Origin of the sequence: Pedobacter sp. PF22-3 (assembly GCF_026239555.1) — a bacterium.
Taxonomy (GTDB): Bacteria; Bacteroidota; Bacteroidia; order Sphingobacteriales; family Sphingobacteriaceae; genus Pedobacter.
The window spans coordinates 1-115,343 of the sequence record NZ_JAPIVP010000001.1; the positions used below are offsets into that span (position 1 = coordinate 1).

Below are 115,343 nucleotides of genomic sequence, written 5' to 3' on the forward strand. Positions count from 1 at the left end.
CGCAAGGTTCTATGACCCGGTGATTGGGAGGTGGAATGTTGTGGATCCGTTGGCGGAAGCCTTTGGTTATGCCTCGCCGTACAATTATGGATTAAATAATCCTGTTCTCATGATTGATCCAAATGGAATGGAAACTAAATCTACTCATACCGATGCTCTTGGTAACGTCTTAGCTATTTATGCTGATGGTGACAACGGAGTATATAAACACAAAAATGCAACCACAAATGCAGAGGTTGACAACCTTTATCAAAATAGTATATCAACTTCAGGGGGGGGCGAAAAAATGGGAGAAACTTGGACTCCTTTCGGTTTCGCAGATTTTGGTGATTACGAAAAGAATGGTGTAAACAATAAAAATCAAGTCAAAGTTGCTGAGGGTGCCAAAATTGATTTTGATTCGAACTTTGCCACTCAATCAGTTCGAGAGATTGTCAAAGCTAATCCATCAGCTTACGAATATGCAAAAAAAGCAGGTACAAAAGGGGATTGGGACATTAAAACCCATACTCCAAATGGGAATGCCTACTATGGGTCATTGCTATGGGATAAGTATGCTTCAGCCAGAGATGCTGGAAATATTGCAGCTGGAATAGTCGCGAAATCATCGAATATCCCAACAATTATTATCGACTATGGCTTTGGCCTTTATAATGAATCGGGAAATAATAAGTTATTATCGGGTATTAGAGGGATTCGGGACTTAATAAATTTAAGTATTGTTCCGCAAGCCACGATCCCAAAGATTCTAACAACAGTGTTTACAGGTGAAGATAAACTGACAAGAGCTGGTATCAATGTTGGGAAGAATATATATAAATAATTTTACTATGAGAAAATTTACAATTCTTCTTCTATTATTCTCCAATTGCTGTTGTATGTTTGAGAAAAAATTTATAACACATTATCGTTTGAACGGTATAGTTGTAAGCCGTTATGATGAAGGAAAAAAAAGTTATTTTTATTATGGGTATTGTAATAGTGTGGTAAATATAACCCAAAAAGCGTCCGTAATGGTAGATTGGCAATTTGACGATTTTTTGCAAGCATCCCTAATTTTTCATAAAGATGGAAGCGTTGAAATGCTAAATGATGGCGGGGGATCTTATAAAAATTTAAAGACAAATAAGATTTATTACAAACATTATGAAAGCCGAGAATATAATAGAATAAAGAAGCCTTACTTACCCCCAAATAGCCTCAATAATCTTTGCCGCTTAAGTGACGATTTAAGTTATGAAATTCGGGAAAATAAGAGATTAAAAAGCGATGTGTCGATAAATAATGAGTTAGAGACCGACAATATGAATTGTAAATAATAACCTTCTTTATATATGGATATGGGCAATCGAAAGTACCGGTAAAAAAATAATGATTATGAAGAAGAAGGTGTTATTAGGTGTTTTGTTCATAGTAGCAATAATAGCTTAATGCTTGGTTTACAGTGAATTATCGTTTAATACTTTAAAAGAATGTGATTTACAAAAGTTGTTTAAAGGATACAGCGGAAGTTTTGATAAATCTTGTAGCAAGGACTTTCTTGGTAGGAGTTCTAAAGGAGAATTGTTCGAGATATACAGATATAACATAAAGGGAGGGGTAATAGATAATGATTTCCCAAAGCTTACGGAATGGGAGAACACAGAAGTTAGCAATGAGACGATTGTTGGTAAATGGAAGAATTGCCCTCTTGATTATCAAACAATGAAACTGTATAAGTTTACATTAACCTCCAACAATCTTGACGATGTGAAATGTTTTAGCTCTTTTAACAAAGAAATATTAAACCCGAAAAACTATTACAGTTTTATTCACTTTAATGATTTGGAGTAGTATTTTTTACTTTACTGCTCCGATAGCCAAGAATTATACTACATAAGAAGAAAAGGATTTTAGCAGAAAGCCACCCCAAAAAGGTTGCTTGTTGTTTTACATTGCGCCTATCTTGGCGGATTTGATGAAGTAGTCTACAGTTGTGAGGAGGCATTCCCTTTCTTTTTCGGGCAGTATGGAAATATCCTGGAAGCGCCTGAGCATTGCCGGGTCTTTAAATAAATTAGCTTCCCCTAAACTGGCGCAAGTCTTAGTGTGTTGGGCAATGTAGTGGAGGACTTGTGCCTAGATATATAATAAATTGAAGTCCAGCAGCAAATGTTGGGCTTCTAATTTTTGCTCCTCCCATCCTCTAGCGAAACTAGTAGAAGGTTTAGTCCTTTGGCCCGCCTACAGGCAGCCAAGGCCCCTGCGGCACGTACTAAAAGCCTGCTTACGGGCACCAAGGTAAAGAACCTGGGCAGCGGCACTTTTCTACTCACCACCAATTATTACGATCTGGAAGGACGCATTATACAAAGCAAAAGCAGTAACCACCTAAACGGTACCGATGTGGTAGACAATACCTGGAACTTTGATGGCAGCCTGAAAGCCAGCACCCGTACCCACACGGTAGGCAGTACGGTGACCACCATTGCCAACCGCTACGAGTACGATCATGTAGGACGCAAGATCGCTACTTTTGAAAACATCAACAACCAGGGAGATGTTGCGCTGAACCACCTGGAATACAACGAGATCGGCCAGTTGAGCAAAAAGAACCTGCACAACGATAGCCAGGCTACAACCTTTGCCTACAACGAGCGTGGCTGGATGAAGAACAGTACCTCCGATCAGTTCAGCATGGAGCTGAAATATAACGATGGTATCTTGCCACAGTTCAATGGCAATATCTCTGGCCAGAATTATACCAATGGTACTGCAAATGCCTTTACTTATAGTTACGACAAGTTAAACAGGCTGACCAATGCTGCTGCTGGCGATAACCTGGGCGAAACCATTAGTTACGATGTAATGGGCAATATTACCACCTTGGCCCGTGGTAATTTTGGAATGAACAATTATACCGGTTACGATGGAAACAAATTAACAGCAATCAGTGGTTTTACCAACGGTACTTATAGCTATGATGTTAACGGCAACCAGAAAACCAATACAGCCAGAGGCATTACCAACATTGATTATAATTATTTGAATCTGCCTGTTTCTATTGCAGGTCCGAATGTTAACTATACTTATAATGCTGCTGGTGAAAAGTTGCAGAAACAAGCAGGTAGCACGTTGAGAAACTATATTGATGGTATTGAATACAAACCAGATGGTACAACAATCGATATTATCCATACAGAAGAAGGTATTGCTAGGAATAGTAATGGCACATACAGTTATGAATACAATTTAAGCGACCATTTAGGCAATGTGAGGGCTACTTTTTATAAAAATCCTAATACCAACCTATTGGAAGTGTTGCAGCGTGACGATTACTATGCGTTTGGCCTGAGAAAAGTTGCAAGTGATGGAACTAATAAATACCTTTATAATGGCAAGGAGTTGCAGGAAGAGTTGGGGCAATATGATTACGGGGCAAGGTTCTATGATCCGGTTATTGGAAGGTGGAATGTGATTGATCCGCTTGTGGAGCTCTATCAGGAAAGTACTTCTCCATACATCTATGTTCTAAATAACCCGATCCTGTTAACTGATCCCGATGGAAGGTTTCCCGATGGACCCGGCGATGATGTTTGGAAAGGGATAAAACAGGGCTTTACAGGATATTTTGGTGGGATAAAACAAGCGGTTCTAAATCCTGTAGAGACCGTAAAGAGCCAGTTTACTCCCGAGGCGCTAAAGGATAACTTTCTCAACACCGCGACAATGGGTGGATACGGTGCAGTAAAAGAAGGATTAGAAATAACTTCTGCTGCATCAAAAGGAGATTTGACCGTTTTGGGTAATGCTATTGGTAGTAAAGCTGCAGAAGGAGTTGTTGTATTGGCGACAGAGGGAGCAGGTCGTGTTTTGAGTTCAGCTAACAAAGCACTCAGTAAGTCATTCAGTGGGGCAATGCAAGATGGTACCAAGGTTTTAGAAAGTAAAAACCCATTTGATTTACAGCCTACTCAAGGATTAACGAAATCCAAAAAAGAGTTCAGTTTATTAAAAGAAGATATTAAGTCAAATGGAATGAAAGAGTCTATTAAATATGTTGAAAACAATGGTTCCAATAGTGTCGTTGATGGTCATCATCGCCTAAGGATAGCGAAAGAGCTAGGGATTAAAACAGTACCTGCCGAAAAGGTTCAACTTCCTTACAAAGGTTATAAATCAGCGAACGATTTAATATACTCAAGGCATTAATGGCGATTTGGCAATATACATTTGAGTTGATACCTAAAGATGATTTAGAGATCATTGGCCGTGGCAATTATAAAGGTGAGGTAGACTATAATAATATTAGGTTTTGGAGAAACGGAGATTACGAAGTGGGGTATTTCGATACACTAACGGGACTCTTATCAAAGGGTAAATCGTGGAGTAATGACATAGTTCTTTATGGAAATGAGGAAAAAACCTGTATAAAGTTCTTAATTGAAGATGATAAAATATCGGAGGTTGTGATTCGAATTGATTTTAGGGAAGACTATTCAAAACTGTTAAGTGAGATAATAGAATTCTGCGGACTACATGCATTACTGCTTTTAGACGAAGAACATAACGTACTCCCATTGAACCAAACTAGTATAATTTCCCTTATCAAGAATTCGATACAGTATATTCATCTGCAGAATCTTATGAAAAATGAAGATAGCTAATATTGAAATAAAGTCTGGTAGCAATATTGAGCTTTGCATTTGCCCCTTCTGGTCTTGGCGTCTCGCTAAGACCAAAATGTAACTTACATATAAAGTCCGGCAGTTTAAAAGTTGCCGGACTTTTTTATTTCTGTATGAGTCCAAGTTTGATTAGCCTGGCTTTAATTGCTCCGTAGGTCCGAGAATGTAGTTTGGCGAGTTGGGTAATCTTGGTGCCCTCGGTAAAGCGTTCTGCAAGCAATTCATCTTCTTGTTCATTCCATGCCAAACCCTGGTTGCCATCTGTCCGTAGTCTTGAGCTATAGATTGAGCGTAAGGAGACCACGGATTCATCAATGTTGAACGCGATTAGGACTGATACTTAAAATACTTACAACTATCTGAACTTACCGGCAACCGCCACAAGGGTAACTGGTACGGCAGTTAATCTGGCGTATACTTATGATGCTGCGGGCAACAAACTGGCTAGAAACAGCAGTGGCACGGTTAGAAATTATATTAATGGTGTTGAATACAAACCAGATGGCACAACAATCGATATTATCCACACTGAAGAAGTGATAGCAAGAAATATACCTGGCGGAAACTATAGCTACGAATATAACCTGAGCGATAATCTGGGCAACGTTAGGGTAACTTTTAAACAGAGTCCAATAACTCCATACTCCTTAGAGGTAATACAGCGCGATGATTATTTTGCTTTCGGTTTAAGAAAGGAACCGGTTGCAAAAGCGGGGCTGAACAAGTATCTTTATAACGGCAAGGAGTTGCAGGAAGAGTTGGGCCAGTATGATTATGGGGTTAGGTTCTATGATCCGGTGGTTGGGCGTTTTAACTCGATAGACTCAATGTCTGAAAAATTTGATTTACTTTCACCGTACAATTATGTGGCAAATAATCCAATAATGCTTAACGACCCTACTGGTAAAGACTGGTCAATTACTATTAATGTTGATAAAGATAGTAGAACTCATTATAATATCTTATTCACTGGCGCAGTAGTTGACAATACGTCTAAGCATAATGGTCAAGCTGATAAAGTAGCTAAGGCAATTAAAACCCAATTCGAGGCGCTATTTAATAAAAATGTTGATAAAGATGAGAATGGAGGTACTGGTTTTGTAGTTACTGCTAAAGCGGAAATTAACGTATATGATGATGCTAAGTCTGTAGGATATAAAGAAACTTTGTTTAATATCAAAGATAGAACAGATGAAGATTTCAATGTAGAAGGTGGTGGTGTTGTGGGACGAGCAATGAATGGAAAGGTTATTTCTTTAAATGAAGAACATGTAGATATGTTAGTTAATCAATGGCAAGAATAATAAAACACTTTGACATGAGATAGGGCATACAGGTGGATTAAAACATCCTGCTGAAGACTATAAATTTAAAGTTGGAAAATATAAGTTTTTGGCTGTTTCAACTGCTCATTTGGAAGGTGGCTTAAATTTTATGAATCAAGGGTCGAAATCACAAAAGACACCAACTGGGCCTACCAAAGATCAGATGTATAGAATTTATATGTTATATAGAAGTGGTAAATTAAATAATTCAAATAATCAGCCCAATCATGAATAAAATAACTTATGCCCAAATAGTTTTCTTCTTATCTTGTTTTTTATCATGTAAAGATACAGAAGTGAGAGAAAAAGAAATTTCTTTAGAAAGGTTTAAAAAAATAATTTTAAAAGAAAATGATTGCACATCAGTTGATGTGCTTCAAATTTTTCCAATAAAGAATAAATGTACTGGGAAAATTGAAAGTGCAAGTCTATATGTATGTAGGATTATAGACACACAAGATACTTTGTACGTTTTTGATGTATGTAATGATGTGAGCAGTTCTATTGATAAAGACTTTAAAGACGGGTTTTGCATCATGAAAAAAAATGTTAAAGATTTTGGGGATAACAAAGTTTTAAAAGTATTTACACCCGACAACTTTAATATATCAAATGGATCTAAATACCTTTGTGGAAGGATAACTATGTTGGTCGATTAATTCCTTTAGTAAAAGTACGACATGACTACGGCACCAGGTTCTATGACCCTGTGATTGGGAGGTGGAATGTCATAGATCCACTAGCAGAGAATATGCGGAGACATTTGCCATACAATTATGGTTTTAATAGCCCGATAAGGTTTGTTGACCCTGATGGGATGGCTTCATATGATTGGTATCAATCAAATGTAACGGGAACTGTTAAGTGGTTTGATGGTAATGGGGAACAGGATGGATAAAGGCATGTTGGAGAAGTAGGTACTGTAACATCAAGTGATGGTGGTGTTGTTAACTTAAATGCGGATGGAACAGCTACTAACAGAGCGACAGGTAAGGAAGTTACATCATCCACTAGTGGATTGACGAGTATAGTAGCCAAAGACAATACAGGGGGATTCGCTAAATTTCTATATGATGTCTTTTCTGGAGGGGCGTATAGTCGTCAGGCAAATGCTTTGGATGTTTTAGATAGAGATGGGTTAGGCGCATACAATAATCAAATGATTGCTGATGCGCGAACTGAAATCAGAGGAGATTGGATGGCTGGTGCATATCAGGTTGGAGCATCAGTATCAGTTTCTACGGCTGCGAAACTTAGTGCAGGGAAAACCACTCAGTCAGGTTCAAAACGCGTTAGGAAAAACAGAAGGATGGGTGAATGATGTAATGAGAAGAAAGTACGCGTGCTGAAGGATGGGTTCTACGGGAGATGAATCCAGCAGGAACTGATCCTACTGGTAGGATGATACAATACCACCCTGGTACGCCAAGGCATTTTGGAGGACAGCCATACTGGAAAGTTTCCACAGGACCTGGTGGAACTGTTAGAGTCCCGCAACAACCTTAAATAAATGAAAATGGCAGAAAACTATGTTAAAACGATAGAAACCCTGAGGCTTTTGTCATCCTCATATGAAGATCAGGTAAGGTGTTTTCCAGATTTTGCTGATGTTCCTGATGAAGTGATATCAAGTTTTGAGACTGTATTCCTATTGATCCCGAGCCTCATTGAGGAAGAAAGATTCTCTTTTAAATCAATAGCTTCGATTCTAAGGATATATAATAAGATGCAATGGTCTCTAAGGAATCTAGATCTAGATGATTTTTCTAGTACTGAATGGAATGAGTTGAGAGAAATATCTAAAAACACATTGAGGTTACTAGATGAAGTTATCCAAAAGCCTGATATGAAATATATTTAGCTCTGACAGTCTTGGATTAAATGATCGATAGAAAAAAACTATTGTCCCTCTTGTTTAAGAGTTTACTTTTTCAGTGGACTCTTAAAACTTTTATGTAAACTCAAGGACTTTGTCCGTAATATTAGCAGAGTAGAAAAATATACTAAAGCCTGACAGTTTTCAAAATGCCGGGCTTTGTTATTTCTGTAGGAATTCGAGTTTGATTAGCCTTGCTTTGATTGCTCCATAGGTACGAGAATGGAGTTTGGCAAGCTGGGTAATCTTAGTGCCTTGAATGAAACGTTGTGTGAGCAATACATCTTCTTCTTCATTCCAGGCTAAACCCTGGTTACCTTTTTTGGTGAGGGCTTCGAGTTTGTCAATTGCAAACAAGATCGCCACTTTGAAAACATCAAGTATAAGGCAATGGATGTGGAAAATCCAATTTCTCTATCAGCGGGATTTTCAATTGAGAGGAAGAGTGGCAATGAGCACTCCGCTTCCATGGATAGTGATGGTGGATATTCAATTGGAGGAACTTTTGGCGTGGTTTCTGCAGAAGTTATGGTTAACTTTGAGAAAGCTGCAGAAACTATAAGTGCATGGGAAACTGGCGCTAAAGAAATGATTAAGAATTATTATAAAGATGCAACTAATAAAAATTGATAATGAGTAATTTCGAAATGATATGGGCAATAGGTATAAGTGTTATAGTTCTGTGTGTTGGACTGCTAAGAATTAATGAAAGGTGGAAGCTTAATAAGAACGGGATACGGACCGACGGTCACATTATTCATATAGAAAGAGTAATTATTAAAAATAAAGTAAGTTTTGTGCCTACAATAAGTTATATAGATAGCGATAGTAAGCAGATTGAAGTTAAACATAGCGATAGTATGCCCTTTAAGGTTTATAAGGTCAATGAAAAAATACCAATCATATATGATGTCAATGACCCAGAAAATTTAGTTATTATTAGTAAAACTACCGCTTTTTTAGATTTTATTATTGCAATAGCAGGATTTGTAGGTTTGCTGTTCTTTCTCCAAAAGTTTTTAATGTAAAAAAAATGAAAAATAAAATAATATATCTTTCTTTGATATTTTTCTTGATTGCTGGCTGTTCATCAAATGATGTCAAGGATAAAAAAGCTAATGATGTGAATGACTATCCTAAAAGTGAAGAAGTCCTACATTTAACTTTAGATTCTTTTTTTAAAATATATAAGGAGACTGGATCTGCAAAAGCAGTAGATTTTATATTTGGTTCTGATTCAGGCGCAACTCCTGAACAGTTAAATGAGTTAAAAGACAGATTAGCAAAGTTAGCATTAGTGGCAGGGAATTTCGAAGGCTATGAATCAATTACTCAACAACGCATTGGGAAAAGTTTAGTTTATTATAGTTATTTGGTAAAACATGATATCCAGCCAATAAGATTTATTTTTATTTTCTATAAAGCAAAAGATAAATGGAGAATTTATAAATTCAAATTTGATGATGAGGTAGATACTGAACTTGAAGAAGCTGGAAAACTTTATTTTGTAAAGTAAAAAATCTAATTCCCTCGCAGGCGTGTCGCGTGTGGGAGATGAATATAATTGTAGCAAAGCCTAGCAGAAATGTTGGGCTTTGTTATTTCTGTAGGAGCTGGAGTTTAATTAGCCTTGCTTTAATTGCTCCATAGGTACGTGAGTGTAGTTTGGCGAGTTGGGTAATCTTGGTTCCTTCGTAAAGCGTTCTGCAAGCAATTCATCATCTTCTTCAGTCCATGCTAAACCCTGGTTTCCTTTTTCGGCGAGGGCTTCTAGTTTGTTAAGGGCGAAGAAGAGTGCCCGGATGACCTCGGCCTGGTTGTATGGGCTGTCTGCGGGGAATACTTCTCTGGTTACGGGGGCGATACCAGGCGGCCAAAGCCTGGATAATCTCTAGGTGTCGATTGTTATCCTGCATAGGCTTTACCGGTTTTGGCATCGCGTATAATTGCGTTGGCCAGGAAAAGAAGTTTATCTTTAATGGATGGTTCGAGTTCCTCTATTTCGTCAATAAGCTTTAGGGTCTGTTTGTCAAAACCTGTTTTGCGGCCTTCCCTTGCTAGCAAGTATTTGTTATTGTACTTGGAGCTAATAGGTGACTTGTGCTTAAAATAATTTTATTCTTAGCCTGGCCTTGGTGCCAGGCTTTTAGTTCTTCAGTTAATGCCATTACCTTCAGCTAGAGCTAAGAAAGGATGAGCCGCTTGATCCAAACGCTACAGCTGGTAATAACCTGGGCGAGAACACAGTTATGCGGCAATAGGCAATATTAAAAGTCTTAACCCGGACAATGCCGGTATCAGAAAAAACACACGCTGGCTGCTAACTTAGCGAAAGAAAACTCTTACTCTTGTTAATTTTTTCAAATATCCTAAAATCATTTCATCACGCGAAAACACCATTATATCACCTGAAAAGTATTGTTCGTCAAAAAGATTCTTTTTTTTTGAAGAGATATGATAGTTTTATTATAACTTATTGATCAGTCATAAGAGAGGTAAATTATTTCTTTATTTTTATTTATGATGATTCGAATATTTTATTTAAATAAATTATAAACCAACAAAAATGAAACGTCTAAAACGCTTACTGTCGCTGGCACTTTTCCTGTTGCTATCTCAAATCAATTATGCACAAACGCCAGAATTCTATTTCAATGGTGCAGCAGATGTTATTTTTCGCTTTCCCCCTCGGGGTGCTGGAGGTAGAGCATTGGTACATGATACGGACAATGTTTTTAGCTTAAACTATGGAGGTGATTTTACGGGTGGTACACGTATTGGCAATGGATTCCGTATTGCAAACAATGGAAGTTTTAGTGCCTTTGACAGGTTGTTTCTTTCTACTGATGGCAATCTTGGAATCGGAACATTCGATCCTGAAGTGCCATTAACCGTTTATGGAAAGTCGCATTTTTATCCGAGCAGAGTAGGTACAGGAGATGCAAGATGTTTGTCTGTAGATAACGAATTAACCTCCATGAACTTTATGAACAATGATTACCCTATTGTTTTTAAAACAGGCGGTGGCAATCAACCCCTAATATTTAATGCCGCAAGGGTAGGTATAGGAACCATTAACCCACAGGAAATGCTTTCCGTTAACGGTAACATCCGTGCAAGGGAAATTAAAGTTGAGGCCGCAAATTGGCCTGATTATGTTTTCGAGAAAGAATATATTCTACCGACACTTAAGGAGACAAAGTGCTATATCGAACAACATGGCCATCTTCCCGATATGCCGTCTGCTAAAGTTGTTGCCAAAGAAGGTCAGAACCTGGGCGAAATCCAGGCTAAACTTTTGAAAAAAGTTGAAGAACTTACTTTACATCTCATCCGGTTGGAAGAAGCTGATCTAAAACAGAAAAAGCATATCGACGAACAGGATAAAATAATAAAAAACTTAAAAAAATCAGTAAAAAAATAATTTCACACCAACTTAATACGCTAATGAAAATTCTTATTAAAAATCTGGCAAACATTTTTCTTGCAATATGTTTGATTCTTGCCATTACCACAGTGAAAACCTTTAGCCAAACAGCTGCTAATTTAAACCAGTATGGATTAGCTTTTGATGCCCCAGACGCCTTTAATTTCAAGGGCAAAACAGTAGCATTTTATGGCTTAGGATGGTATAACGAAATGCCAAATACACCACCAATGGCCTATTTTTCGGGGTATTCTGGAATAAGATTTTTTGCTGAAGGGCAGCCTCGAATGCTTATGGATATTGGAGGGAACCTGAGCCTTGGTACATCAAATCCCCTTAGTCGTTTACATATTGCAGGAGGAGATGAAAGAATTACGCTTGGAGAGTATAATAATTCCAACGATACGAAAGGAATATATTTTCCCGGATTTCGTGATGTGCTGCCCAATTATTTTGGTGCTTCAATTGAATCAACGCCAGATTGGATTTGTTGTGGTGGCTTCCCTGCCACTACAGGCTATCCGGGGATACGAAACATGGGGCTTAATTTCAATGTACATGGCGATGTTGCGATAGCAGACAGTAAGTTAACCGCTATGGCGATTAATTCTAATGGAAATATAGGTATTGGAACTTTAACCCCTAGAGAGCGTTTATCTGTTAACGGGAAAATTCGGGCACATGAAATTAAAGTAGAAGCCGCCAATTGGCCCGATTATGTTTTTGAAGAGGGGTATGATGCAGGTACCTTGAAAGAACTTGAAAATTATATTAAAATAAATAAACACCTGCCAGAAATGCCTACGGCCAAAGAAGTTGAGGTTAATGGGGTTGCCTTGGGCGAAATGAATAAGTTGTTATTAAAGAAAGTAGAAGAACTTACACTACATTTAATCGAACAGCAAAAACAACTTAATGAGCAAGGAAAACTGATTAAAGTACTGCAGGAAAAATCTTCTGCTAAAGAATAAATTATTTACTTTTTTGAACCTAAATTTTTATTATTAAAAATCAGGGTTAATTGGTTAGCCCGATTTTTAACTTAAATTTAAACATTGCTTTTTTGAGTTGCTAAATGAGTTCGTTATTCCGAAAGCCCATAATATCAACTCAAAACACGCATTCATCGGGAAGATTTTTCAATAACAAAACATTCATTTAATTTTATTAAATCGTTTACTATACCGGTTGATTCTGGAACTTTCAAACAAACTATTTTCATGAAAAAAAACTTTTACAAAATTTTGGCATCAGCTACAGCTTGCCTTTTACTTGTGCATGCAAACCGTGCAACTGCACAAGATCAAACTATCAATGGAAACCTGAATATCGGATCGGGTTTCCATAATACACTGGGGTATGGCTCTCGGATTTATTTTCTGGGAAATTCAGATGATTGCTTTATTGGTCATTTTAATTCAGGTGCAAACCAAACTGAATTCCGTTTCTGTATTGGTGATGATTTTCAACCCGAAGATAAATTTACCATTGGAGTTAATTACGCCGGAGATAACCAATGGTATGACAGGATGGTGGTGCAGGGAGATGGAAATGTTGGTATTGGTACCTCACTACCAAAATCAAAATTACAAGTTAATGGTGGGGCTATAGTTGTAGGCACCAATTCGGTAGTCACAAATGCTGATGGGCATATTAGTCTTGGAAGTATTACTGAAGATGCTAATCCGACACAGGCAGACTGGGTTCCAAATTCCACTCTACTACTCAATGCAAAGGATTACAGCACTTTAGCCTTTCATGATTCAGGGCTCAGGGTTGATTTTATCAGGGCGGGAAATGGAACTATTCAGTTGGGTTACGACGGTGGTTGGGGAAGTGCAAATATCGGTTTACCAAATGGCATTTGGAATTCGCAGGGCGACGTAGGAATAGGGACACTTACACCAAAGGAAAAACTTTCTGTTAATGGAAAAATCCGTGCACATGAAATTAAGGTAGAAACCGCTAACTGGCCCGATTATGTTTTTGATCAAAAATATTCATTGAGGTCACTTAAAGATTTAAGTACTTACATCAGCTTAAACCGCCATCTTCCCGAAATCCCTTCCGCAATAGAAATGGAGAAAGAGGGTATTGCCCTGGGAGAAATGAACAAACAACTATTAAAAAAAATTGAAGAACTTACGCTATACCTGATTGAAAAAGACAATCAGTTAAATGCACAGAACAATAAGATTTCTGCTTTAGAAGCAGGACAAAAAGAACTTAAATTATTGATAGAAGGGATTAGTAAAAAGAAATAGATTTTTTTTTCTAAAGTTGATTTTAACATCGTTTTATATTAATCCTCCCGCTTTAAATCCTCAATTGGGAGCTCCATAAGCAATGAAAACAATTTTAATTTCCAATTATTACTGGTGATAGCTACAAAGAGTTCATCAGCCATGTATCGATATATGCTAAGTTTTTGAAAATTGGTCCTAAAGACTTGTTTGATTTCGCTGATTTGAAGCAGAAGGATTGAAAGGAGGGAGTTGTACGACTAATTCAATAGCGTTTTTGTAGATTTAAAAATTATTCGCTCTCTAATGAAAACACTGGTCAATATTCTGTTACTTATTTCTTGCCTTGGTTGTTCTTCACCCTCTTCTCCGAAAACACAGGCAATGCCGAAAAACCTAGAGGAGTCAATCTCATACCTCAAAAATGAATGGACTTCCTCCGAATTGAATTCGTTTAAAAATAAGCCGAAAAAAAAAGCCGTTGCTGAGGCTCACTTTGGAGCTGGACTTTGGATCAGAAATAATTGGATAAGAGGCGACAGAAATGTTCCTTTAACCAAATTTTTTAGATCACTGGGCATCAACCATCCCGACGATATGTCCTCGATCATCCTTTCATCTTTGCACATAAGATTAAATAACAAAAAAATCGATGTGAATGAACAGGTTGAAGAATACAAAGCATATTGGAAACCTATAAGGAAATGCGAAGAAAAAGCTGCACTCATGGCCGTTAAAAAACTATAATCGGTTTAAGGAAGGAGATCATATTTCAATCTATATGCACATAGATAATACTGATGGTTCGAGAAATGCTGTAGTTCTCAGCTGCCCAAATGTATACTGGAAATTTGATCCACAAACTGACCTTTTGATTAAAGGTACTATTGAAAAAAAGTATAACATCAATGCGCCATCGAATGTATTTTTTAGAGTAAAGATAAATAGCGCAAATAGGAACGATACTGATATTCTTATGCAGAAAATAAAAATTGGAGAAGATATCGACTTCTCACTTACAGGTTTGACCGTTGAATAATCATGACCTACTTAGAATTCATAACGTTAATTAAAAGCAAAATTAACTTGACCAGTCTGGATGTGCTTGTAGATTTTAGTCTAGATATTTGCGACCGCTTACTACAGAATATATATCGTTTTCGAAAAATCACAATTGGGGTGATCCTGATTTACTTACAGCGTGTATAGAATTTTGTCGTGTCGGTAAAGGAACTATGGTAAATCATTCCGATATTAAATTTTATCTTGATAAACTAGATCCAAATATCCCTGATATGGATGACTTTGGTGATTTTGATAGCAGCTACGCCTTAAATGCATCTTGTGCCGTTTACGAATTGCTTGAGTATATATCAGATAAAGATAAAAGTCATATTTTTAATATCAGTACTTATATGATTGATACAATAGATTTCAAATTGGGTGAAGCTAATGCAAATTTGACAAATGAAGAACTGGAGAACTATCCAGATGTTGTTAGAGAAAGGATATTTCAACTTGATCTCTTAAAATCTTATACATAAAATAGAATCTTAGAACCAATTTTAGACCTTAAAATTTAAGGTGAATGCTTAAAGATCATTGGGTTTATATCCAATTCGTTTCCCCTTCTGTCCGTAGAGTTAAGCATAGCGTCTCTACGGATATTAGAGAACTTATAAACTCTAATAAAAGCGAGCCATAGACTCTTTTCTATTTACTAATCCGTAGAGCCCTGCGGAACTCTACGGACAGGTATGGACATCACTTTATCAAAAAATTACTTTGCCCTTTGAGTAACCATAAGTAGACTCTATTTTCAAAACAACTTCTTCGCCTGTAGCATATTCATAACAGTACTTTGTTTCTATGTAGATGTTTTTACCATCAATTTTATAAAGGTCTTTGCCTTTTTTTGTTAGAGAGACCACATATTTTCCAACATCTAATTTGATAGGAGTTAACAATACACTCACTTCTTTCACGCCGTCTTCGGTGAGGGCTTTTGTATTAGCATTTAAGTCGGTAGATTGATATAAATCTGCAATGTCATACTCTGGTGTTTTTGATATATTAAAGGATGCTAGCATTAGAATTCCAATTATGCCTAAGGAGATTGTTGAGATGGTTCGTTTCATACAGGTTAATTTTAGATTACTTAAAGTCGAAATGTAAGAAATTCTTTTGAATGATAATAGAGTATTAATCATGATGCATGGTACCGTCTACTTTAAACAAAAAAAGATAGATTTCTTTATTTTAAATTTAATCAATAAACGAGCGGGCATTTGATACGCGCCCGTTTATCTATTCGGGTAAGGCAACTTTCTCTTTGCCAAAGCCCCAGTTAATTCCAAAAAGGGAGATAAGCTTATTCGGCCCTGAAAAATCTTTTCCGAAAGTTCCATTGATAAATATATTATCCGATACCTTCACACTAATAATACCTACAGTCCTGTTTTTTGAATCAGAAACGCCATTTGTAAATCTGTATAATGATTCAACAGCAATATTTAATCTGTTGAGTTCAAACCCTAAATTACCCCCTGCATCAAGATTATGGGCTTTCCCGATGACATTTTCGTCATTTACCTGATAACGATCGTACAGATAGCGGCCTAATGCATTTATAGAAAAATAGTTAGTTGCTTTTTTATCCAGTTTCAAATTAAGCGATAAACCGGTCCATACACCCGAACGGCCTATTTTTATCGCATCACTGCTGATACCATATCCGGCAGTAGCAACAGAAACGTCCCATGCAAATACAGGTTTTTGTATAATAAGATCATTTATTGTCTTAAGATCGGGAGCTGAAAGCTTGATCCTCATTTTCTCTGTTAATGCATTTATCTGATCCTGGTAGTTTTTATCGCTGGCATTGAGCCTGGATATAGCATCAATTAGATCCTGATTGCTTGAGATGTCTTCCAGGGCATGCTCATGCCAGCTGTTAATTGCGTTATTAAGTGCTTTGGTGTGCTCTTTATGATATGCCCTTAATAAGGTTGTATGAGCACCTATGGAGAAAATTTTTTGTGATTTTTCTATATTGTCATGGATAAGGTCTTTATTTATAAAACCAACCGAAAGGGAAGTGAATTTCAATCCGGAGAAAATATTCTGCCTGGTGTCGTCTAAAACTTTGCCGGATTCTGGCCGCGTTAAACCTAAATAAGAATATATGCTAATCCCTTCGGGATCAACCCACCAAACAGGCGCAAATTGCGCTGAAAAATTATCCGGAAAGTATGAGCCACCGTTTGCAACGGATTGCACTATACCTAATGCAAACGATTTAGGGGTGGTTGGGTTTTGGACCAAGGTAGGTGTGATATCGGTAAGTGAAAATGCCGGCGAAACCGGTACACTTAAACTTTTAAGCGTACTGGATTTGCTTGAAGTTTCTGAAGAACTTTGCGCTGTGGCATTAAAGCATACCGCTGCTAATGCCAGAGTGAACACGAACTTTTTCATACAAGGTCGATAATAAAAATAACATAAACGCTAGGGTCTTGATAGGATTTTAACGGGCTATTAAAGGTTTTGGCACCATCATCACCTCCTGAAAGTGTGTAGCTGCCTCTTATTGCTACTGCTTCGGTTGCACGACTTTCGGGGTCGGTACCGGTCAGATTTACCAAGGTAAATGCTGTAAGTCGTTTTCCTTTTAAGAAAGTACCTTTACCTATGGCTTGATTGGCAATATCGCCAGTTGCATCTACTGAATGGGCCACGGGAACTCCGGGACTATCATCAGACACTATTAAAACGCTTGCTCTGCTAGCGGCAAGGCCAACAGTTGTGATGTCTACTGATAGACTGACTTGGCCATTACTTGTACCAATGTTGTAAGTATTTGACATTTTAAGGGTTGTTTAGAGTGATTAAATAAATTTAACTATTTATGCATAAGGTATTTATAAAATAATTGCAATTAATTTGTTAAGATAAATTCTAGAAACCAGGCATTAATTTTTGATATCTCACAATGTATTTTAAATAAGGTAATACGCTTTAAAAAATTTTAACCCAGGTGGTGTAGTATTTTATTGTGAATTACTTAAAATTAATCTGTTAATTTTTAAGTTTCTAATTTACAATATGTTGTGTGGATTGAGAATACCTATATGTTGGTATTGTTAATTTTATTTACGCTAATGCAGTAGTTATGAATGAAGGTTGAACTGCTTTTGATATTATTGCTTGTAAGCACTAGAATGTATAATATATTAGGGGCAATATAAGTAGACAAGGAATAGATTTGCTTTTTGAGTTGATAAAGAGGTAATTAACTTGAAGTTGCAGATCAAGCCAGATGTTTTTTCTTAACGGAAAAAATAAGATTCGGCCACGCATTAAAGATTTTTATGCAAATTTTAACCGATCTAAAACAAAAAAACCTCACATTTCTGTGAGGTTTCTTGTGATCCCGCTGGGATTCGAACCCAGGACCACTACATTAAAAGTGTAATGCTCTACCAGCTGAGCTACGGAATCATTTCCTTTTGTTTAAGGAGGTGCAAATATAGAGATTAATCCTTGCTTTGCAAATGTTTTTATAAAATGTTTTTGGTCTTTAGCGTTAAAATTAGGTTATCTGTTTGTAATCCCTTGATTTTAAAATTGCTAAGCCAGAAAATATTTTTTATCTTTTTCTAAAACATAAATTAACCGATAGTGAAACGGTGGTTAAATAAAATCGAAATTTCTTATTTAGCACCTTTAGGTATAAAGTTAAGAAAGGATTGAAACTGCGCTTTATGTTTATTTTTATCGAGCTTAAAGTAAAAAGCACCGCGTCTGGAGCTCGATTTATCTTTCTCATTTTGTTTAATGAGCAAACCACTGGCCGTTATTTTACGGATAAAGTTTCGATTATCAATTGGTGCATCGTAAACCTGTTCATATAAAGCCTGCAATTGTGGTATGGTAAAACGTTTTGGTAATAATTCAAATAAAACAGGGTGGAGGGCGGCCTGATAACGGATTTTATCCATCGCTGCTTTAACCATAACGTTGTGATCGAAAATCAGTTCCGGTACTTCCTTCACCTTAAACCATTCTGCATGGTACTGATCATTAATCTGTTTGCTATATTTATTAATATCAATCAGTGCAAAATACACTACAGATACCGTTCGTTCAATTGGATCACGGTCAGGACTACCGTAAGCATGCAACTGCTCTAAATATACATCATGCAGGCCGGTAAGCTCCAGGAGGATCCGTTTTGCAGCGCCGTCCAGGTTTTCGTTTTCTCCGATAAAACCGCCCATTAAACTCCATTGATCTTTTATGGGCTCAATGGCCCTTTTAATAACCAAAAGTTTCAGTTGTTCGCCGTCATAACCAAAAATAATGCAGTCTACAGCAACCAATACAGGTTTTTGATTTAAATATTTTCCCATGTTTTAAAAAAGCAGATTTAATTTAGTATCGTTGTAATCGGTAATATAACCCAAAATATTTGGATAACCGTCAAATTCTTCAACGGTGTGTGTAGTGGTTAATACAAAGCATTGCATACCTGCATTCAGGGCTGATTCTACACCCTTAGGCGCATCCTCAAAAACAAGACAATCGGCAGGTGCAACGCCAAGAGCAGCTGCAGCTTTTAGAAAGGTTTCCGGATCGGGTTTGCTCATTTGCACATCGTCTGCACTTACAATCGCATCCAGATAATGGCGGATGTTTAAACCATCTACCACAAAATCAATATTGAAAGGAATAGCTGCTGAGCCAATGGCCATCGGAATTTGTGCAGCCTTTGCACGCTCCAAAAAGTTGTCTAAACCAACAATCAAAGCCAAATGCGGTAAATAACCTGCCTGGTAGCGCTTTTCTTTATCTACCGAAAGGCGTTCTATCTCTTCAGGACTAAATTTATCCTTTCCAAAAACGCGCTCCAGCACTTCGTGGTTTTTACCATACATTTCTTTTTTTACATTTGCGTAATCTAGGTCTGCACCTAAATCTTCGGTCATGATACTGTACCAGGCCAGGGTATGATACTCCATATCGTTAATCATGGTACCGTTTAAATCAAACAGAAAAGCTTTAGGTTTAAAATTTAACTCTCGCATATACCTGCTAAATTATATGATTTTTTTTGATGTACGGAATGATCGCCAATATTAACAGAAATAATATTATAATCGTTAACCTGACGTTAATTATTTTTACTACTTTAGCTGTAACCAAAAATAAATCTATATGCAAGCATCAGGAGTTTTGCTATGTGAAAACCACGATCGCTTCATCAACTTAAAAAATAATAACTGATGAAAAAACCATTTCTTAAGGCATTACCACTAGCTACCTTGTGTTTAGCCCTTGCTTTTAGCGCATGCAACCCTAAAGCCGATAAAGGTGCAACAAGCAGTACACAACAAGATTCGTTAAAATATAGCGCTACCATTGATGGTAAAGCGGTTAAACTTTACACGTTGAAAAATAAACAAGGTGCTTCGGTATCGATTAGCAATTTTGGCGGCAGGGTAGTTTCGTTGCTGGTGCCAGATAAAAACAACAAACTAACCGATGTAGTACTGGGCTACGATAGCGTGGGTGCTTACCGTAAAAAAGGTGAACCGTTTTTTGGCGCCTTGATTGGCCGATACGGAAACCGCATTGGTAAAGGTAAATTTACTTTAGATGGAAAAGAATACCAGTTACAGCTTAACGATGGCGTAAATACCTTGCACGGCGGTACTGATGGCTTTTTCGGCAAAGTATGGGATGCGAAACAACTGGATAGTACAAAACTGGAGTTGAGCTATGTTTCTAAAGATGGTGAAGCAGGCTATCCTGGTAAACTGGATGTGAAAGTGACTTATACTTTAACCGACGATAATTCGCTGCAAATTGATTATGAGGCTACTACAGATAAAACGACTATTATAAATCTAACCAATCACGCTTATTTTAACTTAAACGGCGAAGGTGATAGTACGATTTTGGATCACGAACTGATGATTGATGCAAATACTTATACACCGGTTGATTCGACATTGATCCCAACCGGAAAATTACAACCTGTTGCAGGTACTGCTTTCGATTTTAATAAAGCAAAATTGATTGGCAAACAGATTGGTGATAACGATGAGCAGTTAAAATTTGGTAAAGGTTACGACCATAATTTTGCTTTAACCCACCATGATGGTAAAACACCAGTTGCTGTAGTTAAAAGCCCAAAAACAGGAATTGTTTTATCGGTTATCACTACCGAGCCTGGCTTGCAGTTTTACAGCGGTAATTTCTTAACCGGTGCTGATAAAGATGGTAAAGGTGGTAAATCTTACCCACACCGTTCGGCTTTCTGCCTGGAAACACAACATTTTCCTGATGCACCAAACCACCCTAATTTTGCTTCAACAGTACTTAAACCGGGCGAAACATATAAAACGAGTACAACGTACAAGTTTTCGAAATAACGTTAAGGCTGTATCATAAATATTGAATTGTTATCCTTAGGGTTGATTTATTTTATAAATCAATATGAGTGACAGGGGATTTTAATGAATTAATATATTGCGTGGAATCGTCATTCCCAACTCGATTGGGAATCGTAATGCCTTGGTAGGGTTGTTAGGTTGCATTAAGATTCCCGCATGCGCGGGAATGACGACGTCGCTATTGAATTCTGTCAATGGTAGAAGTGATTTATTTATAAAAATCAATATAGATGACAGGAGAATTTTTAACGAACTGTAGACTATGAAGAATCGTCATTGCGAGAAGGCTTCTTCAGCCGACGAAGCAATCTTATAACGACCGCTACTAGTGTGATCATTAAGATTGCTTCGTTCCTTGCAATAACGATTTTTGTATTGGATTCTATTAAATAGTAGCCTGTATAAAACAGCCATGATATTATGTGGGTGTTTTCGAAAGGCTCAACGTAACAAACTTCTAGAGAAACCAGGGCTTATGATACAGCCTTTTTTATACTTCCAACAACCTTTCAGAAAATTGCGAAATCTTTTCTATCGTAAGCTGTTGCATAATCTGGTACAAATGGGTTTTAAACATATTGATCGTATGATCTCCACCTTCATTGCCCAGTGCGCCAACACCATACATAAACGGACGACCCATAAAATTAAACTCAGAACCTACGGCATGTGCCCTGGCCAAATCAACACCCGAACGGATTCCGCCATCCATCATGATCTTCAATTTTGATTTATAGGCATCATTTCCGGCAAGTTTAATTAAAGAGTTGATCGATGATTCACCTGCATCAATCTGTCGTCCACCGTGATTCGAAACAATAACCCCATCAACTCCAATTTGTATGGCTGCCTGCATATCTTCATCTGTGGCTATGCCTTTTAATACCAATGGTCCTTTCCAGATTTCGCGGATGGCCGAAACCTTATCGATGTCGACTTTCCCCGTAAACGTTCGGTTCATAAATTGCCCCAGCTGCGACATGTCCATTCCTTTTTCCATGTATGGTTTTAAGGTGGCAAAAGAGGGGATACCATGCTGTAACGTTTTGATGCCCCATAATGGCCTGGCAAATGCCTGTAAAATATTGCTAACCGACATTTTTGGCGGTATAGAAAGACCACTTTTAATTTCTTTATACCTTAATCCGAAAGCAGGAACATCTACCAGTACAACTAAAACCGGACACTCAACCGCTTTTAAACGTGATAAAATATCGTCTCTCAGTTTATTCTCGGTAGGATGATAAAGCTGAAACCAGGCTTTTCCTTCTGAAACTTCAGCAATGCGCTCGATACTACTCGTAGATACCGTACTCAGCGTGTAGGGGATATCGTGTTTGGCTGCCGCCCTGGCCAGAATTTCAGGCGCATTGGGCCACATTAAGCCTTGTAAACCAATAGGAGAAATGCCAAAAGGCGCACTGTACTTACGTCCAAAAAGCTCAACAGACATATCGATATCTCCACCAACACGTAAATAATTTGGTTTTAAGTATATATTATCGAAATCTGTTTCGTTACGAATAAGATTTAGCCCTTCGTTACAGCCCCCCTCCAGGTAGTCAAAGGCAAATTTAGGAATCCTTGATTGTGCCTTTTTTCTTAAGTCGGCAACAGATGGAAATTGCGGGTTGTAAGGGAATGTAATCTTTTTGCTCATTATTTAAAAGGTTGTATTGGTCAGATTCTATTATAAAAAGCGAAAACTAATATTTTCTATTATATTTTCCATCCTGCACTATCTGCTATTTTTAATTTTAGTTAAGGAGAATGTAGAAAAATATTGTTTGCGCAGGTCCGATCTGTCATTCTGAACGAAGTGAAGAATCCTTTGCAAATAAAGCAACATCAAAAAGATCCTTCATTGCATTCAGGATGACAAATGAGGAGAAGATATGTTGTTAAACCCCATAAAAAGCTTTCGCATTATCGGTGAAAATTAATTTCCTTTCATTTTCAGTAAATCTTTCTGCGTATTTATTTACCAGGTTAAACCAATCCTGATAAGGCCTGCTAATCAGCATTACCGGCCAATCGCTACCATACATAACACGCTCAGGACCAAATGCTTCAAAAATTACATCAAAGCAGTTAAATAGTTCTTTCTCTTTCCAGTTTTGCCAATCGGCTTCGGCTAAAAGGCCTGATACTTTACACTGTACATGCGGATTTTTTGCCAAAGTATTGATGTTTTCTGTCCACTCCTTCAAATCCTGACTTTTTACATCTGGCTTGCCGCAATGGTCTAATACAAATGGCTGATCGGGAATTTGATCAACCATTTTTATAATGGCCTCCAATTGATTGTGATAACACAATAAATCATAAGTATAATTGTATTTTTTTAACTGTTTAACGCCAGTAATAAAAGCAGGATTCAGTATAAAATCTCTGCTCTCGGCCTGCAGTACATGTCGCCAGCCTTTAATGGTTTTATGATTTTGCCAATAGCTTAAACGCTCATTCAAATTCGGATTAAGCAAATCAATCCAGCCCACAATGCCTTTTATAACTTCATTCTGCCCGGCCAGTTTAAGGAGAAAATGGTTTTCTTTTTCCGACTGGCTTGCCTGTACCGCAATACAACCTTTAATATTTAACTCGCTATAAATATCCAAAAGATTTTCCGGAGCAAAATCCTTGCGGATGATTTTCATATCGTCGTTAATCCAGCTATCTCTAACCGGATCAAAATTCCAAAAATGCACGTGAGTATCAATCATAAAAAAGCGTTTAGAGTTTAAATATCTGATCCATTAAAATCCATTTTTCGCCTGGTTTTGCACCTGGCAATGCTTGTTGGAATTTCCACATTAAAGTTTCCCATTCCTGCACTTTTGGATTGGCTAAATCAGCTTTTGCTTTTTCATCAAAAGAGAAGCTATCGTTAACCTCCATAATCATAAATAACCGGTTACCAAGGAGATATATTTCCAGGTTTTCGATGCCTGAAGAACTGATGCTTTCTTTAATCTCCGGCCAAACCGATTGATGGTACCGCTTATATTCTTCTATCAGTTTATCATCATTTACGAGATCGAGTGCCAGGCAGTATCTTTTCATGTTAATTTCCGCTGTAAGCTTTAACCGTTTGTTTACTGGTACCTAAACCGTCAATACCCAACTCTACAACATCGCCAGGTTTTAAATACCATGGTTCCGGTTTCTGGCCCAGACCTACACCTGCAGGTGTTCCTGTGGTAATTACATCTCCAGGTAAAAGTGTCATAAACTGGCTGATGTATGAAATCATAAAAGGAACATTAAAAATCAGGTTTGAGGTATTGCCATCCTGTAAGGTCTTGCCGTTAACGGTTAACCACAGACGCAGGTTGTGTACATCGGCAATTTCATCCTGCGTAGCAATAAATGGCCCGATCGGCGCGAAAGTATCGCAGCTTTTTCCTTTTACCCATTGGCCGTTTCTTTCGATCTGAAATTCACGTTCGCTGTAATCATTATGTAGCACATAACCTGCGATGTGATCCAAAGCATTTTCTTCAGAAACATAACTCGCTTTTTTACCCACAACAATGGCCAATTCTACTTCCCAATCTGTTTTTTTGCTATTTTTAGGAATAATCAAGTCATCATTTGGACCAACTATTGCTGAAGTAGCCTTGAAAAATAAAATTGGCTCGGTTGGAATAGGGGCATTGGTTTCAGCCGCGTGATCTTTGTAGTTTAAGCCTACACAGATAATTTTTGACGGGCGTGCCAAAGCAGGGCCTAGGCGCACACCCTTATCAACCTGTGGTAAATCCGCAGATGCGATAGCTGATTTTAGCTTTTCTAAGCCATCTCCACCAAAAAAAGCTTCGTTATAATCGCTAACCAATGCAGATACATCATAGTAATGATCACCTATAATTACGCCCGGTTTTTCTGCTCCTGCCTCGCCAAATCGTATTAATCTCATATTAAAAGTTTATATTTTGTATTTAAAAATAATGTTAATTGTTTAAGGTTGTAAATCCACCGTCAATCGGGTAATCACAACCGGTAATAAACGCAGCTTCATCGCTACATAAATATAAGGCAAGCGCACCGATTTCTTCAGGTTTAGCCATACGGCCAATCGGTTGGGTTTTAGATAATTTCTCGAACATTTCAGGAATATTATCCGGATAGTTTTTCTGCAAAAAGCCATCTACAAAGGGCGTATGTACTCTTGCAGGAGAAATAGAATTACACCTGATGTTTTCGCCGATGTAATCTTTGGCTACACTCATGGTCATGGCTTTTACCGCACCTTTCGCCGTACTGTAAGCAAAACGGTCTGGCAAACCTACCAAGGCTGCTATAGAGGCCATATTGATGATTACACCTCCGCCAGCCAAGCGGATTTGCGGAATAGCAGCGAACAAACAATTGTAAACCCCTTTAACATTTACGCGCATTACCCGGTCGAAATCACTTTCTTCTGTAGTATCGGCTTTGCCAATGTGTGCAATACCTGCATTATTGACTAAAATATTGATGCTTCCAATTTGTTCAAAAATAGTTTTGACCGCCTGATGATCTGAAACATCGCATGCATAACTAAAAGCCTGTTTACCGGCTGCTTTAATTTCATCGAGCGTATCTTGTGCTTGCGCAATACCCAGTTCAATGATGTGTACTTCGGCATCTTGCTTAGCCAGGATAGTCGCTATAGCCCTGCCAATTCCACTTCCACCACCTGTAACTACTGCTTTTTTATTTTTGAGTGAAAACATGTCTATGATAAATTATAATTGATTACAAATAAAATAAATATTCTTAGTTAAAAATTTTATCTTCTTGCCTAAATATTAACAAATATTGTCATACGTCGTGTTCAATACTCAAATCGGAAGGGCAACTTAAAAAAGAATGTTGTTATGGAATTCAGGTAAATATTAAATGAATGGATAAAATTTTTTCTTATACAAGCGTGATATTGAATATCAGCATCATGAAACGGAGCTATGAGCTTGTACTCCAATTTTAATCGATGAACACTCGTCTAAAAATAAATATTTTGACAACTGGCGAGTATGGAAAATTAAATTTTAGCCATAATTTAACCTAAGACGTTTTGCTGATCTGATCCATCGGATTTAATTTCAGCATCTATACTTCAAGAAAGACCCTGAAACAAGTTCAGGGTGAAGACTGCATAAAAATAATAAATTCGTCTAATGCGGATAAATAGATATATCGCAAAAGCTGTATCCCATCAAAAATTACAAAACCATTGTCAGCGTTTGTAACGCGGATGGACGAGAAAAGCGATTTTATCGCAGCAAACAAATTCAAAGTATAATTGAACAAAAAAGCCGATAATTTAGATCATTATCGGCTTATTTATAATTTAAGTTGTTTTTAGCTTAACCTTTATAAAATACCTCATTCCAATGCAATTCATTTCTGAACTGATTGATTTTGGTATCGGCGCCAATGTTAATATATTCTAAACCGGCAATATTGGCAAAATCAGATAAGTGCTCGGTAGTTAAATTCTGACTATAAGCTGTATGGTGTGCTCCGCCAGCATAAATCCATGCTGCACAACCTGTTTTCATATCCGGAAGTGGTTTCCAGAGCACACGTGCAACTGGTAGGTTAGGAAGGTCATTTTCAGCTTCAACTGCTTTTACTTCATTTACCAGTAAACGGAAACGGTTACCCATATCAATTAAAGAAGCATTAAGCGCATCGCCACCGCCTACGTTAAATACCAAACGTGCCGGATCGGCCTTACCACCAATGCCAAGTGGGTGTACCTCTAAACTTGCTTTTCCTGAAGCTAAACTGGCATCAACCTCCAGCATGTGCGAACCTAATACCATTGCATTTGCCGGATCGAAATGATAGGTATAATCTTCCATAAATGCATTGCCACCCGGTAAGCCAGCGCCCATTACCTTACATGCACGCACCAAAGCTGCTGTTTTCCAGTCGCCTTCACCGGCAAAACCGTAACCATCAGCCATCAAGCGTTGTGCTGCAATACCCGGCAACTGAATCATTCCATGTAAATCTTCAAAAGTATCAGAGAAACCTTTAAAGCCGCCATCAACCAAAAACTTACGTAATCCCAATTCAATTTTAGCTGCATCGTAAACCGATTGCTGTCTGGCACCACCAGCTTTCAAATCATCAGCCATTTCGTAAGTAGCTTCGTATTCTTTTAACAAAGCCTGAATAGCTTCCTCATCAATTCCATTAATTACAGCTACTAAATCGCCAATACCATAAGTATTTACAGAAAAACCGAATTTCATTTCCGCTTCCACCTTATCGCCATCAGTAACAGCTACAAAGCGCATGTTATCGCCAAAACGTACAAATTTAGCGCCCTGCCAATCGTTCCATCCGGCAGCAGCCCTGCACCAGGTATCAATCTGTTTCGCTACCTCTTCATCTTGCCAATGCCCAACCACCACTTTGCGGTCTTTACGCATACGCGAAACCATAAAACCAAATTCACGGTCGCCATGTGCACTCTGGTTCAGGTTCATAAAATCCATATCAATGGTATTCCATGGAATATCGCGGTTGAATTGGGTATGCAAGTGTAGCAAAGGTTTTTGCAATACATTTAAGCCCCTGATCCACATTTTGGCAGGCGAAAAGGTATGCATCCAGGTCATTACTCCAATACAATTTTCGTCAATATTGGCTTGCTGCAAAGTTTCAAAAATCTCTTCAGTTGTTTTTACAATCGGCTTGTACACTACCGAAACAGATATGTTTTGGTTTTGGTTCAAAGAATCAGCAACTTGCTGTGCATGTTCTGCTACTTGTTTTAAGGTTTCTTCACCGTACAGGTGTTGTGTACCGGTAATAAACCAAACTTGTAATTTTTTTAAATCAATCATTACTATTTATGTTGTTTTTAATTTATTCAATTCTCCCCGGTCTGTGTCCTCACAGACCGAAATGCACTTTTATTTTCTCTTCCGTGTTCTGTGTTCTCACAGAACATTATCTATATTCTTTTTGAAAAGCAAAGTTCCGTATTTCATCGGTTAGCAAAGTCCTGCTTTTTGTTTTATTCTCAGATAGTAACACAATTGTTGCCACCTAAACCCGACCGTAGCGAGATGCCGATTTTTTTCAATCGGCAGAAGCGGGGGCGGGACTGTTGTAACCTAAATGATGCTGCTATTGCTTTCCAAATCAAATTACTAAATATTTAATTTATCGCTGTAATTTATAAAATTGTTTAGTGAGCCATCTACCATGGAATCATTCGCTGTCATGCTGTACCTCAGCATGACAAAACCTCACAACTTATTTCTGTCCATAATAAGCTCCGGCGCCGTGCTTTCGCTCATAGTGTTTCTCAATTAACGAATCTTTCAACTTCGGTGCCTGCGGATTAATCTGTTGCGTTAACAAAGCCATTTGTGCTACTGCTTCGAGTACCGCACTATTGTAAACCGCTTTCTCGGCTGTTTTACCCCAGGTAAAAGGTGCATGGTTACCCACTAAAATCATTTCTACTTCCTTATAGCTTAAGCCCAGGCTTTCAAAGTGGTTCATAATCTGGAAACCAGTTTCATATTCATAATTGCCCTTAATCATGGCGTCGTCCATTGGTGGCGCACATGGAATATCTACCGTTAAGTGGTCGGCATGGGTGGTACCAAAAATTGGGATGGCTTTTTGTGCCTGTGCCCATGCGGTACCGTAAGTAGAGTGGGTATGCACTACGCCGCCAATATCTTCCCAGTGTTTGTACAAAACAGCATGGGTCTTTGTATCTGAAGAGGGGCGAAGTGTGCCTTCAACCGTGTTCCCATCAAAATCTACAATGACCATTTTTTCAGGTGTTAAATCCTCATAAGGTACACCACTGGGCTTAATCGCAAATACGCCTTTTGAGCGGTCTGCAGCACTTACATTACCGAATGTAAACAGTACCAGGCCTAATTTGGGCAGCTGCATATTGGCTTCGTAAGCTTGTTGCTTTATATCCTGATAGTTGCTCATGATAAATAAGGTTTAACGTCTTTTTTGCTGTATTTCTCTAAATAACGGCCAAGGCCTAAATATTGCTGGTAATGCTGGCGGTAAAGCTTTTGCTTTTTCACGTTAGGTTTGTATTCTTTTTCAAAACCGGTACCCATGGCTTGCATAGCGGCTTCAATATTTGGGTAAATGCCGGCTGCTACTGTGGCAAACATGGCTGCACCTAAAGCGCAGGTATGCTCAAATCGGTGAATCCTGATAGGCATTTCTAGCACATCGGCCATCATTTGCATTATGTAAGCTGATTTTTTAGCCACACCGCCAATACCAATAATTCCTTTTACAGGTACGCCTTGTTCTTTAAAACGATCTACAATAGCTTTGGCTCCAAAACAGGTTGCTGCTGCCAATGCGCGGAAAAACCGCGGAGCATCGGTACCTAAACCCAAACCGGTAATAGCACCTTTAAGTTCCTGGTTGGCATCTGGTGTTCTTCTGCCGTTTAACCAATCTACAGCCAGTTCTGCATAGTCTTCATCGTCTAAAGCTTCAGCCTGTTTACTTAAATTGGCAATAATTTTAGCTTCCAGCTCTTCTTTTAGCGCAATTGCCGTAGCTTCATCAATCAATGTAGATTCCGTTAACAAATGGTTTAGTGGCCAGCTGATTAAATTCTTAAACCAGGCGTATACATCTCCAAAGGCAGATTGACCTGCCTCTAAACCTGCCATACCCGGAATTACAGAACCATTAACCTGTCCACAGATCCCGTTAATCAATTTACCATCTAAATCCTGATTAGGCGCCACTAAAATATCGCAGGTACTGGTACCCATTACCTTACTTAAATAATAAGGTTCTATTTGTCCGCCAACTGCGCCCATGTGTGCATCAAAAGCGCCTACACCAATTACTACATCGGTACTTAAGCCTAGTTTGTTTGCCCACTCTTCGCATAAGGTCCCTGCAGGAACATCAGAAGTATCTGTATCATTAAATAATTTATCTCTGAAACCAGCCAAAAGCGGATCCAGACTGCTAAAGAAATCTTCTGGTGGTAGGCCGTTAAATTCTTCTGCCCATAACGCTTTATGTCCGGCAGCGCAACGACTTCTTTTCATCGCATTCACATCCTTACCACCACAAAGTAAAAACGGTACCCAATCACAATGTTCTACCCAAGATTGCACACTATTCCGAATAGACTGATCGACCCTTAAGGTACGCAATAGCTTTGCCCAAAACCATTCAGACGAATAAATTCCGCCCACATACTTTAAATAATTGGTTTTGAACTGGGTAGCATGCTCGTTAATTTCTGCTGCTTCTTTAACTGATGTATGGTCTTTCCAGAGCACAAACATGGCATTCGGGTTTTCTTCAAAACCAGGTGTTAAGGCCAGGGGAGTGCCTGTGGCATCAACAGCAACCGGACTAGAACCGGTTGTATCAACTGAAATACCTCTTACTAAAGACGCAATTTCTGCACCGCCAGCTTTGGCTAAACAATCTTTTATGGTATGTTCTAAACCTTCAACATAATCTAATGGATGCTGGCGGAACTGGTTAATAGCAGGTTTACAATATAAACCTTTCTGCCATCTCGGGTAAAGAAAAACAGAGGCCGAAATTTCTTTCCCATCTGCGGTATCGACTAGAACAGACCGGACAGAATCAGTCCCGTAATCTACTCCAATTACATAGTTTGCTTTGCTCATAACAATAAATAAATGTCTAATTAACGTTTATTTATTTGAATTAAAAAATTTAATTATTCTTTTGATTGAAAACATCAATTTTATGTAAATTGGACTACTACTATTTACCTCTGATAGGGGATATCCAAACATTTTTTGGTAAAAAATTTCTAATCCTTCACTCCTGCGAAAAAACCTGATGAATTCGCATCGTTTTAATTTAAGGACTTCCTGAATTCCAGCGGCGAAATATCAGTTTTAGCTTTAAATAGCTTACTAAAAGATTGAGAATGCTCAAATCCCAATTCATAGGCAATTTCACTCACCGAAAGTTCAGTTGTGGAGAGTCTTTCTTTGGCTTTTTCAATGAGCTTTTCGTGGATGTGCTGTTGTGTGGTTTGTCCGGTTAAAGTTCTCAACAGATTCCGCATATAGTATTGCGACATATTGAATTTTTCTGAGAGAAACCGAACACTAGGCAAACCATGTTCTTTGAGATTATTACCTTCAAAATAATCTTTGAGCAGAATTTCCAATCGTTCTAAAAATTGATGATGCGATTTGCGACGCGTAATAAACTGTCGCTGATAAAATCGCTCTGAATAATTTAAAAGCGTTTCCAGCTGTGAAATTATAATGTTCTGACTGAATTTGTCAATATTGGTTTGATATTCCTGCTTGATGTTATCAGTGATCTGCTGGATTTTTATCTCTTCATCTTCAGATAAAAATAAGGCTTCATTAACGGAATAATCAAAGAATTCATATTTCTTGATTGTGCTAGCCAAGGGTGTATTCCAAAGAAAATCCGGATGAATCATCATCATCCATCCGGACGGATTTTTGCCATTCTCTTCCCGTATAATGCTCAAAATCTGATGTGGTGCCATACAGAACATCACGCCTTCATCAAAATCGTAATCCTGCTGTCCGTACCGATATTTATGATCCATATCTCTTTTGACAGAAATCATATAAAAATCAAATATCAAACGCTGCTTTACACTTTCCCTCGCCGGCGCCATATCTTCAAAATTAATCACACTGATGAGCGGATGTTTTGGCTTTGGCAAGCCTCGTAAAGTGTGGAACTGAGAGATGGTTTTTATTCTTATCGGCGAATCAGACATCAGTTTAATATTTAATCAAATTTAATGAATTTAAATTACAGGCTATTTTATCTCCTGGAAATAAATGTCATTTTGCAAATCTTCGATCAAAGTAGGGTGTTGAGGATCCCAGCCTAAGGTTACCCGGGTTGCTTCACTTGAAGTTAAATTATTAAGTTTGGCAAAATGTGCAAACCAGCCGAAATGCGCCGCTGCTTCATCTTTTGTTAAGGAAACAAGTGGAAGCTGCAATTTTTCGGCAATAAAGGTTGCAATGTCTTTAAAAGGAATTCCCTGTTCTGCAACTGCATGGTACCTCGTTCCGCTAATAAACGGTTTTTCCAAAGCTAAGCGGTATAATTTGGCTGCATCTAATACGTGAACAGCAGGCCAGAAATTACTACCATCATTAATCATCGCAGCTTTTCCTTTCTCTTTTGCAATATTAATCGAGGTTGGAACAAAACCAATTACATCTCCTTTACCGTGAACAGATGGTGAGAGTCTTACAACGGCAACTTTTACGCCTTTTGCGGCTACAGCATCCGCTGCATTTTCCGTTGCGATTCTGGGATGCGGATTGTTTGCTGAAAAATCTTTTTCGGTTGTGATTCCGTCTTTTGAAAAAAGTGCAGTTCCTGAAGTGATGAGAAACGGTTTGTCTGTTCCCAATAAAGCTTCACCTATAGCTTCAATCACTTTTCCATCCAGTTTACACATTTCCTCAAATTTTGTAAAATCGTGAACAAATCCTAAATGAATCACTGCATCCGAGGCCATAGCTCCTGATTTTAAACTATCAAAATCGTTTAGATCTCCGCGCAGTGCTTCTGCCCCGGCTGCAAGCAATTTTTTTACTGATTCTTCCGAGCGGGCCAATCCCAAAACCTGGTGCCCATGAGCCAATAACTCCTGTACTACGGCCGTTCCTACGAAACCTGTAGCACCTGTAACAAATACTTTCATTTGATATCATTTAATGAAGCAAAGTTCAGATTTGGTTTCTTAACCCCTGTAGCCAAAAAGCACTTTCTTGTAGCCGAAATGTGATTTATGGCCTATTTTAATCGTTAGGCATTTAACTAGTACTAATCCACTTTTTTGATAGGATAAAGAAATTTAAAAGCATTGGAAACCGCCTGATGCATAATTGTTCCATGGTTCTCTTGTGGTAAAAAATCGAAATACACTTTTACATTGTTATTTTTAAAACCGTTTATTTTTTCGGTCAGCAAATTTGCATCCACTTCCATTACGCGGGGCATTTCGGTTGGTGTTAAACCTTCTTTTCCAACCGCAATGTAAACGTTAGTATGCTGGTTAAAATTGCTTTCACTGATTTTTGATTCCTGGTTTAACAATGAACCGTTATCCCACCATAAACTAGGGCTAATAATAATATATTGACTAAAAAGTGTAGGTTTTTTAATTAAAATTTCAGCAGCCAGCAAACCGCCTAAAGATTGACCGATAATGGTTTTGCTGTTATTCGTTTTATATTTTGACTGGATATAAGGCTCAAGTTCTTTTTCAATAAATGAAATAAATTTATCGGAGTGGCCGGTAGTAGGATAGCTTTTTTGATCGCGCGCAATCGATGTTGGAAAAGTAAAATCCCTTTTACGATCGACAGTTGCAATGCCTACCACAATTGATTTTGGCACCCGATTTACCCATTCGAAGCTGTTAAACTGCACGAGCCCAACGATATGAATAAAATCTTCCTCAGCAGAACCATCAAGTAAATAGATGACCGGATATTTTGTAGTATCGCTCTGTTGATAACCTTCCGGAAGATAGACGTTCAGGATTCTTTTCTCCGCCAATGCTTTTGATTGGATTTCGTCTATAAGGCCTAAAACAAAAGGTTTACGCTTTACTGTATCTGTTGGCCTGTTCATTTGCCCGAAAACTACGGCCGCATAAAAAGTTAGCATAACAGTTAATAGGGTTTTATTCATATGTTAAGGAATAACGGGTGGTGATAAGATGTTTTTTTGGAAAAATACAATTTTCAACCGGGCTGAGAAAATTGATGATGTAAAATCATTCATTTTACTGTTTCCATGTCTTAGTTTAAATAACCGGTAATTCTTCCAGCGAAAAGAATTTGATCCACCTTATTTTTAGCATTAGCTGTTCTTAAAATTTAAATTTTAAGTGTTTTAATCCGCATTAAAAATCTTTAGCTTATGCTAAGAATTTACCTGACTGGTTAATTAAATTTACTTATATTTACGAAGAGAACAGATGGTATATTGGTTATTTATATTTTTTTATATCTGATTTCTAAATTAAGCCATCCAGTTATTCCATTACCAATAAAATGATAATTAACGCAAACGAACCTCAATATTCAATAGCTGATCCTTACCCATGGTACAAATGGGTTCAACAGGAAAAACCCATTTTTAGAACGCCCGAAGGCATGTGGATGATTACAGGCTATGAGGATGCAATGATGTTATTAAGCGATCCCCGTTGTTCGCATTGGGGGCAGGACAGTCAAATTTTTCAATATTTAAGCCCGGTTGAAAAAGCTATTGCGCAAACATTACATGCGCTGGCACCCGGCAATACACCCTCATTTCGTAAACAGATTATGCATCAGCTTGCTGCCAGAACACTCCAGGTTGATGAAGATGATATGAAACAACTGGCAGATGAAATTCTTGATGAGCTTCGTCCTTCCTCTAGGATCGAATTTATGAATGATTATGCCCATCCTTTTACATTCGGAACAATTTGCCGGGTGATGGGCGTACCGCAAGAGGAGGTGAGCTCATTTTCTAAAATAGTGGGTGGCTTAAAAGGCGGATACCTTAGTTTTGTTGATGAAAAATCATGGGCGAATGGTGAGGACGAACCAAAAAAAATATTTATTGATACGTTGCGAGGACTGATCGCATTGAAGCGGCAAAAGCCTGGTAAAGATTTGTGCAGTGCTATCCTTGCCGTTGTACCAGATGATGACGGGGATGATTCTTTTATCATTTCATTGATGGTTCTGCTTTTTTATGCTGGCCATCAGAATATGATGAATTTTATGGGAAATGCTTTGGTTGCACTTCAAGGCAGGGTAGAAGACCAGGCAACGCTTCGCGAAAGCCTTTCCGCTGCCATAACAGGTGTGGATGAACTGATCCGTTATGATTCTCCGCTGCAATCTGTTTTACTCATTACCCAGGAAGCGATAAATCTTCATGGCATTAATATTCCTTCAGGCAACCAATTGCTTATTAGTATAGGTGCGGCAAACAGGGATCCTGCAAAATTTGAAAACCCGGATCAATTAATATTGGGGAGAAAACCAAACCATCTGGGCTTTGGCGCGGGCGCTTTCAGGTGTATAGGTGCAAGACTTGCGCAAATTCAGGGCGGTATTGGCCTGCACCGTTTTTTTGCACATTTGAGTGCTTACACTGTTGCTGAAAATATAAGCTGGAGCAATTTCAGCGTTCAACGAGGACCATCTTCTATTTTATTGGATATAAACTGGAATCATGAAGGATAAATTAGCCACTGGAAGTGATTTTATTGACCGGTACGATCACATGATCCTGTCTGATGCGATGAAGGCCATGTATGGTAATTCAGGTTTTTACAATGTAGGCGATTGGACCACTAATCCTTCCAACCTGGAAACTGCGTGCGAGGCACTCGTCATAAAACATCTAGATCTGGTAGCAATACCGCAAGATCCCATTATGATATTGGATGCGGGATGCGGACTAGGAAAGGGTTCTGGCGTTATTGCCCAACGGTTCGGCAACGCGCACGTTGTTGGGATCAATATTTCTGAAAAGCAGATTTCGTTTGCACAGGAGGCTCGTGCTGGTATTGATTTCCAGGTGATGGATGCTACAAGAATGGAGTTCCCAGACGAACATTTCGATTTAATCATCAGTATTGAAGCTGCATTTCATTTTGATACCCGAAAAGATTTTCTTGATTGCGCCTACCAAAAACTCCGTCCAGGCGGTCAACTTATTTTTTCTGATATGTTACTGAACAATACGGAATGGATTGGAAGCTGGTCTGTACCAGCAGCGAACCTGATTACCGATATAAATGATTATACCAAACTATGTATAGCAGCGGGCTTTCGGCTACTCCAATGCAACGATATCAAGAATTCTTCTATAAAGGGATTTTGCAATCATCTCCGCAATGCAATGCAACTGACAGATCTTGCCGACGGGCTTGAAAACTCGGTTATTGCCTACCTGCTAACGAGTTTAAAGAAACAATCATTATAAAATTCCTGCAACAAATGCCCCAGAGTTTTCCAGGGTAATCATTCCAATCTTTTACAGTGATATTGAACTTGTTTTTACTGTTAACAAATACCTTTTACTCAATAGGACATTTTGCGAAATCGCTAAACAATAATAATGTTAAAACTTAAAGCAATGCGCTCATTGGATGAAAGATTCTGACTTACCGAGTGCGGCACTTTGCTGTTAAACAAAATGAGACGCCGATCTTTCGGTGTATACCTTACCGTATTAAAATTTTCGGGCCTTGTACGGGATGATGCCCATAAATTATCTGATAGCTCTTCAAATGAAAGGTCACCACAGCCCGGGGCAGTTCTGATATAATAAACACCGCTGATGTAAGAGCCGTCGTGTGTGTGCATGCGTTCATAATTTCCGGGGGATGAAATACTAATCCATGAATCTGAGATGGCGTACTTATTGCCAGGCCGGGTTTCGAGGATATCCAAATACTGGCCGATCTCATTAATTAGTGCACTGTGCAAAATACCGAATTCGCTGCGCGCAAAAATATCAGGGACAGATCCGTATGTGGTATACAAATTAGTACGGGTAGACAAAGGAACCTCCTGCTTCAGTAAATGAGCGGCTTCAACCAACCGCTCGTTCGCTTCATTACTAATGAGATCGTCCTTATAATAAAATGCTTTGGGAAAGAAATATTCTACAGGCATACTGTCCGATTAAATCATTGGTTCAAGGATGAAAGAAATAGTGTGTTTCATATATTAAATCATTTATAATACAGTTTTTTAATCATTTTATCAATATTTGATCCGGTTCGAAACCTGCAATCCGCCTATTGATCCACTGAGTGCCGAGCTGAATACAACCTGACTAAGGCCAGCATCCCAGTTATTGCCGAGTGCCATATTCTTAACTGTATTGATGGAAGCTCCAATAGCCTCACTCTTAATAATACCCGTTCCAATCCCCTTGGCCAGAGCGCCCCATCCTGCAGCTACAGGTCCGTTGGTAGCCAACCCTGCAAGTGCTGCGCCCTTTTCGGTAACCCATGCACCAGCTTTTACAGCTGTTGCCACGCCAGGCTGGCCGAAAACTTCTAACAACCCTGCAGTAGCACGCGCCGTAGCCGTAAATTCTGTAAGTGCTACCTGAGCTGATTTGGCTGCAATACCTAAACCAGCTCCGAAACCTCCGCTTAATGCACCGGTAAGTGCACCAATGCCCATTTGGATACCGTATTCTTTCCAGCTGAAATCATCGAAGTGAAATGCAGAATAGGTAATCGAACTTACCCCAGCTCCGTAGAAGACACCGGAAAGTGCTCCCAACCCAATAGCTGCTGGTGTACCTAATCCCCCAGTAACTACCTCAAGAACCGCAGCTACCACGTCAATAACAACACCGATCAGGATTTCTACAGCACCAATAAATATCCCTCCAATAGCACTAAAGAAACTACCAATAGAGAACATACCGGTTGGATCAATAAACAACACCGGATTGTTGGATGCATAAATATATGGACTAAAGTACTGGCGGCCTGGATCGGTTGCAATAAACCTTCCTATCGAAGCACTATAGAAACGGGCCCTGTAATTGTACAGCCCAATTTCCAAATCAAACTCCTGACCGGTGTACAAGTAAGGCAGAAATCCAGGGCTTGGTTCATTGATGTTTGACAAAGCACCAAATGTGAGGTATTCATAAGATGCAACCACATTTCCACTAAGATCAATAACCGCTCTTGCCGAGCCAAGATGATCACTTAGGATATGATACAGCGTTGCAGTGGAACCGTCGAGCTTTCGCATAGCAATGAGACCACCAGGGCCATAAACATAGTTCACAGATGACCTCGTTTTTCCATCAGCATCAATAAAAACTTCTTGCAATGGCATTGCACTGGTACCCCGCACGTATAATTTTGTTCCTGCCGGCGAAACTCCTCCTGTAACGGTTTTTAGCAATCGTTCATTACGGCAACCATAAGTAAAATTCAACGTACTGCCACTCTGAGTATTGTCTACAATGCTTACAGCTAACATAGAAGCAGGATCGTAAGTAAAACCCAAAGCAAATGGTTTGCTGATCTTTGAATCAGCCATGTTCATGGAAATAGCATTCCCGTTTTGGTTGTAGGCAAACTGTGCGATTACCTGAGAATTATTAATATCACTAATGGTATTTACCTGTTGGTTGCCTTGATTATAGGTGTATGCACACGAGATGTTGCTTCCAGTAAAGTTCTGTATGTTACCATTTTTATCATAATTTACATCAGGTGCAGCTGATGTGCTTGCAGGTGTGTTTGTAGGCACCTTTGCGTTTTGTAGCTGCCCAATAGCGTCGTAGGCATACTGGTACTCGTTATTGGCCTGGCCACTCACCTGCGCGGCAGAAGAAGCAATGGTGCCGTCAAAATACCCAGCGTTGGCATAGCCCCCCGATGTATAAGTGAGCGTCTCCTCGAAAATACTTGAACCTTCCTGGTTCTGATTATTGATGTTCAACAGCCAGTTTGGTGCATTAAAACCATAGGTCTGTTTAATAGTCGCGTTTGTAAGCACCAGCTGATTTTCCAATGGTGTACCCGCCGCATCATAGCTAAAGTTTCCGATCGTACTGGTTCCCGATTCGCCCTGCATCTGTGAAGACATTTTATCTGTAATTCCGATTATCTGGTTCAATGAATTCAATTGGTAAAAAACAGCATATTCATAGGTTTCATTCGGGTATTGAATTTGAGTAATTGTGCCAACATCATTGTATTCATAATTAACAATTCGTTCGGTACCACCATCAAAAGCGTTTACGGCAAGGGAGTCGGAAATAGTATTCCCAAAAATATCGTAAGCCAGGCTTTCTGTAACATCTGCAATTCCGGCGTTGCCATTATTGGCTTGCATAGCAGAAATTCTACCGATGGTATTTAAACCAACAACACCTCCATCATATATGTTTTTTTGTCTCCAGGTCGGATTATTCTGCGGCCAAAGCGGATCGGTATTGGCATATTGTTGCAACTGCTGCTGGTTCCAGGCTCCTGCAATATAGCCAGTTTCAACGGGACGGGAGAGGAGATCGTATTTTACATAAACATAGTTTCCATCTGTTGCGCCCTGTTGGTCCTGTTTGAAACGGATATTCCCTGCCTGGTCGTATATAAAAATAGCAGGCGCATTCGTACCTTGCTTCAGCGTGAGCAGTTGATTTAAATAATCAAAAGTCTGTAGTGTTACCCAATCATTTTGCACGGAATTGGCCGGTGGGTTAAAATAGTTTGGAGAGCGGACAATCGTCGGGTTGCCAGCGTCGTCAAAGCTAGTTTCATTTTTGATTTCAGTACCGGTAGCAGATACATTTTGGATCACTTGATCCAATAACGTGCTTACTTCATAAAAGACGTTGCCATTGGGATTTGTTGTTGTTTTTTTAGCATAAATCATCGCTCCAGTCTGACCCGTTACTGCACTATAGCTGGTAACGGTACATTTGCCGCCATTTACCCTGAAATCTTCACCAGGTACACTTTCCTGAACTATGCGTGCAAGTGGAGATGTTTCAAATGTTTGCCTTGCAAATGGATAACCGTTATCAGTAGGATAAGCAGCACTCACCAAGCCTGTCATGGTTCCAGCAGTCCAGTTCATGGCAGCAAAACCACTGCAGTAGCTAAACATCGGATTTTGCTGTGGAGAAATGTATGCTTGCTTAGTCCTTATAGCAATTCTGCCTAAATTATCGGATATTAACTGACCGACCACCATTTGTGAGCCAGCATATTGCTGCGCCTGGATATTCATCCCATTTGCATCGTCGAATGAGATAGCAGCCATTGGCATTACCGCTGTAGCGATTTGTGAAATGGCTACCTTGTTGCCGAAGAAAATAGTGGGCACACCAGCAAAATGAGCATCTGCCGTATAGCTGAAGATCATTTTTCCATCTGCCCAGAAAACAGCGGTTGATTGGCCTACAAGCAAGGTCCACTGTTTATTCATGGTATATACTGCGATGTTAGTACCATCTAATTTAAGCGCATAACGATAAGCATTATCTGGACTGGTAATTGTCCAGCCTTTGCCTGTAGCAGCACCTGTGCTGATCGTAGATGTTTTAGGAAGCAGGAAGCCGGCCTTATTAAATTCATTGCAAAGACCATCAGACAAGACACCTGTATCAAGCTGGTTTTCAAAAGGATTCTGCGCAAGATTAAACGCACGTGTATCTACCGGAGGGAGCAAATTTACGCCGGCTGAATCCAGCAACTGCCAGGAAGTTAATTGCGGATTCCATTGAACGGTGAGTGCCAATCCCAGACTGATCCCCAATGGCGTAACAGGCGTTTCGAGCAGATTGAATTCAACATCCAGCGAAAAGTCTGATTGCATATCATCGTTGGAATGCGTGAGCGAACCTGCTGTGCCTGCTGACTGCTGCGTAAGAACAGTACCAGCGACATCCCAATTGCCGCTTTCTTGCTGCCATACAGATGACCATTCCGAACCACGGGTAAATTCAATGAGATCACCACCATCAGCCCCGGTAATAGTAACCGAAGAATTGGGATCAGCCGCAACAAACACCCCTAAATTTCCGCTACGGGACAGGTAACCATTTTGAATTTTTGATGTTCTGTCTGCCGCATTGGTAGATAAAATTTCCTGCTGAAAACTATCCAATACCTTACGTTTTGTTTCGCCATTGGCGCCAATTACGGCCGTAGGTTCTTCTAACGTATTTTTATAACCATAAGCCTCAATAATACAAGCCAATGGTGTAAATCGCAGATTATCTACAAGGACATTGCAGGATGTATTCTCATTTTCGCAAGTAATGGCAATCTGTGCATTACCTTGAGGGTTAGGAAGATCAATTAATTGGGATACGTACATCCACTGGCCAACGGTATCCGGGAAGTTTAGCACGTACGACGTGCCTCCAGAAACAGATATTTTCCATGAAGCATTACCCACGTTATTGTTAAATACCGAAGGCTTTTTTACCCAAGCAGAAAATATATATTGCTGATCCTGACGGATGGGGGTAAATAAGCCTTGCACGCCAGCCGTACCAGTACTGCCTGCTGCAATGTTTAGGCTGTTGGTACCAGTATGCGCATCTACTACTGTATTCTGAGTATTTGGAATAATTGTACTTCCAGACCCCATCACCCAACCGATTGGCGTTTCATAAGTTTCAAAGCCATAGTAACTCACCTCATTTCCCGACAAACTGCCATTTGGAAATTTAGCAACTAGTGACTGTTGGTTTTTATCGTAAATGAAAGAGGAGATAAGCTGATTACCATCTACCTGCTCCGTGATGAGGTTACCTGTACCCGATCTGGAAATGATTTTGGTCTTCAATTGCCATTCATCTGTAGGGGTATCCGAAGGAAATTGTGGTGCTACAGTGCCTGGCTTTGTCCAGTCAAAAATCTGATAAGCGGCCAGTTTGCACGAACCGCTACTATTACAATCGGTGTTTACCGTACTATCTGCCCAGTTGCGAAAAGTAGTGGCCTGACTCTTGACATAATTCCTTGAACTATTATCTGCCGGTGCTACGCTCTGGGTTGTCATGGCCACCGTAGAGAATATGTGCAGCTTGTTGAACGAAGTAGCATATGCCGGAACCTGGTAAGCGTATAAGGTTTCTGTGCGCATATTTTTTTGAACCCCATCAGCATCATAATAAGATTTCTCTTGTGCTAGTAATACACCAGTAGTCTTGTCATAAGTGCCTGTAGACCATTGAACAATGCCATCTTTCATGTTGGCCGTTTTTTCGCAACGTGCATATCCGCCTAAAAGGTATTTGCCTGTCACGTCTTTAGAATAAACCGTCCAGTAATTTAGCTGCGACGATACGAGGCTACCATCGTTAGCAAAATCCTTTTGGCCAAGCTGAATGCCGTTAAGGATGTTCTGGAAATTCTGGAGTCCACCTGAGGGGTAAAGTGTTGATTGCTGGGCAAGTCCGTTAGAATAATAAAACTGACTACTTCCTTCTGGTGTGGATGTTGGCAAAGCAGCGCTCTCTTTAACACCGGGAACCACCATCACCAACGGATACTGTGCCACCCCCATCAAGGCATTGTAAACAATTTGCGACTCGGGAGAGTTGGCATAATAGTAGGATTGCGTAAAACGCTGCTTGGCATCATATTGATCCTCAATTACAAGATATGCCACGGGGGTATCTGTTGCCGACTGATTGAAATTAACTTCATCGAGGTTCCATAAATCCATTGTTGGGCTGGCATCAAATGAGGCTGCAGATGAAGGGTAGGTAACCAGGAAGCGGCCAGCAACCAGCATCGTTCCGGCCGTACCATTGGGTACGAATGATTTAACATTATTTAGTTTCTGCGGTACTTGCGCGGTTCCGTTTTTTAAAGCTGCTACGTAGGATGACGCTGTATTGTCACTAGCATCCTGGTAGCTGATAAACCTCGGCCCCCGGTTTTGGAGACTCTGTGGATCATTGAAACTACCGAGTTGAGTTGATAATGACCTCCATGTGCCGTCTGTGCCCCTAAAATAGATGGTTTTTCCAACCGTCATATAATTACCCGAAATACTCGGGTTATTTCCGGATGGAACATTTGACAATATAGACCAGTTACCGGCATTCGGATTAAATGCCGCCCATTGATTGGGCGCGGAACCACTAGCTGGAGAAAGAATGGATATATCCTCACCAGTAGCCATGTTCAGCCCAATTGTTGCGCCGGGAGACGAAAAGCTTTTCTGATTCCACACAGAGCCGTAATGCTGATCACCGCCGGCATTGCGCAATAGCGCCAGGTTGTTATTTACAGTAGATCCAACGATTGATGTCTGGAATATTTGATAAAGTGAATTTCCACTTACAATAGGGGAAGATAAATCAACAGAGCCAGGAGATGATGGGTTCAGTACGGAGAAATTTTCATCCCAATTAAATAATCTCAGGCTGTAATTAATAGCAGTACTCGTCGTGCTTGTTGCAAATGTAAGTACCAATGAACTTGCTGTAGGGCTGATAGCGAGATAGGCCATATTGGTTGGCTGATCTACCACCACATCAATATTGCTTAAAGTCCATTGGCTGCCATTTTTCCATGTGCCATCTAAAGCACGGTAAAACAGATAATTTTTGAGCTGACGTGAACTTTGGAGATAACAGGACACGGCATAAAAATTCTGCGCTGCAGTAATTGAAGCCAGTACGCAATCTGAAGAATTGGGCAGCAGGGGAGATCCGTTTCCATTCCACATGCCATCCTGCCAGTTATACGAAAATCCCTGTACACGGTTAGTGGTATAATCGGTATTATAGGCCATTACAAAACTATCACCGGCAACAAAAACAGACTCAGCTTTAGAATTGGCCTTTACGGTAAGTATGAAGGGCTGATTATTATACATGACCCAGTTTCCAAATTTTAAATCCTGTCCTGCATCATCGTTGCGGAATAGGTACAATTCGTCGTTACCGGTGGAGCTGTTGCGGAGAGAAAGCGCAAAGAAATTTTCTGTAGTTTGTACCATCAGGCTACCGGTGGCTACGGTCTTACTGATGTTTACAGTTTGGCTTACCCACTGCCCATTCCAAGATTGCATCCTTAACTGTACCTGGTTGTTGCTCTGGTAGGTGAATACGACGTAATTAGATCCAAACCAAACGCGCGGAATACTGCCAGTAACAGGATTTTGTAGCTGTACTTTTTTAGATGAATTAGCTGATGTTATGGTCTGCGTTTTATATTCAAAGGACGCCTTGCCTCCTTCAGGATATACAATAGCGCTTAGGGCACCAGGATTGATACTGGATGAATTTGTAGGAAAATATTCAAAATTCATCGCTGGAAGCGTTTCGCCCAGGTTGGCGTATTGAAACACTGACTGAAGGCACCGCTTGTACATCAATGAATAGTTGCCGTCAGAAGATGCAGCATTATTCATGAATTCGTAAGTGAACTTCATGCCTGAAAGCGGATTACCATCTGCATCCGCCACGTCAACAGCATCTAAGAAATAGGTTTCATATCTGTCCTGGTAAGCATTGGGAGAGGGGGGCGCTATCTGGGTATGCAGTGGCTGGTATTCAACAATCGGCGTACCGTCACTGTCACTACCAGGATTAAGCATACCAAATTTATTTCCATAATTCAAAGTAATCACACGTCCGTAGCTGTCAGTTACTTTGCCAAGGTAAGAAGCCTGAGTATATGCCAGCCCGGAGGAGATTAATTTCTGCAAGACACTGATATATTGATAATGAATCGAGTTGCCCATTGGCGTAACAATGGAAACGAGATTCCATGCAGTAGGGTAAAGCACCTGTGTTGCGCCCACATTGCTGGAGCCAATCCAGTTTCCCCAGCTAATACCCCATTGGGTGCCATTTGAAGCCGTATTATTTCCAGCACCATAAGTATATGTAAAACCATCTTCTTTTATGATGATCCAAATCTTTAGTGCAGGGTTATACTGTACAGACCAAAACTGGAAATTCCGCAATTGAAATATCCAGTTTCCATTAGACGTTTCCCCCGTTTTTACCATTGGATTGGCACTTCCACCAGAGACCAGATAATACTTATCAGAGGTCACAGATGCACTTCCTCCTTTGTCTACCGTAATCATTTCAATAGGCATTTGCCAGCCTAAACCCAGAATTCCGGTAGGGGCCTCTGTATTCCAGGTATTTAAATTGTTTTTTACATTACTGGAATAAAGAACAGATAATTTTACATCAAGGCCTTCCAGCCCAGGTAAAGTCATCAGATCCAATGGCATAGATACACAGCCTCGAAATTTGTTGACACTACTCTTAATGTTTCCTATTGCCGTTTTATCAAACTCAAAAGAGTGTAAAGCCGGCACTTCAGATTGAGCAGCACTGCTGCCATTATTTGATGGTTTAGTAGACATAACAGGATGGATTTTAATTGAGAACTTTTAGTGATTGAAGTTGGAGATGCGTTATTTGGCTAAAAAATGTAGACTTATTATTTAATTCAAAACAGTAAACTGTTTCTCTATTTTTTCTATGGAAAGTTGTTCTATTTGTTGTGGAAGGGTTTTAAAACAGGTTCCTTCTTTGGGAAGAGTTGTCATTGTATGCCTCAGGTAGAAGTCGTCAGGAACATGGAATACACTTGTTTTAGCGGGGTCTGCCTCTTCATCTACATGGCAGCAAAGCAGCGGTAAATGGGCTGGTATAGCCACACCTGCAGCAACGGGTCTTATAGCCGTGCTTAAATTGGGTGGTGAACCATGAATTACTTTTGTATTCATGAATAACACTTGTCCAGCCTTCATTGGTATATAATGCATATGCCTGGCTTCAATAGTTTCTACCAATTCTGGATAAGGTAGCATAATAGGTGAACGGTAAAGATTTTTTAAGCGATGGCTTCCAGGCAAAACGCCAAGGCAACCATTGGTTTCATCTACGTCAACGAGCGGGCACCATATACTAAGCCCAATGTGGTTTTCTTCTTCTACAAAAGTCGGATCCTGATGTAGCGGAAACTTACCATATTCCGAATCTGCCCGCTTGGCCACGAAGCTTCCTAAAACAAATTTATATTCATTTAATACAGGAAGCAGGCGCCGTTCAAAAACGGGCAAGATGTTTTGATGGATGAAACGTCGCATTTCAATATCCTGAAGTACCACTGAAGCCACAATATCAAACGTATGTTGCACTTCAACAGCTTTAAAAACCGACTTTAAGTCAACTAGATCTTTTGCGGTAAGAAGGTTCATAACCAGATATCCCTGCTCCTGGAAAATTGCATCATATTGCTGGTCAATAAATACGTTTTGTGCCATAGTTTATTGGATTAAAAAAATGAAAATTACATCCAGTTATATATTACGCTGCTGTTATGTGGTGCTTTTGTTGGAATAATTTTTGAAAGTACCCGCATGATGGTTGCAGTTGTAATAATGGATTTCTTGTCTTCGTAGTATGCTCCCGAAGGATTGTTCCAGGGCTCGTAACAAAAGTTATCTGTTACACGCAGATTTGCAGAACCATGCCACTGTCCATTCTCTGCCTGCCAGTTGAGCAAGGTGCGAAGATGGGCGCCTATTTTTTCATCAGCATAACCTCTGATGCATTCAATGCCGATATAACAGGCAAGATCAAAAGCGTTGTCAATCTGAATAGAAGATACATCATATTCATAAGCATCCAGCGGCTCCTGCAGCCCCAAACGATCCAGTACTTCCAATGTAATGAATGTACTGTAATAGGGGTTTCGCCACCAGTACGAACGCCAAAAGCCGTTGTCCATCCGGTGGGTGTGTAAAGCTTTTTGAAACGGATCAAAAAATGTGGCCCTATCTTCAGTCGACATGCCGTGATAACCCCATGGAGTAACATCCCAATGACCTGTGGCCCATGCATCAGGTTCGGTATAGGTAGCAATACAATCATCTTCTCGCCAGTGTTCCTGAAAAAATAAACGATCAGTAGCTTCAACAGGAAGGCCAAGTTCATCAAACAATGCAACGGCCATCGCAGTTGAGTCCGCATCAGGCCCTGTCATGGCATTAAATCCCCATCCAGAATTGTAGCTCCTTTGATCTGAAAGCCAATAGGCGGCTTTTGTTGCAGCATCAGTAGCGCTATTGTTGCCACTTTTTTTACCATACTGTGCCAGCGCATGTGCGGCGTATGCCGTAACCCATTGGTCTGAAGTCCCTACCGGCAGGTGATAATCATCCCAGCTGCCATTTTCGTTCTGTATGGATATCAGGTACCGCATCGAATCTTTGAGCGCTCCCCATATTTCGTCTGATTCCGGCATGCCATTTTGTACATCATGCTTGATGTATAAGTTTAATCTTGGTTTCTGATCAAAAGTAAGTCCAAACCCAATGAAGGCTATTTGGTATTCCTGACTGTCCAGCATGATGCTGGTATCAACAGGTGTAATCGAGAAGTGTGCTGTTAATTTGTTAATGATTGATGACCATTCTTCAGGTTTGTATTTGAGGCAATGGCCGCACAAGTCGGCTTTTACATCAGCATGCGCACCAGTTTGAAGATTAAAGCCCACACTCATCACCAACCCATTCAAATCTGTTTTATATTTTTCTGTTGCAATGGCCAGGAAGTCTTTCATTTCTTGCGATGAAAACAGCTCGATGCCTAAATGCTGGAAGTCTGTAGTCTCGCGCATTCTGAAATAGATCTTAGCTCTTGAATTTTCAAGCGTGCTTCCCTCTAATCCCGCACTTGCAACAACACAATGTTTTTTTAATTTATTTATGATGGCCATCGCATCATTGGCAGAAGGCAGAATTTCTTTGAGCCAGGTGGTTACCGTATTCCATCCCTTTTCCTGGCTGAGAGGTGCCATTTCCAGGTAAAAAGCAATTCCAGGCTGTTGCGGACTTGTGCCAATCCATGCAAATCCTTGTTTGTAAATGTTACGGTCATCTTTGCTTTTTGGCAGTAACATTTCAATTGTTTTTTCAGCAATCTCTTTTAAATCACTGCTTCCACTGCTATCAATAGCTTGCAGAAGTGTTTTGATAGATGAATGATACCGCGATTCGATGGTTGTGTGAAAGGAACCCGGGTCAACGATAATCCTGAGTGATGTACCCTTGCCAGAAGTTGTAATGCAAAGTTGCAATGGTGAACCATCATTGTTCAGGCATGAAGCACCAATAATAAAATCTTCCGAGCCAAAATCAGAATCAAGAAGCTGGTAACAGCTATCTGTTAAAGAGTTAGCCGTAGGTTGGATGCGCTCAGCAAGCGAAATAAGCCGTTGAACTTTTTGGCCGAGGCGTACACTACGAATCATATAATTTTTTAAAATTGAGAGGACAGGATAAATTAGATTTTGATTTAGGAGCTTATAAACCCCACGGTCGATTTGAACATCAGCCGCGGGGTTTAAATAGTTTAAATTGTGATTGCAAACAAAGAATGTTACAAACGTAATTATGAATTAACTACCTGGTTGAATATTAATCTGTGGAGCCTGCCCCGTGTTGCTGCCTCTAGAACCAGATGTGCCATTTGAACCAGTATTTCCCGGCGTTCCGTTTGCACCGCCTGATGAGCCGCCAGTACCGGCTGTGCCGCCTGTGCCGCCAATACCGCTGTTGCCTCCATTACCAGGAAGACCAGCTACAGGATGGCCAATAAGCTGAGAGCCAGCATCCAGACTTCCGTAAGTGATATTGATCACATTACCATTGCCGCCATTGCCACCATTAGCGCCGTTACCTCCGGCTCCGCCATTACCGCCGTTACCGCCGCTATAACCTCCACGCGAATAAGCGCCTGAACTATCGCCGTTACCACCATTGCCACCGTTACCACCGCTTCCGCCGTTACCTCCGGCTCCGCCATCGCCACCATTTCCACCTCCACCTACAACAGAGAAAGTACCGGTAACTTTACCAATGTACATGGTAGTAGCAGGAGAATCACCGCCGTCGCCGCCATTACCGGCATTACCACCATTACCACCAGTGGCACCGCTGGTACCGTTGGAACCGTCGTTACATCCGGAAGCCCAGTTGCAACTTGCATTCTGACCAGGAACGCCGTTCTGGCCGTTTCCACCTGCTGAGGCATTTGTGCCTGCTGCACCTGGGGCACCAAGAATGTTGATATCTCCGGTAGCTTGCTGCGCCATTAATGCTTTTGCATTGTTGGGTGTTGATTTGATTAGGGCAGCAATGGAAATTTTGCCGGTTGTCTGGACAAAAATTTGTCCACCGGGTAAAACGGTTACTGTTCCGAACTGATTGTTAGTGTCCGTAATGTAAAGCGGACTCGACGGACTTACTGTCACGTCTACTGCTGTCGATGAGGTTGACATAGAATTGTTTTTTAGATGGTTAAAAATTTAGTGATTAATATATAAATGGATTGTATTATTAAAACACATATTATGAATAAAAATAATACATACATATTTAATATCCAAATAATTAAATTATCTATAAGCTGAATACGAAGCTTTTAATGATAATCAATAAAAAAAAGCTTATTAAAAAAATCATCATTATGCCTATGCAAAATAAACTCAGTTCTTTTTACTTGAAAAAATATTGAGTCAGTAGATTAATTCTATTGCCACCGTAAATAGTTTCACAAAGAAAAAAAAACTAAACAACTGAAATTACAATACTAAAAACTTTATATAAAATATAATAAAAAAATGATTATCAATTATTTATAAAAAAAATAAGAATATTAAATCAAATTATTCCATGCTAAAATCAAAGCATTCATATCATATTTAATCGGAATAAATTTCTTGAGTAATGACTAATTAAATTATTTCAAACTGATGGTTTTAGTACATTGTAATTAATTCTTCAAAGAAGAAATTAAACATAAAAAAATATAAATGAAATTAAAGTAATACATTTATAAGATTATTAAAATTACATTTATGTATTATTATAACAAAAAATGAGTAATTTTAATATTATAAATAAAGACATACAAAATGTGATGTATTTTTATGTGATTAAATGTAATTTTCTCACAAACCACAAAAGTATAATCAATACCAATCCAGGGATTCATATACTTACTGATCTTTTTTTTTGTAAATCCCTAGTACAAAAATAGAACCATTCGAAACGTGATTTGGCGTGACTAATGAAAATTAATTCTAGGATGGAATAGCCCAATACTCGTTAAAGTTCGAAATCGTAATCATACCGCCCATATTTGATCCTTCCCTGTAAATTCATCTTATAGGATATCTTGTGAAAACTTAAGATCTGGGCAATTTGGAGTTTTTCCAGCGGAATGTTCTCCTCAATATTATTGACTAAACTTACCAATGGATGCATAGGAATGTTAGCAGATCAGGAAAGGGCATGGCAAGTTTTCAAGTGTAAATACGACTTGCCTCGATTCGATATCTACAATTAATTAGAAGAAAAAGTTTAAAGAAATCTTTTCCTAAAAAAACCCTGAAAGATGCAGCCCTGCTAATCTCTTTTTGGATGCCGAATAACATACCAGATTTTATTTTATCATGGATTTCGTTTTTTTTAATGCTGAACCAATTACTTGATGCATATCATAATATCTATATTCTGCTAGTCTTCCTCCAAAAACAACATTATTCTCTTGATTAACCAACTCCATATACTTTTTTAATTTTCGATTATTCTTTTCATCATTTATAGGATAGTAGGCCTCTTTACCTGGCGTCCACTCTTCAGGATATTCCTTTGTAATTATTGTTGTTGGTTGAACTCCAAACTCAAAATGTTTATGTTCAACGATGCGAGTATGGGGAATTTCAACTTCTGTAGAATTAATTACGGCTACTCCCTGATAATTGGGTATATCTAGTACTTTGTGATCAAATCTCAAACTTCTATATTCCAAATAACCGTACTGATAGTTGTAAAACTCATCAAGTTTCCCAGTATAGATTATACAATCTGCTTGCTTAGATAACTCTTCACGAGAATTAAAAAAATCAACATTAGTCTTGACTTCTATGTTTTTCAAGAGCCCATCAATCAAATTATTATATCCACCAATGGGTATACCTTGATATTTATCATTGAAGTAGTTATTATCAAAGGCAAACCGTACGGGTAGTCGTTTTATAATAAATTGTGGTAATTCAGTAGCCTTACGACCCCATTGTTTTTCAGTATAGCCCTTTATAAGTGTTTTGTAGATATCTATACCCACCATACTTATTGCCTGTTCCTCCAGGTTTTTAGGATGAATGATTCCGGATTTCTTAACTTGATCCCTAATTTTCTCGTTCGCTTCCGATGGCGTTTTCACCCCCCACAACTGATAAAAAGTATTCATATTGAAAGGTAGATTATATAGATGGCCTTTATAATCCGCAAGTGGTGAGTACCTAAAATTATTGAATTCTACAAAAGAGTTTACATAATCCCATATTGACTTATCATTTGTATGAAAAATATGGGGACCATATGAATGTACATTTATTCCTTCTATTTTATCACAATATACATTTCCACCAGTATTATTTCTCTTATCAATAACTAGGCACCTCTTGTCAGCATCGGTCATTTCCCTGGCAAATACTGCACCATACAAACCTGCTCCTACAATTAGGAAATCATATTGCTTCATAGTAAAATAATTTATAGATACGTTTGTTTCAAGTGGAATAAATTTCCGTACTCAAATCATATTTTAAATATTCATGGGATCATGAAATGATCTTAAAGGTCTTGAAGATTTCGAGAATTTATTTTTCTCGTAAACTCGCCGATATTTTTATTAATAACTTAGATGCAAGTCGTGGCCGGAAGAGAATGAATTTGAGCATATTTTAAGATTAGCGTTTTATTAATAAATTAACTGTTTATCTAATAAAATTACAATAGTTTAATAAATTTTATTTTTAAAATATTTTTAAAGAATTTGCTGATTGGTTAAGGACGGGATATAGGCTTACTGAAAAATAAGAATCACAAAAAAAGAAAAGCAAACATTTTTCTTAATGGTGCCATATCGCTGGCAACTTTTCATCCAGCATTTTTGCATAGAGTCGGGTGGTGCAGATATTGGTATGCCCATCATTTCAGGTACGCTTTCGATAGATACGCCGTTCAACAGGGTGACTGTGGTCGCAAAGGTATGGCGGGCGATGTGTGAGGTGAGTTTCTTTTCAATTCCGCACAGGTCGGCAATTTCCTTCAGGTATTCGTTCATCTTTGGGTTGCTGGGAACCTGAAGAAGCAAGCCTTTATTGAGGCAAACTTTGTTGGTGGACTATCTATCAACAATCTTGACAGCTGTTGACAGTAGTGGAACCGATGACCTTTTTTTGGTTAACCGTTTTGCCTTACTCACCGAATCACTCACTAATTTTTGTGAATTCATGTGATTTTTGGCAATTCCGTAAAAGCAAAAACCCTGCTAATCGTGCGATTGCAGGGTTTTATACATTTTGATAGTCTTTGGTGTGATCCCGCTGGGATTCGAACCCAGGACCACTACATTAAAAGTGTAATGCTCTACCAGCTGAGCTACGGAATCTACTTTATATAAACGTTAATCGTTTCCTTTAAAGTGGTGCAAATATAGGCGTATAGACTCTTTCATGCAAATAATAAATCGATAAATGCGGTAGTGTATTGATTTATAGGCAAATTAATTATTCGGCCTTTCTATTTTCGAATAGATTTGATAATTTTTCCTATGCTTAACTTAAATTCATATCCCCAAAGTGAGAAAGGCCTAAGAGAAATGTTAAAATTTAAATTACAAAAGCGGTGATCCATATTTTATTAAAAATTATTGTTTAGTTTGGCCCAAACAAATTAAACCGAACCAAACTTTATGCTACAAACAACAAAACCAGTCCCAACACAGGGGCCAAAACCGCTTATTATTATCTGTGCCTTATTCTTTATTTTTGGCTTTGTTACCTGGGCAAACGGAACCCTGATTCCATTCTTTAAATTATCTTTTGGCTTATCAAATTTACAGGCATTCTTTGTAACCTTTGCTTCGTATATGGCTTATTTCTTTTTAGCTTTACCATCATCGTGGATACTTAAGAAAGTGGGCTTTAAAAATGGGATTGTTTTAGGTTTGGTGATTTTGGGCCTTGGTTCGTTGATCTTTATTCCAGCAGCCCAAACCCGTACTTTTGGCCTTTTCTTAGCCGGTATATTTGTTCAAGGCGCGGCATTAGCTTTGTTACAAACGGCATCAAATCCTTATTTAACCATTATAGGCCCCATAGAAAGCGCTGCCAAACGCATTAGTATTGCAGGCATCTGTAATAAATTTGCCGGTATGATTGTGCCATTGATTATGGGCAGTTTGTTTTTAAAAAATGCTTCTGAAGTAGAGAAAAAGATCAAAGCGGCTACGGGCGCAGTTCATGAGCAGCTGTTAAATGATGTATTAGGCCGTGTAAATATGCCGTACATCGTTTTAGCAGTCGTCTTCTGCCTTTTTGCCGTGCTAATTAAATTTACCGATTTGCCGGAGGTAGAAGTTGGAGAGGATGTAATCGACGAAAGCAAAGGAGCAGTTTTAAGACACAAAAGCATTTTCCAGTTTCCACATTTGTTCTTAGGTGCGCTTTGTATTTTTGTATATGTAGGTGCTGAGGTTATGGCTGGCGACATTATTGGTATTTATGGAAGGGAGTTAGGTATTAACGCTGAAATTAGTGGGAAATTAACTTCTATTACGCTTTTTAGTATGTTAATCGGTTATATTATTGGTATCGTAACGATTCCAAAATACATCTCTCAGCAAAAGGCTTTAAGAATCTGTGCCATTTTAGGTATCATATTTACCATTTTATCTTTTGTAATTTCTAGCTGGTTTGCTGTAATTTTTGTGGCTTTGTTGGGTTTAGCCAATTCATTGATGTGGCCGGCAATTTTCCCGCTCGGTATTAGTCACCTGGGTAAGTTTACTAAAATCGGTTCAGCCATTATGATTATGGGTATTGCAGGTGGGGCTTTAATGCCATTGTTATATGCTTTCTTGAATGAAAAATTACATGTTAACTTTCAATTGGCCTATCTTTTAACCGTATTGCCATGTTACTTATACATCCTATATTTCGCCATAAAAGGCCACAAGGCAGGGTTAAATCTGAAATAACCAAAACCAAATAAATTAGATGATTAAGCCCGTTCTTTAATTAGATTGGGCTTTCTTTTGCGATTAATTTTCAGTTATTTTGGCGAAATAATAAAACGAGATCTGAGTCTCAAATCTCATTTCTCAAATCATATCTCATATCTCAAGAATGAACAAAGCTATTTTTCTCGACCGCGATGGTGTACTCAACCACGAAATATACGATTATATCTGCCGCGTTGAAGATTTTAAAATCTTAGATTACCAAATCCCTGTACTAAAAAAACTGTTCGATGAGGGTTATTTGCTGATTGTAATTACAAACCAGGGCGGTATTGCCTTAAAGCGTTACACCGAACAAGAACTGGCTATTATGCACCAGATGCTTCGCAATGCTTTTTTGGCTAAAGGCGCTGATATTGCAGGTTTTTATTATTGTCCGCATCACCCAACTGTTGGTGGGGAGTGTAAATGTAGAAAACCTGCTTCGGGAATGATTTTGGATGCAATTGATATGTATGATATTGATCCGGCACAATCTGTTATGATCGGTGATAAACCAAGAGATGTAGAAGCCGCAAATGGGGCAGGAGTGAAGGGTATTCTGATTGAACCTGATGAGCAGATTAGTTATGAGAAAGTTAAAGAGGTTCTTAGTCGAGAGTCTTTAGTCTAAAATTTCCGTGCAATCGCTTAAGACTTTAATTATCAGTCAGGCATCCAATTAGGGTATACATTATATCTTTATTGGTGCTTCACCTTAACGACCATTACAGATTTCAATAGATTTATCGTCATTGCGAGGAGGAACGACGAAGCAATCTTTCATGCTAGCAATTCTTCCTGTAAAGATTGCTTCGTCGGCTGAAAAAGCCTTCTCGCAATGACGATTTTTCCGAGATATACACACCATTAAATTCCCGTATCATTCATTATTTGACCTATAAATTGATTATTCTTCAGTGTGACCATTAAAATGAGTACGGTTGCCATCATTAACCCACCATAAGTGATGAATCACGAAGTTTAGAACGGGAAGGAGCGGATGAATGACTTAGTTAGTCGAAAACTCATGGCTTTCTAATTTGATTGGCCTTGCTAACCTTATAAAATCCTTTCTTACACATGGCATTTGAGATTTCTTAAGGTACCCTGGCCACCTAGACCTGATTGAAATGGCATTCCGGTAACAGATCAATTTATCTTTACTGAAAATCTACCGGAATATAATGAAAAGCAGGACTGAGGAAACCGATTTGCACTGGTTCTGCTCTCCAAAAAAAAACATGTAAAATGGGAGAGGGAAGATGTAATCGGCAATAGCAAGCGCCAATAAATCTTAATGGTCTTAACTTCCTTAATGGTAGAAAAAATAGAAAATGTAAGAGGGAAAAGGGATGATGTAACCTGCCATAGCAAGCGCCAATAAAAATCTTAATTGCCTTGACTTAACTTCTTAATAGCAGAAAGAATGTAAAATGAAACAGGGAAGACTGGAGATGTAGCCTGCTATTTGCCTATTATACATCTTACATTATCCATAAAACAAAAAATCCCAAGTCTTAAACCGGAAACCCGACTCAAGACTTAGGATTCAAGACTTTCGACTTTTAAAACTATTTACCCGCTGCTTTAGCGTGATCGGCTAGGAATGTAGCTAAACCGCTATCGGTTAATGGGTGTTTTAATAAACCAACAATAGCTGCTAATGGTGCAGTAATTACATCAGCACCTAGTTTAGCACAGTTTACAATGTGCAATGGTCCGCGGATTGATGCCGCTAGAATTTGAGTTTCATATCCATAGTTATCAAAAATTGTTCTGATATCTTCAATTAAAACTAAACCATCGCTGGAAATATCATCTAAACGACCCAAAAATGGAGAAACATAAGTAGCTCCTGCTTTCGCTGCCAATAAAGCCTGTCCGGCTGAGAAAATTAAAGTACAATTTGTTTTAATTCCTTTTGAAGAGAAATATTTAATGGCTTTAACACCATCTTTGATCATTGGAACTTTAACTACAATTTTCGGGTTTAAAGCTGCTAGTGCTTCACCTTCTTTAATAATTTCATCAAAAGTGGTCGAAATCACTTCTGCGCTTACATTATCGTCAACAATATCGCAAATTGCTTTGTAATGGTTAATTACATTTTCATCACCGGTAATACCTTCTTTAGCCATTAAGCTAGGGTTGGTGGTTACGCCATCTAAAATGCCAAGATCTTGCGCTTCTTTGATTTGATCAAGATTTGCTGTGTCAATAAAAAATTTCATGTTTATAAATTCTTAAAATGATTATTAGGTTCTGCTGCTAGAACCCCTGAAGAATTTAGTATCCCCCCTTCAGGGGATTAAGGGGGTAAAAAAAGGGCAAGCACCTTCTATCGCACCGCTACAACCTTCTACCCTTGCTGTGTTCCCACCCTGGGGGAGTTCAAAGGGAGCTGGTCGTAAAAGACTTGCCCGGCCACAAAGGTAGAAAAAGAAGTTGTTTCGCAAAATGCATTTTTGCATTTTTTTTCACTTTTAAGCTATGTGGCTGATTAGTAAATCAATAAAATGAAAGTGTGTATTTTTCAGCTTACACATAAAAAAGCGCTTTGCCGAAAGTTTAAAACTATACATTAATAAACAAATAAACCATTCATATCTTAAGATAAAATTAAAACGATTTATATTCAATTTTTGCGCAAAAAAGTGAATTTACAGCTAAATATTACTATTATACATTTTGTAAAATTATATAATTATTATTACCATTATTTCAATTTAAACGTTTTAAATTACATAAGAACTAAAAATTTTCCAAAAATCCTATCAACTCTGTAATTTAAAATATCTTTTTCATATCTTAGTGTTTCCTATACACTAACAACTAACGAGCAAAGAATGGAACCAAACAGTGGATTGTACGATGCGCAATTTGAACACGATGCCTGCGGTATTGGGTTCGTTGCACATGTGAAAGGGCGGAAATCGCATCAAATCATCTCTGATGCACTTACTATTTTAGAGAATCTAGATCATAGAGGGGCATGTGGAGCAGAACCAAATACAGGCGATGGCGCAGGTATTATGATTCAGATTCCTCACGAATTTTTTTACGACGAATGTTTAAAAGCGGGTTTTAGCCTACCAGAAACCAATAATTATGGTGTTGGTATGTTATTTATGCCTAAGGATATCAGATCCAGAGAAGAATGCAGGGAACTGATTTACCGTGCAGCTGAAAAGCTGGGCCTGGAAATTTTAGGTTTTAGAAAAGTTGATGTTAACACAACAGATATCGGCAATATGGCTCTTTCTGTTGAACCAGAAATTGAGCAGGTATTTATTGCCCGTCCATACGCGGTAGCACCAGGTGCAGATTTCGAACGTAAACTTTATATCTTTAAAAATTATCTGATCAAACTGATCGTAAATACCGTTCATGGCGGTAAAGATTTTTACATTGTTTCGCTTTCTGCCCAAACCATTATATATAAAGGTCAGCTCACTTCATTACAGGTACGTACTTATTTTACCGATCTTACCGATAAGCGCATGGTTTCTGCTTTAGGTTTGGTGCACTCGCGTTTTGCAACCAATACTTTCCCATCATGGAGACTGGCTCAACCATTCCGCTTTATTGCACACAATGGTGAGATCAATACCTTGCAAGGAAACTTAAACTGGTTTAGGGCGGGTGTTAAATCTTTTGCTTCTGCTTACTTTACACCAGAAGAATTGGATATGCTATTGCCTGTAATTGATGAAACCAACTCAGATTCAGGCTGTTTAGATAATGTTATTGAATTATTACTTCACTCTGGAAGAAGCCTGCCTCATGTATTAATGATGCTGGTGCCAGAGGCATGGGATGGCAACGAAGATATGGATCCTGTAAAAAAGGCATTTTACGAATTCCACGCCACTTTAATGGAGCCATGGGATGGACCTGCGGCCATTGCTTTTACTGATGGTAAATTAATTGGCGCTACTTTAGACCGTAACGGTCTCCGTCCTTCGCGTTATGCCATTACTTCTGATGACCGTGTAATTATGGGTTCTGAAGCTGGTGCACTAGCCATCGACCAGAGCACGATAATCGAAAAAGGCCGTTTAACCCCTGGCAAAATGTTCGTAGTAAATATGGAGCAGGGCAGGATTATCAGCGATAACGAAATTAAAGAAGAAGTTTGTGGCAAAAGCCCTTACGGCGATTGGATTAATCAATATCAGATCCGCTTAGAAGAATTACCTGAGCCGCGTGTAATGTTTACCGGCCTATCAACTGAATCTATTTTCAAATATCAGCAGGTTTTTGGTTACAGCAGGGAAGATATAGATCTTTTGCTTAAACCAATGGCTATTGAAGGCAAAGAGCCAATCGGTTCGATGGGTACTGATACACCATTGGCTATTTTATCCAAACGTCCACAACACTTATCTTCTTATTTTAAGCAGTTATTCGCACAGGTAACCAATCCACCAATTGACCCAATCAGGGAGAAAGTGGTGATGAGTTTGGCCAGTTTTATGGGCAGCATGGGTAACCTGCTGGAAGAAACACCAAAACAGGCACACTGTGTGGCTATTAAACATCCTATTTTAACCAACCAGGAATTAGAGAAATTAAGAAGTATTGATACTGGCGTTTTCCAGGCCAAAACTTTACAAACTTATTTCAGGGCCGATGGTAAACCAGGCGCTATGGCTAAAGCTTTAGACCGTTTATGCCGTTATGCGGTTGATGCGGTTGAGGATGGTTTCCAGGTGATTGTATTAACCGATAGGGCTATCGATTCTGAACATGCTGCAATGCCTTCTTTATTGGCCGTTTCGGCAGTACACCATCATTTAATCCGTAAAGGATACCGTGGTGCTGTAGGTATTGTAATAGAAGCTGGCGATATTTGGGAAGTACATCACTTCGCTACTTTATTAGGCTTTGGTGTTACGGCAATAAATCCTTATCTCGCTTTAGAAACGATTAATGGTTTTCAGCAAGAATCTGGTTTATCAGCAGAACGACTTACTAAAAACTATATCTACGCCGTAAATAGCGGTTTGCTTAAAATTTTCTCTAAAATGGGTATCTCAACCCTGCAATCATACCAGGGTGCACAGATTTTTGAGATTTTAGGCTTAAATAAACAAGTTGTGAATACTTATTTCACAGGTGCAGTTTCACGTATTGGTGGTTTAGGCCTGGATGAAATTGCAAAAGAAACTTTAATTAAACACCACCGTAGTTTTGGCCCGCTAACACAAACCGAAAACTTATTGCCAGCAGGTGGAACCTATAAATTCCGTCGTAAAGGTGAAGCGCATTTGTTTAATCCGCAAACCATTCACTTGTTACAAAACGCAACACGCAAAAACGATTATAATATCTTCAAACAATACTCTAAGTTGGTGAATGAGCAAACACAGCAGGCTTATACCATCCGCGGATTATTCGAATTTAACTATAGCCGTCCGTCAGTACCTTTAAATGAGGTAGAATCAACCGAGGCAATTTTAAAAAGATTTGCAACAGGAGCCATGTCTTTCGGTTCAATCTCTCACGAGGCGCACTCTACATTGGCAATTGCCATGAATCGTATCGGCGGCAAGAGCAATACCGGAGAAGGCGGTGAAGATGAAATGCGTTATACCAAATTGCCAAATGGCGATAGCATGCGTTCAGCAATTAAACAAGTTGCTTCTGCACGTTTTGGTGTAACGAGTTATTATTTAACCAATGCTGATGAGTTACAGATTAAAATGGCTCAGGGCGCTAAACCAGGAGAGGGTGGCCAGTTACCTGGACACAAAGTAGATGATTGGATTGCAAAAGTTCGTCACTCTACGCCGGGTGTAGGTTTAATTTCGCCTCCTCCACACCACGATATTTATTCGATCGAGGATTTAGCACAGTTAATTTACGATCTTAAAAATGCCAACCGCGCAGCCAGGATCAATGTTAAACTCGTATCTAAAGCTGGCGTAGGTACTATAGCAGCTGGTGTGGCCAAGGCACATGCTGATGTAATTCTAGTTTCAGGTTTTGATGGTGGTACAGGTGCTTCGCCGTTAACTTCTATCCAGCACGCTGGTTTGCCTTGGGAACTTGGCTTAGCAGAAGCACACCAGACTTTGGTTAAAAACAAATTGCGTAACCGTATCGTGTTGCAAACAGATGGTCAGCTTAAAACAGGCAGGGATATCGCGATTGCAGCATTATTAGGTGCTGAAGAATGGGGTGTTGCTACAGCAGCATTGGTAACTTCAGGCTGTATCATGATGCGCAAATGCCACTTAAATACTTGTCCGGTTGGAGTTGCTACGCAAGATCCGGAATTAAGAAAACTATTTACCGGCGATGCAGATCATGTGGTAAACTTATTTTATTTCCTTGCTGAAGAATTACGTGAAATTATGGCTGAACTAGGTTTTAGAACCATCCACGAAATGATCGGCCAGGCTGATATTTTAAAAGTACGCGAACTGCCTACTGAAGACTGGAAATTGAAACATCTTGATTTATCGGCCATATTATATAAAGCAGAGGAAAATGGTTTGCCCCTATATAACACAGAAAGTCAGGACCATGGTTTAGATCAGGTTTTAGATCATCAGTTAATTGCTGCTGCACAACCTGCTATTGATCATAACGAACCTGTATTTGCCAGCTTTGAGGTAAAAAATACTGATCGTGCATTGGGTACCATGTTATCAAATGAAATATCTAAAGTTCATTTAGGCGCTGGTTTACCGCCAGATACAATCAACTTTAAATTTGTTGGCTCTGCCGGACAAAGTTTCGGTGCTTTCAATACCCGTGGGGTAACGTTATCATTAGAAGGTGAAGCAAACGATTACGTAGGTAAAGGATTATCAGGTGCCAGATTAGCTATTTATCCTTTCTCAAATTCAACATTTATCCCTGAGCAGAATATTATTATCGGTAATGTGGCTCTTTACGGAGCAACTTCTGGTGAGCTATTTGCCCGTGGTAAAGCAGGTGAGCGTTTTGCTGTACGTAACTCAGGCGCAACAGCCGTTGTTGAAGGCGTGGGCGATCACGGTTGTGAATACATGACTGGTGGTGAAGTACTGATTCTTGGTGATACCGGCAGTAATTTCGCTGCAGGGATGAGCGGTGGTGTAGCATGGATTTATGATGCCAATGGATCTTTCGAACGCAAATGCAATAAAGAAATGGTTGATTTAGATCCACTGCAGGCAGAAGATGAAGAGCGTATTTTAGCTTTACTTAAAACGCATATCCGCTTAACGGATAGTAAAGTAGCGGAGTTTATCTTAAGTGATTGGAAAACACAATCTGCTCATTTTGTAAAAGTATTCCCTAAAGAATATAAAGCAGTATTAAGCAAACGTAACCAACAAGTAAAAACACACTAGGCCATGGGAAAAGTAACAGGATTTCAAGAATACGATAGAGTTGCACCCACCAGAGAAGAGGCTGCAACACGTGTAAAACATTACGGTGAATTTTTAAATAATTTACCTCCACAAGAATTAAATAATCAAGCTGCCCGTTGTATGGATTGCGGCGTACCTTTTTGCCAATCAGGTTGCCCATTGGGTAATGTGATACCAGAATTTAACGATGCCGTTTATCAGGGTAAATGGGAACTAGCGACCAATATTTTATTAAGCACCAATAATTTTCCAGAATTTACCGGTAGGATTTGTCCAGCCCCATGCGAATCAGCATGTGTATTAGGCATCAACCGGCCACCAGTGTCTATCGAAGAAATTGAAAAGCACATCATTGAAATTGCTTTCGAAAAGGGATTTATCAAAGCTAAAGCACCTTTAATCAGAACGGGTAAAAAAGTTGCCGTAATTGGTTCAGGTCCGGCAGGCTTAGCTGCTGCTGCTCAGTTAAATAAAGTTGGACATGAAGTTACGGTTTTCGAACGTGATGATGCCCCGGGTGGATTATTAAGGTATGGTATTCCTGATTTTAAACTACAGAAAAATGTAGTAGATCGCCGTATTGATTTGATGAAAGAAGAAGGCATCATTTTTAAATGCAATGCCAATGTAGGCGGAAATGTAGAAATAGGTACTTTGTTGCGCGACTTTAATGCGATTGTATTGGCAGGTGGTTCAACTATTCCACGCGATCTACCCATTGATGGTCGTTCGGCTAAAGGTGTGCATTTTGCAATGGACTTTTTGAAACAACAAAATAAACGGGTAGCAAGCAGAGCTGTTGAAACGGAAGATATTATGGCTACAGGTAAAAATGTAATTGTAATTGGTGGTGGTGACACCGGATCTGATTGTATTGGTACTTCAAACCGTCATGGAGCGAAATCAGTTACACAATTTGAGATTATGCCAATGCCTCCTCAGGTACGCAATGAGCATATGCCTTGGCCAAATTATCCAATGTTGTTAAAAAATACTTCTTCTCATGAAGAAGGTGCACAAAGAGCATGGTCCGTTAATACCAAAAACTTTATTGCTGATGAAAAAGGCAACCTTAAAGCATTAAAAGTAATTGATGTGGAGTGGGAGATTGATGCGAACGGGCGTCCGATTACATTCAAAGAAGTTGCGGGTACCGAGAGGGATCTTCCATGTGAACTGGTATTACTGGCAATGGGATTTTTACATCCTCAAAAAGAAGGTTTAATTGAAAAACTAGGTGTAGAGTTAGATAATCGTGGAAACGTGAAGGCATCTGAACATACATACCAAACTAATATTGCGAAGATTTTTGCTGCTGGTGATGTTCGCCGCGGACAATCATTAGTGGTTTGGGCCATTTCAGAAGGTAGAGAAGCTGCCCGCAAGGTAGATGAATACTTAATGGGCGCAACTAAATTAGCATCTAAAGATGCAGTAGCATATGCTTAAATAGGTTTTAAATTTATATTTTTTGGGTCGTGGTGAAAACCACGACCTTTTTTTTGCTTTATACTATGAAACTTATCTAGTAATAGAAATAGATTTTATAGAATAAAATATTCTCTATCGTTTTCACTTCAAGAGAACATATGCTGTCATATACTGTCCGTAGAGTTAAGCGCAGTGTCTCTACGGATTGGGAATAGGGATGAGTTTTAAACTCAGCAAGCACGAGTCTGAGACTCTTATTCATTCTACAATCCGTAGAGCCCTTCGGAACTCTACGGACAGGACGGAATGATGGTAAGAATAAACGATATGTTATAAACAAAAATTAAAACAACTTCAATTGTTCATCTCTCAGTGGCTTTTCTTTCCCAAAAACTGTTCTACCACCATATTTCCAGCTTTCAGCGCGTTCTTTTTGAATCACTTTTTCAAAATCCATATTCGGTATAAAGTCTTTTTCAGCATTGCGGGTAATTTGATGAAGTGACTTTATCGCTTGTTGTTTATCGGTATTGCCAATCTTCGCCTTTTCTATTGCCTTTTGTAAAACACTTATTGTTTCATCGTAAACGTTTACGGGAACAGGAAAGGGGTGACCATCTTTACCACCATGCGCGAAAGAATAACGTGCAGGATCAGTAAAGCGGGAAGGTGTGCCATAAATCACCTCACTCACTAAAGCCATAGATTGTAAAGTTCTTGGACCCATGCCTTCCAATAATAACAGTTCCTCAAAGTCTTTTGGCTGTTTTTCCTGTGCCAGCCACAAGATACTTCCTAAACGTTTTAAATCTACATCTTTTGCTTTCACATCATGATGATTGGGTAATACCAACTTTTGTATTTCATCGAGCATCCGTATGGGCGATTCAGCTGTAATACTCATCATACTTTGCCTTGTCTGGTCAGCATTGTTAGCCGTTAAATTCAGGATTTGACCTTGGTTAATGCCACAGATACCTGTATGTGGCTCTTCTACAAAAGATTTTAGATTTTCAGAATGCCAGTGGTATCTTCTCGCTGTTGCGCTACTATCGCTCATGCCTTGCTGTACTACTGCCCAATCGCCTTCATTACTTAAAACAAAACTATGGAGGTACAGTTGAAATCCATCTTGAATGGCAGTATTATCTACTTTTGCACTGAGTTTACTAGCCCGAACCAATTCTGTACCATTTAAACCTGTTTTATCCGCAATTTTTAAAAGTTCATTGGGTGTTTCCCTACTGTGCTTGCCTTTGCCTCCACAAATGTAGATTCCCAACTCTTTAGATATGGGATTTATCGATTTCTTCAACGCACCCATTACTGATGTGGTAATTCCTGAAGAATGCCAGTCCATTCCCATTACCGCACCCAAGCTCTGAAACCAAAACGGACTGCTTAACCGACGTATCACTTCTGCTTTACCATACTCCAAAAGTATAGCTTCTGTTATCGCCAGGCCAAGTGCGGCCATACGCTGTGCCAACCAAGGTGGTACATGGCCATAATGTAAGGGTAAATCTGCGCTTCCTGATCTTTTCAATACTAACAAATTTAGTAAAAAAAATATTAAATTGAAAGATAGTTTGCACCAGGTTAAATTTAATTTTTAAACTGCTGATCTAAAAATTTAATCATTATTTTGGAAACCTCCTCAAACCAGGGATTAAATAACCAAAAGGGGTGAGGTGTATCAGGCAGGGTATGAACTTCTGAATAGATGCCAAAAGCTTTAATTTTTGCAATTAAATCGTCTCTACCGGCATGAAATCGGGTTGTAGAACTATTGATAAATAGCATTGGAACGGTATTTTGTCCGGCATGATTTAACGCTGAGGCATTATACCATACCGCCGGATTTTCTTTTAAATCTGCCCCAAGCCAAATCGCCGCAACAGATTTCCGGTTGGGATCTGTACTTACCTCAGCAGATTCAGGATGATCGAAAGCCAGTATACCATCTACGTCAATTACAGCCTGAACATGACTACTATGGCTATTTATTTTTTCCTTCTCGAACTGAGGATCATTGTTAGTTGTGCCAACTAAAGCAGCCAATTGTCCGCCGGCAGAAAATCCGGCTACCGAAATTTTATTGGTATCTATATTAAATTGTGCCGCATTTGCTTTTATCCATCTTATTGCATTTTTCAAATCATAAACTGCTGCCGGGAATTTTGCGTGGGTAGATAAGCGATAATCAGTAGTAACGGCCACATAACCGTTTTGAGCCATTTTTTGAGCCATCGGAATGTTCTGCGCACGATTACCAGAACGCCAGCCACCACCAAAAACAAATAAAACTGCGGGTGTTAGTTTTTTAGATTTCTTTGGATAAATTACATCCAGCAATAAATTCCCTGTTGGATATTTGGCATAAACAATATTGCGGCTGACTTTAAAATCACCTTTTTCTAATGGGTAGGCAATAGTAATGTAAGGGCGCTTCTTTTTTTCTTTAACATAAGTAGAATAGATGCTGAATGAAGTATCAGCAGGTATTTTTTGCGCCTGACTTGCGGTAAAATAGCATATAAAAATTAAGGTTAAAAATTTCATTATGGTAAATATATGGAATAGTTTAGCCGCTGATGAAACGTTTGAATTTATATTTTGTTAAGTTTAAACTTTAATGCAGCACCAGATTTAATGCGAAAATTTTTACAAAGTTTACTAAGTGCCTGGATTATTCGCATGTCGAATAAGTTTGGCTCAAACCCCAACCGTAAACGCATCCATGAGGCTTTAAATAAACTTTATGAGACTATTAACCTCAGCCCTGGAAAACGGGGACTGATTTTCGAAGTTACCGATACTGACAAATTCATCATTTTATCAGATCAACATAAAGGTGCCCGCGATGATGCTGACGATTTCGCTTTAGCTGAAAAGAATTACCTAAGGGCACTCGAATATTATAGCCAACAGGATTTCCATTACATAAATTTGGGTGATAGCGAGGAGCTTTGGGAGAATCTACTCGAATCAGTAATCAAACACAACAAAGAAACATTCGAAGCAGAGAAAGCTTTTATTGATAAAAATCATTTCACTAAAATATTTGGCAATCACGATTTGTATTGGGACAACGATCCCTTATCACAATTTAACCTGAAAAGGATATATGGAGAAGTCATTCGTATTTATGAAGGAGCAATATTAAGAATGACCGTAAAAGAAGGCAAACTGGATATTTTTCTCACCCACGGACACCAAGGCGACTTACAGAGTGATGGAAACTGGTCTAGTAAGTGGTTTGTAAGTACCATATGGGCACCACTTCAGTCGTATCTTCAGATTAACCTAAATACACCTGCTTACGACAATCAGCTTAAAACAGTGCACAATACATTGATGTACGATTGGGTCATCAACCAAAAAAATATCGCTTTAATTACCGGGCACACGCACCAACCCGTTTTTGCATCGTTAACACACCTTGAAAGGATTTACCTAAAACTAAACAAAGCCAAGGAAGAGAAAAATGCCACTGATCTTGCTTTTTTAAATGCCGAACTTCACAAACGTATAAAAGAAGGAGATAAAGCACCACTTTTCGGCAAATACAAGCCAGGTTATTTTAACAGTGGGTGCTGTTGTTTTAGTGATGGCGATATCACGGGTATCGAAATAGCTGATGGTTTTATCAGACTGATCAAATGGTCATACCATAAAAATAACATACCCGAAAGGATTTTATTGGAAGAAATGAAAATCAATGATTTATCAGATTTAAATCTATTTGATGGGTAATGCGACGTAGAAAGTAGTGCCTAAATCTTTACCATTGCTTTCTGCCCATAACTTACCTTTATGAATCTCAACAAGTGCATTGGCGGCAATTAATCCCAATCCATAGCTATTCTCACGATTAGTGCTTATCGAACTTAGCGGGACAAATTTCAAGAAAACTTTTTCTAAATCTTCTTCAGTTAAACCCACTCCATTGTCTTTTATTGCAACAGTTACCTCATTATCAGTTATTTTACTAGTAATAATAGTTTCATTTCCTATTGGCGAAAACTTGATCGCATTATCTATCAACTGACTAAAAACCATTGCGATTTTATCAGGATCAGCAAAAACCTCAACAGGTTCCTGAATATCAATTAGAATTGTCTGATTTTTGCGTTCAAACGATAGTGTAAATTCTTTTTTTACCTCTTCCAGTATCTGATTTAGATCTATTTTATCTTTTTTAGGTTTAAATGAGGTTGCTTCTTTCCGGGCAGCACTCAAAATACCATTCAGATTGTCAATCATTTTTTTCGATTGCGCATTAATCTTTCCGGCAATTAAAGATGTTTTGTCGTCAATACCGGGAATGCGCCCCAGCAATTCAGATTGAAGTGTAATAGTCGTCATTGGATTTTTCAGATCATGAACAAGCACATGTAAACGATCATCATAAGCCCTTAAAGTTCTTCTAATCGCCATTCTGGACTCCAATTTTTCCGCTACCATATCAGCTAAATGCTGTAGCATTTTTAACTGCCTGTCTTCAATGGGCTTAGCTGTCGTATCAGCCACGTAAATCAGACCAACTTGATAACCGTCAGGCGATACGATTGGCACTGAAGCAAAAAAAGCAAACCTGCCACTGTCCTGATCCTGAATAATTTCTAAAGCAGATCCACCAATCTCTGATTTTAAGAAAAAACAATCATTGCCTTCAAAGCAGATCCCGGCAAATGATACATCAAATATTTCGGCAGCCAATTGCGAAATCTGGTCAAAAGCATTTTCGGCAGGGGTATTTAAAATCTCATAATTATACAGCTTTTTCAAACGCATGGCTTCGTTTGAATAAATATCTTGTTCTGCTTTTTCGTATTGCATTTGTGGTACAGTTAATAGATAGATGAATAGCTAAAGGTAGAAATTATGTACAATACCATAAACAATTAAGCGTTAAATTTAGTTATTATAAGATTGGAGATTATAAAGCAGAAAGCATCAAAACTACCATCAAAAACAGATAAACAATGAGATTATACATAGAACGTAAACCTGTTAAGGTAAACCCAGATACGAAGAGAGTTATTGCCCGTTTTTTTTTTAATGGAGAGGAGAGAGCACTAGAGGTAATCCGAAAAGTTTTAGAATTTTCGGATGAAAAAGTATTTTCGTTGATATCGCCCATTTTACAAGAATATTCTAAAAGACACCGGAATATCACCAAAATCTTAACCCGACATTGTAAAAAATTAAAAAAACAATTTACGGCCTTAGGCACATCATTTGAAGACATTGATGAATACACCAGGTTGTTGATTGGTGCTTACTTTACACATGAATATTCAATAGAATCAGCCGCATTTTTTAATCCGAGCATTGTGGATGATCCTGATCAGACTGATTTGGTTGAAGGCGAAAAAAGAGTAATTATCAGCTTCAGGGCTGTAGGCGAGGGGCACATTTCTTCAATCGTCTTTCGCCGCGCTTTAATCGATAAAAATAATAATATCCAGGTTTTACCTGTTGGTAATTATGTTGATGAGGCTGAGGTTGTAAAAAATGCTATTTATGTAAAGAAATTATTCCTAAAAAAGGCGGCTTATGCACAGATTGATCCTGCTGTTTTAGAAGAAATTGAATCGAAACTTGATGATAAATTTGAATACACCAGTTTAAGCAATATCATTAAAGACTCTAAAAGTTTATACAAAGAAAATCCATCTCGGCTAATGGAGTACGATAAAATACTTTGGTTATCAGATACTTACCATACCATTACTTTTTCAAAAGATACGGATATTTCTGATCGTGTAATTTTCCCTATTTCAGAATTTGAACGTAAAGGTATTGAAGATGCGCGTTTCGTGAAATTTATTAAAGATGATGGCAAAGTATTATATTATGCTACCTATACTGCATTTGACGGCTCTTTAATTATCCCTAAACTCGTCCAAACCGAAGATTTTTATGAGTTTAAAGTAATCCCGCTTTATGGAGATGGTGCACAGAACAAAAATCTGGCATTATTTCCTCGAAAAATTAATGGAAAATATGTGATGATGAGCCGGATAGATGGATGGAACAATTACCTGATGTTTTCTGATAAGGTAAATGTATGGGAAAATCCTATTCTTTTAAAGCAACCCCGTTACGATTGGGAGCTGGTGCAAATTGGCAATTGTGGTTCGCCTATAGAAACCGAAAAAGGTTGGCTTGTAATTACACACGGAGTTGGACCAATGAGAAGATATTGCATTGGGGTAAGTTTATTGGATCTGGAAAACCCGAATATTGAAATAGGCCATTTAAAAGAGCCTTTAATTATCCCTAATAATGATGAAAGGGAGGGCTATGTACCAAATGTGGTTTATTCTTGTGGATCAATTATTAGTAATGGTGAATTGATTATACCTTATGGCTTATCAGATTATAGCTCATCATTTGCTACTGTAAATCTAGAATTGCTGTTAAACAGGCTATTAGAAAATAATTAGATTTTATATACTGCGCTTACCAATTGTGCTATCCTTTAGTGTAGATTGCATTATAATTAAATCCTGAAGTCATCTTATTCAATATCAAAGGTATTTAACGGGATGGCTTCTGCCTTTACTGATCAAAAAAGTTCATGCACAAAAAAAGCTGATTTATATCGAATCAGCTTTAATATTTCAAAGATAGTCTAAGCCTAGCTAATCTTATTTGCCTCCAGTAACGGTGAGGACAACGTTTCATATTCCATTTCGGCACTTTTCAAAATAGCCAGATGCGAGATGAAATAGGCCAATGTACTTTCTGCACCCTGGTTCCTGTTTACACTATTAAACTGCAATCCATCCGCACAACCATTGGTTTCATAATCGTATAAAGGAATATGAAGGCTGTTTTCGCCTAAGAACCATTTGTAGCTCATATGCATCAAATTCAGATATCGATCATCTTTCGTAATCTCGAAGGTTTTTGCATACAGTAGAACCATGGCCATTGTTTCTAAAGCTTGTTGATCATAAATCGGATTTTCACCATGCTTTTTCATCCAGCCAGCATTTCCAACAGGATTCAGGTATCCATTTTCAAAAGAAAAACTATTTAAAAACGCAATACTCTCCATAGCAACCTGGTACGATTCTTTGTTTCCGGTAGCTTCATAATGGTGAAGCAACGCCAGCGGCAAAATGGCATTATCATAGGTCAAAATATCTTCAAACCAGTGCCAGTCGCCATCTTTATTTTCTCTATAAGAAGCCACTAATGCATCCGCAAGCATATTAATTTCCTGGCTGATTAACTCATCTCCGGGATGTGCATTTAAGTAATAAGATAAACCAATAATCGTATTAGCCTTTCCTCTTAAATATTTAAGTTCTTTAAAATGTTTTATACAATGAGAAAACAATTCGCGCCCAAACTCACGGTAGGAATTATTTGGGGCACTTGAAACTAAATACCCCAATGCCCAGATGGTTCTTCCGAAAGAGTCTTCAGAGCCTACTTCATCTAAGTATTGCCGGTTAAAACTTAAGAAATTCCTGAAATTTCCATCTTCTGTTTGCATGTATTGGATAAAACTGAGGTATATTGGCATAAGAGCCAAAGCCCTTTTGTTTTTATCCTGCTCAACAGCCATTAAAGACATAATTAATGCCCTTGCATTATCATCAATACAATAGCCTTCTTTTAAATTTGGAATCCCAAAACGTGCATGTTGAATTATCCCAGTATCATCTGTGAGTAAGGCAATATGGTTTAAATTTAATGCTGGCATTCCTTCCACATCTATAATCGGCGGAATCGTTCTTTGTGCTTTAACCTCAGCGGATAGTGCCTCATTCAATACATTAAGATAAATACTTCCGATAGCTGGCCAACGCAGATTTAATCCATATTCGTAAGCATTTTTTTTCAGTTCCTGGTATTTATCGTTGTCACTTAAAAGATCATTAACAATTGCAGCAAGTTTATGGTGATCCTTAAAATCGAATAATTTACCTCTATTATCGGCCAATAGCTCTTGTGCATGCCAGTATGGAGTAGAAATTACCGCCGCACCGGCACCAATAGCATATGATAAAGTTCCGCTGGTAATCTGGGCTTCATTTAAATAAGGTGTAATGTATAAACAACATGCGGTTAAATACTGATGAAGTTCTTCTTCCGAAACGAATTTATTAACAAAAACAATATTTTTTTCCACGCCCAAATCCTTTGCCAGTGCTTTCAAACTGTCGCGATATTCTTCGCCATTATGTTTTACTACGCCAGGATGGGTATTGCCTAAAATCATATATAAAACATCAGGATGTTTAGCTACAATTTCCGGTAAAGCCTTGATTACAGTTTCTAAACCTTTATTTCTACTGATCAAACCAAATGTAAACAGTACTTTTTTACCCCTAAATAATTCACTCTGTGCAATTTGATTATTTACGATAGGTTCTAAATCCGGAACACCATGTTCTATCAATTGAATAGATACTTTGGGAATCTGATATATGCTGGTTAAAAACATTACCGCTTTTTTGCTCATTACCACCAGTTTCGCCGATTTAGATGCAATCTCCTTGATGATGGTTTGCTGCATAAAATTCGGCTCTTTTAAAACCGTATGCAAAATAGTAATGAACGGCTTTTTTAACCTGTTAATTAGTGAAAGTAAAAACACACCACTATTACCACCATATATGCCAAATTCGTGTTCAATAATACAAGTATCTACATCACTGTTATTGATAAAATCGGCTGCCTCAAGGTAATCTTGCTGATTTTGTTGTCGGATAACAAATTTTACTTCATTTGGATATTGATGTTCATTCACATCATCCGACTCATTCATCGCAACTACAAAACTCTTGTTGGCATCGTAAGTGGGATTTAAGCTTAAAGCATTAACCAGATTTTGATTGAAGGTAGCTAGGCCACATTCACGGGGCGGATAGGTAGAAATATAGGCTATTTTCATCTTTTTAAATGTTTTCAATTGTAATTACAATCATGATCTCTTTTTTCCCTCAATTACTTTGAAAAAGCATGATGGTTCACAAGTATTTCAATAAGGTTATGATTAAACAACATTATATAATTTAAATAGTTTGTTATTTGGCCGTTTTGCTGTCAATAAACTCAAAACAATAAGTTTTAGAGACATGTTTAATAGATAAATATTTAAATGTTTAGCTATGAGATCAATATGGAAAGGTTCGATTGGATTTGGTTTGGTCAACATTCCGGTTAAGTTGTTTTCCGGTGTCCAGAACAGCAACCTCGATCTAGATATGCTCGATGAACGCGATCATGCCAAGATTAAATTTTTGAGGGTGAATGAAAATACGCACAAAGAGGTGCCTTATGAGAAAATTGTGAAAGGCTACTTTTTAAAAGACAAGTATGTAATATTGGATAAGCACGATTTTGAAGAGGCTGCACCTGAGAAAACTAAGATTATCGAGTTGGAGAATTTTGTTGATATAAAAGATATCAATCCTATCTATTACGAAACTTCTTATTATACAGAACCTGAAAAACAGGGAAGAAAAGCTTATGGTTTATTGTTGAAAGCATTACAAAAATCTGGCAAAGCCGGTGTGGCCAGGTTTGTGCTAAGGAATACTGAAAATCTTTGTGTGATTCATCCCATGGAAGATGTTATTGTCATCACAAAAATTAGATTTAATCAGGAAATAAGGAGCTTATCTGAAATCAATAAGGTTGATGATATCAGCATTACCAAAAAAGAAATGGATGTGGGATTGGCGCTGATTAAACAATATAGCTCAAAATTTGACCTAAGTACTTTTAAAGATGATTACAGCAATGAATTATTGAAAATTATTAAGGCAAAGGCCAAAGGAAAACGAGCAACAGTTAAAAAGATGAAACCTCAAAAAGCCTCAAGTGATGATTTATACGATCAGTTGATGCAGAGTTTAGGTTCCAAAAAAGGAGCTTAAGCAGCAATCAGTTTGCGGTTATCAGTTATGAGTTTTTAAAGCTTTTCACTCAGTGCCATACAGCGCTGCATTGAAGTGAAAAACACTTCAATGCAGCTTTTATTTATTTAAAAGCAGCTTTTAATTGGTCAGCAGCATAAGTCTGTGCGGCTTTCGCCTCGGGTACAATAAGCGACATCCCAAAGAACTCGTGTGTTACACCTTCGTAATTTTTAGTCTCAACTTTTACCCCGGCCGCTTTCAGCTTATCGGCTAACATTACGCCGTCATCATGTAAAGGATCTATTTCGGCAGTAATAATAGTTGTTGAAGGAAGTCCTTTTAAATCCGCATTAATTAGTGATATCCTGGAATCCTGTGCTTCAATCGTGCTATTCAGGTATTTTTCCATAAACCAGCTCATCATTGCTTTGTTCAATGGCTTGGCATTTGCATACATTTTATAAGATTTTGTATTCATATCTGCCTGAGCAATAGGATAGATCAGTACTTCGTGTACAGGGAGCATGATGTGTTTATTTCTCGCCATAACAGATACGTTTGCAGCTAAATTTCCGCCTGCACTTTCGCCCACTACAGCAATCTTCGCTGGATCGGCCTTCAAATCTACTGCATGTTTTACTACCCATTCATAAGCAGTAAATGCATCGTTATGGGCTGTAGGAAACTTGTTTTCAGGAGCTAAACGATAAGCTACAGAAACTACAATTGCACCAACCTGTTCAGCTAAAGCCTGCGCTGATGCATGATACACATCTAAATTAGCAATGACGAAACCACCACCATGATAATAAACAATAAGTGGATAAGGTCCGTTTCCTGCTTTGGGGGTATAAATGCGTAAATGGATTTTACCTCCTTCAACGTCAATATCCCTACCGGAGGTATCTACCTTAGCAGCCGGAATAACAGCGTTATTTTGTTTTACCAAATCCATTACGGCATCGGTTGGTGTATGATTTTTACGCGCATCAGCAGCACTCAAAGTTTCTATCGGTTTATCTCCATAACTGCTTAATTTTTCTATTACGACCTGCATTTCAGGCTCTATGGTTTTTCCCCATTCTGGTGCAGGGCCAGCAGGTTTTAATGATGCCAGTTGCGTAGAATCAGTCATGGAAGAATCTGTAGCTGTGGTGTCTTTTGTTCCTCCAGTACAGGCTGAAAGCAAGAAGGCCGTTCCGCAAGCCAGAATAATCGGCTTTAACAGGTTATTTTTCATAGGATTATTTTATTTTTTATACGGAATTATAACATAATTATTGATACAAGTGTTTCTATGATTCATACAACTTTTCAGAATTTATATAAAGCGCAAACTTCTTTGCAGATTAATATGTTGTTAACTAAACGAATTATTATGCTAACAGAAATTACAGGATTGCCAGATCATATTTTTGGCGTTAGAGCCACCGGAGAAGTTACCAGTGATGATATAAAAAGCGTTTTATTAACAGGCTTGAAAAGAACCGCTGATCGGTTTAAGGAAATTAGATATTTATTGGTATTAGAAACAGATGTAAAAAATTTTACTGCGGGAGCATGGGTACAAGATGTTAAAGCAGGCTTACAAAACTTCAATAAATGGAAAAAAATTGCAGTGGTAAGCGCTGAAAAAGGAGTAGAATGGTTTACTGATGTTTTCACCATAGCTACTCCTGGACAATCAAAAGGTTTTAAACCCGAAGAGATAGAAGAAGCCAAAGCATGGCTCAATGCTGAAGATTAACAATTTAAAAATATGAAAGATTCTAAAACGTCGGCAGAAAGTAGCAAGGCTACTGCGCCGAAAAATTCAAAAGCTAAAGGTGCTGACAATAAAATCATATCAGCTAAAGACGCCAAGAAAGTAGATGTAACCAAAAGCAAGTCAACCAAACAAAAAGAGAAATAATACAATACAGTGAATACCATTATGAAGATTGATGCCGGTAATGCTAACCGTTTTTATGATAAAGCTTACGATTGGGTAATTGATAAAGGTCCATCGGTAATTTTAGGTATAGTGCTGCTCATTTTAGGCTTATGGCTCATTAAGCTGTTGGGAAAATGGATGCAGGGTGGCATGCACCGCAGGGATATCAATCCATCTTTAAGACCTTTTTTAACTAGTCTAATACTCATCACCTTACGTGTTTCACTCGTGCTCACAGTAATGCAGGTTATTGGTATTCAGCTTACTTTTCTAACGGTCCTTATTGGTGGTATTGGTGTTGCGGCAGGTTTAGCTTTATCAGGTACACTGCAGAATTTCGCGAGCGGCGTGTTGATTTTATTACTGAAGCCTTTCGTTGTAGGAGATAATATCATTGCTCAAGGCCTGGAAGGAACAGTAGCTTCCGTTCAAATATTTTACACCATTGTTAAAACATTTGATAACAGAACCGTGGTTATTCCTAATAGTAAATTATCCAATGAAGTGATTATCAATATCAGTAGGGAAGGCACTAGAAGATTGGATATAGAAATTAAATTTAGCTACGGAATCGACTACGATCAGGTTGTTTCCATTTTTAGTAAAACAGTCGATGAATTTAGTGCCTGTTTAAAAACACCCGAACGGAGGATTGGTGTATCTAGTTTAGAGGATAACGGCTTTAAAGCAAATTTAAATGTTTGGGTAAATGCCCATGGTTTTACAGATACTAAACTTGCTTTTTTAGAAACGCTAATGAAAAACTTAAAACTGGGAGGAGTAAAATTACCGGGTATGACAGAATAAAAATTATTTTTTTAACAAAGCATAAATCTTATCCATCAACTCATCAATATTAAAAGGCTTGGCCATAAAGTCATCTGCCTCTAGTCCATCAACTGTATAATTACTTGCATTGTAACGGGCAGAAATCATTAAAACCGGAATATCCCTCGTTGCTTCAGCATCTTTAAGTTCCTTTAAAAGTACCCTTCCATCAACGTCAGGAAGCATTATATCCATAATTATTACGTCTGGATTAAATTCCCGAACATGATTAATAAAATCCGCGCCTTTGTTTAATCCATCAACATTGAAGGCTTCGCTTTCTAAAATAAGAGTTATAACATCAAGGATTGCATGGTTATCTTCGATTACCAAAATATTTTTCTTTGCCAAAGTTTAAATGATTTTTTTTTAAATTCAAAACAAATATATAATAAAAAACAAATCTCAAATCCGAATTTGTCAAATTAGAGACATTCTAAAATTAGGCTTTATATTCGTTAATTTGCAAGATTAAATATGCTGCAACATCATACACATGACTAAATTTTCTGTAGACCTAACCAATTGTGATCAAGAGCCGATCCATATACCAGGTAAAATTCAATCACATGGTTTTCTTATAGCTGTTGATAAGAATAGCGATACCATTAGCTATATCAGTGAAAATACAGGAGATTTTTTAAAAAAAGAAGCTCAAAGTTTACTGAATAAACCGCTCGCTGAGTTAAATGATTTGATTAAGCAACAAGATTCAGCCTTCAATATTGAAGACTTACTTAAGCTCGGTATCATCCGCAAAAGTTTTGATGCCATTAGTCCACACCCACTTGAAATTAATGGAAATCCATTTTACCTTATTATTTCCTCGTCAAAAAACGATTGGTTGTTGGAGTTTGAACCTGTTACATTACAGTTCGATATTCAAAGTTCCGTTGGCCGTTCTGCCTCATCAATGCTTCAAGGAAAGAATATTTTCGCTTTGTTAAAAGGCGCAGCCAAGGAAGTAAAGCGGTTGATCAATTACGATCGTATTATGGTTTATAAATTTTTAGAAGATGGCCATGGCGAAGTTGTAGCAGAAGAAAAAGAAGCAGATTTAGAATCATTTTTTGGCTTACACTATCCCGCATCCGATATTCCGAAGCAGGCAAGGGAACTGTACAAACTAAATTTAACCCGGTTAATTGCTAATGTTAATATAGCCGATTCTAAAATTATTACCTTTAAGGAAAATGAATCGCTCGATTTAACAAACGGAGGTTTACGGGCGGTATCACCTATCCATATTCAATATTTGAAAAACATGGGTGTTCATTCCAGTTTTAGCATATCCTTAATTTCACATGGTGAGCTTTGGGGTTTAATTGCCTGCCATAATTATAGCCCTAAATTTATAGATTATAAGGCAAGAGAAGGTGCTAAACTCATCGGACAGATTCTTTCTTCAGCACTTGAATATCGCCAGGAAGAAGAAGATGCAAAAGTTATTGAACAATTTAAAAGTACCGCCAATACACTTACGGAGCATTTAAACCGCGACAAGTATTTAATCGAAGCCATAACCACCCACAAGAGAACCATTTTAGATGCGACAAAAGCTACAGGAGTAGCAATCATTTTTGAAAACGAACTCAAAAGCATCGGAAATGTACCATTAGAAGAAGATATAAGAGAACTTGCAGAGTGGTTAAAAATTACAAACGATGAATCGATATATTACACACATCGGTTATCAGAAATATTTCCTCCTGCTAAGAAATATAAAGCAATAGCGTCCGGCATTCTGTCGTGTGTCATAAACAAGGAAATGGGCGAAATGATCATTTGGTTTAAACCCGAAATGATTACCGATGTAAACTGGGCCGGAAATCCCGATAAACCCGTAGTTTCATCTGAAAATGGTTTGATGAGCCTATCTCCACGTAAATCTTTCGAAATCTGGTCGGAAGTAGTTAATAATACTTCTGAAAAATGGATGGCTGAAGAAATTACATCCGTATTGAGGATCCGCGAAATTATTATTTCAGATATAAATAAAAAAGCGAACGAAATAAGATTACTTAATGAGAAGTTACAGGCTGCTTACGAAGAATTAGATACCTTTAGTTATACCATATCTCATGACTTAAGAACACCACTTACCTCTGTTAAAACCTACGCAGAGCTGATGCTTAAAAATAAGAGCATAGATGAGGGAGGCAAAAAAATGTTAAACAGAATATTAGTTGGCGCCGATAAAATGAACTTGTTAATCAAGGAGATTTTAAATTTAGCAAGGGTCGGCCGTTCTGAAATTAACTTTGAAACAGTTCATATAGAATCGCTGTTAAAAGAGATCAAGAATGAAGTATGGTCGGCCTATAAAGCAGAACACGTTACCTTAACTTTACGACAACTTCCTAACATAAAAGGAGATAAAACCATGATTACTCAGGTTTTCACAAATTTAATCGGAAATGCTGTCAAATATTCAGCTATGGTTGATAAACCTACAGTAGAGGTTTCTGCGTATATAGAAGGAAAGGAAATTATCTATGCTGTTAAAGATAATGGTATAGGAATTGATAACCGTTATTACGACAGAGTTTTTGAGCTTTTTAAGCGTATGGATAATGTAAAGGATATTGATGGCTCTGGAGTGGGACTTGCTATAGTAAAAAGGATCGTAGAGAAACATCATGGTAGGGTTTGGTTTGAAAGTAAGTTAAATGTAGGATCGACCTTTTTTGTAGCTTTTAAAAACAGATAAATGAAAACACCAGATATATTTTATGTAGAAGATGATATAGATTATGCATTTTTTATGCAAAGTGCTGTACATGAAGTTAAGGATACACTTAATCTAACTATAGTTGAAGATGGGGTAGAAGCATTAAAAAAACTTCAGCATTTCGTAGAAAATAAAACTAAACCAAAATTAATTTTGCTTGATCTGAATTTACCAGGTTTATCTGGTTTGGATTTATTAAAATTTATAAGGGATATTCCTTATCTGAAAACGATACCTGTTATCTTATTTTCTACATCCGATAATCCTGACGATGTAAAAGCATCAATAGAATTTGGGGCCAATGCCTACCTTAATAAACCAGATGGTTACGAGAACCTGGTTAAATGTGTGCATTCTGTACACGATTTTTGGTTTAATCAACATTTAGGGTTAAATTAAAATATAATAAAATTATATAGATAGATTCGGACTATGAAGTCCGGATCTTTTCTATTTCAAAACAAAATCCTTTTATGATTGCCAATTTATTAAGAACTGAAACTGCACAGAACCATAAAAAATTAGAATCGTTGATGTTTGTTAACGAGATTATGAATAATTCTTTAAGTATAGATCAGTATAAAAAACTGTTAACCATTAATTATATTATTCACCAGAAATTAGAAAATGAATTAGCAAACATGCTCGACTCGGTTATTGCGGAGCAATTGGAAATGAAAGATCGACTGAAGCTGAATGCTTTAACGAAAGACTTAGATTACTGGAATATAAACAGTTTAACCTTGCCGGAATTAGCTTTTGAGTTGTTTATACCCGAAAAAAATACGGCAGAAGTTTTAGGCGCGTTATATGTACTGGAAGGGGCAACATTAGGCGGTAATGTAATTAAAAGGCATATTCTGGCCAATCCGAATTTTAAAAACCAAGAAGATGGCCTAAATTATTATGGTGTTTATGGTGAGGAGCTTAGCACAAAATGGAAAAATTTTGTTAGCGTATTAAATGAGCGAGTGGAAGAAGCCGATTACAAACACTGTATCAATAGTGCCAATCAAACCTTCAATAACCTGATCAGGCTCTCTGAACAAATTGCATAAGTCATCATGTTTTAACTTAAAATTATTAAAAATGTGGCTGCAATAAGTGTCAGGGCATTTTTTTGATTGTGAAAATGTGCAAAACTTCTTTTAAATAAATATTTGCTTTCTGTTGTTAATTCGAGGTAAATATGTATTATTGAAAAAAATAAATTTTTTAAACCTTAAAACATCAATTAGCGATGGAAAAATTCTCAAAAGTTAAAGCTGCTGTTGCTGCGATTGAAGCAGATGTAGAAAAATTTTATAATGCTGGCAATGCAGCTGCTGGTACTCGTGTGCGTAAAGCAATGCAAGATCTTAAAGTTTTAGCACAAGAAATCCGTGCAGAAGTAACTGACAAGAAAAACTCTGGAAAATAATATTTCGCGAGTATGAAACAAAAAGGGTTCTGGTATGCCAGAGCCCTTTTTGCGTTTATGACAAAATTGAATTATGAAGTCTGATAGAGCCGTACCATTTAGACTTCCAAAGTTTCACGAAGCCACCAATCGTCTTCCTGAACTTGTTTCAGGATCTTAATGAGCTAACAATATAGATGCTGAATTAAATTCAGCATGACGCCTATAATTACTAATTAATATATAAAGATAAAGCTCCCCATCGCGGAGAGCATCTATCCAACTAACAAAACATATTTTTGCAGGCCTTAGCCTAAATTGATCCTTTTTTAACCAATTTATATTCGATTACCGGTTTACCACGTGTACCACCATCATTAGAAATAAAGCTGTTAAATTTAAGCTTGTATACGTTTCCAGATCCGTCTTTAACAAGGAAAAAAGTATCTGATTTAACGCCTATTGGAGTTGTAATACCATTAACTGTTACTGGTTGTGTAAGTCTCCAATTTGAACCAATTACGTCCCGTGCAGAAGAAAAAGTAACGACTGATAGATCAGCTTCTCCAAATGTGGCATAAGATTTTGTACTTGTAGCAACGGCAGTTGCAGTAACACCAGCAAGTTTATTAATGAATACTAAATCAGAAAAATTATATGGAACAAGATCGCTACCAAAGGTTGTCTTGTAAACAGAATATGTCCATACCAGGTCCCAGTTTGCTTTTTCTGGTTCCACACTTACAACAGCACCATTATTAAGTGATACAAATTTGAAATTAAAATTTCCGTCTTTTGGTATATCAATAGTCGTAAAATTGGCGGTTTCTTTGATTTTTCCATATTGCAAAGTGTAACCTCCAGACGTATTTCTGGTTACTTTTAGTTTTATCCATGATTTCACTGCACTACCACCACCTGTACCACGGTTTAGAATAATCACTTTATTTTCTGTAGCTGTAGCGGAGATAGCTGGAATCACCGTGTTGGAAAGATTAGCATCAATGGCATCAAAAAAAGCAAAGTGGGCAGGTAGTGGACTAGCCTGACTAACAGCAAGCGTTAATCCCAAAGTATCAGCTTCTCCAACAGTTGCAAGACTGGCATTTGCCTTAGTAATTACCTTGGCGCCTGCGCTAGTGGTATTATTCAAAATAACTCTAAAATCAGCTCCGCTGTAAAAGCCTAAATCCCATGATGTTCTCGCTACAGATGTTTGCTTATCTTTGCTAAAATCTACATAAACGCTGTTTCCGGCTGCACTTCCTGCTTCTGCACCGATTAAACCATTGAGCGTTAAGGTGCTACCATCAGAAGGCGGAACAACAATTATGGGTTCATCTGTATTCTTTTTACAAGATGTAAAAATTATCGCAAACAAAGCGACAGCGATCATTGAGTTGAGTTTATTCATTTTGCTTAATTATATAATTTATGTTAAATTCTATTCCAGTTATAAGTTAGTCCAAGTACATATGAGCGACCATAACTGTAAGGTACTGCTGCACCGCCCGTACTGTGTGCACCGCCAGAAGCTGTTGAAGTATTGCTAAGTTGGGTTACATTAAACAGGTTTTTAACGCCTGCGTTTATGGATAAGGATTTGAACAGGTTTTTGTTGAACATTAAATCAGCTGTATGGAAAGAACCAATTTTTACCAGTTTTGCTGTAGAGGCATTGTTTTCTGTAGTAAGCTGATAGCTCGGTAAACTACCTGTATATTTGTAAAATAAGCTGATGCTTCCGCTAATTTTTGGAAAAGTATAGGAAATGTTCGAATTTACTTCTGTAGCCCAGGCAAATTCAGGCGTTTGTAGGTTACCATTCTCGCTTAAATCATTATATCTGCCGATGTAGGATACACCAAGCGAAACCTGCAAATTTTTTCTAATTGTGAGCGCATTGTCTAAAGTGCCACCTGCTGTTTTGTACTTAGACACATTGATTAAAGTGGTTACGGAATTATTAGTAGGAGATAAGCCAAAATCAATTCTGTTCTTAACCAGATTGTAAAAACCAGTTAAAGTAGTGCGGAATTCGACATGCTGATCGTGAAGGCCTGTCCATACCAAAGAGCCGTTAAAACTGTTCGATTCTTCTGCCTTTAAATCAGGGTTGCCCAAAATATTATGACTGGCATCAACAAAATCATAATACAGTTCCCTTAACGCCGGAGATCGGAAACCTTTGGCATAAGCCAAACGCAGATCAAGGTTCTTGGTTAAGATCAATTTCGCATTTAGTGAGGGAATTACCGGAGGTGCACCGTAAACTGAATTTTTAATAAATCGCAATCCCGGTCTGATGTTTATCACATCTCCTGATCTAATTTCAGCTGTAACAAAAGCGGCATAATCGTTAATTACAGGAGAACCACTTATTCTTTGTCCGCTGGCAGCATCACGATTATATTCGAAACCTGGTTGAAATGATACCAAATTATTCAGGATATAAACAGCTGTTGCCCTAAAAATGGCAGAATTAAACCTGGCAATATCCTGTTCGCCTGCACCGGTTGATAATACCGCTGTATTATTGGTAAAATCGTGGATAACGGTTTTGGTGGCACGATCCAGCTTAGTAAAACCTGCAATAGCCGATAACTGCAGTTTATTGCTGATTTTATATGCCGATTGAAACTGTTGGGTGTAGCGGTGTGTGGTATAAGTTTGTAGCAAACCTTTAAAACTATTTGGGTTTAAACCAGCCCGCACATCAATATCTTCCCTTAATCCATCCAAACGATACCAGATGTTGAAGTGCTGATTTTGGTAGCCGATTTTGGTATTAGCCAAATATTGTTCTTTTGGTTTCCACCGATTCGTAACTGCGGCAACTTCTTGTATGGTAGCCGTTTTGTCTGCTACATTCCAGCCACCAAAATCATTATGGGTAAAGCCTGCCAGTACACTCCAATTATTGTTTTTCCAATTGGCAGTGATGTGCTGTAGATGATTTCCTCTTCCTGATAAAGCTTCATACTCTTTTCCTGCAGTCTCTTCCTGAACCCGGGCCGATAAATTTAAAGACTGTTTACCAGGATTTTTGGTTATAATATTAATCACGCCGGCCAATGCATCAGCCCCATACACAACAGACATCGGGCCTTCTACAATTTCAATCCGCTCAACCGTATTAATGTCTATCTGATTCAAACTTTCGCGTGTATCTGATCGATCAACCATAGGTACACCATCTAAAAGTATTTTTACATTTCTACCTGTCATCCCCATTAAAGAAACATCAGTTGTGCCTAAGGTTAAATCATTACTAAACCGAAAACCGAGTTCAGTATTTAAAATCTGTTGTACATTGTTTGCTGCCCTTAGCCTAATCCGTTCTGCACTGATCGTTCTCACGTTGTATACCGAATTTCTTAAGGTCTGTGGACCATATTGCCCAGTAATTACTACATCTTTTAAATCATTTGCCTTTGTTGTATCCACTTTAGTTTCCTGAGCGACAGCAATAAATCCATAAAGCGATAAAGCAATTGATAAATATATTTTCATTTATTTAGACTAATTATAAATAATTATGCAAATTTGTAGATAATCACAAACGGCAGATAACGTTAAACGGATAATTAATACCGCGAAACGGATTAAATGAATATGGAAATTAAACTCTCAACGTACCCGAAACGAACAGTTATTTATGAATGTAAATACATTGAAAATTTTAATGCGGCTAAAGATGTAGAAGATACGGTAATGGATTTGGCTATCGGTCGAGTCAGTTTAAATATAATCCAAAAGTGGTTTAGCGGGATTCACATTACTATTGCGGAGATTAACCCTCAACAGGATGAAAGCTTTTGCCTTGAATGTTCTCAACATCATATTGGCTTTTTATTTTGTTTGAACGGTGCTATGAGTTATTGTAATAGCAATCAACAAGCTAATTTTTTATCGCTGGTTAAAAATGAGCAGGATTTTAACATAGGCCGGGTTAAATCTATCATATTTAATGTAAAAGAGAAAACCAGATACGTTTACATACAGCTCACAGAGCAGTATTTTGGCCAGGTAACAGGCAAAGAACCTATTTACAATATTAAAACGGTAATCCACAAAGCGATTAGCCCAGAAATTGGGCTGGTATTGCAGCAAATTATTCAGCCCAAGTACGAGGGGAGGGTAAAACGCCTATTTCTGGAAGCCAGGATATTCGACTTGATCATTGCTTATTTTAATCAACTACCAGAGAAAGAAACACGCGTAATAAAAAAAGATGACATAGAGAAAATTATGTTAGCTAAACAATTGGTAGAGTGCGATTTACAAAAACCGAATTCTTTAACAGCGTTATCGCGTAAAGTGGGCATTAACGATTATAAACTTAAAATAGGTTTTAAAGAACTAACCGGACATACTGTATTTGGGTATCTGTATAAAATCAGAATGGAAAAAGCCCACCATCTGCTATCCAAGGAAAAGAAAACTGTAAATGAAGTTTCTTTTTTGGTGGGCTATAAAAATGCACAACATTTCATTACCGCCTTTAAAAAGCAATATCATATTTTACCCGGAAGTTTAAACAAAACTTAAAAATGCAGCGCAAACGTTTGTTTATGCGCTTACGTCATTTATAATCAGATCGGCATCTACAATCGTATTGTAATAGGCCTGGTGCTTAACATTAGGGCTATGAATAAGATCTAATAGGATATTGATAGCCTTTTGACCCTGCAAATATGGATATTGCTCTACCGATGCGATAGGTGAATGATCTAAATAACTGATAATAGGTAAATTTGCATAACTCACAATATCAAAATTGTGAACTACATTCAGCTTTTTGAGGTATTTAATCAGAAATAGTGCTACATAATCATTAAATGCTACGATAGCTGTTGGTTTTCTTTTATGGTTTAAAAACTTTTCGACAGCATCTATGGTACCCTGTTCAGTCAAATCGCAATTTACGATCAATGATGGATCGAATTTTAAGCGGTTAAAAGTAATAGCCTGTTTGTAACCATCTTTGCGCTCCGCACTCGCATATAAAGTATTGGGTCCATTAATCATTCCAATGCTTCTGTGTCCTTTTCTTAAAAGATAGTTCACTGCTTTAACAGTTGCAGTTTCTAAGCTACAGGCAACGTAATGTACATTCTTGAATGGTGGTATCCGATCAAAAAATACAATGGGTATATTAAATGAATTAAGTTTTTCGAAATGATCAAAATTAGAAGTGTCTTTACTGATGGATACCAATAAACCATCAACACGTTGATTTTTCATTTTTTCAACAAGCTTTACTTCCAGCTCATAACGATCGTGCGACTGTGCAAAAATTACGGTATAATTTTTCTTGATCGCCTCATCTTCAATTGCAGAAATTGCGATGGAAAAAAAATGTTCTGATAACTCTGGTAAAATTACGCCAATGGTATAGGTTTTTCCTTTTTGAAAAAGAATGGCAGCCTTGTTAGGCTCGTAGTTTAGCGACTTGGCCAGCTGCTTAATTTTTTCCCTCGTAACCGCCCCAATACTCGGATGATCGTGCAATCCCCTCGAAACACTGGATGGAGAAATGTTTAAGATTCTGGCTATTTCTTTGATGGTTGTTGGTTTCGACTGCATCTTGCCTACTAAACTACTACATTAAAATTGCTTCAATATATAATAATACAAAATTAATCAAACGTTTGCGTTGTTTTCTCCTTACTTTCATAATGTCTTATTTAAAAAAGAGTGATAAGTGATCGTGCTTTAACCTGTAATCCATACGTCATATATACAGCGCCGAATTCATTTTTAAAATCATATTCATATTTTGGCTTCTTCAATTTTAAAAATGATCATCATATACATTTTAATTTTTATCGTCACTGCATTCCTCATTATAACCAACCTTCCTGTTTTTGGGCGTTTGCCCAAAGGATTACGGCTAGAAAAAATCCGCAACCTGAGTAACTATCGTGATGGTGCCCTGCAAAACGAGTCGTTAACATTAATGCAGCCAGAAGGCGTAAGTTTTTTTAAGATATTAAATGCATTCTTTTTCGAAAAACATCCTAATAAGGCACCAGGTAAGGCACTTCCATACATTTTGCCTAACATCAACGGTAGCCCTAAGGGCGATGCTCCTGAAATGATCTGGTTTGGACATTCATCTTACCTGATTAAAATAAATGGTTTAAGGATTCTGGTTGATCCTATATTCAGCAAAACGCCTTCACCATTTTCATTTATCGGGAGTAAGGCTTTTTTGGGTACCGAAATGGTAAAGGCTGAAGAATTTAAAAATATAGATGTCCTCATTATCACCCACGATCATTATGATCATCTGGATTATGAAAGCATTTTAAAAATCGCTCCAGAAGTTAAAAGCATTGTGACTTCGCTTGGCGTAGGTTCACATCTTGAACGTTGGAAAATTAATAAAGAAAAGATCAATGAACTGAGCTGGAACGAATCAATAACACTGTTTAACAGTTTACAATTAACAGCAGTTCCGGCCAGGCATTTTACCGGGAGAAAGTTTAAAAGGAATCAAACGCTTTGGTCGGCCTTCGTATTGAAAACGGATAATTTCCGACTTTTTTTGGGCGGCGATTCTGGTTATGATGCACACTTTGCCAAAATAGGTGAGGAGCACGGTCCTTTTGATTTAGCTCTGCTAGAATGTGGACAGTACAATGCTTACTGGCCATATATCCATATGTTTCCGGAAGAGACAGTACAGGCCGCAATCGATTTAAAAGCGAAAATTTTAATGCCGGTGCATTGGGGTAAATTCAGCTTGGCCATGCATCCCTGGAATGAGCCTGTTAAAAGGTTGGTTTTAGCTGCAGCGGCGAAAAAACTTCCATTAGTTACCCCGAAATTGGGTGAAACCATCATTTTAAACGAATATTTACCAACGGAAAATTGGTGGCTAAAAGAATAAAAACTAAACAATAATTGTACTGGGGTGTTTAATACCAAAATCAAATACAATTATGAAAACTGATCTTGTAGAAATTTTTCAGACCATTAGAGCCGGATTACAGCCCTATGCTACTCGCGGATATACGGTACACGAAAATTCAGAAAACGGATATGATCTGTACAGTGAAAAAAATATTGAACTAAACGGGGAAAAAATAACCGAGCGCTTTTTTGCAGGTGTTTACATCAATGGAGATGCCGTTGAAGTTAAAATCAATACAGATGAATTTTCTGCAGAAAACCATGATTTATCCGATTTTGGCAATAAAAAGGCGGGTTTAGGAATTTCGGCTCTTGATGATGAAAAGTTAAAGGAAGTAGAAACTTTAATAGAGATTATTAATACGAACTTCAAAGAAAAAGAATGGATTTAACAATCTGATGGTTAAATTTGCAGTAGATATTTTCTGAATAACATTCTACCGATTGAATAATTTAACTTTTGACAATAACTGGCACCATCAATTTAGTTTGGCTCTTGCTGATCATAAAATTGGGTGCTTTTTTTTTACAGAAGATGGGTTTCAGTTATTGAAAATTGACCATAAGCTCATTATCCATCTGGTTAGTTTAAAAAACAGCTTTATTCCAGAAGATTTTAATATACTACAGGAAAGGCATGATCAAAAAGGTATCAAACTCATTCATCTTTGGGAAGACCTCTGGTTATCAAAACCAGATCAGGTATTAGCAAGAATAAAATCTTTGCTCGGTAGAAATAGCCGCATTCATGGCAGAAAAACCAAAATAGCAAAAATTACCAAACCAGTTGCCGATTCTTTTTTAAATGAAAATCATTTGCAGGGAACTGTAACCAGCCGTTATAAAATTGGTTTGTTTGAAAAAGATCAACTGGTAGCTGTTGCTACTTTTTCGGCATTACGCAAAATGAACCATACCGAAAATTATAAATCCGCAGAGCTGATCAGGTTTGCAGTTAAAGCAGAATATTCCATCACCGGCGGATTAAGTAAACTAATTTCATACTTTGCCACAACGTATCAACCTAATGACTTAATGACTTATGCAGATCGGGATTGGTCTGCAGGAGCGGCCTATATTAAACTGGGCTTTAAGCAAACGGCCGTTTTAGCACCTCAGATTTATGTACTGGATGAAAACCTGAACCGTCAGCTTAAAAAAGATGACCAGGCTTTTGCAAATGAGGTATTTAATACAGGAAGTTTAAAATTTATTCTTCAATTTTAATGGATCAGCATAATCTTATCATCATTTTAGGAGCCACCGCTTCTGGGAAAACCAAACTGGCTGTAAGCGTAGCGGATGCTTTAAATGGAGAAATTATCAGTGCCGATAGCCGTCAGGTATTTAAAAGAATGGATATTGGTACCGGTAAAGATCTGCAAGAGTATCATATCAACGGCAATACCATTCCACATCATTTAATTGATATTTTAGCACCCGGTGAACGTTATCATGTAGATGCTTTTAAAAACGATTTTTACCAGGCATTTGAATCCGTAACGCAAAAAAACAGGATACCAATTCTTTGTGGTGGAACAGGCATGTATATCCACAGCCTTTTGCAGCGCCAAAACTATACCGCAGTTCCGGTCAATCAATCCTTAAGAGATCGATTAGATTTATTATCAAAAGAAGAGTTGATTTTAACGTTGCAAACTGATGAAAGCCAAAGTACCGATCATGTTGATCTATCATCAAAAAAAAGATTGATCCGGGCAATAGAGATAGCAGATTATTTGAAAGATCACACATTGGAAGCTGTAGACCGACCAGTTCTTAAACCGATTATTTTTGGATTGAAGAATGAAGTTGAAGTAACCAGAGCTAAAATTCTAAACAGACTGGACGAAAGATTCAGAGCAGGCTTAATAGAAGAGGTAATACAATTAATTAAAGAAGGTATTAGCAAAGATATATTAATCTTCTACGGACTGGAATACAAATTTATTGTGAATTACCTTGATGGATTATTGACCTTTGAAGAATTAAAAATAAAACTCGGTACCGCCATTTGTCAGTACGCAAAAAGACAAAATACCTTTTTTAGAAAAATGGAAAAGGACAATGTGGAGATTATTTGGCTTGATGCCGCTGCAACAACAAACCAATTAAAACAGAAGATTCTTGAAAAAGTTTCAGTTAATAAAAAATTAACATCATAAGCTCATTTTGGCTTATTTATCTCCTAAATTGTATCTAAAGTACCCTTTTGGCACAACCTTTGTGTTTATTGATTCATATTATTTTAACACAATAACAATATCTTAAACATGAAAACAATTACAAAAATTATTGCTACTTCAGCAGCTGTCGTGGCTCTATTTTTTTCAACTAATGCAAATGCACAAAGTTCACCAAGAAATTTAGGTATAGGTTTAAATGTTGGTGCAGGAACGACAACGGGTTTAGGTCTGGTTATTGGTGGTGACATCAGATATCAATTTAATGTTGATAAACAATTGTCTATCCCTGTAACCGCTGGTTATAACAATTTTTCAGTTAAAGATGCTGGTAGCTTCGGAATTATTCCTGTAAAAGCTGGCGCTAAATATTTCTTTAATGATTCAGGTTCTGGTGCTTATGGACTAGCAGAACTTGGCGCTGGTTTTGGAACTGAAAAAGGTTCTGGTACATCATTTGTTTATTCACCAGCAATTGGATATTCTTGGGCTAACGGTTTAGATTTAGCGGCAAAATATGAAGGTTACTCTAATAATGGTAGCATAGGTTTTGCAGGTATTCGTTTAGCTTACGGATTTAGTTTGTAAGATCACTTATTTCACATTTAAAGCCCTAGCATTAGCTGGGGCTTTTTTTATTTATCATTATTTCTGAAAAAAATGAAAATTAGTAAATCTGAATGGAATCATATTACGTATATCTACCAAAACCTTAGTATTAACTTAATTTTATCGAATATGAAAACGATTACTAAAATTTTCACTACAGCAGCTACTGCGGTTGCGTTGTTTGCCACCACTACATTAAAAGCGCAAACCATGACAGAAACTGATCCAAATCCAGCTCCGAAAGGAATGGCTTTTAAAATTGGGATTGGTGTTAATGGTGGACTCTTTCGCGATAAATCGCCAATGGATTATGCTTATGGTGCTGATTTAAAATTGCAATGGGATCTAACGCCATATGTTGCCCTTACTGCCTCAGGTGGTTACACTAAATTAATTGCAAAAAATAATGCTATTGATGTTGATTTTATTCCGGCTAAAGGTGGTGTTAAAGTATTCCCGATTAAAAGAATGTATCTGGCAACAGAAGCTGGCGCAGGCTTCGCTATTAAAGATGGAGCCAAAACGAACTTTATCTATTCCGGTGGTTTCGGTTATGAGTTCGGTGGTTTCGATGCCGGTGTTAGATATGAAGGTTATGTAAACGATAGTTCATCAGCAAGCTATTTTAGAAAAACAGGCCAATATGCATTAAGATTGGCTTACAATTTTAAATTATAATTCAAACATCATATAATCTTAAAGTCCCGATGAAAATTGGGACTTTTTTATTTATTTACCATTTTAATTGCTATTTTGAACCGAAAACCAAATACCATGAAAAAAATATTCGGGATAGCCATACTTACTACTTTAATGGCCTGCAACCAGGCAGAGAAAAAATCTACTGAAACTAAAGACTCCACCAAAACCGATGCTGCATCGGTTAAAAATGAGGTTTCGATAAAGGACGAAAAGAAATTAGCCATATTTACAAATTATGTAGATTTAAAAAATGCGCTGGTAAAATCTGATGCTGCAAGTGCGCAAAAAACTGCTGCCGTATTAAAAAACAGTTTAGCTGCTTACGAGGGTTGTGAACCAACTGCAGAAATAGCTCAAAAAATTGCATCAAGCAATAATCTGGTTGTACAACGTAAAGATTTCACCGTTTTAAGTGCCGATATCATCGCTTTACTAAAAAATGCGGAAATAGAAAAAGGCACCATCTATGTTCAACATTGCCCAATGGCGAATAAAGGAGATGGAGGAGACTGGTTATCAACAGAAAAGGAAATCAGGAACCCATATTATGGTAACGAGATGTTAGAATGCGGTAGAGTTGCCGAAGAAATTAAAGCAAAATAACTGCTATACATGAGTTAAATTAAGCATGATTGTTACTTCATTTTGACCAATTATTCATATTAATTTAACAGATTTGTTATGCATGTATATTAATTTTATATAATTTAGAAAGCTATAAACACAATACAATAATATGTCAGATATTGCAGAGATAAAAGTTGATGGTAAGACAGTAGAATTGCCAGTAATAACAGGAACAGAAGATGAAAAGGCCATTGATATTTCGAAATTAAGAGATTTAACAGGCTTCGTAACTTTAGATACTGGTTTTAAAAATACTGGTTCTACAAAAAGTAAAATCACTTTTTTAGATGGTGAAAAAGGCATTTTAAAATACAGGGGATATGCTATTGAAGAACTTGCTGAGAAGTCGAGTTTTTTAGAAGTGATTTATCTGATTATTTACGGTGATCTTCCAACGCAGCAACAACTGGAAGATTTACAGGCGGATATCAGTAAACATACGCTGATCCATGAGGATATGAAGAAATTTTTTGATGGTTATCCATCAAGATCTCATCCTATGGGGCAACTAGGTTCATTGATCTTCTCATTATCTACATTCTATCCAGAATGCTTAAAGCCTAATCAAACAGCAGAAGAGCAGAACTTAACCATTATTAAACTACTGGCTAAATTCCCAACCATTGTTTCTTTCGTTTATAAAAAATCATTAGGTCATCCACTTATTTATCCAAAAAATAAATATGACTACGTAACCAATTTCCTTTGGATGACATTTGGGCAACGTACTGAAGATTATGATGTGAACCCAATCGTTGTGAATGCGATGAATAAATTGCTTATTCTGCATGCAGACCACGAGCAAAACTGTTCCGCATCTACGGTTCGAATTGTAGGTTCTTCTGATTGTAATTTATATGCTTCAGTTGCTGCTGGTATTGCAGCACTTTGGGGCCCGCTGCATGGTGGTGCTAATCAAGCTGTGATTGATATGCTTGAATTGATTAAAGCTGACGGTGGTGATACAGAGAAATGGATTGCAAAAGCCAAAGATAAAAATGATCCATTCCGCATGATGGGCTTTGGACATAGGGTTTACAAGAACTTCGATCCAAGAGCTAAAATAATTAAAAAAGCTTGCGATGATATTTTAGAAAACTTAGGCATTGATGATCCGATTTTAGAAATCGCTAAAAGATTAGAAGAAGCAGCGTTAACTGATCAATACTTCATCGAGCGTAAGTTATATCCGAATGTAGATTTTTATTCTGGTATTATTTACCGCGCATTGGGCTTCCCATCAGAAATGTTTACGGTGCTATTTGCTTTGGGCCGTTTACCAGGATGGATAGCACAATGGAAAGAAATGCACGAAAACAAAGAACCGATTGGTCGTCCACGTCAGATTTACGTTGGCGAAACCGACCGAGAATTTGTTGAGATTAAAGACAGAAAGTAATTTCACAATCATAAAAAAAACCACTCGAAATTCGGGTGGTTTTTTTTATGGGATTAACGCTTAAAGAGTCGTCACCCTGAATTTATTTCAGGGTCTTATTATAATAAGTATTATACTGCTTAAAAGATGGTGAAACAAGGTCAGCATGATGCTCAAGTGCTATGTAGCTAAGTAATAAATTAATCATCACCTTTTCCATTAGCTAAACGCTATTATAAAAACACTAACCGTAATCTCGAGCGAAGTGCAACGAAGTCGAGAAATCTGTCTTGATAACACTTCTGATTAGATCTCTCCGTTTCACTGCGCTTCAGTCGAGATGACGTAACGTATTAAGTCGCTACGTAATAAATTAAATTGATCATCACCATTTCAGTTAGCTTAAACGCCACAGCATATAAAATCAAGATCCAGAATATTTTAAAAATGGTGCTCCACGTTTTGCGTTGATAAAAAATAGTTAGCGCCTTAAACATGTACCAGAATAAAAATATGGTAACACCCACCTCAATAATTTTGCTGACGAAAGAATCTTCACCAAAAACATGTTTCATGATCGGCTGCGTGATAATGGAAACTATAAAATAAACCATCATACCATGGATGGTAAAAATCAGGTGATCAAGATAATAAATATGATTTTTTCTGAAATTGAGCATAATAAACCAGGCCAGTAAAGGCATCAATAAAAAATATTGCTTAGGGCGGTTATGCTCAAGGGTTTCCTGGATAACTTCAGATTTTTCTCCAATCGTAATGGCTCTCTTTTTAATCAATCTATCGTACCAGCTATCCTGCTCAGAAACGGGGAGTTTTTTCTGTCTCGAAAGATAAGCTGCATAAGTACTATCATTCCTTTCAATATGAATATCATTATACTCATTAATAATATCGGTAAGGGAATCGGATTTAAGTTTGGCATTTTCGGCATTAAGCCTGTTTAATTCCTTCGCCTGGTCTGCAAAACCAAGTTTTATAAATTCTTTCTTTTTGATTGCCTCATTAATCGATTTTGTGGCTTTGTTTGCAATTTCTTTGGAGATACCGGTAAGTTTTAGTGCTTTGTTTACACTATCTGACACATTCGCACCCTTTTTTTCTTCGATATCGATATGACCGTGATCTGGATCCTTTTCTACATGTTTTGGTGAGTATACCACCAAAAAATATACGATGGAAACAAAAATATACATGCTCACCGGATTAATATACCTAGCTCTTTTACCAGCCAAGTAATCGAGTGTAACTTGACCAGGTTTGGTTAGGAGAGGGGCAAGCGTTTGAAAAAACTTATTGTCGAAATGAAAATAATGAGCAATGCTATGGCTAATAAAAGCCCAGAAACTTTCTTTTAATTCTAAATTTGGCTGACCGCAATCGCTACAATAATGTTTCTCAACATGAGCACCGCAGTTTAAACAATTGTGTTCTTTTCTATATTTACCAGCTGACATAAGAGATTAATCGCAAATTATAAATGGTTAATGGCTTCTACTTCTGCCCGGGTATGTTTATGTTTAAATATCACTACAAAAACGATGGCAATAACCAGTACATAAATGGTAAAGGTTAACCAGATGTTATGCCAGTCTTTTACATCCAAAGCCCTGCTCAGATCTCCGTTGGGCAATACATCAATTCCTTTATTTTTAAGAAATTTAAGCAGGTGTACATTGTCTGCGTCACTTTTAACATATTTAGAGAGCGAACCAATAGTGTGGTAATAAGTAGTAAAGAAACGGCTAATCATCCAGCCTGAAACCAGGCTACCAAACACGGCACCAAAACCATTAGTCATCATCATAAATAAACCCTGTGCAGAGGAACGGATTTTCGGCGCTGTTGATGTTTCTACAAATAGCGATCCCGAGATGTTAAAGAAATCGAATGCCATGCCATATACGATACATGATGTGATGATCATCCAGAGATTGGTTGATGGATCACCGTATGCAAATAAACCAAAACGAAGTACCCATGCAAACATGGCAATGGCAATAACCCATTTAATACCAAATCTTTTCAAAAAGAAAGGAATGGCCAGAATAAAAAGCGTTTCTGAAACTTGCGAAATTGATAAAATGATAGTAGAATATTTTATTACAAATGACTCTGCAAAAACAGGAAATAATTTAAATTCATCCAGAAAAACATCACCATAAGCATTAGTTAACTGTAATGCAGCACCTAAAAACATAGAGAAAATAAAAAACAAAGCCATTTTGTAATCGGCAAAAAGCTTAAAAGATTCAAGCCCAAGTTTTTGTGCAAATGTTTTCTTATCACTAATTAAGTTTAAGGGCTTACAAGCTGGTAAAGAAAAAGAATATACACCCAACAATAAGGCACTTATACCTGCAATATAGAACTGGTTGGCGCTGGCTTTATTACCGGTTAAATTGGTAATCCACATGGCAGCAATAAAACCAATGGTACCCCAAACCCTAATGGGTGGAAAGTCTTTGATCACATCGAAATTACCGTTTTTTAAGGTGGTGTAACTTATCGAATTGCTTAAGGCTATGGTTGGCATGTAAAAACACATGGCTACCAGTATTACCCAGAAAAAAGTATGCGGATCATTCACCTGGGGCAGGTAAAACATCGTAGCCGCGTAGAGAAGATGCAAAATGGCATAAAGTTTTTCTGCATTGATCCACTTATCGGCCAAAATACCAGTAATTGTTGGCATAAATAGCGATGCAATACCCATGGTAGAGAAAATGATTCCAAAGTCTGCTCCGTCCCATTGTTTGGTTCCGAACCAATAATTTGCTATTGTAATTAACCAGGCAGCCCACACAAAGAATTGCATGAAACTCATTATCGTTAAGCGAAACTTAACATTCATAATAATATTTTAGTTTGAATGATTGAAAGTAAAAGCTGAATATAGAACTATTTTGAATGATATTCCAAAATGAACCTAAATTATTTTAAATAAAATGGCTCATTTTAGAATTTAGCTTTTACAAATGTGATTTGAGAAAAAAATTAGGAGAGAATTTGAAAGGATAAACATTTTAGATACGCTGATATTAAGATTTACTGCGTTTATTCAATTCATCTCTTAACCTTGCGGCCTTTTCATAAGCTTCTTCGGCAATGGCATCCTGTAATTTTTGTTGAAGTTCTTCTAGTGTTAAATCACCAAATCCCGGTTGCTGGGTTGTTGAGCTTGGTAAGTTATCGGGTTCGGGTTCTTTTACAATAGAATCCATATTTTCGAGGAAAAGAAAGTCATTACCCTCTATCACGATTCCTGCAGAAGCCAAAATAAATTCGTAAGTGTAAATCAAGGCATTAAACCGAACAGCCAAAGCAATAGCATCAGATGTTCTGGCATCAACTTCATGCGTATTTTTACCATCGCTACAGATTAATTTTGCGTAAAAAACACCATCAACCAAATTGTATATGATAATCTCCTTGATATTGATATGAAAAGTATCAGCCATTGATTTGAATAAATCGTGCGTTAATGGCCTGCTAGGAGTCATTTTCTCAATTTCTATTGCTATAGCCTGCGCTTCAAATGCACCAATAATAATCGGTAAGCGCCGGCGTCCATTTACTTCTCCTAAAACTAAGGCATAAGCACCAGATTGGGTCTGGCTGTAAGATAACCCTACAATATCTAATTTAACTTTTTTCATATTTATAGTAAGACCTTATAGGTTTAATTCGGAGTATTTACGTTTTCAATGGCCTCATTGAGGGCTACGCCGTTTAAAAACCTATAAGGTCTATAACATATTATCCCTTATGTGCTTTTAATGCTTCAATTAATTTGGGTACTACTTCAAAAGCATCACCAACTATACCATAATCGGCCACTTTGAAGAAAGGCGCTTCCGGATCTTTATTGATTACTACAATTACTTTTGATGAACTCACACCAGCCAAATGTTGGATAGCGCCGGAGATACCAATAGCAATATAAAGATTAGGACTAATCGCAATACCGGTTTGACCAACGTGTTCTGAATGTGGTCTCCAGTCTGCATCCGATACCGGTTTAGAGCAGGCAGTAGCAGCACCCAATAAACCAGCTAATTCTTCAATCATTCCCCAGTTTTCCGGTCCTTTTAAACCTCTACCAGCTGAAACCACTAATTCTGCATCAGGTAATGATACCTTATCCGTTGCCCTAACAATCTCTTTAATAACCGTTCCTAAATCTGATTGTTTAACATCTGCTGAAAAGGTTTCTATCACTGCATCGGTAGCGTTTTCTTTAACACCAAATGCATTAGGATTTAAAGCAATTACTTTATTAGCTGATGTTAACTCGGTAATGGCAAATGCTTTACCAGAGAAAGCTGTTTTCTTAACTGAAAATTTTCCATCAGTACTCGGTAATTCTACCGCACCATCAGCTAAACCTGCTTTAAGTTTCACTGCAATACGTGGGGCTAAACCTTTACCAGAGAAAGAGTTAGACAACACAACGATATCTGCGCCTTCTTTTTCTGCCGCTGCAGCAATAACACTCGCATAAGCTTGATTTACAAATGTTTTTAATTGATCGGCACTTACATTTAATACTTTTGATGCACCGTATTTACCCAATTCCGTTAATTCGCTGTCGGCTACATCGCCAATAGAAATTGCGGTTAAACTAGTTGATTGTTGATCGGCAATTGCTTTGGCATAAGATACGGCTTCAAAAACAGATTTCTTAAATTTTCCCTCAGCTTGTTCTACATATACTAATACTGACATATATTTACCTTTATCCCTAAAAAGGAACTTTATTTTATAATGAAATTATTCTTTTATTATCTCTTTACGAACTGGCAACTGAAAATTGCAAACTGCCAATTAAATTACTTTAGCTTCGCTATGCAAAAGGTCAATTAATGATTCTGTTTGATCTGCAGGAATTAATTTTACCGTTCCGCGCGGAGCAGGGGTTTCATATTTGGTTACTTTGGTTACTGCTTCAGCATCAACCGCATCTACCACATTCAATGGTTTGGTTCTGGCGCTCATAATACCACGCATATTTGGAATTTTCGGTTCGGCAACACCTTCAGCACAGCTGGCTACAAACTTACCAGAAACGGTTAAAATTTCCTTACCACCCTCAATCTCTCTTTCTATAGTTGCATTATTGCCATCAATATCTAATTTTTTGATAATAGATACTGAAGGAATATCTAAGAATTCGCCAACCATAGCAGCAACCTGATTACCGTTATAATCAATTGATTCGCGACCGGTTAAAATAAGATTAAAATCTTTGTCCCTTGCATATTCTGCAATTTGTTTAGCCACGAAATAAGCATCTCTGGGAGCTGCATTTACCCTAACTGCATCATCTGCACCAATGGCCAGTGCTTTTCTGATGGTTGGATCGTTAGCCGCTTCGCCAACATTGATTACAGTTACGGTTCCTTTTCCACCTTCGGTTAACTCAATTGCACGTGACAAAGCGATTTCATCGTACGGATTAACAATATATTGAACTCCTGACGTATTGAATTCGGTATTATCATTAGTAAAAGTTATTTTTGTCGTTGTGTCTGGCACGTTACTGATACAAACTAATATTTTCATATGTTAATAGTGGTTTTATTGTTATGAACGATCTCAGGCTAAAATTGTTTACCTATTGATCAGTCCATATACGATATGATTATTATATAAGGTCTTTCTGCAAATTTAATTAAAAAAGCAAGGAAATAAAATGTCATCTACCCGTTTAAGTAAGTTATTGGAATTTTTAGAAAGCGATCCTAACGATCCATTTATACTATATGCCTTAGCCACAGAGTATAACACACAAAATGATAAAGAAAAAGCTTATTCTTTTTACCTTCAGTTAACCGATAAACATCCGGATTATGTAGGTACTTACTATCATTTAGGCAAGTTATTGGAAAAAGACGATCAAAAAGAGAAAGCAATCGAAATTTATCAAAAGGGGATGCAGGTAGCTCGAAATAAAAGAGATATGCATGCTTTTTCAGAATTACAGGGCGCTTATAACACAGCCGCCGGATTGGATTATGAGGATGACTAACCCATTTACCAGTTGTCAGTTTTCAGTTAACAGTTTTCAGCCTTGAATTAATGCAAACCAAACCCATAGCTGCCAAAAAGCAGTGGCTGTTTATCCGGAATGTTATTTTTTTTACATTCACCTCCTTTGGAGGCGCACAGGCGCACCTATCTTTATTGCTTAAATATTTTGTTCATAGCACCAAATTTATTTCAGAAGAAGAGCTTTTGGAGCTAAATGCATTGGCACAGGTACTACCTGGCCCAGCATCTACACAAACCTTGGTTGGAATAGCCTGGAAAGTTGGAAAGCTTAAACTGGCGATTATTACTTTTCTGATCTGGATATTGCCCACTGCAGCTATAATGACATTTGCAGCGATCAGTTATGCTTTACTCGATCAAAAGCAAAAGTTTACTTACATCTTAGAATATATTCAGCCGATTGCGCTGGGCATTGTAGCTTATGGCGCATGGAAACTTGGCAAAAAGGTTTTATCCTCACAGGTCTCCATATTTTTGGCCATTGCCTCGGTTATTGCCACATTGGTTTTAAGAAATGCCTATGTATTTCCATTATCCATATTAATAGGCGGAATGATCTCTTCGGCTATTGAAACACCTAAAGAAGAAACGGAATTAAGGGTTAAACTTTTTTCAAACATCAATCCCCGAAAACTGATCTATTTTCTTGGTGCTTTGCTTTTATTCGCATTGGTAGGTGCAATTATAAACAGAACTTCTCCCTTCAGTTTACCTATCCGTTTACTCGAAAACTTTTACCGTAACGGAATATTGGTTTTTGGAGGAGGGCAGGTGCTAGTTCCTTTAATGTTTACCGAGTTTGTAGAGATGAAACATTACCTGCCTTCATCAGGGTTTTTATCGGGTTTTGCACTGCAGCAAGCCTTACCTGGTCCAACATTTTCTTTTACCAGCTACTTAGGTGCATTAAGCATGAAGAATTTTGGTTATGGATTATGGGGCCAGATTTTAGGCGGATTAATTGGCGTGATCGGGATTAATTTACCTGGCCTTATCCTTGTTTTATTTATTGTACCCTTCTGGGATGATTTAAAAAAGATCTCCAGAATCCGCCATAGCCTTTCGGGGATCAATGCTGTTAGTGTTGGATTTATTATCGCTGCTTTTGTACTATTATTGATACCAATGGGCTTTAACTGGATATTTTTAGGGGTTATGATCGCTACATTTCTGTTGCTTAATTTCACCAAGATAAGTCCACCGGTTATTGTGTTGGCTGGTATATTGATTGGATATTTATTTTAAATGCCATAATAATCAACAGATTGCGATCTGACTAATAGAAAAGGAGCTGTTACTCGGAAAGCAATTACGGTACACCGTAGGTTAATGTAGTCCCGCTATCACTGCTGTTCCGATGAATAATCGGGAGCATTCGTTTTATCAGGTTTAGATTGATTTGGTTCCCTGCTACTTGGCTCAGTTTTTCGTGCCAGTGCCGATAGTTTAGCCTTTTATTGCAGCTGAAATACGTTTTGTTATGCTTTATGTAATTTATTGCATAAAAAGAACATGAATGACAGAGGAATTTAAATGAATAATACATTACTTGGGTCGTCATTCCCAACTTGATTGGGAATCTTAATGCCATAAGCCTAAAGATTAAGATTCCCGCCTGCGCGGGAATGACGATCAATCTATTGAAGTCTGTCGCCTAAAGAGTAATAATTATCTCACAAAAATCATATGTATGACAGAAGATTTCGGAGAATTTTAGATCGTGTGGAATTTCCTAAAACGGTGGATCGTCATCATTATAATCATCCATTTTTGAAGGACGAATAATGACATTGCTTTGTTTTTCAAAATCCTGCGACGGATACATTCCAGCGGAAGGATCTGCAGCGAATGAATTTGGTGGTGCATTAAAATCATCTTCCAGATCCACGAACTTCACGAATTTACCCACAAATTTAAGTGGTACAATTCCGGTTTCACCGTTACGGTGTTTAGCAATAATCACCTCACCAATACCCGCCTGTGATCTTCCTTGCTCATCTTCGGTAATACCATAATACTCCGGGCGGTATAAAAATAGTACCATATCCGCATCCTGCTCAATTGAGCCCGATTCACGTAAATCGGATAACATTGGCCGCTTTCCCTGTAAACCAGGTCTACTCTCTACTGCACGACTTAACTGCGAAAGTGCCAGTACAGGAACATCAAGTTCTTTAGCAACTGATTTGAGTGCCCTTGAAATACTACCGATTTCCTGCTCACGGTTACCGCCGCCTTTTCCTTCACCTTTACCATGCATTAACTGCAAGTAATCGACAATTACCAGTTGGATATCGTATTGTGACTTTAACCTTCGGCATTTTGCCCTGAATTCAAAAATATTTAGTGCAGGTGTATCATCAATTAATAGGGGAGCTTCCGTTAAACGGCCAATTTTACTGTGTAACTGCTGCCATTCCCATTCCTGTAGATTTCCTTTTCTGATTTTCTCCTGCTCAATTTCTGCTTCTCCGGAAATTAAACGATTCACCAGCTGAACCGACGACATCTCTAGCGAGAATACTACGGTTGGTTTTGCAAAATCGACGGTGGCGTTTCTCGCACAGGTTAATACGAACGCCGTTTTTCCCATCGCCGGACGTGCAGCGATAATGACTAAATCTTGCTTCTGCCAGCCACCAGTTATTCTATCTAATCCGGTAAAACCTGTTGGTACACCGGTTAAACCATCAGTTTTAGTACGAAGTTCTTCAAGCGTAGCTAACGATTGTTTAATAATATCGTCCATCTTTTGCGTATCTCTACGCAGGTTATTTTGGGCGATTTCAAAAAGTCCTTTTTCTGCCTGATCTAAGAGATCAAAAATATCAGTAGTATCTTCGTAGGCATTTGTAATGATTTCAGTTGAAATTCTGATCAACTCACGCTGAATGTATTTCTGAGAAATAATACGGGCATGAAACTCAATATTCGCTGCAGAAGCAACGCGATTGGTCAAGCTTGTAATGTAATACGCACCGCCAACTATTTCCAGAGAACCTAAAGTACGCAACTCGGCAGTTACTGTTAAAATATCTACCGGCTTCGATTTCTGAAACAGGATATGGATTGCCTCAAAAATTTTCTGGTGGGCAATATTATAGAAAACCTCTGGTTTTAAAACATCAATAACAGCAGAAAGTGCATCTTTTTCGAGCATTAATGCCCCAAGAACGGCTTCCTCAAGATCCAATGCCTGAGGGGGAATTTTCCCCTGTGAACTTATTGTATTACTTAACCTGCTTTTCCTAGCAGTCATACTGTTCTTTCCGCCTTGTTCGTTATCGATACTCATTCCACAAAAGTAATCAAATTTTGATGGGGTTGTTTGAATTAGTTACTAGCTGTTTGTTAACAAATTGAAGCATAATCAGATTAAATTTTATTGGATTTATGGTGTCATAAAAATTTTTAAACAATTAAATGTTAATAAGGAGTACATTGTTTAGGGCTAAAACATTTTATTTGAATACTTTTGCCTAACAATTTCGAAACATGGATAATTTTAGAAGACCGCAACGGGCAAAAGAGAATAATGAGTTTGTATTTGGCATCAGAGCCGTAATAGAAGCCATTAAAGCAGGAAGAGACATAGAAACCATTTATCAGCAACGCGGTCTGGGGGGCGAACTTTTCCTGGAACTCAAAGCCCTTCTAAAAGATACTTTAATACCATTGAACTCGGTTCCGGTAGAGAAACTGAACCGCATGTCGCAGAAAAACCATCAGGGTGTAATTGCAGTAATTTCTCCAATTACCTATCAAAATATTGAAGATATTGTTCCTGCAGTTTTCGAAAAAGGAGAAGTGCCATTAATTCTGGTTTTAGATAGCGTAACTGATGTTAGAAATATGGGCGCCATCGCACGTACTGCCGCTTGCGTAGGCGTTCATGCCATTGTTGTTCCATTAAAAAATGCGGCGCAGATAAATGCTGATGCAATTAAAACGTCTGCGGGTGCATTATTCAGTATTCCGATTTGCCGCCATGCCAACCTGCACAAAACCTGCTTGTTTCTGCAGGAAAGTGGCCTGCAGGTTGTAGCCTGTACCGAAAAAACCAATGATTTTATTTATGCCCCTGATTATACCATGCCAACAGCAATTGTAATGGGCTCAGAGGATGAAGGAATATCTAACGATCTTTTAAGGGTGGCCGATCATTTAGCTAAAATACCAATGGCAGGAAAAATCGAATCGTTAAATGTTTCGGTAGCTGCCGGGGTAATTTTATACGAAGCAGTTAGGCAGAGAACGGTTTAGAGCGGTAAGATGTAAAAGGTAAAATGGATGATGGAATCTGTTTCAACTCATCAAAATTCGTCATCCTGAACTTGTTTCAGGATCTATAAAGCGCATTACAGAAACGTAAAATGGTTGACGGGCAACTATGCTGCATCATCCATTTTACATCTCACTTCATCCACCTTTATATAAACTTGTTTCCAAATCTGGATTTAACTTCTGCAACAAACTCTTTCACCTTTTGCTCTTCGTTTCTTGGGCAGATCATGAGCATGTTATTGTTTTCAACCACAATGTAATCATGCAGCCCTTGTAAGATCACCAATTTATCTTTTGGAACATTTACCATGCAATTTGATGAATCGAACATCAGAACCTGTTCTGAAGGAATAACGGCATTGCCTACATAATCTTTCTCAGCCATTTCATAAATGGAGGCCCAGGTTCCTAAGTCAGACCAGCCGAAATCGGATGGAAGCACATAAACGTTATCTGCTTTCTCCATGATTCCGAAATCAATTGAAATATTGGTACATTGAAGATAAGCATTATTGATAAATTCTTTTTCACTTACTTTATTCAATTCAGATCTTCCCACATTAAATATCTCATACATATCTGGCAGGTGTTTTTCGAAAGCGCTTAAAATCGCTTTAGCCGACCAAATAAAGATACCCGCATTCCATAAGAAATCGCCGCTCTGCAAAAATGATTTTGCCAATTCTAAATTGGGCTTTTCAGTAAAGGTTTTAACTTTATGCAGATCAGTATCTGTATTAAGTACGTAATCAGTATGCTGGATATAACCATAACCGGTATCAGGACGGTTAGGCTTAATTCCCAATGTAATTAAACAATCGTTTTTTGATGCAGCTTCTAAAGATTGTTCGATAGAGGCGATAAAGCCATCAATATCGGCAATGGTATGATCTGAAGGTGTAACTACAATGGTGGCATTAGGATTTAACTCTGCTATTTTTAAACTTCCATAAGCAATACACGGTGCTGTATTTCGCATTAACGGCTCAGCTAAAATCTGGTTATCTGTTAATAGCGGTAATTGCGCTTTAATCAGATCAGAATAAATTTCGTTGGTAACGATAAATATATTTTCAGGAGGACAGATATTTAGGAATCTTTCGTAAGTACTTTGAATGAGCGTTTTTCCAACACCGAAAAAATCGATAAACTGTTTTGGATACTCCGTTCTGCTTACTGGCCAAAAGCGACTTCCAACGCCACCGGCCATAATTAGTGCATAATAGTCTTTATTCATTTTATAATTTAAAAATTACACAATCCCTTCATTTAAAAGATCGTGTAAATGGATGATGCCAAAGTAAGTATTTTGTTCCAGAACTAACAGCTGGGTTATATTGTTTTGCCTAATAATATCCAAGGCATCAACTGCTAAAGCGTCAAATTGTATGCTCTTTGGCGTTCTGCCCATGATGTCTTCTGCTTTTAAGTCTGCAATACTACTGTTATTTTCCAACATCCGCCTAATATCACCATCTGTAATAATGCCAAGCACCTTATCGTCGCTATCTACAACAACAACAGCCCCCAAACGGTTTTTGCTAATTTCTATCAGTACATCTTTAACCGAGGCGGATGGATGTATAGCCGGTTTTTCGTTGGACAGCGCTAAATCGCGTGCTTTTAAATAAAGTTTTTTACCTAATGATCCGCCTGGATGATATTTTGCAAAATCTGATTCATTAAATTCTCTACACTCTAACAAACAAATGGCTAAGGCATCGCCCAATGCCAATTGCGCGGTGGTACTGGTTGTTGGCGCCAAATTATGCGGACAGGCTTCTTTTTCGAAAGAAGTATTTAAAATCAGGTCGGCCTGTTCAGCTAAAAAAGAATTCAATTCTCCAACCATCCCGATCAGGAGATTGCCCGATGTTTTCAATAAGGGGGTAAGCACTTTAATTTCTGGCGTATTTCCACTCTTAGAAAGACATATCACGATATCATCCACCTGGATCATCCCAAGATCGCCGTGAATGGCATCTGCAGCATGCATAAAAATAGCAGGTGTACCAGTTGAGTTAAAAGTAGCCACTATCTTTTGCGCAATGATGGCACTTTTTCCTATGCCCGTTACAATTACCCGACCTCTGCCATTTAAAATGCTTGATACAACTTTTTCAAAATCGTCGTTAATATTCTTGGCAACATTTAATATCGCTGCTGCTTCAAGCGCTAAAGTGCCTATAGCTGATTGGATTATGGATTTTTTACTTTTCAAAGAGAAAATAATTGTTTGTTAATACTTGAAATTCTTGTAAAATTATGTTATTTTGGATACAAAAATAGCATCGCATATTTTATTACACAAAATGGACGTGAAAAAGTCGTTATTTGATAACCTACAAAATTTCTTCGGGTTTGATAATTTCAAGGGTGATCAGGAGTCGATCATTACCAATATTTTAGAAGGCAATAATACTTTTGTTATTATGCCTACAGGCGGAGGAAAGTCTATTTGCTATCAGTTGCCCGCTTTAATGAGCGAGGGAACGGCAATTGTGATTTCTCCATTGATTGCATTAATGAAAAACCAGGTAGACCAATTAAGGGCTTTTGGTGGAAATGACAGTATTGCTCACTTTCTTAATTCATCCTTAAACAAATCTGAAATTACACAAGTTAAATCTGACCTTTTAAGCGGCCAGACTAAATTATTGTATGTTGCACCAGAATCTTTGGCAAAACAGGATAATATTGATTTTTTAAACCTGATTAAAATCTCTTTTGTTGCCGTTGATGAAGCGCATTGTATTTCTGAATGGGGACATGATTTCAGGCCTGAATATCGCAAGATTAAACAGGTTATTGCCGGTTTAGGAAATAATATCCCAATTATCGCATTAACCGCTACTGCTACCCCAAAAGTACAACAGGATATTATGAAAAACCTGGGTATGACGGAAGCAACATTGTTTAAATCTTCATTTAACCGGCCGAACTTATTTTATGAAATCCGCCCTAAAAGAGATATTACCAAAGAGATCATTAAATACATCAAGTCTAATCCTGGCAAATCAGGAATTATCTATTGCCTAAGCCGTAAAAAGGTAGAGGAAGTGGCCGAAGCTTTAAACCTTAATGGAATTAGTGCATTACCTTATCATGCAGGTTTAGATCCAAAGGTTAGGGCAGAAACGCAGGATAAATTTTTGATGGAAGATGCAGAGGTAATTGTTGCAACCATTGCCTTTGGTATGGGAATCGACAAACCGGATGTTCGCTTTGTAATCCACCACGATGTGCCGAAGAGCATGGAGGGTTATTATCAGGAAACGGGCAGGGCCGGACGTGATGGTGGCGAAGGGGTATGTATTGCTTTCTACTCTCAAAAAGATGTAGATAAACTGGCTAAGTTTATGAAAGATAAACCAGTTTCTGAAAGAGAGATTGGTACGCAGATATTAAAGGAAGTGATTGATTATGCCGAATCTGGCGTTTGCCGTCGTAAGCAGATTCTTCACTATTTTGGCGAAAACTTTAACGAAACTGGCTGTAACTGCATGTGCGACAACTGCAAAAAGCCTAAAAAGCAGTTTGATGCCGAAAGTCAGTTATCTACCTTATTAAAGTTTATTGAGAAATCTGGAGAAAAATTTGACGATGCACACTTGTTAAACGTTTTCTTGGGCTTAGAAACAGCACAAACCATCGCATACGAACATAGTAAGGTTCCTGAATTTGGAATTGGTAAAGAAGACGGTGAGCTGATGTGGAAATCAATTATCCGCCAGGCTGTTTTAAACAATTTCCTTTTTAAAGATATCGATAATTACGGTTTATTAAAGTTAACTAAGCAGGGAAGAGATTTCATTGTTAATCCTTACAGTCTTAAATTTATACTGAATGAACCAATAGAAAACGGTACTGACGATGATGATGACGATGTAAAACAAGGTACAGGTGCTTTGGATACTCATCTTCTGTCTTTACTGAAAGAGCTACGTAAAAAAATTGCGAAACAGAAAAGCGTGCCACCATTTGTGGTTTTCCAGGATCCATCTTTAGAGGAAATGTGTACGCATTATCCCATCACGATGGAAGAGCTTCGCCAGATTTCTGGTGTAGGTTCGGGTAAGGCAATGAAATTTGGGACACCTTTTATCGAATTGATCAAAAAATATGTGGAGGATAATGATATCGAACGGCCTATTGATCTGATTATTAAAACGCAGGCCAATAAATCGCAGATGAAAGTTTCGATTATCCAAAATATCGACAGACAGATCGGTTTGGAAGATATTGCTGATTCCAAAGGCATCACTTACGAAGAGATCCTGAAAGAAGTAGAATCGATTGTAAACTCTGGTACTAAACTTAACCTGAACTATTTCATCGATGAAGTAATTGATGATGATAGGCAGGATGAAGTTTTTGATTATTTCAGAGCAGCCGAAAGCGATTCTATAGATGAAGCGCTAAATGAACTGGGCGAAACCGATTATACCCGAGAGGAAATTCAACTGATGCGGATTAAATTCATGTCAGAACTAGGAAATTAAAAATTAGACGTGAGATATGAGAAGTTAGATTTGAGATAAACTCACATCTCATGTCTCACATCTCATGTCTCACACCTTAACTATGTTAAACTATTTAGATAAATTAAAAAATACAGATTCGGGAAATTTCTTTTTAATGGCTGGTCCATGCGCTATTGAAGGCGAAGATATTGCCATGAGAATCGCTGATAAGATTATTACGATTACCGATAAACTGCAAATTCCATATATTTTTAAGGGTTCTTACCGCAAGGCGAACAGGAGTAAAGGGAGTTCTTTTACCGGAATTGGCGATGAAAAAGCTTTACGCATTTTGGAAAGAATTGGTAGAGAATTTGGTGTGCCAACCGTTACCGATATTCACGAAAGCGGTGAAGCAGCTATGGCTGCCGCTTATGTTGATGTATTGCAGATCCCTGCCTTTTTGTGCCGCCAAACTGATTTATTAATTGCAGCTGCCGAAACCGGAAAAGTCGTTAACGTTAAAAAGGGCCAGTTTTTATCGGCTGGTTCAATGAAATTTGCTGTCGAAAAAGTAAAAGAAGCTGGCAACAATAAAGTCATCTTAACGGATAGAGGCAATACTTTCGGTTACCAGGATCTGATTGTAGATTATCGGGGTTTACCAGAAATGCAAAGTTTCGGTGTGCCGGTGGTAATGGACTGTACACACAGCTTACAACAACCTAACCAAAGCAGCGGTGTTACCGGTGGTAAACCAGAACTCATTTCTACCATTGCCAAAGCAGCCATTGCAGTTGGTGCAGATGGTTTATTTATCGAAACACATCCTGATCCTGCAAATGCGAAATCAGATGGTGCCAATATGCTTCATTTAGATTTGCTCGAAGAAACTTTAATCAAACTAGTTCGCTTAAGACAAGCTGTTATCTAATGGCGGCCAACAAAGGGATTTTCTTAACTGCAGAATGGCGTAAGTTAGCACTTGCGCAATATGCTGTTGATCAGCAAATTCTTTTAAAATATCTTCCTGCGCATACCGAACTGGATACCTGGCAAGGAAAGTACTATGTTAGCCTGGTTGGTTTTATGTTTGTTAATGTCAAGTTACGAGGTTTTAATATTCCATTCCACACTAATTTTGAGGAAGTTAACCTGCGCTTTTACGTTCGGTATAAAGATGGTAAAGAATGGAAGAGAGGAGTTGTTTTTGTTAAAGAAATTGTTCCTTTACCTGCAATAACACTTGTTGCGAATACCATTTATAAGGAAAATTACCAGACTTTGCCCATGAAACATGTTTGGATAGAACAGGAAAACCAACTTAAGGTAGATTATCTTTGGAAAAATAAAACATGGAATAATTTTCAGGTTATTGCCCGTGCTCAGGCAGAAGAAATTACATTGGGCAGCGAAGAAGAATTTATCACCGAGCATTACTGGGGTTATACCAACATTGGTTACAACAAAACATCCGAGTATGGGGTAGAACATCCGCGCTGGCAAGCCTATCCCATGAAAAGTTATGAAATAAACGTAGATTTTGGACTAAATTATGGTAATGATTTTGCTTTCTTAAATCATGCCCGACCAGATTCTGTCTTCTTAGCAGAAGGATCAGAAATTAAGGTGCTTAAGGGAAAACAATTTTAGATTAGCTATCATCATTCGAACCAAATGCGTAATCATGACCACGCTAAATTTGATTTAATTTTTCTCCTGAAACCAAAAATGCACTCAATTTTAATTGAGATGAATAAGGAAGGCAATATTATAGTACACAAGTTCGAACAATAAGCGACATAATTGGTTCTTATATTGTTGATGTCAGCCCCTGGGCGTAACTTTTCTTTTACCTACCAAATTAAAGGAAGTTAGCTTTAGTTTTTTATATTAAATTTAAAGATGGAAATGCTGGAAAACCAAGTAATTTTTATCGAAAAATTTATAATAATGAAGATTCTGGGAATACATCCATTTATAAATATCCAATTATGAAATCTTCTGATCAGAAACCAAATCAAGGCGATAGCAGGCGCGATTTCCTTAAAAAAAGTTCAGTAATTACAGCCGTTGCGCTAACACCTGGTGCTGCAATTAAAGCAGCAGAAAATAATGCTGACGAACGTTTCGCTGAACTTTTTGAGAAAATTCCATTAAAGCTTACAGTTAACAATAAAGCTTACCAAACAACAGTTGAGCCAAGGGTAACACTTTTAGATTATCTGCGTGAAGAATTGCACTTAACAGGTACTAAAAAAGGATGTGACCATGGCCAATGTGGTGCATGTACTGTTCATGTAGATGGACAAAGGATAAACGCTTGCCTCAGCTTAGCAGTAATGAATGAAGGAAAGAAAATCACCACTATTGAAGGTTTGGCGAATGGCGATACGCTACATCCTATGCAAGCTGCCTTTATCAAACACGATGGTTTTCAATGTGGTTACTGTACGCCCGGTCAGATCATGTCTGCAGTAGCCTGTGTGCGTGAAGGCCATACTAACTCCAGGGCCGAGATCAGCGAATACATGAGTGGAAATATCTGTAGATGTGGCGCTTACCCTAATATTGTAGATGCAATTATTGAAGTGAAGGAAGGAGGTCAAACCGTATGATCAATTTTCAATACCTCAGAACAACCACAGCAAAATCGGCAATTGCTTTATTGGTTAAAGATAAAAACGCCAAATTTCTTGCAGGTGGCACCAACTTAATCGATCTGATGAAAAGAGGTGTTACCGCACCAGAAAAACTCATTGATATTAACCACGTCCCTCTGAAAGAAATCAAGCAGGTGGGGAATAAAATCCACATTGGTGCGCTGGCCTCCAATACAGCGGTTGCAGATCATGTCTTGATCAAAGAAAAATTACCTTTACTTTCATGGGCCTTACAGGCTGGTGCATCAGCGCAACTAAGAAATGTAGCTACTGTTGGCGGTAATATGATGCAGCGTACACGTTGTGGATATTTTTATGATATCGAAATGCCATGTAATAAGCGCCAATCCGGAACAGGGTGTGGAGCAATGGAAGGTTTTAACCGAATGCATGCTATTTTTGGAACATCAGAACAATGTATTGCTGTTCATCCTAGCGATATGTGCATCGCCTTAGTTGCTTTAGATGCTGAAGTGGTATTAGCCAGCACAAAAGGCGAACGAAAAATGCTATTTAAAGATTTTCATCGCTTAGCTGGGGATACACCCCACTTAGACAACAACTTAAAGGCTGATGAAATGATTATCGGTTTAGAAATCCCTATTAATAATCTGGCCAAAAACTACCATTATCTAAAAGTTAGGGATAGGGCTTCTTATGCCTTTGCACTGGTATCGGTAGCGGCAGCTTTTGAAATCGCAGATAATAAAATTATTGATGTTCGGTTAGCCATGGGCGGAGTGGCACATAAACCCTGGCGTTTAACTGCATCTGAGCTTTTTTTAAGAGGAAAAGAAGCTAGCTTAAACAATTTTGAGCAGGCTGCGCAATTGGCCATGAAAGATGCTAAAGGCTTTGGAGGTAATGACTTCAAACTAAAACTGGCACCTAATACGATTATTGAAGCGTTGAACCTTGCAAAATCAAAAGCCTAGTTATGGAAAAGAACATGTTAAAAGATGAGAACGATCGCGTAGATGGATTCTTGAAAGTTACCGGGAAAGCCAAGTATTTTGCTGAATATGAGTTACCAGGCTTAACCTATGGTGTTTTGGTAACCAGTACCATTACCAAAGGCAAGATAACCTCGCTTGATACCAAAGCTGCAGAAAAAGCTCCGGGAGTTATAGCTGTGATTTCACATCTGAATAAGCCTTCAGCTGCTGCTTACGAGCAGGAAGGTGGCCCACAGATGAAGATTTTTTACACCGACAAGATTTTTTATAACGGACAACCCATAGCCATCGTTGTGGCGAACACTTTTGAAAGGGCAACTTATGCCGCCTCATTGGTTAAAGCCACCTACGCTAAAGAAACTTTTAATACCGATTTCGAAAAAGCCCTTAAAGATCCAAAGGCTAAGAAGTTTCAGGGGCAGGCCGACTATAAGCGTGGTGAAGAAAATGCTTATAAAACCGCAGAGGTAAAGCTCGAAGAAAGATATTTTTTACCAATTGAAACACATAATCCTATGGAATTACATGGGATTATTGCAGATTGGCGACCAAATAACCAGCTCACTGTTTACGCCAAAACCCAAGGGGTAAAAGCTACGCAGGGTACTATTGCAAACGTTTTTAAAATTCCGATCGAAAATATCCAGGTGAATTCGGAGTTTGTTGGTGGTGGCTTTGGCATGGCCTTGCGTACATGGCCGCTTGAAATTGCAACGGTAATGGCTTCTAAACATATTGGCAAACCTGTGAAAGTGGTTATTACCAGAATGCAAATGTTTACCATGGTAGGTAATCGGCCAGCGGCCATTCAAACCATTGGTTTAGGTGCAAATAAAGATGGTAAATTAACAGGAATTACGCATAGAGCTTACGGCGAAACATCCACTTATGAGAACTTTACCGAAGGTGTAGTAAATATGGCGAAATTTATGTATCAGTGCGATAATGTAAATACTTCCTATGTCATTATACCAGTTGATTTGGGCGTACCGATCTGGATGCGCGGACCAGGTGAAGCCACAGGTGCTTTTGCGCTAGAAAGTGCGATTGACGAGATGGCGCATGCTTTGGATATGGATCCCTTGGAATTTAGAATCAAAAATGATCCTGAAACCGATCAGCAAAAAAACAAACCTTTTTCCAGCAAAAATATCAAAGAGGCCTATAAAATTGGAGCAGATAAAATAGGCTGGCGCAACCGGAAAAATAAACCGGGCAGTTTGGTAGAAGGACCATGGCAAACCGGATATGGCGTGAGTGTTGGCGTATTTAATGCTAACAGGGGTAAGGCCAGCGTGAAAGGTATTTTGAAAGCCGATGGATCGCTGCTTTTACAAAGTGCAACCAGCGATATTGGTCCTGGCACAGGAACAGGTATGACTTTAATTGCCAATAAATTAATGAATATTCCCGTCAATAAAATTACGTTCGAATTGGGCGATTCATCATTACCACCAGCACCAAGTCAGGGCGGTTCGGCTACACTGTCTACGGTAGGCTCTGCTGTGAATGATGTTTGTGTAGCATTAAAATCTACAATCGCAGAACTGGCAGCAAATTCAAATATGGATGCTACAGCTAATTTTGTTGATGTGTTAAAAAAGAATAATCTTCCCCAAATAGAAATCACGAAAGAGAGCCAGAGCGGCAAAGAAAAAGATAGCTACTCCATGTATTCGTTCTCCATTCACTTTGTACAGGTGAAGGTAAATAGCTTAACAGGAGTAGTAAAGATCAATAAAATTGTTTCTGTCGGCGATTCAGGTACTATTGTAAGTCCGAAGACAGCCCGAAGCCAGATGGTAGGCGGTGCAGTTGGCGGGATAGGGATGGCTTTAACCGAAGAATCAATAATCGATCACCGTTATGGAAGATACATCAATAACAACTTTGCTGATTACCACGTTCCTGTGAATGCCGATGTACCGGAAATCGATGTTAATTTCATTAATAAACCAGATCCTTACATCAACCCGATGGGGGCAAAAGGTATGGGCGAAATTGCCCTGATCGGTTTTTCTGCTGCAGTAGCCAATGCTGTTTTCAATGCCACCGGTAAAAGAATCAGGACGCTACCAATTACGCCAGACAAGATATTGGCTTAGTCATTCGCTCTACAATAAAGAAGTCAAATTTTCAAACCTGAACGCTGTTTTATAAGCACCAAGCTAAGGCAATACGTCATGCTGCATTCATTTCAGCATCTTTTGCAGAAAGTCCCTGAAATAAATTCAGGATGACGACCGCTTCAATGGATTTTGTCTTAATCTATAAAAAAATGCGTCCCAATTTTAAAATGGGACGCATTTTTTTATTTAATAGAATTAAACTCGTTTAGAACAACAGAATTATTTAGTAACCGCCTTACCTGAATAAGTTGCTGCTAATTTTAATGCATTGTAAGCATTCACAATTCCGCCACTAATACAAAGGTCAGAAAAAGGTACAGAAACTTTCTCTGCATCTGGCCCTTCACCTTTAGCATACTCTACGTTGTGATCTACCTTTGTAACCGATTTAACGATAATTTCTTTTACCTGCGCTGCCGTTAATTTTGGATAATAGGAACGAATTAAACCAGCTAAACCGGCCACAACAGGAGAGGCCATACTGGTTCCATCTAAGTTTTTGTATTTAGAACCCGGTACGGTAGAGTAAATTTGCACACCTGGGGCAAAAACATCTACCTGTGCTTTACCAAAGTTAGAGAAACTTGCTTTTAAGGTTTCATCATCTTTTGGACCTGAAGCACCTACTGTTATCCATGATGCAATAGTTTTCTCATCTAAATCTTTGTGGTTAGGAAAATTATTTTCAACATCAATGTTCTTGTTTTCATTACCTGCAGCCTGAACAATCAGTACATCTTTAGATGCAGCATATTTCATTGCTTCATTAACTATGGCTTTATCCCAGCTATAAGCTTTACCGAAACTCATGTTAATTACTTTGGCACCATTATCAACTGCATAACGAATTCCATTGGCCACATCTTTATCTCTTTCATCACCATTTGGCGTACAACGAACACCCATAATAGCAACATTATCAGCCACACCAAAAATACCAAGTTTATTGGTTCTATCTGCTGCAATAATACCTGCTACGTGTGTACCGTGCATAGCATCAGGACCAGCAACATCATTATTGCCGTAAAACCGCTCTTTTTCATTGTTTGGATCATCTCCAACTATTGAACGTGGATCATAATCGATATTTAAGTTATATTTGGCCTGGCGTGTATAATAATCGAATCCTTCTACAATCTGATCTTCGTAAAAATCTTTAAAACTGCCTTTTTCTAATTGTTGGCTTAGTACATTTTGGATTCTGCCTTCAACTTCAGTAGTAGGTTTGAAGTTTTTAAAATCTTCTACCGTTGGATTTTCTTTGCCGATTTTCCTTACTACCCCGTCTAAAGCATTTTTAAAACCAGTAATACCTGCCAGATTTTCTTTTGCTTCTGCCAATTGTTTTTCTAATTCGGCTCTTTCTGCTTTAAAAGCTTCGAAATCCTTTTTATCTTTTTCTGCTACATTCGCATCTGTAGTATTAGCAAAACGTACCTGATCACGACGAACCAAACGCGTTAATTCCAAAGTTTCGAAATTTACAGATCCCTTAGGGCCTCCAATAAAATTCCAGCCATTAATATCGTCGATATAACCGTTTTTGTCATCATCCTTGCCATTTCCAGCTACCTCTTTGGTGTTTACCCACATAATCCGTTTCAAATCTTCGTGAGTAGCTTCTACACCACCATCGTTTACGGCTACGATAACTTTAACAGATTTTTTACCTTTTAAAAGTTCTTTATATGCTTTTTCGGTACTGATTCCGAATGTACTATCACTTTTAAGGTCAAGATTTTGCCAATTGGCTTTTTGTGCATGGGCAACAGTTGGTACCACACTGGCAAGCGCAATACCGAAAAGCGCGCTGAAAATTTTACTCTTATTCATTTATGTATTTTTGTATTAAACGGCGAAAGTTAATTTTAATTTTTTATTGAAAGAAATTGTATTCAAATTTAATTCTTTCCAAACATTTTATTGCCGTATTTTAAATGGTATCCTATAAAAAAGTCGTCATTAAGAATTGAGCAGCTTTGAGCAAAGAAATCTATCTGGATAGCATTCTCAACTTCATTGTACTTCGTTCTAAATGACGACCGATATTTTAAAATAAACTAATTTATTTTAAACCAGCCACAATTTTCTTGGCCATCTCGTGATGTGATTCAATAACTTTTAAGGTATTCGTTGCCCATTCTTTGATACTTTGGTCGCGGTTTTCACTACCTTTCTTAAATAAGGCCGCTGTTTTTTCATGATCGGTAACCATCATATCCATATAATGTTTATCAAATGCTGCACCGGTCATTTTTTTCATTCCATCCAAATGGATCTGCTCATCAGCTGGTAAAGCATCAGGGGTAATTACCTTTTTATTTACTGCCAAAGTTTTTAATTCTGCATTGGCTTTCTCATGGTCGGCAAGCATTTTGGCTGCGAAATCTTTCACTTCTGCACTTTTCGCATTTTGAGCTGCAATCTTAGCTGCTTCAACTTCCATAATACCGCCTACAGCTGCTTTTCTTAAAAATGTTGCACCTGCCTCATCAACACCCGATTCAGTACTCTCTGATCCAGCAACGTGGTTACCGTTTACCATAGTGGTATCGCCAGAAACGCTGTCTTTAGTAGTTGCCGATTTTTTATCTGCAGTTTGGCAAGCCTGAAATGAAAGTGCTAATGCAAAAGCTGTGGATAATAAAAATATCTTTTTCATGTTTTCTCAATATTTTGATGTGTAAGGAAAACAAGAGAGTTTAAAAAAGGTTTTTTTTATCTATTCTGCGGCCTGATCATATGCGTTTTGAATCACGATGCCCATTTGTCTATCCGGATTTTCAATCGCTGAAAAACCAAATTGCTCATAGAGTCCATGAGCATCCAAAGTGGCCAGTTGATAACGCCTCAAGCCTTGCAAGTCTGGATGGAAAATCATAAACGACATCATTTTTTTAGATAAGCCCAAGCCGCGGTAATTTTCTTTAACGTAAACATCGCAAAGCCAGGCAAAAGTTGCCTTATCGGTTATCCAACGCGCAAAACCTATTTGCTCCTGATCTTTATAAATTCCAAAGCAAAGTGAATTATCTATGGATCGTTTTACGGTAGTTAAAGGAATACCTTTAGCCCAATAGGATTCGATGCTTAAATAATGATGTATCGCTTCGATATCTAAAAGCGCTTTTTGGTCAGAAAA

The 115,343-nt window shown here is 38.1% G+C and carries 99 protein-coding genes, 2 tRNA genes and 1 other RNA gene (1 of these 102 running past the window's edge); 53 read left to right on the forward strand and 49 right to left on the reverse strand.

The features are described 5' to 3' along the window. The 9 genes from OQX63_RS00005 to OQX63_RS00045 form a co-directional block, all read left to right on the forward strand. Window positions 1-823: RHS repeat-associated core domain-containing protein (locus tag OQX63_RS00005; protein WP_322974182.1), on the forward strand; the 823-nt coding region annotated here is incomplete at its 5' end. A gap of 55 nt (window positions 824-878) precedes the next feature. Beyond that, on the forward strand, window positions 879-1,319 hold the full coding sequence (locus OQX63_RS00010) for a hypothetical protein (protein WP_265848847.1): 441 nt from the start codon (window positions 879-881) through the stop codon (window positions 1,317-1,319). An 850-nt stretch (window positions 1,320-2,169) separates the two neighbouring features. After that, window positions 2,170-4,191 (forward strand): RHS repeat-associated core domain-containing protein, encoded by a 2,022-nt coding sequence (locus tag OQX63_RS00015; protein WP_265848848.1) that lies wholly within the window; start codon window positions 2,170-2,172, stop codon window positions 4,189-4,191. Further along, window positions 4,191-4,646 (forward strand): hypothetical protein, encoded by a 456-nt coding sequence (locus tag OQX63_RS00020; RefSeq protein WP_265848849.1) that lies wholly within the window; start codon window positions 4,191-4,193, stop codon window positions 4,644-4,646. Before OQX63_RS00015 ends, OQX63_RS00020 begins: the two co-directional genes overlap by 1 nt. Window positions 4,647-5,203: 557 nt before the next feature. Then, a complete protein-coding gene (locus OQX63_RS00025) occupies window positions 5,204-5,971 on the forward strand; it encodes an RHS repeat domain-containing protein (RefSeq protein WP_265848850.1) in 768 nt (255 codons plus the stop codon). A gap of 248 nt (window positions 5,972-6,219) precedes the next feature. After that, a complete protein-coding gene (locus OQX63_RS00030; protein WP_265848851.1) occupies window positions 6,220-6,651 on the forward strand; it encodes a hypothetical protein in 432 nt (143 codons plus the stop codon). Continuing rightward, a complete protein-coding gene (locus tag OQX63_RS23335; RefSeq protein WP_265848852.1) occupies window positions 6,621-6,890 on the forward strand; it encodes an RHS repeat-associated core domain-containing protein in 270 nt (89 codons plus the stop codon). The genes OQX63_RS00030 and OQX63_RS23335 overlap by 31 nt, the downstream gene beginning before the upstream one ends. A gap of 120 nt (window positions 6,891-7,010) precedes the next feature. Further along, a complete protein-coding gene (locus OQX63_RS00040) occupies window positions 7,011-7,313 on the forward strand; it encodes a hypothetical protein (RefSeq protein WP_265848853.1) in 303 nt (100 codons plus the stop codon). A gap of 195 nt (window positions 7,314-7,508) precedes the next feature. After that, a complete protein-coding gene (locus OQX63_RS00045; protein ID WP_265848854.1) occupies window positions 7,509-7,853 on the forward strand; it encodes a hypothetical protein in 345 nt (114 codons plus the stop codon). A gap of 177 nt (window positions 7,854-8,030) precedes the next feature. On the opposite strand, the gene OQX63_RS00050 is transcribed toward OQX63_RS00045, so the two are convergent. Next, on the reverse strand, window positions 8,031-8,225 hold the full coding sequence (locus OQX63_RS00050) for a hypothetical protein (protein WP_265848855.1): 195 nt from the start codon (window positions 8,223-8,225) through the stop codon (window positions 8,031-8,033). A gap of 33 nt (window positions 8,226-8,258) precedes the next feature. Here OQX63_RS00050 and OQX63_RS00055 point away from each other — a divergent pair, with 33 nt between their 5' ends. Genes OQX63_RS00055 through OQX63_RS00065 form a run of 3 tightly spaced genes read left to right on the forward strand, consistent with a single transcriptional unit; the run spans window position 8,259 to window position 9,384 of the window. Continuing rightward, complete coding sequence (locus tag OQX63_RS00055) at window positions 8,259-8,498, forward strand: hypothetical protein (protein WP_265848856.1); 240 nt, start codon at window positions 8,259-8,261, stop codon at window positions 8,496-8,498. A 2-nt stretch (window positions 8,499-8,500) separates the two neighbouring features. Continuing rightward, window positions 8,501-8,896 carry a DUF3592 domain-containing protein gene (locus tag OQX63_RS00060; protein ID WP_265848857.1) on the forward strand — a complete coding sequence of 132 codons (396 nt, stop codon included), beginning with the start codon at window positions 8,501-8,503 and terminating at the stop codon, window positions 8,894-8,896. A gap of 5 nt (window positions 8,897-8,901) precedes the next feature. After that, window positions 8,902-9,384, forward strand: coding sequence for a hypothetical protein (locus tag OQX63_RS00065; protein ID WP_265848858.1), 483 nt, complete (start codon window positions 8,902-8,904; stop codon window positions 9,382-9,384). A gap of 389 nt (window positions 9,385-9,773) precedes the next feature. On the opposite strand, the gene OQX63_RS00070 is transcribed toward OQX63_RS00065, so the two are convergent. Further along, a complete protein-coding gene (locus OQX63_RS00070) occupies window positions 9,774-9,932 on the reverse strand; it encodes a hypothetical protein (RefSeq protein ID WP_265848859.1) in 159 nt (52 codons plus the stop codon). Between the two features lie 502 nt (window positions 9,933-10,434). Here OQX63_RS00070 and OQX63_RS00075 point away from each other — a divergent pair. The 6 genes from OQX63_RS00075 (at window position 10,435) to OQX63_RS00100 (ending at window position 15,082) form a co-directional block, all read left to right on the forward strand. Further along, window positions 10,435-11,292, forward strand: a complete 858-nt coding sequence (locus tag OQX63_RS00075; RefSeq protein ID WP_265848860.1) for a hypothetical protein — start codon at window positions 10,435-10,437, stop codon at window positions 11,290-11,292. 23 nt (window positions 11,293-11,315) lie between these two features. Next, window positions 11,316-12,266: a hypothetical protein gene (locus OQX63_RS00080; protein ID WP_265848861.1), complete on the forward strand. Its 951-nt coding sequence runs from the start codon at window positions 11,316-11,318 to the stop codon at window positions 12,264-12,266. Between the two features lie 249 nt (window positions 12,267-12,515). Beyond that, window positions 12,516-13,559, forward strand: coding sequence for a hypothetical protein (locus OQX63_RS00085; protein WP_265848862.1), 1,044 nt, complete (start codon window positions 12,516-12,518; stop codon window positions 13,557-13,559). A gap of 285 nt (window positions 13,560-13,844) precedes the next feature. Further along, entirely contained in the window at window positions 13,845-14,285 is a 441-nt protein-coding gene (locus tag OQX63_RS00090; RefSeq protein WP_265848863.1) for a DUF6794 domain-containing protein, read from the forward strand. Between the two features lie 34 nt (window positions 14,286-14,319). Then, complete coding sequence (locus OQX63_RS00095) at window positions 14,320-14,577, forward strand: hypothetical protein (protein WP_265848864.1); 258 nt, start codon at window positions 14,320-14,322, stop codon at window positions 14,575-14,577. Window positions 14,578-14,665: 88 nt separating this feature from the next. After that, a complete protein-coding gene (locus OQX63_RS00100; protein ID WP_265848865.1) occupies window positions 14,666-15,082 on the forward strand; it encodes a DUF416 family protein in 417 nt (138 codons plus the stop codon). A gap of 228 nt (window positions 15,083-15,310) precedes the next feature. Here the strand turns inward: OQX63_RS00100 and OQX63_RS00105 are convergent, their stop codons facing one another. From OQX63_RS00105 to OQX63_RS00130, 6 genes are all read right to left on the reverse strand, one after another. Continuing rightward, on the reverse strand, window positions 15,311-15,676 hold the full coding sequence (locus OQX63_RS00105) for a hypothetical protein (RefSeq protein ID WP_265848866.1): 366 nt from the start codon (window positions 15,674-15,676) through the stop codon (window positions 15,311-15,313). A 169-nt stretch (window positions 15,677-15,845) separates the two neighbouring features. Then, complete coding sequence (locus OQX63_RS00110; protein WP_265848867.1) at window positions 15,846-17,015, reverse strand: hypothetical protein; 1,170 nt, start codon at window positions 17,013-17,015, stop codon at window positions 15,846-15,848. Then, window positions 17,012-17,404: a hypothetical protein gene (locus OQX63_RS00115; protein ID WP_265848868.1), complete on the reverse strand. Its 393-nt coding sequence runs from the start codon at window positions 17,402-17,404 to the stop codon at window positions 17,012-17,014. Before OQX63_RS00115 ends, OQX63_RS00110 begins: the two co-directional genes overlap by 4 nt. A gap of 561 nt (window positions 17,405-17,965) precedes the next feature. After that, window positions 17,966-18,038 (reverse strand) — tRNA-Lys (locus OQX63_RS00120). A gap of 212 nt (window positions 18,039-18,250) precedes the next feature. Further along, window positions 18,251-18,949, reverse strand: coding sequence for an NUDIX hydrolase (locus OQX63_RS00125; protein WP_265848869.1), 699 nt, complete (start codon window positions 18,947-18,949; stop codon window positions 18,251-18,253). Window positions 18,950-18,952: 3 nt separating this feature from the next. After that, on the reverse strand, window positions 18,953-19,624 hold the full coding sequence (locus tag OQX63_RS00130) for an HAD family hydrolase (RefSeq protein ID WP_265848870.1): 672 nt from the start codon (window positions 19,622-19,624) through the stop codon (window positions 18,953-18,955). Between the two features lie 198 nt (window positions 19,625-19,822). Between OQX63_RS00130 and OQX63_RS00135 the strand changes: the two genes are divergently transcribed. Further along, the gene (locus tag OQX63_RS00135) at window positions 19,823-20,974 is read left to right on the forward strand and encodes an aldose epimerase family protein (RefSeq protein ID WP_265848871.1); all 1,152 of its coding nucleotides are present in this window, start codon (window positions 19,823-19,825) and stop codon (window positions 20,972-20,974) included. A gap of 511 nt (window positions 20,975-21,485) precedes the next feature. Here OQX63_RS00135 and OQX63_RS00140 read toward each other — a convergent pair. From OQX63_RS00140 to OQX63_RS00190, 11 genes are all read right to left on the reverse strand, one after another. Then, window positions 21,486-22,655: an alpha-hydroxy acid oxidase gene (locus OQX63_RS00140; RefSeq protein WP_265848872.1), complete on the reverse strand. Its 1,170-nt coding sequence runs from the start codon at window positions 22,653-22,655 to the stop codon at window positions 21,486-21,488. 241 nt (window positions 22,656-22,896) lie between these two features. Continuing rightward, entirely contained in the window at window positions 22,897-23,718 is an 822-nt protein-coding gene (locus OQX63_RS00145; protein ID WP_265848873.1) for an amidohydrolase family protein, read from the reverse strand. A 10-nt stretch (window positions 23,719-23,728) separates the two neighbouring features. Beyond that, the gene (locus tag OQX63_RS00150) at window positions 23,729-24,058 is read right to left on the reverse strand and encodes an L-rhamnose mutarotase (RefSeq protein WP_265848874.1); all 330 of its coding nucleotides are present in this window, start codon (window positions 24,056-24,058) and stop codon (window positions 23,729-23,731) included. A 1-nt stretch (window position 24,059) separates the two neighbouring features. Beyond that, complete coding sequence (locus tag OQX63_RS00155) at window positions 24,060-24,914, reverse strand: fumarylacetoacetate hydrolase family protein (RefSeq protein WP_265848875.1); 855 nt, start codon at window positions 24,912-24,914, stop codon at window positions 24,060-24,062. 34 nt (window positions 24,915-24,948) lie between these two features. Further along, window positions 24,949-25,713 (reverse strand): SDR family NAD(P)-dependent oxidoreductase, encoded by a 765-nt coding sequence (locus OQX63_RS00160; RefSeq protein WP_265848876.1) that lies wholly within the window; start codon window positions 25,711-25,713, stop codon window positions 24,949-24,951. 633 nt (window positions 25,714-26,346) lie between these two features. Beyond that, on the reverse strand, window positions 26,347-27,840 hold the full coding sequence (araA, locus tag OQX63_RS00165; protein WP_265848877.1) for an L-arabinose isomerase: 1,494 nt from the start codon (window positions 27,838-27,840) through the stop codon (window positions 26,347-26,349). 415 nt (window positions 27,841-28,255) lie between these two features. Further along, complete coding sequence (locus tag OQX63_RS00170; RefSeq protein WP_265848878.1) at window positions 28,256-28,957, reverse strand: L-ribulose-5-phosphate 4-epimerase; 702 nt, start codon at window positions 28,955-28,957, stop codon at window positions 28,256-28,258. Beyond that, the gene (locus OQX63_RS00175) at window positions 28,954-30,654 is read right to left on the reverse strand and encodes a ribulokinase (protein WP_265848879.1); all 1,701 of its coding nucleotides are present in this window, start codon (window positions 30,652-30,654) and stop codon (window positions 28,954-28,956) included. Before OQX63_RS00175 ends, OQX63_RS00170 begins: the two co-directional genes overlap by 4 nt. 194 nt (window positions 30,655-30,848) lie before the next feature. Then, window positions 30,849-31,763 carry a helix-turn-helix domain-containing protein gene (locus OQX63_RS00180; RefSeq protein WP_265848880.1) on the reverse strand — a complete coding sequence of 305 codons (915 nt, stop codon included), beginning with the start codon at window positions 31,761-31,763 and terminating at the stop codon, window positions 30,849-30,851. 42 nt (window positions 31,764-31,805) lie between these two features. Further along, window positions 31,806-32,708 (reverse strand): SDR family oxidoreductase, encoded by a 903-nt coding sequence (locus OQX63_RS00185; RefSeq protein WP_265848881.1) that lies wholly within the window; start codon window positions 32,706-32,708, stop codon window positions 31,806-31,808. Between the two features lie 122 nt (window positions 32,709-32,830). Beyond that, on the reverse strand, window positions 32,831-33,703 hold the full coding sequence (locus tag OQX63_RS00190; RefSeq protein ID WP_265848882.1) for an alpha/beta hydrolase: 873 nt from the start codon (window positions 33,701-33,703) through the stop codon (window positions 32,831-32,833). Window positions 33,704-34,068: 365 nt separating this feature from the next. On the opposite strand from OQX63_RS00190, the gene OQX63_RS00195 reads away from it, so the two are divergent. Then, window positions 34,069-35,256 (forward strand): cytochrome P450, encoded by a 1,188-nt coding sequence (locus tag OQX63_RS00195; protein WP_265848883.1) that lies wholly within the window; start codon window positions 34,069-34,071, stop codon window positions 35,254-35,256. Beyond that, window positions 35,246-36,001, forward strand: a complete 756-nt coding sequence (locus tag OQX63_RS00200; RefSeq protein WP_265848884.1) for a class I SAM-dependent methyltransferase — start codon at window positions 35,246-35,248, stop codon at window positions 35,999-36,001. The genes OQX63_RS00195 and OQX63_RS00200 overlap by 11 nt, the downstream gene beginning before the upstream one ends. A gap of 122 nt (window positions 36,002-36,123) precedes the next feature. Here the strand turns inward: OQX63_RS00200 and OQX63_RS00205 are convergent, their stop codons facing one another. The 8 genes from OQX63_RS00205 to OQX63_RS00240 all read right to left on the reverse strand — a co-directional run bounded on the left by OQX63_RS00205 (window position 36,124) and on the right by OQX63_RS00240 (window position 52,021). Further along, on the reverse strand, window positions 36,124-36,696 hold the full coding sequence (locus OQX63_RS00205) for a TIGR02466 family protein (RefSeq protein ID WP_265848885.1): 573 nt from the start codon (window positions 36,694-36,696) through the stop codon (window positions 36,124-36,126). 90 nt (window positions 36,697-36,786) lie between these two features. Further along, entirely contained in the window at window positions 36,787-44,913 is an 8,127-nt protein-coding gene (locus OQX63_RS00210) for an RHS repeat-associated core domain-containing protein (protein ID WP_265848886.1), read from the reverse strand. 81 nt (window positions 44,914-44,994) lie between these two features. Then, window positions 44,995-45,819 carry a phytanoyl-CoA dioxygenase family protein gene (locus OQX63_RS00215; protein ID WP_265848887.1) on the reverse strand — a complete coding sequence of 275 codons (825 nt, stop codon included), beginning with the start codon at window positions 45,817-45,819 and terminating at the stop codon, window positions 44,995-44,997. A 26-nt stretch (window positions 45,820-45,845) separates the two neighbouring features. After that, on the reverse strand, window positions 45,846-47,810 hold the full coding sequence (locus tag OQX63_RS00220; protein ID WP_265848888.1) for a prenyltransferase/squalene oxidase repeat-containing protein: 1,965 nt from the start codon (window positions 47,808-47,810) through the stop codon (window positions 45,846-45,848). A 147-nt stretch (window positions 47,811-47,957) separates the two neighbouring features. After that, on the reverse strand, window positions 47,958-48,839 hold the full coding sequence (locus OQX63_RS00225; RefSeq protein WP_265848889.1) for a hypothetical protein: 882 nt from the start codon (window positions 48,837-48,839) through the stop codon (window positions 47,958-47,960). A 1,166-nt stretch (window positions 48,840-50,005) separates the two neighbouring features. Further along, complete coding sequence (gene glf, locus OQX63_RS00230) at window positions 50,006-51,109, reverse strand: UDP-galactopyranose mutase (RefSeq protein ID WP_265848890.1); 1,104 nt, start codon at window positions 51,107-51,109, stop codon at window positions 50,006-50,008. A gap of 324 nt (window positions 51,110-51,433) precedes the next feature. After that, entirely contained in the window at window positions 51,434-51,694 is a 261-nt protein-coding gene (locus tag OQX63_RS00235; protein ID WP_265848891.1) for a hypothetical protein, read from the reverse strand. Window positions 51,695-51,948: 254 nt separating this feature from the next. Further along, window positions 51,949-52,021: transfer RNA gene (locus OQX63_RS00240), tRNA-Lys, on the reverse strand. Window positions 52,022-52,324: 303 nt separating this feature from the next. On the opposite strand from OQX63_RS00240, the gene OQX63_RS00245 reads away from it, so the two are divergent. After that, entirely contained in the window at window positions 52,325-53,611 is a 1,287-nt protein-coding gene (locus OQX63_RS00245) for a sugar MFS transporter (protein ID WP_265848892.1), read from the forward strand. A gap of 148 nt (window positions 53,612-53,759) precedes the next feature. Then, window positions 53,760-54,266, forward strand: a complete 507-nt coding sequence (locus OQX63_RS00250; protein ID WP_090979197.1) for a D-glycero-alpha-D-manno-heptose-1,7-bisphosphate 7-phosphatase — start codon at window positions 53,760-53,762, stop codon at window positions 54,264-54,266. Window positions 54,267-55,206: 940 nt separating this feature from the next. Here OQX63_RS00250 and fsa read toward each other — a convergent pair. Further along, window positions 55,207-55,866 (reverse strand): fructose-6-phosphate aldolase, encoded by a 660-nt coding sequence (fsa, locus tag OQX63_RS00255; RefSeq protein ID WP_175633162.1) that lies wholly within the window; start codon window positions 55,864-55,866, stop codon window positions 55,207-55,209. 91 nt (window positions 55,867-55,957) lie between these two features. Then, an RNA gene (gene ffs / locus OQX63_RS00260) (signal recognition particle sRNA small type) lies at window positions 55,958-56,057 on the reverse strand. Between the two features lie 424 nt (window positions 56,058-56,481). Here ffs and gltB point away from each other — a divergent pair. Both gltB and OQX63_RS00270 read left to right on the forward strand, forming a co-directional pair. Further along, entirely contained in the window at window positions 56,482-60,981 is a 4,500-nt protein-coding gene (gltB, locus tag OQX63_RS00265) for a glutamate synthase large subunit (RefSeq protein WP_265848893.1), read from the forward strand. 3 nt (window positions 60,982-60,984) lie between these two features. Next, window positions 60,985-62,451, forward strand: a complete 1,467-nt coding sequence (locus OQX63_RS00270; protein ID WP_265848894.1) for a glutamate synthase subunit beta — start codon at window positions 60,985-60,987, stop codon at window positions 62,449-62,451. A 325-nt stretch (window positions 62,452-62,776) separates the two neighbouring features. On the opposite strand, the gene OQX63_RS00275 is transcribed toward OQX63_RS00270, so the two are convergent. Together OQX63_RS00275 and OQX63_RS00280 are read right to left on the reverse strand one after the other, a co-directional pair. After that, window positions 62,777-63,979: a DUF763 domain-containing protein gene (locus OQX63_RS00275; protein ID WP_265848895.1), complete on the reverse strand. Its 1,203-nt coding sequence runs from the start codon at window positions 63,977-63,979 to the stop codon at window positions 62,777-62,779. A gap of 59 nt (window positions 63,980-64,038) precedes the next feature. Next, window positions 64,039-64,995 carry an alpha/beta hydrolase gene (locus OQX63_RS00280; protein ID WP_265848896.1) on the reverse strand — a complete coding sequence of 319 codons (957 nt, stop codon included), beginning with the start codon at window positions 64,993-64,995 and terminating at the stop codon, window positions 64,039-64,041. Between the two features lie 90 nt (window positions 64,996-65,085). Here OQX63_RS00280 and OQX63_RS00285 point away from each other — a divergent pair, with 90 nt between their 5' ends. Continuing rightward, window positions 65,086-66,189, forward strand: a complete 1,104-nt coding sequence (locus tag OQX63_RS00285; RefSeq protein ID WP_265848897.1) for a metallophosphoesterase — start codon at window positions 65,086-65,088, stop codon at window positions 66,187-66,189. Here the strand turns inward: OQX63_RS00285 and OQX63_RS00290 are convergent. Beyond that, complete coding sequence (locus tag OQX63_RS00290) at window positions 66,175-67,275, reverse strand: sensor histidine kinase (protein WP_265848898.1); 1,101 nt, start codon at window positions 67,273-67,275, stop codon at window positions 66,175-66,177. The two genes, OQX63_RS00285 and OQX63_RS00290, sit on opposite strands and share 15 nt — an antisense overlap. Window positions 67,276-67,421: 146 nt before the next feature. Here OQX63_RS00290 and OQX63_RS00295 point away from each other — a divergent pair, with 146 nt between their 5' ends. Further along, window positions 67,422-68,888: a glycoside hydrolase family 130 protein gene (locus OQX63_RS00295; RefSeq protein ID WP_265848899.1), complete on the forward strand. Its 1,467-nt coding sequence runs from the start codon at window positions 67,422-67,424 to the stop codon at window positions 68,886-68,888. A 194-nt stretch (window positions 68,889-69,082) separates the two neighbouring features. Here the strand turns inward: OQX63_RS00295 and OQX63_RS00300 are convergent, their stop codons facing one another. Next, the gene (locus tag OQX63_RS00300; protein WP_265848900.1) at window positions 69,083-71,353 is read right to left on the reverse strand and encodes a glycosyltransferase family 4 protein; all 2,271 of its coding nucleotides are present in this window, start codon (window positions 71,351-71,353) and stop codon (window positions 69,083-69,085) included. 217 nt (window positions 71,354-71,570) lie between these two features. On the opposite strand from OQX63_RS00300, the gene OQX63_RS00305 reads away from it, so the two are divergent. Then, window positions 71,571-72,341, forward strand: a complete 771-nt coding sequence (locus tag OQX63_RS00305) for a Ku protein (protein WP_265848901.1) — start codon at window positions 71,571-71,573, stop codon at window positions 72,339-72,341. A 103-nt stretch (window positions 72,342-72,444) separates the two neighbouring features. Here the strand turns inward: OQX63_RS00305 and OQX63_RS00310 are convergent, their stop codons facing one another. Next, a complete protein-coding gene (locus tag OQX63_RS00310) occupies window positions 72,445-73,563 on the reverse strand; it encodes an alpha/beta hydrolase (RefSeq protein ID WP_265848902.1) in 1,119 nt (372 codons plus the stop codon). A gap of 138 nt (window positions 73,564-73,701) precedes the next feature. Between OQX63_RS00310 and OQX63_RS00315 the strand changes: the two genes are divergently transcribed. From OQX63_RS00315 to OQX63_RS00325, 3 genes are read left to right on the forward strand one after another with little or no spacing between them, the layout of a single operon-like run. Then, window positions 73,702-74,070, forward strand: a complete 369-nt coding sequence (locus tag OQX63_RS00315) for an STAS/SEC14 domain-containing protein (RefSeq protein WP_265848903.1) — start codon at window positions 73,702-73,704, stop codon at window positions 74,068-74,070. A 12-nt stretch (window positions 74,071-74,082) separates the two neighbouring features. Further along, the gene (locus tag OQX63_RS00320) at window positions 74,083-74,235 is read left to right on the forward strand and encodes a hypothetical protein (protein ID WP_265848904.1); all 153 of its coding nucleotides are present in this window, start codon (window positions 74,083-74,085) and stop codon (window positions 74,233-74,235) included. Window positions 74,236-74,256: 21 nt separating this feature from the next. Next, the gene (locus OQX63_RS00325) at window positions 74,257-75,063 is read left to right on the forward strand and encodes a mechanosensitive ion channel family protein (RefSeq protein WP_265848905.1); all 807 of its coding nucleotides are present in this window, start codon (window positions 74,257-74,259) and stop codon (window positions 75,061-75,063) included. Between the two features lie 3 nt (window positions 75,064-75,066). On the opposite strand, the gene OQX63_RS00330 is transcribed toward OQX63_RS00325, so the two are convergent. Then, window positions 75,067-75,435, reverse strand: a complete 369-nt coding sequence (locus OQX63_RS00330) for a response regulator transcription factor (protein WP_265848906.1) — start codon at window positions 75,433-75,435, stop codon at window positions 75,067-75,069. A 145-nt stretch (window positions 75,436-75,580) separates the two neighbouring features. Between OQX63_RS00330 and OQX63_RS00335 the strand changes: the two genes are divergently transcribed. The 4 genes from OQX63_RS00335 to OQX63_RS00350 all read left to right on the forward strand — a co-directional run bounded on the left by OQX63_RS00335 (window position 75,581) and on the right by OQX63_RS00350 (window position 79,235). Continuing rightward, window positions 75,581-77,794: an ATP-binding protein gene (locus OQX63_RS00335; RefSeq protein ID WP_265848907.1), complete on the forward strand. Its 2,214-nt coding sequence runs from the start codon at window positions 75,581-75,583 to the stop codon at window positions 77,792-77,794. After that, complete coding sequence (locus OQX63_RS00340; RefSeq protein ID WP_265848908.1) at window positions 77,795-78,214, forward strand: response regulator; 420 nt, start codon at window positions 77,795-77,797, stop codon at window positions 78,212-78,214. A gap of 74 nt (window positions 78,215-78,288) precedes the next feature. After that, a complete protein-coding gene (locus OQX63_RS00345; protein WP_265848909.1) occupies window positions 78,289-78,873 on the forward strand; it encodes a biliverdin-producing heme oxygenase in 585 nt (194 codons plus the stop codon). Window positions 78,874-79,055: 182 nt separating this feature from the next. Beyond that, complete coding sequence (locus OQX63_RS00350) at window positions 79,056-79,235, forward strand: hypothetical protein (protein ID WP_010602585.1); 180 nt, start codon at window positions 79,056-79,058, stop codon at window positions 79,233-79,235. Window positions 79,236-79,527: 292 nt separating this feature from the next. Here OQX63_RS00350 and OQX63_RS00355 read toward each other — a convergent pair whose 3' ends face one another. Next, window positions 79,528-80,628 carry an HmuY family protein gene (locus tag OQX63_RS00355; RefSeq protein ID WP_265848910.1) on the reverse strand — a complete coding sequence of 367 codons (1,101 nt, stop codon included), beginning with the start codon at window positions 80,626-80,628 and terminating at the stop codon, window positions 79,528-79,530. Window positions 80,629-80,651: 23 nt separating this feature from the next. Continuing rightward, the gene (locus OQX63_RS00360; RefSeq protein ID WP_265848911.1) at window positions 80,652-82,727 is read right to left on the reverse strand and encodes a TonB-dependent receptor plug domain-containing protein; all 2,076 of its coding nucleotides are present in this window, start codon (window positions 82,725-82,727) and stop codon (window positions 80,652-80,654) included. Between the two features lie 102 nt (window positions 82,728-82,829). Between OQX63_RS00360 and OQX63_RS00365 the strand changes: the two genes are divergently transcribed. Then, on the forward strand, window positions 82,830-83,765 hold the full coding sequence (locus OQX63_RS00365) for a helix-turn-helix transcriptional regulator (RefSeq protein WP_265848912.1): 936 nt from the start codon (window positions 82,830-82,832) through the stop codon (window positions 83,763-83,765). A gap of 21 nt (window positions 83,766-83,786) precedes the next feature. Here the strand turns inward: OQX63_RS00365 and OQX63_RS00370 are convergent, their stop codons facing one another. Then, window positions 83,787-84,803, reverse strand: a complete 1,017-nt coding sequence (locus tag OQX63_RS00370; RefSeq protein WP_265848913.1) for a LacI family DNA-binding transcriptional regulator — start codon at window positions 84,801-84,803, stop codon at window positions 83,787-83,789. 214 nt (window positions 84,804-85,017) lie between these two features. Here OQX63_RS00370 and OQX63_RS00375 point away from each other — a divergent pair, with 214 nt between their 5' ends. From OQX63_RS00375 to OQX63_RS00410, 8 genes are all read left to right on the forward strand, one after another. After that, window positions 85,018-86,112, forward strand: a complete 1,095-nt coding sequence (locus OQX63_RS00375; RefSeq protein WP_265848914.1) for an MBL fold metallo-hydrolase — start codon at window positions 85,018-85,020, stop codon at window positions 86,110-86,112. A 52-nt stretch (window positions 86,113-86,164) separates the two neighbouring features. Continuing rightward, window positions 86,165-86,527, forward strand: a complete 363-nt coding sequence (locus tag OQX63_RS00380; protein ID WP_265848915.1) for a hypothetical protein — start codon at window positions 86,165-86,167, stop codon at window positions 86,525-86,527. A gap of 52 nt (window positions 86,528-86,579) precedes the next feature. Continuing rightward, complete coding sequence (locus OQX63_RS00385; protein WP_265848916.1) at window positions 86,580-87,362, forward strand: hypothetical protein; 783 nt, start codon at window positions 86,580-86,582, stop codon at window positions 87,360-87,362. Further along, window positions 87,362-88,300: a tRNA (adenosine(37)-N6)-dimethylallyltransferase MiaA gene (gene miaA / locus OQX63_RS00390; RefSeq protein ID WP_265848917.1), complete on the forward strand. Its 939-nt coding sequence runs from the start codon at window positions 87,362-87,364 to the stop codon at window positions 88,298-88,300. Before OQX63_RS00385 ends, miaA begins: the two co-directional genes overlap by 1 nt. A gap of 108 nt (window positions 88,301-88,408) precedes the next feature. Then, window positions 88,409-88,906: a hypothetical protein gene (locus OQX63_RS00395; protein WP_265848918.1), complete on the forward strand. Its 498-nt coding sequence runs from the start codon at window positions 88,409-88,411 to the stop codon at window positions 88,904-88,906. A gap of 150 nt (window positions 88,907-89,056) precedes the next feature. After that, on the forward strand, window positions 89,057-89,605 hold the full coding sequence (locus OQX63_RS00400; protein WP_265848919.1) for a hypothetical protein: 549 nt from the start codon (window positions 89,057-89,059) through the stop codon (window positions 89,603-89,605). Between the two features lie 96 nt (window positions 89,606-89,701). Continuing rightward, a complete protein-coding gene (locus OQX63_RS00405) occupies window positions 89,702-90,232 on the forward strand; it encodes a DUF3347 domain-containing protein (RefSeq protein WP_265848920.1) in 531 nt (176 codons plus the stop codon). Between the two features lie 133 nt (window positions 90,233-90,365). Beyond that, complete coding sequence (locus OQX63_RS00410) at window positions 90,366-91,655, forward strand: citrate synthase (protein WP_265848921.1); 1,290 nt, start codon at window positions 90,366-90,368, stop codon at window positions 91,653-91,655. 332 nt (window positions 91,656-91,987) lie between these two features. On the opposite strand, the gene OQX63_RS00415 is transcribed toward OQX63_RS00410, so the two are convergent. The 5 genes from OQX63_RS00415 to OQX63_RS00435 all read right to left on the reverse strand — a co-directional run bounded on the left by OQX63_RS00415 (window position 91,988) and on the right by OQX63_RS00435 (window position 97,217). Then, complete coding sequence (locus tag OQX63_RS00415; RefSeq protein ID WP_265848922.1) at window positions 91,988-93,109, reverse strand: DUF3667 domain-containing protein; 1,122 nt, start codon at window positions 93,107-93,109, stop codon at window positions 91,988-91,990. Between the two features lie 17 nt (window positions 93,110-93,126). Next, window positions 93,127-94,506, reverse strand: a complete 1,380-nt coding sequence (locus OQX63_RS00420) for a nucleoside permease (RefSeq protein ID WP_265848923.1) — start codon at window positions 94,504-94,506, stop codon at window positions 93,127-93,129. Window positions 94,507-94,693: 187 nt separating this feature from the next. Then, window positions 94,694-95,311 carry a bifunctional nuclease family protein gene (locus OQX63_RS00425; protein WP_265848924.1) on the reverse strand — a complete coding sequence of 206 codons (618 nt, stop codon included), beginning with the start codon at window positions 95,309-95,311 and terminating at the stop codon, window positions 94,694-94,696. 100 nt (window positions 95,312-95,411) lie between these two features. Further along, window positions 95,412-96,380 carry an electron transfer flavoprotein subunit alpha/FixB family protein gene (locus OQX63_RS00430; protein ID WP_265848925.1) on the reverse strand — a complete coding sequence of 323 codons (969 nt, stop codon included), beginning with the start codon at window positions 96,378-96,380 and terminating at the stop codon, window positions 95,412-95,414. Window positions 96,381-96,479: 99 nt separating this feature from the next. Further along, window positions 96,480-97,217 (reverse strand): electron transfer flavoprotein subunit beta/FixA family protein, encoded by a 738-nt coding sequence (locus tag OQX63_RS00435; RefSeq protein WP_265848926.1) that lies wholly within the window; start codon window positions 97,215-97,217, stop codon window positions 96,480-96,482. Between the two features lie 130 nt (window positions 97,218-97,347). Here OQX63_RS00435 and OQX63_RS00440 point away from each other — a divergent pair, with 130 nt between their 5' ends. Both OQX63_RS00440 and chrA read left to right on the forward strand, forming a co-directional pair. After that, window positions 97,348-97,683, forward strand: a complete 336-nt coding sequence (locus OQX63_RS00440; protein WP_090496377.1) for a tetratricopeptide repeat protein — start codon at window positions 97,348-97,350, stop codon at window positions 97,681-97,683. 50 nt (window positions 97,684-97,733) lie between these two features. After that, complete coding sequence (gene chrA / locus OQX63_RS00445; RefSeq protein ID WP_265848927.1) at window positions 97,734-98,951, forward strand: chromate efflux transporter; 1,218 nt, start codon at window positions 97,734-97,736, stop codon at window positions 98,949-98,951. A 487-nt stretch (window positions 98,952-99,438) separates the two neighbouring features. On the opposite strand, the gene dnaB is transcribed toward chrA, so the two are convergent. Beyond that, window positions 99,439-101,001, reverse strand: a complete 1,563-nt coding sequence (gene dnaB, locus OQX63_RS00450; protein ID WP_265848928.1) for a replicative DNA helicase — start codon at window positions 100,999-101,001, stop codon at window positions 99,439-99,441. A 200-nt stretch (window positions 101,002-101,201) separates the two neighbouring features. Between dnaB and rlmB the strand changes: the two genes are divergently transcribed. Beyond that, the gene (rlmB, locus tag OQX63_RS00455; protein WP_147228791.1) at window positions 101,202-101,969 is read left to right on the forward strand and encodes a 23S rRNA (guanosine(2251)-2'-O)-methyltransferase RlmB; all 768 of its coding nucleotides are present in this window, start codon (window positions 101,202-101,204) and stop codon (window positions 101,967-101,969) included. 166 nt (window positions 101,970-102,135) lie between these two features. Here the strand turns inward: rlmB and OQX63_RS00460 are convergent, their stop codons facing one another. Continuing rightward, a complete protein-coding gene (locus OQX63_RS00460) occupies window positions 102,136-103,227 on the reverse strand; it encodes a mannose-1-phosphate guanylyltransferase (protein ID WP_265848929.1) in 1,092 nt (363 codons plus the stop codon). A 15-nt stretch (window positions 103,228-103,242) separates the two neighbouring features. Next, window positions 103,243-104,211 (reverse strand): KpsF/GutQ family sugar-phosphate isomerase, encoded by a 969-nt coding sequence (locus OQX63_RS00465; RefSeq protein WP_265848930.1) that lies wholly within the window; start codon window positions 104,209-104,211, stop codon window positions 103,243-103,245. A 91-nt stretch (window positions 104,212-104,302) separates the two neighbouring features. On the opposite strand from OQX63_RS00465, the gene recQ reads away from it, so the two are divergent. From recQ to OQX63_RS00495, 6 genes are all read left to right on the forward strand, one after another. Beyond that, window positions 104,303-106,492 carry a DNA helicase RecQ gene (recQ, locus tag OQX63_RS00470; protein WP_265849426.1) on the forward strand — a complete coding sequence of 730 codons (2,190 nt, stop codon included), beginning with the start codon at window positions 104,303-104,305 and terminating at the stop codon, window positions 106,490-106,492. Between the two features lie 82 nt (window positions 106,493-106,574). Continuing rightward, window positions 106,575-107,387 (forward strand): 3-deoxy-8-phosphooctulonate synthase, encoded by an 813-nt coding sequence (kdsA, locus tag OQX63_RS00475; protein ID WP_090496370.1) that lies wholly within the window; start codon window positions 106,575-106,577, stop codon window positions 107,385-107,387. Next, a complete protein-coding gene (locus OQX63_RS00480; RefSeq protein ID WP_265848931.1) occupies window positions 107,387-108,106 on the forward strand; it encodes a YqjF family protein in 720 nt (239 codons plus the stop codon). The genes kdsA and OQX63_RS00480 overlap by 1 nt, the downstream gene beginning before the upstream one ends. A 341-nt stretch (window positions 108,107-108,447) precedes the next feature. Beyond that, window positions 108,448-109,071, forward strand: a complete 624-nt coding sequence (locus OQX63_RS00485; protein WP_265848932.1) for a (2Fe-2S)-binding protein — start codon at window positions 108,448-108,450, stop codon at window positions 109,069-109,071. Next, window positions 109,068-110,051: an FAD binding domain-containing protein gene (locus OQX63_RS00490; protein WP_265848933.1), complete on the forward strand. Its 984-nt coding sequence runs from the start codon at window positions 109,068-109,070 to the stop codon at window positions 110,049-110,051. The genes OQX63_RS00485 and OQX63_RS00490 overlap by 4 nt, the downstream gene beginning before the upstream one ends. Before the next feature lie 2 nt (window positions 110,052-110,053). Next, window positions 110,054-112,177, forward strand: a complete 2,124-nt coding sequence (locus OQX63_RS00495) for a xanthine dehydrogenase family protein molybdopterin-binding subunit (RefSeq protein WP_265848934.1) — start codon at window positions 110,054-110,056, stop codon at window positions 112,175-112,177. A gap of 243 nt (window positions 112,178-112,420) precedes the next feature. Here the strand turns inward: OQX63_RS00495 and OQX63_RS00500 are convergent, their stop codons facing one another. From OQX63_RS00500 to OQX63_RS00510, 3 genes are all read right to left on the reverse strand, one after another. Next, the gene (locus tag OQX63_RS00500; RefSeq protein ID WP_265848935.1) at window positions 112,421-114,034 is read right to left on the reverse strand and encodes a S8 family peptidase; all 1,614 of its coding nucleotides are present in this window, start codon (window positions 114,032-114,034) and stop codon (window positions 112,421-112,423) included. 232 nt (window positions 114,035-114,266) lie between these two features. Continuing rightward, window positions 114,267-114,863, reverse strand: a complete 597-nt coding sequence (locus OQX63_RS00505; RefSeq protein WP_265848936.1) for a DUF4142 domain-containing protein — start codon at window positions 114,861-114,863, stop codon at window positions 114,267-114,269. Between the two features lie 60 nt (window positions 114,864-114,923). After that, window positions 114,924-115,343: the 3' portion of a GNAT family N-acetyltransferase gene (locus OQX63_RS00510; RefSeq protein ID WP_265848937.1), read on the reverse strand. Its footprint extends 27 nt past the window's final position; 420 of the gene's 447 nt are visible here — the last part of the coding sequence; its start codon lies off the right edge, out of view; its stop codon occupies window positions 114,924-114,926.

Coding starts and splice junctions, on each gene's coding strand:
- OQX63_RS00010 (WP_265848847.1), top strand. CDS start 879: ATGTTTGAGAAAAAATTTATAACACATTATCGTTTGAACGGTATAGTT.
- OQX63_RS00020 (WP_265848849.1), top strand. CDS start 4,191: ATGGCGATTTGGCAATATACATTTGAGTTGATACCTAAAGATGATTTA.
- OQX63_RS00030 (WP_265848851.1), top strand. CDS start 6,220: ATGAATAAAATAACTTATGCCCAAATAGTTTTCTTCTTATCTTGTTTT.
- OQX63_RS00045 (WP_265848854.1), top strand. CDS start 7,509: ATGGCAGAAAACTATGTTAAAACGATAGAAACCCTGAGGCTTTTGTCA.
- OQX63_RS00055 (WP_265848856.1), top strand. CDS start 8,259: ATGGATGTGGAAAATCCAATTTCTCTATCAGCGGGATTTTCAATTGAG.
- OQX63_RS00060 (WP_265848857.1), top strand. CDS start 8,501: ATGAGTAATTTCGAAATGATATGGGCAATAGGTATAAGTGTTATAGTT.
- OQX63_RS00065 (WP_265848858.1), top strand. CDS start 8,902: ATGAAAAATAAAATAATATATCTTTCTTTGATATTTTTCTTGATTGCT.
- OQX63_RS00075 (WP_265848860.1), top strand. CDS start 10,435: ATGAAACGTCTAAAACGCTTACTGTCGCTGGCACTTTTCCTGTTGCTA.
- OQX63_RS00080 (WP_265848861.1), top strand. CDS start 11,316: ATGAAAATTCTTATTAAAAATCTGGCAAACATTTTTCTTGCAATATGT.
- OQX63_RS00085 (WP_265848862.1), top strand. CDS start 12,516: ATGAAAAAAAACTTTTACAAAATTTTGGCATCAGCTACAGCTTGCCTT.
- OQX63_RS00090 (WP_265848863.1), top strand. CDS start 13,845: ATGAAAACACTGGTCAATATTCTGTTACTTATTTCTTGCCTTGGTTGT.
- OQX63_RS00095 (WP_265848864.1), top strand. CDS start 14,320: ATGCACATAGATAATACTGATGGTTCGAGAAATGCTGTAGTTCTCAGC.
- OQX63_RS00105 (WP_265848866.1), bottom strand. CDS start 15,676: ATGAAACGAACCATCTCAACAATCTCCTTAGGCATAATTGGAATTCTA.
- OQX63_RS00110 (WP_265848867.1), bottom strand. CDS start 17,015: ATGAAAAAGTTCGTGTTCACTCTGGCATTAGCAGCGGTATGCTTTAAT.
- OQX63_RS00115 (WP_265848868.1), bottom strand. CDS start 17,404: ATGTCAAATACTTACAACATTGGTACAAGTAATGGCCAAGTCAGTCTA.
- OQX63_RS00125 (WP_265848869.1), bottom strand. CDS start 18,949: ATGGGAAAATATTTAAATCAAAAACCTGTATTGGTTGCTGTAGACTGC.
- OQX63_RS00130 (WP_265848870.1), bottom strand. CDS start 19,624: ATGCGAGAGTTAAATTTTAAACCTAAAGCTTTTCTGTTTGATTTAAAC.
- OQX63_RS00135 (WP_265848871.1), top strand. CDS start 19,823: ATGAAAAAACCATTTCTTAAGGCATTACCACTAGCTACCTTGTGTTTA.
- OQX63_RS00140 (WP_265848872.1), bottom strand. CDS start 22,655: ATGAGCAAAAAGATTACATTCCCTTACAACCCGCAATTTCCATCTGTT.
- OQX63_RS00145 (WP_265848873.1), bottom strand. CDS start 23,718: ATGATTGATACTCACGTGCATTTTTGGAATTTTGATCCGGTTAGAGAT.
- OQX63_RS00150 (WP_265848874.1), bottom strand. CDS start 24,058: ATGAAAAGATACTGCCTGGCACTCGATCTCGTAAATGATGATAAACTG.
- OQX63_RS00155 (WP_265848875.1), bottom strand. CDS start 24,914: ATGAGATTAATACGATTTGGCGAGGCAGGAGCAGAAAAACCGGGCGTA.
- OQX63_RS00160 (WP_265848876.1), bottom strand. CDS start 25,713: ATGTTTTCACTCAAAAATAAAAAAGCAGTAGTTACAGGTGGTGGAAGT.
- araA (WP_265848877.1), bottom strand. CDS start 27,840: ATGATTGATTTAAAAAAATTACAAGTTTGGTTTATTACCGGTACACAA.
- OQX63_RS00170 (WP_265848878.1), bottom strand. CDS start 28,957: ATGAGCAACTATCAGGATATAAAGCAACAAGCTTACGAAGCCAATATG.
- OQX63_RS00175 (WP_265848879.1), bottom strand. CDS start 30,654: ATGAGCAAAGCAAACTATGTAATTGGAGTAGATTACGGGACTGATTCT.
- OQX63_RS00180 (WP_265848880.1), bottom strand. CDS start 31,763: ATGTCTGATTCGCCGATAAGAATAAAAACCATCTCTCAGTTCCACACT.
- OQX63_RS00185 (WP_265848881.1), bottom strand. CDS start 32,708: ATGAAAGTATTTGTTACAGGTGCTACAGGTTTCGTAGGAACGGCCGTA.
- OQX63_RS00190 (WP_265848882.1), bottom strand. CDS start 33,703: ATGAATAAAACCCTATTAACTGTTATGCTAACTTTTTATGCGGCCGTA.
- OQX63_RS00195 (WP_265848883.1), top strand. CDS start 34,069: ATGATAATTAACGCAAACGAACCTCAATATTCAATAGCTGATCCTTAC.
- OQX63_RS00200 (WP_265848884.1), top strand. CDS start 35,246: ATGAAGGATAAATTAGCCACTGGAAGTGATTTTATTGACCGGTACGAT.
- OQX63_RS00205 (WP_265848885.1), bottom strand. CDS start 36,696: ATGCCTGTAGAATATTTCTTTCCCAAAGCATTTTATTATAAGGACGAT.
- OQX63_RS00210 (WP_265848886.1), bottom strand. CDS start 44,913: ATGTCTACTAAACCATCAAATAATGGCAGCAGTGCTGCTCAATCTGAA.
- OQX63_RS00215 (WP_265848887.1), bottom strand. CDS start 45,819: ATGGCACAAAACGTATTTATTGACCAGCAATATGATGCAATTTTCCAG.
- OQX63_RS00220 (WP_265848888.1), bottom strand. CDS start 47,810: ATGATTCGTAGTGTACGCCTCGGCCAAAAAGTTCAACGGCTTATTTCG.
- OQX63_RS00225 (WP_265848889.1), bottom strand. CDS start 48,839: ATGTCAACCTCATCGACAGCAGTAGACGTGACAGTAAGTCCGTCGAGT.
- glf (WP_265848890.1), bottom strand. CDS start 51,109: ATGAAGCAATATGATTTCCTAATTGTAGGAGCAGGTTTGTATGGTGCA.
- OQX63_RS00235 (WP_265848891.1), bottom strand. CDS start 51,694: ATGAACGAATACCTGAAGGAAATTGCCGACCTGTGCGGAATTGAAAAG.
- OQX63_RS00245 (WP_265848892.1), top strand. CDS start 52,325: ATGCTACAAACAACAAAACCAGTCCCAACACAGGGGCCAAAACCGCTT.
- OQX63_RS00250 (WP_090979197.1), top strand. CDS start 53,760: ATGAACAAAGCTATTTTTCTCGACCGCGATGGTGTACTCAACCACGAA.
- fsa (WP_175633162.1), bottom strand. CDS start 55,866: ATGAAATTTTTTATTGACACAGCAAATCTTGATCAAATCAAAGAAGCG.
- gltB (WP_265848893.1), top strand. CDS start 56,482: ATGGAACCAAACAGTGGATTGTACGATGCGCAATTTGAACACGATGCC.
- OQX63_RS00270 (WP_265848894.1), top strand. CDS start 60,985: ATGGGAAAAGTAACAGGATTTCAAGAATACGATAGAGTTGCACCCACC.
- OQX63_RS00280 (WP_265848896.1), bottom strand. CDS start 64,995: ATGAAATTTTTAACCTTAATTTTTATATGCTATTTTACCGCAAGTCAG.
- OQX63_RS00285 (WP_265848897.1), top strand. CDS start 65,086: ATGCGAAAATTTTTACAAAGTTTACTAAGTGCCTGGATTATTCGCATG.
- OQX63_RS00290 (WP_265848898.1), bottom strand. CDS start 67,275: ATGCAATACGAAAAAGCAGAACAAGATATTTATTCAAACGAAGCCATG.
- OQX63_RS00295 (WP_265848899.1), top strand. CDS start 67,422: ATGAGATTATACATAGAACGTAAACCTGTTAAGGTAAACCCAGATACG.
- OQX63_RS00300 (WP_265848900.1), bottom strand. CDS start 71,353: ATGAAAATAGCCTATATTTCTACCTATCCGCCCCGTGAATGTGGCCTA.
- OQX63_RS00305 (WP_265848901.1), top strand. CDS start 71,571: ATGAGATCAATATGGAAAGGTTCGATTGGATTTGGTTTGGTCAACATT.
- OQX63_RS00310 (WP_265848902.1), bottom strand. CDS start 73,563: ATGAAAAATAACCTGTTAAAGCCGATTATTCTGGCTTGCGGAACGGCC.
- OQX63_RS00315 (WP_265848903.1), top strand. CDS start 73,702: ATGCTAACAGAAATTACAGGATTGCCAGATCATATTTTTGGCGTTAGA.
- OQX63_RS00320 (WP_265848904.1), top strand. CDS start 74,083: ATGAAAGATTCTAAAACGTCGGCAGAAAGTAGCAAGGCTACTGCGCCG.
- OQX63_RS00325 (WP_265848905.1), top strand. CDS start 74,257: ATGAAGATTGATGCCGGTAATGCTAACCGTTTTTATGATAAAGCTTAC.
- OQX63_RS00335 (WP_265848907.1), top strand. CDS start 75,581: ATGACTAAATTTTCTGTAGACCTAACCAATTGTGATCAAGAGCCGATC.
- OQX63_RS00340 (WP_265848908.1), top strand. CDS start 77,795: ATGAAAACACCAGATATATTTTATGTAGAAGATGATATAGATTATGCA.
- OQX63_RS00345 (WP_265848909.1), top strand. CDS start 78,289: ATGATTGCCAATTTATTAAGAACTGAAACTGCACAGAACCATAAAAAA.
- OQX63_RS00350 (WP_010602585.1), top strand. CDS start 79,056: ATGGAAAAATTCTCAAAAGTTAAAGCTGCTGTTGCTGCGATTGAAGCA.
- OQX63_RS00355 (WP_265848910.1), bottom strand. CDS start 80,628: ATGAATAAACTCAACTCAATGATCGCTGTCGCTTTGTTTGCGATAATT.
- OQX63_RS00360 (WP_265848911.1), bottom strand. CDS start 82,727: ATGAAAATATATTTATCAATTGCTTTATCGCTTTATGGATTTATTGCT.
- OQX63_RS00365 (WP_265848912.1), top strand. CDS start 82,830: ATGGAAATTAAACTCTCAACGTACCCGAAACGAACAGTTATTTATGAA.
- OQX63_RS00370 (WP_265848913.1), bottom strand. CDS start 84,803: ATGCAGTCGAAACCAACAACCATCAAAGAAATAGCCAGAATCTTAAAC.
- OQX63_RS00375 (WP_265848914.1), top strand. CDS start 85,018: ATGATCATCATATACATTTTAATTTTTATCGTCACTGCATTCCTCATT.
- OQX63_RS00380 (WP_265848915.1), top strand. CDS start 86,165: ATGAAAACTGATCTTGTAGAAATTTTTCAGACCATTAGAGCCGGATTA.
- miaA (WP_265848917.1), top strand. CDS start 87,362: ATGGATCAGCATAATCTTATCATCATTTTAGGAGCCACCGCTTCTGGG.
- OQX63_RS00395 (WP_265848918.1), top strand. CDS start 88,409: ATGAAAACAATTACAAAAATTATTGCTACTTCAGCAGCTGTCGTGGCT.
- OQX63_RS00400 (WP_265848919.1), top strand. CDS start 89,057: ATGAAAACGATTACTAAAATTTTCACTACAGCAGCTACTGCGGTTGCG.
- OQX63_RS00405 (WP_265848920.1), top strand. CDS start 89,702: ATGAAAAAAATATTCGGGATAGCCATACTTACTACTTTAATGGCCTGC.
- OQX63_RS00410 (WP_265848921.1), top strand. CDS start 90,366: ATGTCAGATATTGCAGAGATAAAAGTTGATGGTAAGACAGTAGAATTG.
- OQX63_RS00415 (WP_265848922.1), bottom strand. CDS start 93,109: ATGTCAGCTGGTAAATATAGAAAAGAACACAATTGTTTAAACTGCGGT.
- OQX63_RS00420 (WP_265848923.1), bottom strand. CDS start 94,506: ATGAATGTTAAGTTTCGCTTAACGATAATGAGTTTCATGCAATTCTTT.
- OQX63_RS00425 (WP_265848924.1), bottom strand. CDS start 95,311: ATGAAAAAAGTTAAATTAGATATTGTAGGGTTATCTTACAGCCAGACC.
- OQX63_RS00430 (WP_265848925.1), bottom strand. CDS start 96,380: ATGTCAGTATTAGTATATGTAGAACAAGCTGAGGGAAAATTTAAGAAA.
- OQX63_RS00435 (WP_265848926.1), bottom strand. CDS start 97,217: ATGAAAATATTAGTTTGTATCAGTAACGTGCCAGACACAACGACAAAA.
- OQX63_RS00440 (WP_090496377.1), top strand. CDS start 97,348: ATGTCATCTACCCGTTTAAGTAAGTTATTGGAATTTTTAGAAAGCGAT.
- chrA (WP_265848927.1), top strand. CDS start 97,734: ATGCAAACCAAACCCATAGCTGCCAAAAAGCAGTGGCTGTTTATCCGG.
- dnaB (WP_265848928.1), bottom strand. CDS start 101,001: ATGAGTATCGATAACGAACAAGGCGGAAAGAACAGTATGACTGCTAGG.
- rlmB (WP_147228791.1), top strand. CDS start 101,202: ATGGATAATTTTAGAAGACCGCAACGGGCAAAAGAGAATAATGAGTTT.
- OQX63_RS00460 (WP_265848929.1), bottom strand. CDS start 103,227: ATGAATAAAGACTATTATGCACTAATTATGGCCGGTGGCGTTGGAAGT.
- recQ (WP_265849426.1), top strand. CDS start 104,303: ATGGACGTGAAAAAGTCGTTATTTGATAACCTACAAAATTTCTTCGGG.
- kdsA (WP_090496370.1), top strand. CDS start 106,575: ATGTTAAACTATTTAGATAAATTAAAAAATACAGATTCGGGAAATTTC.
- OQX63_RS00480 (WP_265848931.1), top strand. CDS start 107,387: ATGGCGGCCAACAAAGGGATTTTCTTAACTGCAGAATGGCGTAAGTTA.
- OQX63_RS00485 (WP_265848932.1), top strand. CDS start 108,448: ATGAAATCTTCTGATCAGAAACCAAATCAAGGCGATAGCAGGCGCGAT.
- OQX63_RS00490 (WP_265848933.1), top strand. CDS start 109,068: ATGATCAATTTTCAATACCTCAGAACAACCACAGCAAAATCGGCAATT.
- OQX63_RS00495 (WP_265848934.1), top strand. CDS start 110,054: ATGGAAAAGAACATGTTAAAAGATGAGAACGATCGCGTAGATGGATTC.
- OQX63_RS00500 (WP_265848935.1), bottom strand. CDS start 114,034: ATGAATAAGAGTAAAATTTTCAGCGCGCTTTTCGGTATTGCGCTTGCC.
- OQX63_RS00505 (WP_265848936.1), bottom strand. CDS start 114,863: ATGAAAAAGATATTTTTATTATCCACAGCTTTTGCATTAGCACTTTCA.